The sequence below is a fragment of the Kolteria novifilia genome, from assembly GCA_007748055.1.
Taxonomy (GTDB): Bacteria; Planctomycetota; Planctomycetia; order Kolteriales; family Kolteriaceae; genus Kolteria; species Kolteria novifilia.
The window spans coordinates 3,344,947-3,460,289 of the sequence record CP036279.1 but is presented as its reverse complement, the minus strand read 5'-3'; the positions used below and the strand labels follow the sequence as shown (position 1 = coordinate 3,460,289).

The 115,343-nt window shown below is 61.7% G+C and carries 75 protein-coding genes and 3 tRNA genes (2 of these 78 only partly in view); 46 read left to right on the top strand and 32 right to left on the bottom strand.

Annotated elements, in window-relative coordinates; translation table 11 throughout:
- A protein-coding gene (locus Pan216_RS12610; protein WP_145258333.1) for a class I adenylate-forming enzyme family protein crosses the window boundary here: on the top strand, nucleotides 1-1,302 show its 3' portion. The gene continues 267 nt to the left of window position 1, outside the view; only the last 1,302 of its 1,569 coding nucleotides appear in the window; the start codon falls outside the window, past its left edge; its stop codon occupies nucleotides 1,300-1,302.
- 107 nt (nucleotides 1,303-1,409) lie between these two features.
- Here Pan216_RS12610 and Pan216_RS12605 read toward each other — a convergent pair whose 3' ends face one another.
- Together Pan216_RS12605 and Pan216_RS12600 are read right to left on the bottom strand one after the other, a co-directional pair.
- Nucleotides 1,410-2,633 (bottom strand): N-acetylglucosamine-6-phosphate deacetylase, encoded by a 1,224-nt coding sequence (locus Pan216_RS12605; RefSeq protein WP_145258332.1) that lies wholly within the window; start codon nucleotides 2,631-2,633, stop codon nucleotides 1,410-1,412.
- A gap of 93 nt (nucleotides 2,634-2,726) precedes the next feature.
- The gene (locus Pan216_RS12600; RefSeq protein WP_145263913.1) at nucleotides 2,727-3,722 is read right to left on the bottom strand and encodes a ThuA domain-containing protein; all 996 of its coding nucleotides are present in this window, start codon (nucleotides 3,720-3,722) and stop codon (nucleotides 2,727-2,729) included.
- Nucleotides 3,723-3,956: 234 nt separating this feature from the next.
- Between Pan216_RS12600 and Pan216_RS12595 the strand changes: the two genes are divergently transcribed.
- The 4 genes from Pan216_RS12595 to Pan216_RS12580 all read left to right on the top strand — a co-directional run bounded on the left by Pan216_RS12595 (nucleotide 3,957) and on the right by Pan216_RS12580 (nucleotide 7,175).
- Complete coding sequence (locus Pan216_RS12595; protein ID WP_145258331.1) at nucleotides 3,957-4,475, top strand: ATP-dependent zinc protease family protein; 519 nt, start codon at nucleotides 3,957-3,959, stop codon at nucleotides 4,473-4,475.
- 7 nt (nucleotides 4,476-4,482) lie between these two features.
- Nucleotides 4,483-5,388, top strand: a complete 906-nt coding sequence (rimK, locus tag Pan216_RS12590; RefSeq protein ID WP_145258330.1) for a 30S ribosomal protein S6--L-glutamate ligase — start codon at nucleotides 4,483-4,485, stop codon at nucleotides 5,386-5,388.
- A gap of 42 nt (nucleotides 5,389-5,430) precedes the next feature.
- Complete coding sequence (locus Pan216_RS12585) at nucleotides 5,431-6,420, top strand: succinylglutamate desuccinylase/aspartoacylase family protein (RefSeq protein ID WP_419193590.1); 990 nt, start codon at nucleotides 5,431-5,433, stop codon at nucleotides 6,418-6,420.
- Between the two features lie 113 nt (nucleotides 6,421-6,533).
- Complete coding sequence (locus tag Pan216_RS12580; protein WP_145258329.1) at nucleotides 6,534-7,175, top strand: bifunctional 4-hydroxy-2-oxoglutarate aldolase/2-dehydro-3-deoxy-phosphogluconate aldolase; 642 nt, start codon at nucleotides 6,534-6,536, stop codon at nucleotides 7,173-7,175.
- Between the two features lie 39 nt (nucleotides 7,176-7,214).
- On the opposite strand, the gene Pan216_RS12575 is transcribed toward Pan216_RS12580, so the two are convergent.
- Nucleotides 7,215-8,450: a hypothetical protein gene (locus Pan216_RS12575; protein ID WP_145258328.1), complete on the bottom strand. Its 1,236-nt coding sequence runs from the start codon at nucleotides 8,448-8,450 to the stop codon at nucleotides 7,215-7,217.
- A gap of 246 nt (nucleotides 8,451-8,696) precedes the next feature.
- Here Pan216_RS12575 and Pan216_RS12570 point away from each other — a divergent pair, with 246 nt between their 5' ends.
- From Pan216_RS12570 to Pan216_RS12560, 3 genes are all read left to right on the top strand, one after another.
- On the top strand, nucleotides 8,697-9,503 hold the full coding sequence (locus tag Pan216_RS12570; RefSeq protein ID WP_145258327.1) for an ion transporter: 807 nt from the start codon (nucleotides 8,697-8,699) through the stop codon (nucleotides 9,501-9,503).
- 77 nt (nucleotides 9,504-9,580) lie between these two features.
- Nucleotides 9,581-10,531 (top strand): phytanoyl-CoA dioxygenase family protein, encoded by a 951-nt coding sequence (locus tag Pan216_RS12565; protein WP_419193671.1) that lies wholly within the window; start codon nucleotides 9,581-9,583, stop codon nucleotides 10,529-10,531.
- A 102-nt stretch (nucleotides 10,532-10,633) separates the two neighbouring features.
- Nucleotides 10,634-11,734 carry a GTP-binding protein gene (locus Pan216_RS12560; protein ID WP_145258326.1) on the top strand — a complete coding sequence of 367 codons (1,101 nt, stop codon included), beginning with the start codon at nucleotides 10,634-10,636 and terminating at the stop codon, nucleotides 11,732-11,734.
- 122 nt (nucleotides 11,735-11,856) lie between these two features.
- Here Pan216_RS12560 and Pan216_RS12555 read toward each other — a convergent pair whose 3' ends face one another.
- The 6 genes from Pan216_RS12555 to Pan216_RS12530 all read right to left on the bottom strand — a co-directional run bounded on the left by Pan216_RS12555 (nucleotide 11,857) and on the right by Pan216_RS12530 (nucleotide 17,273).
- Nucleotides 11,857-13,035: a methyltransferase domain-containing protein gene (locus tag Pan216_RS12555; RefSeq protein WP_145258325.1), complete on the bottom strand. Its 1,179-nt coding sequence runs from the start codon at nucleotides 13,033-13,035 to the stop codon at nucleotides 11,857-11,859.
- 411 nt (nucleotides 13,036-13,446) lie between these two features.
- Entirely contained in the window at nucleotides 13,447-13,911 is a 465-nt protein-coding gene (locus Pan216_RS12550) for a hypothetical protein (RefSeq protein ID WP_145258324.1), read from the bottom strand.
- Between the two features lie 13 nt (nucleotides 13,912-13,924).
- A complete protein-coding gene (locus Pan216_RS12545) occupies nucleotides 13,925-14,845 on the bottom strand; it encodes a DUF1559 domain-containing protein (protein ID WP_419193589.1) in 921 nt (306 codons plus the stop codon).
- 235 nt (nucleotides 14,846-15,080) lie between these two features.
- Nucleotides 15,081-15,410, bottom strand: coding sequence for a TfoX/Sxy family protein (locus tag Pan216_RS12540; protein ID WP_145258322.1), 330 nt, complete (start codon nucleotides 15,408-15,410; stop codon nucleotides 15,081-15,083).
- A 44-nt stretch (nucleotides 15,411-15,454) separates the two neighbouring features.
- The gene (dapA, locus tag Pan216_RS12535; protein WP_145258321.1) at nucleotides 15,455-16,342 is read right to left on the bottom strand and encodes a 4-hydroxy-tetrahydrodipicolinate synthase; all 888 of its coding nucleotides are present in this window, start codon (nucleotides 16,340-16,342) and stop codon (nucleotides 15,455-15,457) included.
- Between the two features lie 211 nt (nucleotides 16,343-16,553).
- Nucleotides 16,554-17,273 (bottom strand): pyridoxine 5'-phosphate synthase, encoded by a 720-nt coding sequence (locus tag Pan216_RS12530; RefSeq protein ID WP_145258320.1) that lies wholly within the window; start codon nucleotides 17,271-17,273, stop codon nucleotides 16,554-16,556.
- A gap of 250 nt (nucleotides 17,274-17,523) precedes the next feature.
- Here Pan216_RS12530 and Pan216_RS12525 point away from each other — a divergent pair, with 250 nt between their 5' ends.
- Together Pan216_RS12525 and ruvA are read left to right on the top strand one after the other, a co-directional pair.
- Nucleotides 17,524-18,738 carry a hypothetical protein gene (locus Pan216_RS12525; protein WP_145258319.1) on the top strand — a complete coding sequence of 405 codons (1,215 nt, stop codon included), beginning with the start codon at nucleotides 17,524-17,526 and terminating at the stop codon, nucleotides 18,736-18,738.
- Between the two features lie 58 nt (nucleotides 18,739-18,796).
- Nucleotides 18,797-19,417, top strand: coding sequence for a Holliday junction branch migration protein RuvA (gene ruvA / locus Pan216_RS12520; RefSeq protein WP_145258318.1), 621 nt, complete (start codon nucleotides 18,797-18,799; stop codon nucleotides 19,415-19,417).
- 36 nt (nucleotides 19,418-19,453) lie between these two features.
- Here the strand turns inward: ruvA and Pan216_RS12515 are convergent, their stop codons facing one another.
- From Pan216_RS12515 to ileS, 4 genes are all read right to left on the bottom strand, one after another.
- Nucleotides 19,454-21,271 (bottom strand): sensor histidine kinase, encoded by a 1,818-nt coding sequence (locus tag Pan216_RS12515; RefSeq protein ID WP_419193588.1) that lies wholly within the window; start codon nucleotides 21,269-21,271, stop codon nucleotides 19,454-19,456.
- 762 nt (nucleotides 21,272-22,033) lie between these two features.
- Nucleotides 22,034-22,627 carry a response regulator gene (locus Pan216_RS12510; protein WP_145258316.1) on the bottom strand — a complete coding sequence of 198 codons (594 nt, stop codon included), beginning with the start codon at nucleotides 22,625-22,627 and terminating at the stop codon, nucleotides 22,034-22,036.
- A 437-nt stretch (nucleotides 22,628-23,064) separates the two neighbouring features.
- Nucleotides 23,065-24,897 carry a tRNA uridine-5-carboxymethylaminomethyl(34) synthesis enzyme MnmG gene (gene mnmG, locus Pan216_RS12505; protein ID WP_145258315.1) on the bottom strand — a complete coding sequence of 611 codons (1,833 nt, stop codon included), beginning with the start codon at nucleotides 24,895-24,897 and terminating at the stop codon, nucleotides 23,065-23,067.
- Nucleotides 24,898-25,021: 124 nt separating this feature from the next.
- Nucleotides 25,022-28,303, bottom strand: a complete 3,282-nt coding sequence (ileS, locus tag Pan216_RS12500; RefSeq protein WP_145258314.1) for an isoleucine--tRNA ligase — start codon at nucleotides 28,301-28,303, stop codon at nucleotides 25,022-25,024.
- Nucleotides 28,304-29,023: 720 nt separating this feature from the next.
- On the opposite strand from ileS, the gene Pan216_RS12495 reads away from it, so the two are divergent.
- From Pan216_RS12495 to Pan216_RS12455, 9 genes are all read left to right on the top strand, one after another.
- Nucleotides 29,024-29,617 carry an OmpH/Skp family outer membrane protein gene (locus tag Pan216_RS12495; protein WP_419193587.1) on the top strand — a complete coding sequence of 198 codons (594 nt, stop codon included), beginning with the start codon at nucleotides 29,024-29,026 and terminating at the stop codon, nucleotides 29,615-29,617.
- A gap of 83 nt (nucleotides 29,618-29,700) precedes the next feature.
- Nucleotides 29,701-31,089 carry a UDP-3-O-acyl-N-acetylglucosamine deacetylase gene (gene lpxC, locus Pan216_RS12490; RefSeq protein WP_419193586.1) on the top strand — a complete coding sequence of 463 codons (1,389 nt, stop codon included), beginning with the start codon at nucleotides 29,701-29,703 and terminating at the stop codon, nucleotides 31,087-31,089.
- 28 nt (nucleotides 31,090-31,117) lie between these two features.
- Nucleotides 31,118-31,924 (top strand): acyl-ACP--UDP-N-acetylglucosamine O-acyltransferase, encoded by an 807-nt coding sequence (gene lpxA / locus Pan216_RS12485; RefSeq protein ID WP_145258312.1) that lies wholly within the window; start codon nucleotides 31,118-31,120, stop codon nucleotides 31,922-31,924.
- A complete protein-coding gene (locus tag Pan216_RS12480) occupies nucleotides 31,921-32,934 on the top strand; it encodes a Gfo/Idh/MocA family protein (RefSeq protein WP_145258311.1) in 1,014 nt (337 codons plus the stop codon). The genes lpxA and Pan216_RS12480 overlap by 4 nt, the downstream gene beginning before the upstream one ends.
- A 78-nt stretch (nucleotides 32,935-33,012) precedes the next feature.
- Nucleotides 33,013-33,086 (top strand) — tRNA-Glu (locus Pan216_RS12475).
- An 85-nt stretch (nucleotides 33,087-33,171) separates the two neighbouring features.
- The gene (locus Pan216_RS12470; protein WP_145258310.1) at nucleotides 33,172-33,561 is read left to right on the top strand and encodes a helix-turn-helix domain-containing protein; all 390 of its coding nucleotides are present in this window, start codon (nucleotides 33,172-33,174) and stop codon (nucleotides 33,559-33,561) included.
- Nucleotides 33,558-34,247: an IS630 family transposase gene (locus tag Pan216_RS12465; protein ID WP_145258309.1), complete on the top strand. Its 690-nt coding sequence runs from the start codon at nucleotides 33,558-33,560 to the stop codon at nucleotides 34,245-34,247. The genes Pan216_RS12470 and Pan216_RS12465 overlap by 4 nt, the downstream gene beginning before the upstream one ends.
- 551 nt (nucleotides 34,248-34,798) lie before the next feature.
- Nucleotides 34,799-36,175, top strand: coding sequence for an HDOD domain-containing protein (locus tag Pan216_RS12460; protein WP_419193585.1), 1,377 nt, complete (start codon nucleotides 34,799-34,801; stop codon nucleotides 36,173-36,175).
- A 254-nt stretch (nucleotides 36,176-36,429) separates the two neighbouring features.
- Entirely contained in the window at nucleotides 36,430-37,314 is an 885-nt protein-coding gene (locus Pan216_RS12455; RefSeq protein WP_419193584.1) for a multicopper oxidase domain-containing protein, read from the top strand.
- Between the two features lie 710 nt (nucleotides 37,315-38,024).
- Here Pan216_RS12455 and Pan216_RS12450 read toward each other — a convergent pair.
- Together Pan216_RS12450 and Pan216_RS12445 are read right to left on the bottom strand one after the other, a co-directional pair.
- Nucleotides 38,025-38,747, bottom strand: a complete 723-nt coding sequence (locus tag Pan216_RS12450; RefSeq protein WP_145258306.1) for a PaeR7I family type II restriction endonuclease — start codon at nucleotides 38,745-38,747, stop codon at nucleotides 38,025-38,027.
- Nucleotides 38,747-40,468 carry an Eco57I restriction-modification methylase domain-containing protein gene (locus tag Pan216_RS12445; RefSeq protein ID WP_145258305.1) on the bottom strand — a complete coding sequence of 574 codons (1,722 nt, stop codon included), beginning with the start codon at nucleotides 40,466-40,468 and terminating at the stop codon, nucleotides 38,747-38,749. The genes Pan216_RS12450 and Pan216_RS12445 overlap by 1 nt, the downstream gene beginning before the upstream one ends.
- Nucleotides 40,469-41,425: 957 nt before the next feature.
- On the opposite strand from Pan216_RS12445, the gene Pan216_RS12440 reads away from it, so the two are divergent.
- From Pan216_RS12440 to Pan216_RS12425, 4 genes are all read left to right on the top strand, one after another.
- Nucleotides 41,426-43,942, top strand: coding sequence for a multicopper oxidase domain-containing protein (locus tag Pan216_RS12440; protein ID WP_145258304.1), 2,517 nt, complete (start codon nucleotides 41,426-41,428; stop codon nucleotides 43,940-43,942).
- Nucleotides 43,943-44,458: 516 nt separating this feature from the next.
- On the top strand, nucleotides 44,459-45,820 hold the full coding sequence (locus tag Pan216_RS12435) for an efflux RND transporter periplasmic adaptor subunit (protein ID WP_419193583.1): 1,362 nt from the start codon (nucleotides 44,459-44,461) through the stop codon (nucleotides 45,818-45,820).
- A gap of 32 nt (nucleotides 45,821-45,852) precedes the next feature.
- The gene (locus tag Pan216_RS12430) at nucleotides 45,853-49,359 is read left to right on the top strand and encodes an efflux RND transporter permease subunit (RefSeq protein WP_145258302.1); all 3,507 of its coding nucleotides are present in this window, start codon (nucleotides 45,853-45,855) and stop codon (nucleotides 49,357-49,359) included.
- 1,043 nt (nucleotides 49,360-50,402) lie between these two features.
- Nucleotides 50,403-50,708, top strand: coding sequence for a hypothetical protein (locus Pan216_RS12425; RefSeq protein ID WP_145258301.1), 306 nt, complete (start codon nucleotides 50,403-50,405; stop codon nucleotides 50,706-50,708).
- A 115-nt stretch (nucleotides 50,709-50,823) separates the two neighbouring features.
- Here the strand turns inward: Pan216_RS12425 and Pan216_RS12420 are convergent, their stop codons facing one another.
- Nucleotides 50,824-53,073, bottom strand: a complete 2,250-nt coding sequence (locus tag Pan216_RS12420; protein ID WP_419193582.1) for a serine/threonine-protein kinase — start codon at nucleotides 53,071-53,073, stop codon at nucleotides 50,824-50,826.
- 299 nt (nucleotides 53,074-53,372) lie between these two features.
- Nucleotides 53,373-55,634, bottom strand: a complete 2,262-nt coding sequence (locus tag Pan216_RS12415; protein WP_145258299.1) for a serine/threonine protein kinase — start codon at nucleotides 55,632-55,634, stop codon at nucleotides 53,373-53,375.
- 941 nt (nucleotides 55,635-56,575) lie between these two features.
- Here Pan216_RS12415 and Pan216_RS12410 point away from each other — a divergent pair.
- Both Pan216_RS12410 and Pan216_RS12405 read left to right on the top strand, forming a co-directional pair.
- Nucleotides 56,576-56,648, top strand: a tRNA-Ile gene (locus Pan216_RS12410).
- Nucleotides 56,649-57,096: 448 nt separating this feature from the next.
- Entirely contained in the window at nucleotides 57,097-58,203 is a 1,107-nt protein-coding gene (locus Pan216_RS12405) for a slipin family protein (RefSeq protein ID WP_145258298.1), read from the top strand.
- A gap of 206 nt (nucleotides 58,204-58,409) precedes the next feature.
- Here Pan216_RS12405 and Pan216_RS12400 read toward each other — a convergent pair whose 3' ends face one another.
- From Pan216_RS12400 to Pan216_RS12390, 3 genes are all read right to left on the bottom strand, one after another.
- Nucleotides 58,410-58,733 (bottom strand): BolA family protein, encoded by a 324-nt coding sequence (locus Pan216_RS12400; protein WP_145258297.1) that lies wholly within the window; start codon nucleotides 58,731-58,733, stop codon nucleotides 58,410-58,412.
- A gap of 1 nt (nucleotide 58,734) precedes the next feature.
- Entirely contained in the window at nucleotides 58,735-59,151 is a 417-nt protein-coding gene (locus Pan216_RS12395) for a HEPN domain-containing protein (RefSeq protein WP_419193581.1), read from the bottom strand.
- Between the two features lie 392 nt (nucleotides 59,152-59,543).
- The gene (locus Pan216_RS12390) at nucleotides 59,544-60,251 is read right to left on the bottom strand and encodes a hypothetical protein (protein ID WP_145258295.1); all 708 of its coding nucleotides are present in this window, start codon (nucleotides 60,249-60,251) and stop codon (nucleotides 59,544-59,546) included.
- 348 nt (nucleotides 60,252-60,599) lie between these two features.
- Here Pan216_RS12390 and Pan216_RS12385 point away from each other — a divergent pair, with 348 nt between their 5' ends.
- The 5 genes from Pan216_RS12385 (at nucleotide 60,600) to Pan216_RS12365 (ending at nucleotide 67,588) form a co-directional block, all read left to right on the top strand.
- The gene (locus Pan216_RS12385; protein ID WP_145258294.1) at nucleotides 60,600-62,750 is read left to right on the top strand and encodes a PSD1 and planctomycete cytochrome C domain-containing protein; all 2,151 of its coding nucleotides are present in this window, start codon (nucleotides 60,600-60,602) and stop codon (nucleotides 62,748-62,750) included.
- An 11-nt stretch (nucleotides 62,751-62,761) separates the two neighbouring features.
- A complete protein-coding gene (locus Pan216_RS12380; RefSeq protein ID WP_145258293.1) occupies nucleotides 62,762-64,183 on the top strand; it encodes a DUF1501 domain-containing protein in 1,422 nt (473 codons plus the stop codon).
- Between the two features lie 181 nt (nucleotides 64,184-64,364).
- Nucleotides 64,365-65,699 carry an arylsulfatase gene (locus Pan216_RS12375; RefSeq protein WP_419193580.1) on the top strand — a complete coding sequence of 445 codons (1,335 nt, stop codon included), beginning with the start codon at nucleotides 64,365-64,367 and terminating at the stop codon, nucleotides 65,697-65,699.
- A gap of 229 nt (nucleotides 65,700-65,928) precedes the next feature.
- Nucleotides 65,929-66,900 (top strand): sugar phosphate isomerase/epimerase family protein, encoded by a 972-nt coding sequence (locus tag Pan216_RS12370; RefSeq protein WP_145258291.1) that lies wholly within the window; start codon nucleotides 65,929-65,931, stop codon nucleotides 66,898-66,900.
- 253 nt (nucleotides 66,901-67,153) lie between these two features.
- The gene (locus tag Pan216_RS12365; protein WP_145258290.1) at nucleotides 67,154-67,588 is read left to right on the top strand and encodes a TIGR03067 domain-containing protein; all 435 of its coding nucleotides are present in this window, start codon (nucleotides 67,154-67,156) and stop codon (nucleotides 67,586-67,588) included.
- Nucleotides 67,589-68,143: 555 nt separating this feature from the next.
- On the opposite strand, the gene Pan216_RS12360 is transcribed toward Pan216_RS12365, so the two are convergent.
- Both Pan216_RS12360 and Pan216_RS12355 read right to left on the bottom strand, forming a co-directional pair.
- Nucleotides 68,144-69,676: a FecR domain-containing protein gene (locus tag Pan216_RS12360; RefSeq protein WP_419193579.1), complete on the bottom strand. Its 1,533-nt coding sequence runs from the start codon at nucleotides 69,674-69,676 to the stop codon at nucleotides 68,144-68,146.
- The gene (locus Pan216_RS12355; protein WP_145258288.1) at nucleotides 69,673-70,263 is read right to left on the bottom strand and encodes a sigma-70 family RNA polymerase sigma factor; all 591 of its coding nucleotides are present in this window, start codon (nucleotides 70,261-70,263) and stop codon (nucleotides 69,673-69,675) included. The genes Pan216_RS12360 and Pan216_RS12355 overlap by 4 nt, the downstream gene beginning before the upstream one ends.
- A gap of 225 nt (nucleotides 70,264-70,488) precedes the next feature.
- Between Pan216_RS12355 and Pan216_RS12350 the strand changes: the two genes are divergently transcribed.
- The 5 genes from Pan216_RS12350 (at nucleotide 70,489) to Pan216_RS12330 (ending at nucleotide 80,832) form a co-directional block, all read left to right on the top strand.
- On the top strand, nucleotides 70,489-73,026 hold the full coding sequence (locus tag Pan216_RS12350; RefSeq protein ID WP_145258287.1) for a PSD1 and planctomycete cytochrome C domain-containing protein: 2,538 nt from the start codon (nucleotides 70,489-70,491) through the stop codon (nucleotides 73,024-73,026).
- A 72-nt stretch (nucleotides 73,027-73,098) separates the two neighbouring features.
- Nucleotides 73,099-74,511 carry a DUF1501 domain-containing protein gene (locus Pan216_RS12345; RefSeq protein WP_145258286.1) on the top strand — a complete coding sequence of 471 codons (1,413 nt, stop codon included), beginning with the start codon at nucleotides 73,099-73,101 and terminating at the stop codon, nucleotides 74,509-74,511.
- Between the two features lie 1,337 nt (nucleotides 74,512-75,848).
- Nucleotides 75,849-76,931 (top strand): hypothetical protein, encoded by a 1,083-nt coding sequence (locus tag Pan216_RS12340; protein ID WP_145258285.1) that lies wholly within the window; start codon nucleotides 75,849-75,851, stop codon nucleotides 76,929-76,931.
- Nucleotides 76,932-77,251: 320 nt separating this feature from the next.
- Nucleotides 77,252-79,093 (top strand): UbiD family decarboxylase, encoded by a 1,842-nt coding sequence (locus tag Pan216_RS12335; RefSeq protein WP_145258284.1) that lies wholly within the window; start codon nucleotides 77,252-77,254, stop codon nucleotides 79,091-79,093.
- A gap of 527 nt (nucleotides 79,094-79,620) precedes the next feature.
- Nucleotides 79,621-80,832, top strand: coding sequence for a DUF1559 family PulG-like putative transporter (locus tag Pan216_RS12330; protein WP_145258283.1), 1,212 nt, complete (start codon nucleotides 79,621-79,623; stop codon nucleotides 80,830-80,832).
- Nucleotides 80,833-80,872: 40 nt separating this feature from the next.
- Here Pan216_RS12330 and Pan216_RS12325 read toward each other — a convergent pair whose 3' ends face one another.
- From Pan216_RS12325 to Pan216_RS12315, 3 genes are all read right to left on the bottom strand, one after another.
- The gene (locus Pan216_RS12325; RefSeq protein ID WP_419193578.1) at nucleotides 80,873-82,339 is read right to left on the bottom strand and encodes a c-type cytochrome domain-containing protein; all 1,467 of its coding nucleotides are present in this window, start codon (nucleotides 82,337-82,339) and stop codon (nucleotides 80,873-80,875) included.
- A gap of 77 nt (nucleotides 82,340-82,416) precedes the next feature.
- Nucleotides 82,417-83,802 carry a sigma-54-dependent transcriptional regulator gene (locus Pan216_RS12320; protein WP_145258281.1) on the bottom strand — a complete coding sequence of 462 codons (1,386 nt, stop codon included), beginning with the start codon at nucleotides 83,800-83,802 and terminating at the stop codon, nucleotides 82,417-82,419.
- Nucleotides 83,803-83,949: 147 nt separating this feature from the next.
- Nucleotides 83,950-85,326: a DUF1501 domain-containing protein gene (locus tag Pan216_RS12315; RefSeq protein WP_145258280.1), complete on the bottom strand. Its 1,377-nt coding sequence runs from the start codon at nucleotides 85,324-85,326 to the stop codon at nucleotides 83,950-83,952.
- 445 nt (nucleotides 85,327-85,771) lie between these two features.
- On the opposite strand from Pan216_RS12315, the gene Pan216_RS12310 reads away from it, so the two are divergent.
- From Pan216_RS12310 to Pan216_RS12280, 8 genes are all read left to right on the top strand, one after another.
- A tRNA-Ser gene (locus Pan216_RS12310) sits at nucleotides 85,772-85,858 on the top strand.
- Between the two features lie 451 nt (nucleotides 85,859-86,309).
- Nucleotides 86,310-86,852, top strand: a complete 543-nt coding sequence (locus Pan216_RS12305; protein ID WP_145258279.1) for a sigma-70 family RNA polymerase sigma factor — start codon at nucleotides 86,310-86,312, stop codon at nucleotides 86,850-86,852.
- Complete coding sequence (locus Pan216_RS12300; RefSeq protein ID WP_145258278.1) at nucleotides 86,849-88,540, top strand: hypothetical protein; 1,692 nt, start codon at nucleotides 86,849-86,851, stop codon at nucleotides 88,538-88,540. Before Pan216_RS12305 ends, Pan216_RS12300 begins: the two co-directional genes overlap by 4 nt.
- A 176-nt stretch (nucleotides 88,541-88,716) precedes the next feature.
- Nucleotides 88,717-91,875, top strand: a complete 3,159-nt coding sequence (locus tag Pan216_RS12295) for a PSD1 and planctomycete cytochrome C domain-containing protein (protein WP_419193577.1) — start codon at nucleotides 88,717-88,719, stop codon at nucleotides 91,873-91,875.
- Nucleotides 91,876-91,886: 11 nt separating this feature from the next.
- Complete coding sequence (locus tag Pan216_RS12290; RefSeq protein ID WP_419193576.1) at nucleotides 91,887-93,320, top strand: DUF1501 domain-containing protein; 1,434 nt, start codon at nucleotides 91,887-91,889, stop codon at nucleotides 93,318-93,320.
- A 144-nt stretch (nucleotides 93,321-93,464) separates the two neighbouring features.
- The gene (locus Pan216_RS28320; RefSeq protein ID WP_419193575.1) at nucleotides 93,465-93,620 is read left to right on the top strand and encodes a hypothetical protein; all 156 of its coding nucleotides are present in this window, start codon (nucleotides 93,465-93,467) and stop codon (nucleotides 93,618-93,620) included.
- 108 nt (nucleotides 93,621-93,728) lie between these two features.
- Entirely contained in the window at nucleotides 93,729-94,577 is an 849-nt protein-coding gene (locus tag Pan216_RS12285) for a DUF1559 domain-containing protein (protein WP_145258275.1), read from the top strand.
- A gap of 53 nt (nucleotides 94,578-94,630) precedes the next feature.
- Entirely contained in the window at nucleotides 94,631-95,635 is a 1,005-nt protein-coding gene (locus Pan216_RS12280; RefSeq protein WP_419193574.1) for a DUF1559 family PulG-like putative transporter, read from the top strand.
- Nucleotides 95,636-95,665: 30 nt separating this feature from the next.
- Here the strand turns inward: Pan216_RS12280 and Pan216_RS12275 are convergent, their stop codons facing one another.
- Nucleotides 95,666-97,135, bottom strand: coding sequence for a cyclic nucleotide-binding domain-containing protein (locus Pan216_RS12275; RefSeq protein WP_145258273.1), 1,470 nt, complete (start codon nucleotides 97,133-97,135; stop codon nucleotides 95,666-95,668).
- Nucleotides 97,136-97,198: 63 nt separating this feature from the next.
- On the bottom strand, nucleotides 97,199-97,693 hold the full coding sequence (locus Pan216_RS12270; protein ID WP_419193573.1) for a Crp/Fnr family transcriptional regulator: 495 nt from the start codon (nucleotides 97,691-97,693) through the stop codon (nucleotides 97,199-97,201).
- 178 nt (nucleotides 97,694-97,871) lie between these two features.
- Between Pan216_RS12270 and Pan216_RS12265 the strand changes: the two genes are divergently transcribed.
- Entirely contained in the window at nucleotides 97,872-98,864 is a 993-nt protein-coding gene (locus Pan216_RS12265; RefSeq protein WP_419193572.1) for an acetylxylan esterase, read from the top strand.
- A 37-nt stretch (nucleotides 98,865-98,901) separates the two neighbouring features.
- On the opposite strand, the gene Pan216_RS12260 is transcribed toward Pan216_RS12265, so the two are convergent.
- The 3 genes from Pan216_RS12260 to Pan216_RS12250 form a co-directional block, all read right to left on the bottom strand.
- A complete protein-coding gene (locus Pan216_RS12260) occupies nucleotides 98,902-99,687 on the bottom strand; it encodes a class I SAM-dependent methyltransferase (RefSeq protein ID WP_145258270.1) in 786 nt (261 codons plus the stop codon).
- Nucleotides 99,659-102,034, bottom strand: coding sequence for a tetratricopeptide repeat protein (locus Pan216_RS12255; RefSeq protein WP_145258269.1), 2,376 nt, complete (start codon nucleotides 102,032-102,034; stop codon nucleotides 99,659-99,661). The genes Pan216_RS12260 and Pan216_RS12255 overlap by 29 nt, the downstream gene beginning before the upstream one ends.
- A 187-nt stretch (nucleotides 102,035-102,221) precedes the next feature.
- Nucleotides 102,222-103,967, bottom strand: coding sequence for an arylsulfatase (locus Pan216_RS12250; RefSeq protein ID WP_145258268.1), 1,746 nt, complete (start codon nucleotides 103,965-103,967; stop codon nucleotides 102,222-102,224).
- Between the two features lie 47 nt (nucleotides 103,968-104,014).
- Here Pan216_RS12250 and Pan216_RS28315 point away from each other — a divergent pair, with 47 nt between their 5' ends.
- Nucleotides 104,015-104,158, top strand: a complete 144-nt coding sequence (locus tag Pan216_RS28315; protein ID WP_419193571.1) for a hypothetical protein — start codon at nucleotides 104,015-104,017, stop codon at nucleotides 104,156-104,158.
- 25 nt (nucleotides 104,159-104,183) lie between these two features.
- On the top strand, nucleotides 104,184-105,278 hold the full coding sequence (locus Pan216_RS12245) for a threonine aldolase family protein (protein WP_145258267.1): 1,095 nt from the start codon (nucleotides 104,184-104,186) through the stop codon (nucleotides 105,276-105,278).
- 82 nt (nucleotides 105,279-105,360) lie between these two features.
- Here the strand turns inward: Pan216_RS12245 and Pan216_RS12240 are convergent, their stop codons facing one another.
- Entirely contained in the window at nucleotides 105,361-109,533 is a 4,173-nt protein-coding gene (locus tag Pan216_RS12240; RefSeq protein ID WP_419193570.1) for a tetratricopeptide repeat protein, read from the bottom strand.
- 234 nt (nucleotides 109,534-109,767) lie between these two features.
- Nucleotides 109,768-115,343 carry the final stretch of an FG-GAP-like repeat-containing protein gene (locus tag Pan216_RS12235; RefSeq protein WP_145258265.1) on the bottom strand. 11,590 nt of this gene lie beyond the right edge of the window, so only the last 5,576 of its 17,166 coding nucleotides appear in the window; its start codon lies beyond the right edge, outside the window; its stop codon occupies nucleotides 109,768-109,770.

Sequence of the window (115,343 nt, the reverse complement as noted above, 5' to 3'; positions counted from 1 at the left end):
GAGGTCACCTTCGCTCTCCGGCACAGCGGTGCGTCGGTCTTGATCGGTCACACCAAGTTTCAGCGCGCGCTTCCCCCGCTGGACCGTGAGGGCCCAGCGCTCTCCGACGTTTACATGGTTGGCGACCCGCGCGTCGCGCCGACGTGGACGCGTCCCTTCACCGAGCTGCTGTCTACCGGGCGTGCCGAACCGGCGGACGTGGTCGACAATCTCGATCAGCCCGCTCTGATCCTCTTCACATCGGGGTCGACCGGCAATCCCAAGGCCGCGGTCCACACGCACCGAAGTCTCTCCGCGATGGCGAGCCTAATCGCGGATGAAGAGTTCGTTCGCGGCGACCAGCGAATGCTGGTGTCGCTGCCGATCTGCTACGTCGGAGGCCTCGTTTGGCAGTTGCTCCCCACGTTGATGTCGGGGGCCTCCGCGACGTTGGCGATGAAGCCCTCCCCCGAACAGATGGTCGATTTGATCGCGTCGCGGAAAATCAGCATCACCAATTTCCTGGCCAGCGATGCCGTCGATTTCGTCGACCACCTCGAGAAGAACCCGCGTCCCCTCCCCTCGCTTGAGTACGTGGGCATCGGAGGCGACAAGGTTCCCGACCACTTACACCGTCGCTTCCGCGCGGCCGCGGGAATTCGACTGACCGAACAAGCGGGGATGACCGAATGCGGACTCTACTCCAACAATCCGGCCGTGGGGCGAGTCCGCGAAGGCTCGATGGGACGTCCCTCCGCGGGCGTCCAGATGCGGATTATCGACGATGAAGGTCGCGACCGAAGCACGGGCCAGGTCGGAGAGATCGTGATCCGAAGCTCCGGACTGATCACCGGGTACTGGAACAACGCGACCGCGACCAACGAGGCGTTCCGTGACGGCTGGTTCCACACGGGCGACCTGGCTCGTCGGGACGAGGACGGCTATCTTTGGTTCGTCGGCCGGAGCAAGCACATCATCATTCGGCGGGGCTCAAACCTCGCTCCCAAGGAAGTGGAAGATGCGATCGATCGCCATCCGGGCGTCAGGGCAAGCGTCGTCGTCGGCGCGCCGCACGAAAAGGACGGCGAGGTCCCGGTGGCATTCGTCGCGGTGAGATCACCCGGTGCCACGATCCAGGGACTGGCGTTAGAGCCATTTCTCTCCAAGACGCTCGCGACCTACAAGATTCCGGTGCACTTCGAACTCGTCGACGACCTGCCCCGCACCGTCACCGGAAAGTTCGATCGAACGGGAATGAAGCGGATCGCCGCCGACATCATGACGGGAGACGTCGCCGACTTCAGCTTGTCGGGCATCCACTAAGCCACCGTCGAACGTCGAAATTCGCGCTGGTGGTAACGCATCTCGATCTGACTGGCTGAAGAGCGGCCAGTGGCATCCGAAAGTTGGTTCTTGGACGTAGACTGGAGCTAGGGAATTGGAGCTTCGACCCCGGCGACGAAGACTCGCTGGACGCGTAGCTCGCGGGATAGGATAAGAACGTCGGCGAATTTGTTCTGCGCGAGGCTGCCGACGTCGTTCGCGATCCCGGCACGTTCCGCGGGCGTCAGGCTCGCCATCCGGATCACGCTCTCAACCGACGCCCCCGTCGCCGCTTGCATGTTGCGAACCATTCGGTCCATGCCGGCAATGGAGCTCGCCAATCGCCGTCGCCCCTCGTCGGGAACAAAGCCGACTTCACCATCGCTGCGAAAGATGGGTCCATCTTCCTGTGACCCAAAGCGGTAGTCGCCCGGCGGCATGTCCATCGCTCGACTGGAATCGGTGACGAGACAGAGCCGGCGTGGCCCCTTCATCCGGTAGGCGAATGCCAACAGCGTGGGCGAAAGATGACACCCGTCGGCGATCACCTCCGTGCTCATCTCCCAATTCGCCAAGACGAACTGCTCCATCCCCGCGCGCATCGGCGTGCCGAACCGGGCCTTGAGGCTGTCGACGGTACTCATGACGCACCAGAAGTGATCGACGTGGCGCAGCCCCAGTTCAAAGCCACGCTGCATCTCCTCCCATGTCGAGTTCGAATGTCCGCAGGTCACGAAATAGCCGCGGCGACTCGCCTCGCGATAGAAGTCTTCCGCCCCCGGCAACTCGGCGGCGCATGTCGCGATCTTGATGATGTCGAGTCCGAACGCGTGGAGGTATTCACTCGGATCGGGGGCCCGGCATCCCTTGGGCGAGTGGCATCCGACCTTCTCGGGAGCGAAATAGGGCCCGTAGTAGTGGACCCCGGCGATGCGGGCGCCGGATTCGGGAACCCAGGAGTCGCGAACGTCCCGACAGGCACCGAGCATCGCTTCGATCTGCTCGCGCGAACCGGTGGTACTCGTGGGAAAGAGCGTGGTGGTCCCGTGTCGGGCATGCGACGAGATGACCTTCCTCACGGACTCTTCGGTGGCGTCCATGAAGTCGGCTCCATCGCCGCCGTGAACGTGCAAATCGACGAATCCGGGAGAGATGTAGCCATCTTCCACATCAATGATGATCGCCCCGCGTGGGACCGTGATGTCCGAACTGCGTCCGACGGCCTGGATTCGTCCATCGCGGCACAGAACGGCGCCATCCCGAAGAATCTTGTCCGGGAGCACCACCGCACCGGTAAAAAACAACGCGTTCGGGCAAAGCGAAGGGAGCATCAATAAAGCAATCTGTTCGAAGCGGAGTACCTTTATCGTTCAACAATAGAAGCGACTATCTTCTTGATTGCCGCCGTACTGACAAGTTCAATTTCAGCGAGAAAGGCCTACCTTATGGTCTGAAGGACGCACTCCCTTCTTGTGCCCTCCCGACTTGAACGGCAGCGGATCGTACTCGCCGACGATCGTCACTTCGGACGCTTTGGGAATCGCCTCCTCCATCCCGAGGCCCCAGTAGCATGCATTGACGAGCAGCCGCCGAAGACCCTCACTTTGAAAGTCTTGCGAAGCGCCCATCGTCGTGGTGAAGACGCGCCCCTTCGACGCCCCCGGTTTCGCGGAATAGCTCTTCGTCCAAGCGATCGGCATCATCGGGTCGTTCTTCTTCCCGTCGACGGGCTCATCGTTCGGGCTCATTCCGGTCAAGACTTGCCCGAGCACTAGCGGCTGACTGTCTTCCGGCAAGGGCAGCCTTACCCCATAGACGTCGGTCGGGCCCCAGATATCGCCGTCCTTGATCCCCCTCAAGATCGGATGGCTGGCTTGATCGGGAACGACGATACCGCGAGTGCTCTCCTTGCCGTGCTTGCCGTGATGGGAGATCCAGGTTTCGCCGAGAACTTGTCTGCCGAAGCCTCCATCCCATTTCTTGCTTCGCCAGGTGTAGTCGTCGTAGGTCGAACTCTTCCCCTTGTTGAACGCGTGGGTCGCGGTACGTAGCCCGACGATTGGCCGACCCGACTCGACGTAGTCGACGATGTGCTTCATCTGCTCGTCGGGCAACTCGCGAAAGCGCGTGAAGATGATCATGAGGTCAGCATCGTCGAGTTTCTCGAGTCCGGGAATGTTGTCGCGTCGCATCGGGTTGATCGTCCCGTCCTCGTCGACGGCGAAGAGGACGGTCGTGTCGAAGCCGTGATGTTTCGAGAGGATTTTGGCGAGTTGTGGCAAGGTTTCTTCGGAACGATACTCTTCGTCTCCGCTGACCAAGACGATATGCTTGCCTTTACCGGGCCCTTTTTCCCCACGGAACGATACCCAAGAGTTGTCGTCGTCGTCGGGAGCGGCGGACAAGAGCGTGAGGACCATGTATCCAAGCGTGAGTATCTTCGAGAGCGGCACGTCGTGGTTCCTTTTGCTACGCTTGTCATTGCACGTCGAGGACATTATCGTTCGTCGTCATCCAAAGGACCAGTGGGGATGGGAGAAGTCGTCTCGGCGATGGTTCCGCGATCGATTCGTTCGGCGGATGCTGGCCAAAGCTCCAGGGTCCGCCATGGGAATGTCCACGCCATTTCATTAACAGGGAGACACGAATCGCCGATGGTTAAGCGTCCGCGACATCCCAACAACTTGGCCCCCGTCGGATGGCGCGAATGGGTGGCTCTTCCCGACCTGGGCGTCCCATTCATCAAAGCGAAGGTCGACACCGGGGCTCGCTCGTCCACACTGCATGCGTTCGACATCCACTACTTCGATCGTGACGGAGTTCCTTGGGTGCGTTTCTCCGTTCATCCGATTCAGCGCGACGCACACGTGACGATCCAGTCGGAAGCGAAGCTCCTCGATCATCGCGCGGTGCGCAGTTCAAGCGGCCACCAAACGCGACGTCCTTCCATCTTGACGACGGTTGAATTGTTGGGCAAACGCTGGGAAATTGAACTTACGCTCGCCGGTCGAGACGAGATGGGTTTTCGGATGCTGCTGGGGCGACAAGCCCTTCGTCGGCGCTTCGTCGTCGATCCAGGCCGATCCTATATCGGTGGACGTTCGATCGCGGCGTCGATCAACGCGCCTTCAACCAAGGCGGCTTCGAGCAACGCCCTCGAGAAAGGAAGCTGACAAGACGATGAAATTGGCCATCCTCTCCCGCAAGCCTTCGCTCTATTCCACCCGACGACTCCGAGAAGCGGCGGTCGAACGCGGTCATGAAGTGCAGATCGTCGACTACCTTCGCTGCTACATGGACATCACCTCGCACCGGCCGCGCGTGCTCTACCAGGGGGAACCCTTGGAGGGGCACCGCGCCGTCATCCCGAGGATCGCGGCGTCCTACACCTTCTATGGCACCGCCGTCGTCCGCCAGTTCGAAATGATGGGTGTCTTCCCCGCGAACGAGTCCCAGGGAATCAGCCGCTCACGCGACAAACTGCGCTGCATGCAACTCCTCTCCCGGCAAGGAATCGGGTTGCCGGTCACGGGTTTCGCTCACTCGACCAAGGATATCGAGGGGCTTCTCAAGACCGTCAACGGCGCTCCGTGCGTCATCAAGTTGCTCGAGGGGACTCAAGGCATCGGCGTGATTCTCGCCGAAACCCGCAAGGCCGCCGAAGCGGTCATCGAAGCGTTCCGTGGGCTCGACGCCAACATCCTCGTCCAGGAATTCATCAAGGAAGCCGGCGGTTCCGACATTCGCTGCATCGTCGTGGGAGGCAAGGTGATCGCGGCGATGAAACGCCAAGCCAAGCCGGGCGAGTTTCGTTCCAACCTTCATCGGGGAGGTAGCTCCGAGAAGATTCGCCTCACGCCCGAGGAACGCAGCACCGCGGTTCGCGCCGCCAAAGCGATGGGTCTCAACGTCGCCGGCGTCGACTTGATTCGCTCCAATCACGGTCCACTGGTACTGGAAGTAAATTCCTCGCCGGGCCTGGAGGGAATCGAAGTGACGTCGGGCATCGACGTCGCGGGCAAAATTGTCGAATTCATTGAAAAAAATGCCACCCCTGGAAACACCCGCGATCGAATCCGGGCCTGATTAGGAACTCGCCGTCGTGGGCGAAGACCTCGGAGCTGACGCTTGAGCGATGACAACTTGAACTCCGGCTCACCAATTTTCGAGCCGTTTGAGATCGGCAACACGACGTCGTTGCCGGGAAGGCGGACGCGGATCGAGATCCCGTTGGCCAGGCTCCCCTCGGAAACGTGGCTCTCGCTCCCGATCGAGGTCCTCCACGGTACCGAACCGGGCCCCACGGTCTGGCTCTCCGCGGCCATTCACGGCGACGAGCTCAACGGCGTCGAGATCATTCGCCAGACACTCGAACGCATTGATGTGAAACGACTCGCCGGCGTTCTCATTGCCGTCCCGGTCGTCAACGTCTTCGGGTTCATCAACCAGTCCCGCTACCTTCCCGACCGACGTGATCTGAACCGCTCGTTTCCCGGTTCCGCCAAGGGATCCCTCGCGGCCCGCGTCGCCCACATCTTCATGAGCGAGGTCGTCACGCGGTGCGAGTTCGGGATCGACTTGCACACCGGATCGAATCACCGCACGAACTTGCCGCAAATTCGCGGCGATATGCGAGATCCTCGAAACCGCGTCCGCGCCGAAGCGTTCGGGGTGCCCGTTCTGATCCACTCGGAAACTCGGGACGGTTCACTGCGGGAAGCTTGCCGAAAACGCGGGATTCCCGTCCTCGTCTACGAGGCGGGTGAGCCGCTTCGGTTTGACGACGCCGCCATCGAACTCGGCGTCGAGGGCACGCTCCGCGTCCTGGCCACGCTTCGCATGCTTGACACCAGCCCCTGCAACGATCGCCACGCTCCGCGCGAGGTCTCCGACTCCACTTGGGTCCGCGCCCGCCGCGGAGGCATCTTTCGCTTGCGCGTCGGTCTAGGACAGCATGTGGGCAAACGACAACCGCTCGGCGTCATCGCCAACGCCTTCGGCGATCAGCCAATGTCCGCGACCGCACCCTTCGACGGCATCGTGATCGGTCACACCAACAACCCGCTTGTCAATCAAGGCGATGCTCTCATCCACCTGGCGCGCATCGCGTCGGAGTGAAGGTCCCCGAGCACGATCGGTGGCGTGAATTCGGTCGACCGCGTGGGAACGACGTTTCGCTTGACGTCATCTCGGCGAGGGAAAAGGATGAGGCAAAGAGAGGGACCACTGCCATGCACGAATTGATGAAAGACGTCGCAACGCATCGCGTCATCGCGATCCTACGTACGAAGGACGCCTCGGCCTTGGTCGAGATCGCCGAAGCCCTCTGGCAAGGGGGCATCAAGCTCGTCGAAGTAACCATGACAGTCCCCGACGCGCTCGAGGTCATCCGCGCATGCGTCAAAGCTCATGGGGAGAAGATCGTGGTCGGCGCCGGCACGGTCCTCGATCCCGAGACCGCGAGAGCCGCCGTCGACGCGGGAGCTCGCTTTATCGTCTCTCCGGTGACCGATGTCGAAGTGATCGACGCCTCCCATCAGTGCGGCGCCATGGTCCTCCCCGGCGCGATGACGCCCAACGAGATCTATCAGGCGTGGAAGCTCGGGGCCGACGCGGTGAAAGTCTTTTCGGCGCGAGCGGGCGGGCCGGGGTTCTTGAAGGACATCAAGGGCCCGCTGCCTGACATTCCTCTCGTCCCGACCGCCGGGGTCGACCTCGCGAACGCCGCCGATTTCATCCGAGCCGGAGCGCTCGCGGTGGGATTGGGGAGCCAGTTAGTCACCGCCGAGATGATCGAAGAACGGCGCTTCGAGGAGATCACCGCGAAGGCTAGCCAACTCGTGAAGTCGGTCCAGGAAGCAGCCGGCTCTTGACGGGATGTTCATGGACTCGCTCGTCGTCCAACGCCCATCTCAGCGGCGAAAGAACGCGAAACGACCCTTGCTCTCGGCTGGCTTTGATGGAACCGGGGCCGTCGAGGTTCGCGGAGGCAGCGGATCGCCCTTCCAAGCCGACTTGATGACCCCGAAGACGCTTCGTCCGGAGGTTGTCGGCACGGCCGGCGGCGTGGCGGGAACAACGCGTCCCCTTGGCGGAAGAACCTCTTGGTGACCCGTGAACGGAGCGACCGGTTGAGTCGGCATGGGCTGAGTCCGCGTCGGCCGAGGAGATGGCGGTTCCGGCGGCGTCAGCGGAGCACCGCTATTCGTGCCGGCCGCGGCGATCGAACGGGTGAACGGTTCCGCGAGCGACATGAGGCTCCCGGCGGGATTCGGAAAGAGATGCGAGATCACTCCGGGACTCCCCGGACCGCCACGAGCGATGGAAGCGGGCGGCGTCGCCGTCGGTGATTCCGGAGGCTGGGGCCCTTGAGGAGCTTCCGTCGGAATCAGATTGCCGTAGTGGCAGAAGCAGTTATTGATCGCTTGGAGAGACGCGGCGCGAACTCGCGGAGAGGGCTCACTCGGGTTGCCGTCCTTGTTGCTGCCCGTCGCCGACATCTTGAGCGCTTCGACCGTCTTGGCGGTGCAGCAACAACCGTTGCCAAGGACGATGGCGGCATAGAGCCGGACGCACTCGTTCTTGTCCGCTCGGAGGTAGTTGATGATCCCGTTCTCGGCTTCGGGCCAGTAGCGACAGTCGACGGACGCCATGCACCGCAAATAGTCGATGCGCTCGGCCGCTTCGAGCGTGTCCTTGACCAGTTGGGCACAAGCTCCCGCCGCTCCCGGTTTGGCGAGATCCTCCGCGTCGGGTTTGACGGGACAGCACTTGATACAACCGCCGGTGGCAAGCGTGATCGGGGCGAGCGCCCCATCGATGATCTGACCGAGACAGGAAGCACAAACCGCCTTCTTGATCGCCTTGCAGATCTTTGGCAAGTCGGCCAGAAGCTGCCAGAAGTCCTTCATCAGCTCCGAGTTTTGCAAGATCGGCGCCGCACTCGCGACAATCAGCGCGATCTCCGTTCCCGACAACGCCTTAGCGGGGCGCGCGCTGGGGGCCATCAAGATCAGCGCCACCAGCATCAGGGCCACGAGCCGTCGCGACAGCGACCACCAACGACGGCGTGTGATCCCAATGCCCCTAGTCGGCTCGGACTGACGCAACTTCCCTACCGATTGGTCTGGCTTCGATCGTAAGATCACGCTATCCCTCTCGCCACCATCGACTCGACATCCATGCTTTCACGAATCGGGCATCGTCGACGCCACTCAACGTTGCGCGGGTTCGGATTGAGGCGTTCGTTCTCTTGATTCGGCATCCCCGCCCGTCGACTTTGACGATTTTGCCGAAGAGGCTGTCCGTACCGATTGCTCGGACGCCCTGGGAGGTTTGCCCAGCATGCGCAACCCCCCGGGCGAGTGTCGCGAGATATTCCGTAGGGAGGAGAGATGTCACTGACCGTCGTTCACGCCGATATGGGAGCGGCAACGATTCCCTTCGAGCAACCTCCGGCTCCTCCCTGCGAGAACGACTCGCGCGTGCGCGTCGGATCGCGGTTCGAGTACGTCATTCAGGCCCTGATCTTCGTCTCCCTCCTGGGACTCGGACTGGAAACGCTCCCCGACATCGACCCGACAACGGAATTCCTCTGTAGCGTTATCGAGATCGTCACGGTTGGCTTCTTCACGATCGAGTACGCCGTTCGGCTGATGAACGCCAAGAACAAGTTGGGCTTCGTCTTCAGCTTCTATGGATTGATCGATTTGGCGGCCTTCCTCCCCTTCTTCATCACGCTCGGCTCTTTTCACATGGCTCCGATGCGCATGTTCCGCATTCTTCGGATCCTCAGTGGTTTGAAGTTGCTCCGCTACAGCTCCTGCTTACGCTACCTCCTCGATGCATTTCGCCAAGTCCGCGATGAACTGCTCATGTTCCTCGTTGTGACGCTGCTCATCATCTTCGTTTCGTCGGTCGCGATCTATCACCTCGAACACGAGGCGCAGCCCGAAACCTTCAAGTCGATCTTCCATTGCATGTGGTGGGCGGTGGCAACCCTGACGACCGTCGGCTACGGCGACATGTATCCCATCACGGTGGCGGGCAAGATTTTCACCGGCTTCGTCACCATCCTTGGTGTCGGAACTATCGCCGTCCCCTCCGGTCTCATCGCTTCGGCCCTGACCAAGACGAAAAAGGAGCGAGCCGACGGCTCCAGTCCCGAGTCCGGCAACGACGGCGAGCTGATGGCGGCTTGAGTCCCTTCGATTTAAACCGGCGGCGAATAGATCAACCGGCTGCTAGCTCATATACCGCCTGAACGGTTTGACAGGTGATGTCACCGGTCCGGGAGGTTCCGACAAACCACCCGGCGTCGCGTGCTGGCACGGTCCGAAAGAAGACCGACGTCACGACCACCGTCGGCGTTGGCATCGGCTTCGCGTTGGATGGTGCTCGCCATTTTCGCATGCCGGTGAGTCGACCACCCCGAAGTCACTTGCACGAGATCGAACAGCACATGGATGCTCTCACTCCCGGGGAACTCGAGTTCTTCCAAGAGAACGGCTTTCTCGTCCTCCAGCAACTCGCTCCCGTCGCGCTGGTGGAGCGTTTGGGACTGTTGACCGAGGAGTTGGCATCGATCGCCGATCCTCCAGTCGAGTACGAGGCGAGTGTCGGCTACCCCGGAGCTCCGGAGTCGCAGGCAAGCCCTGGTGGGCGCACCGTTCGCCGCCTGCGTCACGCCGTGAGCCGTCATCCGCTTTTTCTCGAGTGGGCCTGTAGCCCGGCGATCGCCCAGCGGCTAAGACCGCTGCTGGGAGATCAACTCGTCCTTCCTCTGGCTCACCACAATTGCATCATGTTGAAGGATCCAACCTTCAGCAGCGACACCGATTGGCACCAGGATTGCCGCTACTGGAACTACGAACGAACCGATCTAGTCAGCGTCCAGCTCGCGCTCAACGACCTGACCGCGACGACGGGGAGCCTTCACTTTCTCCCCGGTTCCCATCGCATCGACTTCGGCCCCGATCGCCTCGACGAGGAGAAATTCCTCCGCCTCGATCACCCGGCGAATCAAGAACTCCTCGCTAGTGTCGTCGAAACGGAACTCGCCGCCGGCGATGTGGTCCTCTTCCACGCGAGAACCTTCCACGCGGCCAGTCGCAACCGATCGGATCAGCCTCGTCGCTCGGTGATTTTCACCTACCACTGCGCGGACAATCGACCGATGCCCGGTTCGCGCTCCGCCGCCTCGCCAGAGATCATCATTCCTTGCGATTGATCATCGATGTCGGCCTCCGGCGCGGATGAACGGTTTCACCGACGCAGGGGAATCGCGTACAATCGTCTGACTGACCGGCAACCACGGCGCGGAAGGAAGTTCATGGCGAGTGTGCGGTTCATCATGGTGGGCGGGTTCCTCGGAGCCGGCAAGACGACGACCATCGCGCGGCTGGCCGCGACCTATCAGTCTCAAGGCCTTTCGGTCGGCATCGTGACCAACGACCAAGCCTCCGACCTCGTCGACACTCACATGCTTCGCTCCTTGGGCCACGAGGTCGGCGAAGTGCCCGGCGCCTGTTTCTGCTGCAATTTCGACGAGTTGATGGAGACGGTCGATCGACTCGGCAAGGAGGAGCGCCCCGACGTGATCCTCGCCGAACCCGTTGGCAGTTGCACCGACTTGGCCGCGACGGTGATTCAACCGTTGGCCAAACTCTATGATGAGCGTTTCTCGATCGCCCCCTACACCGTCATCCTCAAGCCGAGCCACGGACGGCGCATTCTTCGCGGAAGCTCCAAGGGAGGTTTCTCACCGAAGGCCGAGTACATCTTCCTCAAGCAACTCGAAGAAGCCGATGGCATTCTCGTCAACCGCATCGATGAACTCGACCCCGCGGAAGTCGACGAACTAGCGGCGTTGGTCGAGGAGCGACATTGCGGCATCCCGATCCTGAGAATCTCCGCCCTATCGGGACAGGGTTTCGATGGATTGACGGAGTTCCTGAGCCAGAAGGGAGATTTTGGGCGCCGCATCCTCGATCTCGACTACGACGTCTACGCGGAAGGAGAGGCGGAACTCGGCTGGCTCAACAGCAGCGTCACGGTTCGAGCCAAGAACGACTTCGACCTCGACGATCTGCTCATGGACGTCATCGGCAAACTTCGCCTCCGTCTCGCCGAGCAAGGAGCGGAGACGGCCCATCTCAAGACGATCGGCTTGTGGGAAGGTTTCTACGGCGTCGCCAACCTTGTCAGCAGCGACACCGATCCCAAGCTCTCGCTCCCCTCTCGCTGTCAGGCCAAGGAAGCCGACATCATCGTCAACGCGAGGGTCGCGATTGATCCGACCCAGTTGGAAGAACTCGTCCGCCAAGCGGTCCTCTCGTCCTGTTCGCGGATCGAAGCCAGTCCAGACTTTCGCCGAACCCAGAGTTTCCGACCGGGTCGTCCCATACCGACTCACCGTTTCAGCGAAGTCTAGTGCTTTGCCGGGTCCAAGAGTTCGGATGGCACTCTCTGCCGGTCAGCCAGAGAAAAGTGATCGTGGGTTCACCACCCGAAATCTAGCGTTTGACGCAGCTCTAGGCTGCGTAGCCGAGGCCCCTAACAACACGCCGGACCGCAACAGTCACCGGTCTCCTCTCGCGACGTCGAGACCATGCCCGTCCTCGTCTCGCTGGGATCTCGGAGAGCGCCTCGCTTGCAGTCGAACGGCAGGGCTTCGTCGAGAGGAACGACGTCCGCGGGCTCGATCGGCTCGAACAGTTCCTCATAGGGCTCGCGTTGCAGGAGATGAAACGTCTTGTCGCAAACAGCCGTTCGCCTACCGCGATGAAAGACATGCCCATCATCATCCTCGACACGCGAGAAAGGGCCGCGATAGATGAGGCCTTGCTTGCGTTCTAAACAAGGCCCCAGCTTTCCCTTATGAGCCATGACGGTCATGGAGCGGAACTCGATCCCTTCGACCACGCGCCACGGCTCGGCCTGGCGTTCGACAATCTCGAGCCCGTGAAAGCCCGCTTGCTCAAACGCTTCGAGAAACCGATCCTCGCGAAACGCCCCCGAAATACAACCCGACCAGAGTTCCGGATCACGTTGCAGATGGGCGGGAACCTCTTCGTCACAAACAATGTCGCTGATGACGGCGCGTCCATCGCGCCGAAGCACGCGAAAGACCTCGCCGAAGAGTTGTTCGCGGTCACCGTGCCGAACCAGGTTCAGCACGCAATTCGAGAGGACGCAGTCGACACTCGACTCGGCGATCATCGGATGCTCGGCGCGCAGACGATCCTCAACCGCACGCAGTTCCAGCCATCCGGCACGGCTCGCGACGGGATGGTGGGCGAGGTGCTTCTCGAGGAGATCCAAATCGAGACGCAGATCCTGGATCATGCCACTGCGGAAGGAGACGTTGTCGAACCCAAGCCGCTTCGCCACCGTCGGCTGGTGACGGCGCGCCAAGGAGAGCATCTCGGCATTGCAATCGACCCCGATGACCTTTCCATCGCGACCGACTAGCTGGGCGGCGATGTAGCAAAGCTTTCCGCCACCGGACCCGAGATCGAGCACTGTATCTCCCGGCCGGACATAGCGAGACGGGTCGCCACAGCCGTAGTCGCGTTCCAGGATCTCGTCGGGAATGATCTCCAGGAGATGGCGGTCGTAGGCAACCGGACAACAGAGCGACTCCTCGCGCTGTCGGGCTCCCTTCGAATAGCGCTCCCGGACAGAAACTTCCGGAGCAACGACGTTTCGGTGCGTCTCAATCTCGATGCTCATGGCTTCCCTTGCGCAATCCAGCCCAGGGCCGAGCGGTCCATACTGACGAGCTAGCGAACTATAGGCAAGGTTGCCGCGATCAGTCTGTGATGTGCGCTACATTCCCGAACCGGGAGCGACTCCGCGCCAGCGTCCTGATTGGCGAGTTCGCTGGAACGATCCTCTTGGGTGCCATGGGCCACCCCCATGCCCACGCTGGTCGTGGGCATACACGATAGACTCACGCTGGTCGTGGGCATACACGATAGACTCACGCTGGTCGTGGGCATACACGATAGACTCACGCTGGTCGTGGGCATACACGATAGACTCACGCTGGTCGTGGGCATAAGTGGGAAACGCTCTTGATTCGGCAAGCTCCCGCGCGATGGAGGGAACAGGCGCCATGGAACGAACTTGCCGATCAGGTCGCTAGATGCCTTCGTCCTCAAAGACTTCGAGCAGCGGTTCCTTACCGTCCCACGAAAGCTCGATCGTCAAGTCGTCGGCCGGTTCGTCGATCGTGTACTCGAGCCCTGACGTCGTGTAACTGCTGTACTTTTTGGGCACCAACCACTGTCGCTTATTCGGACCAAGTTGCTCGATCGCAAAGATCTCGACACGGTGCTTCCCCGGCATCACCCCATCGGCGCCGCCGAATGTCGTCATCGCGAAGCGACCGTCCTCGAGGACCTTGCCCGTCGCCGGTCGCGACCCGTCGGGCACGAACCGCACCACGCCCTTGGTCAAGGGCTTACCGTCAACGACCACGGTCCCCGACACCGGGAAACGCTGGGGACGCCCGTCGCCGCATCCGGCCGCGAGAACCACCGCGAGCGGAAGCATCAGCAACAGCGCCGAGCAACGACGATGAGGAGTCAGCAAGCGTGCAATCACGGAGGTCTCCGGCTCAGTAGGCATTGCCATCGATCAGTTCACCCTTCTTGATCGTGCTCAAGGCCCGGTAGACGCCCAGGTCCATCTCCTCACTGAGAAACGCCACGCTGCCGTCGCCAAAGACGAAGTGACCGCCCCCGGGGTGGCGGCTCGCGAAGGCGCCGTTGACCAGCGTCCCGTAGGAGTCGAACGTGATCCCCTCCTCAGGTAGAGTGTTGAGCGGATTGTTAGTCGATCGCAGCGAGTCTTGATGACGGGAGCCGAGCGTCCAGGTGTTGGACGATTCGGGGGTGTCGGGCGCGACGACCTCCCCAACCATCATCGTCTTGGTTAAGCCGTCCTTGATGTCGGCGCGTCTTGTCCCACTCACGTAGTAGAACGGCCCATTGTTGAAGAACTTCACCGCACTGTTGATTCCTTGGCTCGGTCCGTTGGTGCCGGTCACGAAGGCATAGCTCCCCACCGCCCGCTGCGCCGAGTTTAACCGATTGAAAGTGTCACTCGGGCAGACATAGATCTGCACCGTCGTCCGCAGCGCCGTTGTGTTCATCGCCTCCCACGTGCTCACGAACGGACTTCCACTGCTGTGGTAGAGACCGACCTTGAGATTGAAGGAGTCGTAGAGGGCCTGACGATCGAGTTCGGGGAGCAAGAAGACCAAGCCGCCAGTCCCCTGGCGTTCGTGGCTCCGAAGCGTGGTGCAAGGTGCCGAGCTGGTCCCGTCGCAACTCAAGCGACCGGGGGGATAGATGTTGTGGGTCGACTCGTAGTTTTCGAGCGCCAACCCGATTTGTTTGAGATGATTCTGGCACTGGCTGCGCCGCGCGGCCTCTCTCGCTTGCTGGACCGCGGGCAAGAGAAGCGCCACGAGAATGCCGATGATGGCGATCACGACCAAGAGTTCCACCAAGGTAAATGCGCGTCGACGCAACATAGCGACCCCTCGCTTTGGGAGATGTGGAGAGCGAGTAGGACTCGCCGATTCTTCGAGATTGCCCCATGGCCGCGGGGAGAACCCGCGCCCGATCTCGAAGACGAGCCCCAACAGACAAACACTGTACCAGAATTCTTTGTTCGCGGAGGAGCAACTATTGTCCGGAAGAGTGCCCTGACTCAGTCGATCGGCGGGGAAGGAGTCGAGTCGCAGGAACTGGAAGGGATCGCACTGGCTACTTCGGCGGCAACGTGACCACGAAGGCGACCGCATCGCGGACCCATTGCTCGAGGGCATTGTCCGTCGCGAGGCCATCGGACTCCACGATCACCCAGCCTTTGATGATTCGCCCGGCGTTGTTGAACTCACGAACGTGAGGTTGAAAAAGCGCCTGCTCCGCCCGTTCGAGACCGAGTCTAAGAAGAAGATACTGGTCCCGAACTCCACAACACATGTTGCCGTGGAGTAGGAAACCGATGCCGCCGAACATCTTCTTCTCGACCAGGCTCTTGCGACGTGCGAGAACTTTGCGTACCCGGTCGACTAGTTGCTCGTCGTAGGCCACGCATCCCACCTTCTCGTGTCGGCGATGACGAGAGTCAGGTCTCTCTAGAGGATTTCACAACCTTCGAGGGTCTTACGAAGTTGCTGATAGCCGTCGTCACCGAGTGGTGTCATCGGCAGACGCAGCACGCCGTTGCTGGTGCCGAGTAACTTCATCGCTCCCTTGATCGGAATCGGATTGGTCGCGAGGGTGAGCATGTCCTTGCACAGCGCGAAGAGACGGTTATGAACCGCCCGGGCCTTCGCGAGATCCCCCTTGGCCATGGCGTCGGTCAGTTCCAGCAATTGCTTGGGAACGATGTTGGCCACGACCGAGACCACGCCGCTGGCTCCCATCGCCATCAAGGGCAGCGTCAGGCTATCGTCGCCGCTGAGAACCGTGAGCTGCGATCCGGTGAGAATCTCGCACGCCTGGTCCATCGAGCCGGTCGCTTCCTTCACCGCGACGATGTTGGGGTGCTCGCCGAGGAGGTTGATCGTCTTGGGAAGCATGTTGGCGCCGGTGCGACCCGGGATGTTGTAGAGAACGATCGGGATCTCGACGGCGTCCGCGACGGTCGCGAAGTGCCGAAGGAACCCTTCCTGGGTTGGCTTGTTGTAGTAGGGAGCGACCATCAGTGCTCCGTCGACGCCGACCTCCTTGGCGAAGCGGGTCAACTCGATCGCTTCGCGCGTCGAGTTCGAACCGGTGCCCGCCATGACCTGGATTCGGCCGGCGGCGTGTGCCGCGACCCGTTCGATCACTCGTCGATGTTCGTCGTGATCGAGGGTCGGCGATTCGCCGGTGGTTCCGACGGGAACGAGCGTCTTGGTCCCCTGCTCGACGTGCCAGTCGACCAGGCGATCGAGTCCTTCGATGTCGAGTTGTTCGTCCGCGGTGAATGGAGTGACCATCGCGACGCTCACTCCGGCGAACTGCTCTCCCTTGCGCATGTTTTCTTCTCCAGATTGGCCACGCTGGCAGCGTGCGGCCAAGGTGGGCTTTCTCTCCAAGGTCGACCGTGCGGTCGAGTTACCAAGAGTCCGGCGATCGCGAAACTCGTCAGGTGGCGCGATCCACGCTCGCGCAAGGCGTCAACCTATCAGATTGACGCCACTTCGGCGAGATGACCCGACCGCATCCCCTGGACGCGATGTCCAGGGCTCAGCCGCGAACGATGATCTCTTTCATCTCGCGCACGGCCTGGGTCATCCCCACGAAGACGGCGCGACTGACGATCGAGTGCCCAATGTTGAGCTCGTCGATCTCGGGAATCGCCAACACTCGCGTGGTGTTGACGTAGTTGAGCCCGTGCCCCAAGTGCAGGGTCAGCTCAAGGGTCCGCGCCACGTTGGCCGCCTGGACCAACGCGCGAAACTCCTTGTCGATCGACTCGGAGTCGATCGCGTTCGCGTAGGCTCCCGTGTGAAGTTCGACCGCGTCGGCGCCGGTCGCGCGGCTTGCATCGACTTGTTCGGTGACGGGGTCGATGAAGTGGCTCACCTCGATCCCCCCCTCACGGAGCTGCTTGGTCGTTTCCTCGATGCGGGTCCGGTTCCCGACGATGTCGAGACCTCCCTCGGTGGTAATTTCCTCACGCCGTTCGGGGACGAGCGTCGCCTTGTCGGGACGGACCTCCAGGGCGATGGCGACCATTTCCTCGGTCGCGGCCATCTCGAGGTTCAGTTTCACCTGAACGGTCTCGCGGAGGATCCGCAAGTCTCGATCTTGGATGTGTCGTCGATCCTCGCGCAGATGTAGCGTGATGACGTCCGCGCCGCCCAGTTCCGCGGCCGCCGCCGCCCAAACCGGATCGGGTTCGCGACCTCGCCGGGCCTGACGAATGGTCGCCACGTGATCGATATTCACCCCAAGTCGTGCCACGTTCGTTCGCCCTGATCGTTCCTAGCTAGACCTTGCCCCATACCGCCGGCTTGCCACCAGTCGAGGCCCCTCATCGAAGGGGCAATTCTACGGGACTGCCGCCGACGGACCAAGCGACAGCGCCGCCCTCCGCTTGTTCGCGGCCGATCTCCCGGCTAAAGTTAGAGAAAGCATCCGACTGAATGCCAACCTTCCTCAACACGGCGAACGTCGATCACTTGCGAAACCGTACGCCTGCTAGGATCCAACCATGAGCCTTACTCCCTTCCCAACTAGACCTCCTCGCCACCCCGTGAAGTTCGCGCTCACGCTCGGATTGTCCGCGCTCCTGGCGATCGGGACGGCGGTCCCCGCCCTGGCTTGCCCCTTCTGCTCGCAGATGGGGCGAAGCTTTTCGGACGACATCCGGCAATCGGACCTGACGGTCTACGGCACCATCGAGAACTCCCGCGTCAGCGCCGAGTCTTCCCCAGGGCAGACCGACGGCGAAACCACGATGAGCATCGAGAGCGTCCTCAAACCGCACCCCATCCTGGGCAAGAAGAAGAAGGTGACGTTCCCCCGCTACATTCCGACGGCGAACAAGTCGCCCGAGGACTACTTGATCTTGGCCGAGGTCGTCGACGGACGCATTGATCCCTACCGCGGCATGCCGGTCGAAGATCGACGTTTCGTCACCTATCTCTCCGAATCGATGAGTCTCGACGCCGCCAAGGCCGACAAGCGACTCGGCTACTTTTTCAACTACCTCGGCGACGACGATGTCAATATCTCCGGCGACGCCTACAAGGAATTCGCCAACGCCCCCTACGAAGATGTTCTCGCCGCCGGAAAGAGCTACGATCCCGACAAGATCGTCGAATGGCTCGCCGACAAGAAGACGCCGACCTATCGCTACGGCTTGTACGGTCTACTTCTGGGGATCGGGGGCGAATCGAAGCATGAGGCCGTGCTGCGCGAGTACATCGAAGATGAAAATAAGCGTCCCGTCACGGGGACCGACGGACTGCTCGCGGGCTATTGCCTCCTCAATCCCCAGGCGGGCATCGCCTTTGTCGCGTCGATCCTCAACAATCCCAAGAACTCCTTCGAGTACCGCTACTCCGCCCTCAAGGCGATTCGCTTCGTTCTCGATCAGATGCCCGACGTCGACAAGAAGGTCCTCTTCGCCGAGCTGAAGAAAGCCCTCAACCAACCCGACATCGCCGATCTCGTCATCAAGGAGCTTCGGGTCCGCGGTCAGTGGGAGGTGTCCGACGAGGTCCTGGCCCTCGCGGAGAAGCCAAAGTACGACCACCAACTGATGCGACGAGCCATCCTTCGCTACGCCCTGCAGTGCCCAGGTGACTCAGCCAAGGCCTATGTCGAGAAAGTTCGCAAGGAAACACCTCAATTCGTCAAGGACACCGAAGCGGTTCTCCGAATCGAACAGGAACAGAGCAAACAGATCGAAAACCGGCAGTAATCCCCCCCCCGATCCCTGGGCGGCGGCCGACGACGAAACCAACGGAGCCAATCGGTTCATGATCACCAGTATTCGCGGAACCCTCGTTCGAGTCCTTGAGGAGGAGGCCCGTATCGCGGCGGATCACTTCGAGTATCAAGTGCTGCTCTCCGACTGGAGTCGGCGCTCGGTCCAGATGAATCTCGGGGAAGATGTCGTCCTGCACACCATCGAGTACCTCGAGGGCGATCCGCGACGGGGACGTTTGACGCCGCGACTGGTCGGCTTTCTTTCCGAACCCGAGAAGGAGTTCTTCGAGCTCCTCTGCACCGTCGACGGGATCGGCGTTCGCAAGGCGCTCAGCGCGATCAATCGGCCGATTCGAGACGTGGCCGGCATGATCCATCACCAGGATCTCGATCTCCTCTCGACCCTTCCAGGGGTCAGCAAGTCGACCGCCGAGCGGATCGTCGCCAAGTTACGCAAGAAGGTGGCGAAATTCGCACTCATGGTGGAGCGCGTCGACGTCCCCAAGGAATCGGGAGCGACCCAGGACGTCATCGAGACGGCGTATCTCGCGTTGGTGAGCGTGGGACATCCCGAAGCGGACGCCCGCAAGGAAATCGATCGCGTGCTCGCCGGGGGAAAGAAGTTTCGGACCGCCGAGGAGATCCTCTCGACGGTCTACGAACGCTCGTGATCTTGGCGAGAAGAGGACTACAGAGCCACTAAGTGACTACGCGACTTTTGAATTGGCGTCGTGTCCCTCCCCGCTCGCGAGTGCGGGAAGAAAAATCGAAACGCACGTCGGGGGGCCGCTATCGATGACCACGCGCCCGCCGTGTTCCTCGGCGATCTGCCGGGCCACCGGCAACCCCATCCCCAGCCCGCGACCGGCGGAGCGTCCCGAATAGAAGGGATCAAAGGCATGGAGTCGGTCTTCGTCGCGGAACCCGGGACCGCTGTCCCGAACGTCGACGCGAAAGACTTCCGAGCCGCCCGCTGATCTCTCCAACGAGGCGGCGACCTCGACGCGACCTTCGGAACCAGCTACCTCCAGAGCATTGACGATCACCTCGGCGATCATCCGCACGACATCCTCGGGACGTCCAACGATGTGCGGCGCAGCTTCAATCGGCGAAAGCGTCAACTGCGTCGACGCGGCTCGCTTCGAGGCCTCGGCCACCGCCCGTTCCAGGATGCCCGATGTCGACATCGTCCCGTGCGACGCTGGCTTCTCCCGTCCGAGGATGTGCAGGTCGCGAATCATTCGGTGGATGCGTTTGACCTGATCGTCGATCTTGTGGAGCGACTCACGTCTGCCGGCATCGACTTCGCCGTGAAGCAACTCCCCCGTCTTTCCGAGAATGGTCCCCAGCGGGTTGTTGATCTCGTGACCGGCGCCCGCGGCGAACTCGGCGATCGCCCGCCACAGCCGTCGATCGCTCTCCGAGGCCGTCTGCTCGGTCAGTTCCGCGAGACGCTGCCGACAGTCGTCCGCGGTCTGCCGCAGGGACTCGCGCTCTTGCCGCGCCCTCAGGGCTGAGGAAAGAGCCGGCAACTGGCGCCGTAGCGTCGGCGTCGCTTCCTCCTCTTCCAAGTAGAGAACCGAGAGCGCCTCGCCGCCCGAGCCGATCAGTGGCGACGAACGCCGAAGATGTCCCGGTAACGTCTCCGCCTCGAAAGCCACCTTGGATTCTTCCGCGAGAGAGAGCCTACCATCCTCGAGTACCAATCCCAGACCGCCAAAATCGGCGAGCCAGAGCGCGATCGAACCACAGATGTTGCGAGCGAGAAAGCTGGCGAGGACCGTCGCGAGTTCCTCTTGCGAACGCGTCAGCGAGATGAGATGCAGGTCCTCTTCATCGTGCCGGGCGCATGCGAGCGCGGCGTTCCTCGCTCCCAAGCGAAGCAGTCGCCAGGCATCGCCGTCGAGCGAGAGTTGCTTCCGCGAGGCGCAGCGGGGCACGTCGGCGAGAACGGACGGCCATGGGATTCCGGGAAAGAGCCGAGAGAGTCTCGCGCCGACTTCCTGGCGAGCGTTCGCCGCTCCGCCAACGTACAGCAATTGTTCGGCAAGTGCGGTGCAGCGACGACTTGGGGACGTCCCCTCCAGATGATTGAGGAGATCGACGCCGGTCAGGGGTTCGGCGATCGGTGACGGCCGCAGTAGCGTCGACCAGAAGACCGCTTCGAGTTTTTCCCAACCGGTCATCGCCGCGATCGATTGCGCCAGCAAGGCATGGGGAAGACGATCGGGTCGTTGGTGCTCCGGGAGCCTCTCTCCCATCTTGCTCGCAACGGTCTCCCAATCGGGATAGCCCAAGAAACGCGAAGGCCAGGATGCCCAGGAGTCGGAACTGCTCTCTTTTTGAGCGCGTTGGGGAATCGTCGCCTCGACCAGGACCAACGCGAGGTCCGGGCATTGACGAGCCAGGGAGAGGTAGTCGAAAGGGTCAGGCTTTTCTGCCAGATCGACAAACCACGAGAGATTGGAGGAAAGATCCCGCTGCGAGCGGAACCCGTCCGGGCATCCTGCCGAATGGAGGATCACCAGCGTCATCCATGATCAAGGGCACTGCCCCGCTTCGGCGATCCATCCCTGAGTCGCCGTCATGTCGTTGGCCCCGCAACGACGATCGCGTCGATCCTCGCCGCCAAGAGACGGACGTCGAGGGACCGAGCGAGCAGGAAACTAATGGCGACCCTATCGGTGGAAACCGGTGATTTGACAAGCCCTAAAAAGCGAGGAATGTCGCTTGCGCACAGCCATGACCTGATGGTTGGGTGCCACTGCCTGCTTGCCAGACAGTGAGAAGGACTTAAACCACTGGCAACCCGAAGCTAGACGTTTCACGGGGCACTCTTTTGTTCGTTACGCAAGAACTATCGGGTGCCATGCCCACGCTCGCCATGGGCATGCTGGAATCACCTGCGATTGGGCAGTCTCCCGCACGACAATAGGGCCGAGAGCTCATGGAACGAACTTGCCAATCAGGACACCAACCCCTCGGCATTGGCTGATAAGCAGCCAGCGGCACCCGAGCGGTTCGATGGTCCGGCGCCGCAGGGAATGGCCACGATTCTCCTCAAGCGACGCACCATGGTGTCGCCCCCGCAAGAGAACGCTGTCCCGAGTCCGGGCTTCGCCAACGAAAGCCCCCACCCCGTCCTCGGAACGAATGGAAATCCACTCGCCGAAACGCCGGAAGACTCGACGACGAACAACACAACACCAAAGAGGGCATAGGTAGTGACAGGGGCGCCCAAGGGCCTGCCCGGCAAGGCGAGCAGGCCGCACGTGCGTCCAATCAAGCTAGCTGATCGCCGGCTTGGAAGCTTCCATCTCGAGTAGCGAGCAGACGCGATCGACGAGCTCTTCGGATTCGAACGGCTTCTGAAGGAAGTCGTCGGCTCCGGCGATCTTCAGCTCTTCGACCTTGTCGGCCTCGACCATACCGCTGATGCAGATGATCTTGACGTCTTCGAGCTGGTTGTCGCTACGAACGCGATGGCAAACTTCGCGGCCGTTGATATCGGGGAGCATCACGTCGAGCACGATCAGGTCAGGATGGTATTCCTTGACCATCATGCCGGCGTCGAAACCGTTGTTCGCCGTCTTGATTTCGAAGCGGCCATCCGCCTCGAAACCAGAACGGAGGATTTCGACCAAATCGACATCGTCGTCGACGATCAGGATCTGCCGCTTCTCGCTGTCGAGCGCATCGGTGGGAATTCCATTTTCCTTCATGAACTTATGAAGGGTTTCCCGAGGAATACGACGAAAGCGCGAGCCCGGAACCCGAAAGCCCTTAAGCTGGCCCGAGTCGAAGCAGCGAATGATGGTTTGCTGGCTGACTTTGCAGATACGAGCGGCTTCGCCCGTTGTGAACACGGTCTTTGATCGCATGTTTAACACCCGACCCTCACGGATCGGCCCGCTGTGCTCGGGACCCCGTTGCGTCTCCCTACGCAGGAAAGCCGAAGTCCTCGCCTAACCTTCCCTGTTTCCGCTTCATCCCCAGCCGACCCAACCATGACAGTCAGGACGAAGGCCGGAGGGAGTTGACTTCACCTCACACGAATAAGCAAGACCAATCCCGCCAACGTTTCCTTCCCAGCGGCACTAACCTGGCCTATTCGGTCACCTCACTTGATGGCCAAAGAATCTTCCGTGAGTCACCGCGCCGATCCTTCCTGCCGGCTTTACCAGCCTTGCCATCGACAGCGATTATAACTAGGTTCCAAACCAAGTCAACGCGAGATGGCTATCCCCACTTGCCACAACAGACTGAAATTAAAGAGTTTAGCCATAGCGTTCTCTTCGCGTGCATTTTTGTCGGGAAGTTATTCTCCACGCCTTCGGCCAGTTCCCGATTCCAAATACATTAGCACCGTCGCCAAATCCGCCGGGGTGATCCCACTCACCCGGCTCGCCTGTCCGAGGTTCGCGGGCCTAACCCGCGCGAGCTTCTCTTTTGCCTCAAACCGAAGCTGCCGCAATCCGCTGTAGTCGAAGTCGGCCGGGATCCGCTTCTCTTCCAAACGCTGGAATCGCTCGATCTGATTCCGCTGCTTCTGTGCGTACCCGGCGTACTTGACCTCCAGTACCACTTGATCCACCGCGCGGCGGTGACTCTCAAACTCCCTCAGCGACGGATGCTGGCTCGCGAGTTGCTCCCACGTCACGTCCGGACGACTCAGCATCCGTTCGAGCGTCACACCCTCGGACCGCTGGTCCTTTAGATGCGCTGCCAGCCGTGCGGCGACTTGTTCCTTCTCGTCGAAGCGGTCCCAGTCGATTTGATTCACCAGGCCCACCTCCCGTCCGAGCGGCGTCAATCGACAGTCCGCGTTGTCCTGCCGCAGGAGCAATCGAAACTCCGCCCGCGACGTGAACAACCGATAGGGCTCGTCGACCCCCTTGGTGACGAGGTCGTCGACGAGAACACCAATGTACGCCTGATCACGTCCCAGCACAAGCGGCCCCTTCCCTTGGAGCTTGAGCGCCGCGTTGATGCCGGCCATGAGTCCCTGGGCGCCGGCCTCTTCATAGCCGGTGGTGCCGTTGATCTGCCCGGCGAAGTAGAGCCCCTCCACCCCTTTCGTTTCGAGCGTCGCATGAAGCTGCGTCGGCGGGGCGTAGTCGTACTCCACCGCGTAGCCATAGCGCATGATCTCCGCCTGTTCGAGGCCGGGGATGCGATGAATGATCGCATCCTGCACGTCAATCGGCAGGCTGGTCGAGATCCCGTTGACGTAGTACTCGAGCGTGTTTCGCCCTTCTGGCTCGAGGAAGATCTGATGCCGATCGCGCTCGGCGAAGCGAACGATCTTGTCCTCGATCGACGGGCAATAGCGCGGGCCACCACTGCGGATCTGACCGGTGTACATCGGGGCGCGATGAAGGTTCTCCCGGATGATCTCGTGAACCTCGGGCGTCGTCCACGAGAGCCAGCACGGGATCTGTTCGACTTCGAGCCGGTCGGTCGCGAACGAGAACGGCGAGGGATGCTCGTCCCCCGGCTGAATCTCCAGTCTCGAGAAGTCGATGGTCCGGCCGTTGAGCCGAGGTGGCGTCCCCGTCTTGAATCGTTCGAGACGAAAGCCGCTGGAAGTGAGCGCTTGCGAGAGCCCTGTCGCGGAGGCTTCGGCCGCCCTGCCCCCTTCGGACTTCGCCTCGCCCATGTGCATGAGGGCCTGGAGGAAGGTCCCGGTCGTCAGGATGACCGCTCTGGCGCGGTAGGTCGAATCGCCGCGGGTCGTCACCGCCTCGACCTTTCCGTCGCGCACGAGGATGCCCTCGACGATCTCTTGGCGCAGCGTCAGGTTCTCCTGCTCCTCAACGCGTCGTTTCACGGAGAACTGGTAGGCCTTTTTGTCCGCTTGGGCTCGCGGACTGTGCATCGCCGGGCCTTTGGAGCGGTTGAGCATCCGAAATTGAATGCCCGTTTCATCGATGACCCGCCCCATCTCGCCGCCGAGGGCATCGATCTCACGAACGACTTGGCCCTTGGCGACGCCACCGATGGCCGGATTGCAGCTCATCTGACCGACGGTGTCGCAGTTCATCGTGAGCAACGCCGTCTTGGCTCCCATCCGGGCGGCGGCGAGAGCGGCCTCGGTGCCGGCGTGTCCCGCGCCGACCACGACGACGTCGACATCATGGACTAAAGGCATGGTGGCTCTCGTATCGAGGAGTCAGGGAAAGGGTTCGCGCAACCGATCATCATGGGCGTCACCGTGGGAGCAACGCGCCTCCAGGGTGCCCACACCAACGCGAGCATGGTACATCAAAATGGCGCTACGCTTTCGTGACGCCAATCCGCACCTGGGTGCCCTCGATGTCGATTGCCTGAGCGAGCGAGGAAGAATCGAGGGCCGTCAGCTTCACGCTGTCCGCCAAGGTCTCGGACTTGATATAGTCTGTGTGAGCTTCTGTCGCCGATGCGACCACTCCCGAGGTTTCGACGCCGACCTCAATCCGATCGGTAAACGCCAAGTCGAGTTCCCGGCGCATTCCCTGGATGGCGTGGACGATCTCCCGAGCGACCCCCTCCTGCTTGAGTTCCGGGGTCACTTCGGTCGTCAAGACGACCACGGCGCGACGACCCTCGGCGGCGGCATAACCCGGGCGTGCGGAGAGGTTGATGAAGACATCCTCCCCCGTCAGCTCGATCGCCTCGCCGTTGACCTCGAGCGAATAGGCCCCTTCGTCGATGAGCTGGCGCCGGACGCTGGCGGCATCGACCGACCCGAGGGCCTTGCTGATCGCCCCCATCTTCTTGCCGAAGCGCGGACCGAGCCGTTTAGGGTTCGCTTTGAGCGAAAACTCGACGTAATCCTCAGCTTTCGTCGTGAATTCGACCCGTTTGACGTTCAATTCGGTCTCGATCAGCTCCTCGTGGCCGGTGAGCGCCTCGGCGTGACGAACGTCGGCAAGGAGGACCTCGACCGCGGCGAGGGGTTGGCGGACCTTCAGTTTCGCCTCGGTACGCGCCGAACGACCGACGCTGACAACCTCGCGGACGAGGTCCATCTCGTGAGCGAGATCCTGGTCGACTAGATCCGAATCGGCTTGGGGCCAATCGCAGAGATGAACGCTTTCGGTGGCAGCGGAATCGACCTTCGCGACGAGACTCCGGTAGATCCGCTCGGCCATGAAGGGCACAAAGGGCGCCGTGAGCTGCGCGAGCGTCACCAGGCACTCGTAGAGCGTCCAATAAGCGGCTCGTTTGTCGTCGTCGAAGCCGGAAGTCCAGAACCGCTCACGACTTCTGCGCAGATACCAGTTCGACAACGCATCGACGAAGGCCGAGATCCGCCCGGCGGCCCCGAAATTGTCGAGGTTGTCCATCCGCTCGCTCACGAATGCGATCGCCTGGTGCAACTCGCCGACAATCCACCGATCGAGCAACGCCCGCTTCTCCACAGCGAGAAATGGGGTCACTTTGGGGTCGAATTGGTCGATATTTGCGTAAATCGTGAAGAAACTGACGATATTTTGCAGCCGAATGAGGAATTCTCGCTGCGATTCTTGGATCCCCGACTCCTGGAAGCGGATGCTGCTCCAAGGGGCCTGCCCGCAGAGGAAGAACCAGCGCAGGGCGTCGGCACCGTACTTGTCAAAGACGGCGGTCGGCTCCGAATAGTTCTTGAGCCGCTTGGACATCTTCTTGCCATCCTCGCCCATCATGTGTCCGAGGACGATGCAGTTCCTGAACGGCAGCGGGTACGACGGCGGGTTCTCCCCCATCTGGTCCTGGAGCATCGTGCCGATCGCGAGCAGGCTGTAGAACCAGCCGCGCGTCTGGTCGATCGCTTCGCTGATGAAGTTCGCGGGATACTGCTCCTGGAACTTCTCCTTGTTCTGATGCGGATACCCCCACTGCGCGAACGGCATACAGCCGGAGTCGAACCAGCAGTCGATCACCTCCGGGACACGTCGCATCCGGGCATCGGGATCGTGGGGACTCTGGTAGGTGATCTCGTCAATGTAGGGCTTGTGAACGCGCAGATCGTCCGATAGCTCCGGATCGGCCTTCTTGGCGGCTTCCCAGACTTCCGTCCCTTGCACATCAGGCTTCGCGAGCAACTCGTCGTAGCTGCCGATGACCTCCTGCTGGCCAGTCTTCTCGCACTGCCAGACCGGTAGCGGCGTCCCCCAGAACCTCTCGCGGGAGATCGCCCAATCGACGTTGTTGCGCAAGAAGTCCCCGAAACGCCCTTCCTTGATGTGTTCGGGCATCCAGTTGATCTGCTGATTGTTCTCGAGGAACCGGTCCTTGAACTCGGTCGTCTTGATGAACCAACTATGGCGAGCGTACTGGATCAGCGGATCCTGCTCGGCCCGGGGACAGAAGGGATAGCTGTGCCGGTAGACGTCCCGTTTGAGGAGCGTCCCGGAGTCCTTGAGGAGTTGGATGATCTCCTTGTCGGCCTCTTTGCAGAACTTCCCCGCGACCTCAGTCGCCTCGGGACGGAACTTGCCGTCGGGCTTCACCATTTGCAGGAAGCCGAAGCCCTTTTCACGACCGAAGCGATAGTCGTCCTCGCCGAACGCGGGCGCGACGTGCACGACGCCGGTCCCCTGCTCGGTCGTCACGAAGTCAGCGGTGTCGACCTCCCACTGGCGTCCCTCGGTCGGCTCCATGTAGCGGAAGATCGGCTCGTAGCTCAATCCGACGAGATCGCTGCCCTTGAAGCAGGCGACTTCGCGAAGATCCTTCTCGAGATCGAGCTTGAGGCCGGCGAAGGTCTTCTCGATGAGCGCTTCGGCCAAGACGAATCGTTCGCGCTCCCCCTCCTTGTCGAACTCCAACACGACGTAGTCGAGGTCATCCTTCACGGCCAGCGCGATGTTGCTGGAAAGCGTCCATGGCGTCGTCGTCCAAGCAAGCATACTCGTGGCCACGCCGTCGTCGAGCCCCTTGAGTTTGCTCGGTTGCTTGAGACGAAAGCGGACGTAGATCGAGGGATCATCCGTATCGCGATAGCCCTCGGCGACCTCGCCACTCGAAAGCGCCGTTCCGCCCTGAGCCCACCACCAGACTACTTTGTGCCCCTGGTAGAGCAGCCCGCGGTCGAAGAGGGTCTTGAGCGCCCACCAGACGCTTTCGACGTAGGACTGGTGATAGGTGACGTAGGCATCGTCGAGATTGACCCAAAAGCCGATCCGTTTGGTCAGTTCTTCCCACTCGCGGGTGTAGCGGAAGACGGACTGGATGCAGCGATGGATAAAGGGCTCGATGCCGTAGTCTTCGATCTCCTGCTTCGAGTGGATACCGAGTTCTTTGCCGACTTCGACTTCGACGGGCAGCCCGTGCGTGTCCCAGCCGGCCTTGCGCTCACAGCGGTAGCCGCGCATCGTGAAATAACGCGGAAAGACATCCTTGATGACGCGCGTAAGGCAATGCCCCGGGTGAGGCATGCCGTTGGCCGTCGGCGGCCCTTCGAAAAACACGAAGGTTTCCGCATCGGCTCGGTTGGCGAGCGTTTTTGCGTAAATGTCGCGTTCTTGCCAGAACTCCAGAGTTTCCCGTTCGGCCTTCGGAAAGTCGATCCGTGGTGAGATTTCTTCAAACATCGGTTCCCGCCCCTTTGGGGAGGCTCCTGGCAATTAGCGACGAGTTTTCCTGTGATCCCATCTCGCGAAAGCACTCTCGGGCGAACGGGGGCGATCGGCACCGACCAACGCGTCTGGGCCTTTTGTCGCTCCTGTCTCCGTCCCCGGGCGCTAGCGACCCGACGACGAAACCACTTTCCGGAGGAGTAAACGGCCCATTCTAGTGACCCTCTCCACGCCCGGCGAGGCGTGCTCGTCGCGGGAGAAAGGGTGTGGCTCTCGATATTGGTCGATATGGAAACTCTGGCTAACCCCCGGTTGATTCAACCGGGGCCGACGCAGTCGGTTAGAAGTCTCGAGCAAGAACCTCATCTGGCGACGATCATCCCTTCCCGGCATGCACCTTTCGCCCGCGACTTCTAGCGTGCTCCGCACACCCCAGTGGCCCAGCAATCGGAGCTACCCAATAGTGGACAGACGCCCAACAAGAATCCGCGGCCACACCCGAGAGAAATGACCGCCTTGGTTAGCCTTGACCCAATTCCCCGATCAGGGATAAGGACGCGTGTCACCAGGGCCGAGTTCGGCCAGGTGTTCCGAATCGCCCCACGAGCGTGGCTGGCCGGGACATCGAACGATCAGATGCTGATCAAGTGGACTCGACCGGCAAGGTGGCCGGCGAGTTTCAAGGAAACATGGGTCGGTGGCCAACGGGCCGAAGTTGACGAGGAGTACTTATCCGTGAAGTGGAATCATCTGTGGGCGGGTGCGGCGATGGTCGCCGGTGCGGTATTCGTCGCGGGCACGATGATGCAGCCGGCTCAAGCTCAGCAGTTCCAGGGCATTCGCATCGCCGTCATCGACGTCAATCAGGTCTTCAAGGATTATGAGCACTACAAGGCTCTGACCGAGGACCTCAAGGGACAGATCCAGAATAAGGATCACGAGCTGCGCACGATCCAGCAAGAGATCCGGGCCATGGAATCGCAACTCGTCCAGCTCAAGGGTGCGGGCGACCGTGAAGGCATCGAACGTCAGCTCCACGAGAAGACCTTCGAATTCAAGAAGCTCGGCCAGAAGTATCAGCAGGAAATGGTCCTTCGCGAAGCGAGCGTCTACAGCACCTGCTACAAGGAAATGACCGACCTTCTGACCCGCTACTGCGATGAGCACGGGATTCACATCGTTCTTCGTCTCCGCGAGGAGTCCGAGAGCGAGAACCCGCAAATGGTCTTGCAGACGATTCAGCGTCAGGTCGTTCACCACCACAAGAACCTCGACCTGACCGGCGTCATCACTCAGGGCCTCAACGCTCAGTACGCTCAGGCCCGCTAAGCGTCCTCCGTAAACCACGCGTGGGAGCGGCGTTGGTGCCGCTCCTCCTCTCTCGAGAGCACCCCGTACCGAAGGATGAAGACGTGGTCGTAAAGCAGGTCAGCTCGTCCCTCGTGGACGCGGTCGCCACTTTCAACCACTCTCGCGGCAAGAAGTTCCCCGAGCAGCGCACGCTCGCCGGGGACGCGGAAGTCACCGGCATCGGCTTTGTCAGCGGTGCCGACGTGACCGTCCGCTTTCGGCCGGCGGAACCCGAATCCGGGATCATCTTCGTCCGGACCGATCTGCCAAATCATCCGCGGATCCCAGCTCATATTTCCCGAGTCGTCGAACGTCAGCGCCGGACCGCTCTGTCGGCCAACGGCGCGACCGTCGAAATGACCGAACATCTGCTTGCCGCCCTCGTGGGACTCGGCATCGACAACGCGATCGTGGAACTTGATGCCCCCGAGGCTCCGGGCGTCGACGGCTCGTCGAAGCCGTTCGTCGACGCGATCCTCGCCGCGGGAATCGTCCCGCAGGGAATTCCGCGTCGCCCCTTCGTCCTCTTCGAGTCGGCATCGGTAAAGGATGGTGACGCGCTGGTCGCCGCTCATCCCGGGCCGGAAGAGCACCTGGCGATCACGTTCAACCTCGACTACCCCGATCCGGCGATCGGCAAGCAAAGCCTCACGGTCACGATCACGCCCGAGTTCTTTCGGGACGAGATCGCCTCCGCCCGAACATTCATTCTGGAGCGAGAGATCGAGTTCCTGCGCTCCCAGGGGCTCGGCACTCGCTCGACCGCTCGCGACTTGCTCGTCTTTGGCGAGGACGGGACCCTCATCGACAACGAACTTCGCTATCCCGACGAGTGCGTCCGCCACAAGATCCTCGACGTGATCGGCGACTTGGCCCTCTTCGGTCGACGGTTGCACGGACACGTCCTGGCCCATCGCTCGGGTCATCGTCTCAACGCCGCGCTGGTGCGGGAAATCACCGAGCAGTCGCAGATCGAATACGAACGGCGACTGCTGACCGACGCGCCGGTCATGGACTCGTCCCAGATCGAACAGACGATCCCGCACCGTTTCCCGTTCATGCTCGTCGACCAAGTGCTTGAGCTATCGCCCAACCAGCACATCGTGGCGATCAAGAACGTGACGTACAACGAGCCCTTTTTCACGGGTCATTGGCCGGGCAAGAAGGTCATGCCGGGCGTCCTGATCATCGAATCGCTCGCCCAGGCGGCGGGAATCATGGTCATGCAGTGGCAGGGACGCGGCTACGGCATGGTCGTTTCCATGGACCACGTCAAACTGCGTCGTCCGGTCGTGCCCGGCGATCGGCTTTGGCTCGAATGCGTCGGCGTCCGCGTCAAGGACAAGACGGCGATCATCAAAACTACGGCTCGCGTGAATCGTCAGATCGCGGCCGAGGCGGAGATGCGATTCGTTCGGAACGATCAGTCCGACGAGCTGCTCTCCGCGTAGTCCTCGGCTAGCAAGAAAAGGAGTTCTCATGGCCGTTACCGTCCATTCCACCGCCATTGTCGATCCCCGCGCCGTCCTCGAGGACGACGTCGAGGTCGGTCCGTACTGCATCATCGACAAGGGGGCGGTCATCGGCGAGGGAACCCGTTTGATGGCCCATGTCGTCCTCTCCGGCGAAGTCGTGATGGGCTGCGGCAACACGGTCTACCCATTCGCCTCGATCGGAGCCGAACCCCAGGACTTGGGGTACAGCGACGAGCCCGCTCGGGTCGAGATCGGCCACAACAACGTCTTTCGCGAGCACGTCCAGATCCACCGCGGCTCGCACAAGGAAGATGGCACCACCCGCATCGGCTCGAACAACTTCGTCATGGCGGCAAGCCACATCGCCCACGACGTCCAGATGGGTTCGAACATCATGATGGCCAACGCCTGCATTCTCGGCGGCCACGTTCACGTGAAGGACTACGCGATTCTCTCGGGGCTGGTCGGCGTTCATCAGTTCGCCACCATCGGCTCCTACTCCTTCATCGGCGGCTGTAGCCGAATCCCGACCGACGTGCCTCCCTACATGATGGTCGAGGGCAACCCGGCCGAGGTGCGCTGCGTCAACCTCGTCGGCCTGCGACGTCGCGGCTTCAGCAATCACGAGATCAAGAGCCTCACCGAGGCGCACCGGCTCCTCTTCCGCGTCCGCATGCAGTCGATAAAAGCGCGGGCGATCCTGGAAGATCACGACAACCTGACCGAGCCGGTCCTCAACCTCTTTGCGTTCGTCGAAGGGTTACGCGAAGGCCGCAACGGCCGCTCCAGGGAAAGGAAACGCGCAGCATGAGTCGCCTACGTACCGCCGTGGTCGGTGTCGGCCACATGGGTCGCCACCACGCCCGCATTCTCGGGGAGATGCCCGAGGCCGATCTGGTCGCCGTCGTCGATCACGACCTCGCTCGGGCCAAGGAGATCGCCGAACGCGCGGGTACCCAAGCCGTCGACGACGCCAGCAAGATCCTCAAGCATGTCGACGCCGTCGTCGTCGCCGTCCCGACCTCCTTCCACCATGCCGCGGCGAGCCCGTTTCTCAACGCCGGGATCGCGACCCTCGTCGAGAAACCGCTGGCCACCTCACTGCACGAATCGGCCGAACTGGTCAAGCTCGCGGAAGCCTCGGGCGCCGTGCTTCAGGTCGGTCACAGCGAACGCTACAACCCCGCTTGGATCGCCGCGGAAGAGGACGGTTTCGAGCCGAATTTCCTCTCGGCGCAGCGCTTCAGTCGCTACCCCTTTCGTTCGATTGACGTCAGTGTCGTTCTCGACGTCATGATTCACGACATCGACCTGACGCTTTCGGTCTTGGGTTCGGAGATCGAGCGGGTGGAGGCGGTCGGCGGCTGCGTCGTCAGTCCGTCCGCCGATTGGGCCGACGTGTCCCTGCTCTTCACCAACGGTCGTCGGGCCCAACTCTCGGCCAGCCGCGTCGACACCGGTTCATCGCGAACGATGCGGATGTCGAACGAGTCGGGTTGGTACGAAGTCGATTTCGTCGCCCGTTCGACCAAGCACGTGCGGTACGACGGCAACGAGTCGCTCACCTCGGACATCTGCGCCTCGATGGGGCCGGAACAGCGCGAGGCGTGGTGGAACGGATCGGTGAAAACGACGTCGCGGCAACACGACACGGCAGCCGAACCGCTCCGGCTCGAACTGCGCGACTTCCTCTCGCGCGTCGAGAACGGCGGCGTGCCAAAGGTCAGTGGCCAAGCCGGTTACGCCGCGTTGGCGTTGGCGTTGCAGATCGACGATCAGATCAGCGAGGCCGGCAAGAGCCGCGTCCGCCGCGCGGCCTAACGGGGTCGATCTTGAGAAAAGTCCATCAAGTTAGGTTGACATTCGGCGTCCGATTCCAAGAATAGCGAATTCGATGTGGCCCCCTTCGTCTAGTGGCCCAGGACATCTGGTTCTCAGCCAGAAGATCACCGGTTCGAATCCGGTAGGGGGTACTTTCCTTGAATCCTTCCGAACGCTTGACTTAGCGTACCCCCTCCTCGTGGAGTGGCGCGGCGGAGAAGCTCCGAAAAACGGTACATGTACCGTTTTTCGCTGGCTCGGAGGCCGCGACTCTTTTGCCACGTACTACCAAAGGCCCACCGTCTTACCGGCTTCACAAAGCCCGTCGTTGCGCCGTTGTCACCATCAACGGAAAGAACCACTATCTCGGGCCCTTCGGGTCTGAGGAAAGCCACGAGAAATACGCTCGGATCATCGCGGAGTGGCGACGAACGAACTCTCCACCCGACTCCGCCGAAGCTCGACGGGCAGGCCGAAGCAAGACTAGTCGCCATGCGTCTGGGAGAGCCGCCCAAGGGATACGGCAAGTGGACGCTGCAACTGCTTGCCGATCAATTGGTTAAACTAGAGGTAGTGGAATCCATTTGTCCCGAGACCGTTCGCAAGACGCTAAAAAAAATCGCATGACCAAGCGTATGATCGACTATTGGGTGATCCCCCCCGAGAACGACGCTGAGTTCGTCGCTTGCATGGAGGAAGTCCTCGAAACCTATGAAAGACCCTACGATGCAGACCATCCGGTCATTTGCATGGACGAGCAACCGGTCCAGCTGATCAAAGAAACAAGGCAGCCGATTGAAGCTGCCAAGGACCATCCCAAGCGAGTCGATTACGAGTATGAACGAAACGGAACGGCGAGCATCTTCATGTTCAGCGAGCCGCTTTCAGGTTTTCGCCAAGCGACGGCCAGGTCGCAACGCACCAAGGTTGATTGGGCGCAAGAGGTCGCGCAACTGCTCGACACTCGCTACGCCGATTGCCAGCAAGTGACGCTGGTTCTCGACAACCTAAACACCCACACCAAGGGAGCGTTCTACGAGTTGTTTGAGCCTGCCGTGGCACGTGCCTATGTCAAGCGAATCACGTTCGTCTACACTCCGAAGCATGGGAGCTGGCTAAACGTCGCCGAATGCGAACTGAGCGCGATGACACGACAGTGTCTGACCGGTCGACGCGTCGGCGAACTCGACGAATTACGAGACGAAATCGGGGCTTGGTCCGACCAGACCAACCAGAAGCAGCGCGGCGTCGACTGCCAACTACAAATCGACGAAGCACGCACCAAACTGGCCCGACTCTACCCCAAAAATTAAGAATGGATGATGCACTAGTTTCCCGGTTGGGAACGTACGATCACTTCTCACTGGCTGACCAACAGCCAGTGCCACCCGAACTTTGGGATCTGACAAAGCACTGGGCTTCGTCTCAAGAGTCGGTTCTTGCCGTTCCCCTTCTCGGTCTCTCCCTGCAAACCACCGGCCTCCTCGACGTTCCATTGGCGTCGCGTCCTCGGCGTTCTGGCGGGCGGCTGCGTCTGCTTCGGAAGTTCACGCGTTCTTCTTGTGAGTCCCTCCTCCCAAGAAACGATCCGTCGGTGATGCCCCATCGCCGAAGTCGCCCCGGTTTCCATGAGGCCGTCGTCCTCCGGCAAACGCTGTAGTCACCCCGAGTAGGTAGCGTCCTCTCCTCTCCGCGGGGCAAGCGTCCAACGCCCCAAAGACGAGGGCCCTCGCGCGCGGTGACTAGGCAAAAAACAGTAGGGTAAGAATTCTGAATGATACTCGTTTGGCGCCACGCACCCCGCGAGCTACTGTTTCCGCAACACCGAGCCTCGGGCGAAGACGCATCCACGGAAGGAACGGAGATGCAGCGACCCCATGTGATCATCCTTTGCGGAAGCCTGGCAGCCACGGAACAATTCGTCGACGGTATTCCCGAAGATGAAATCGCGGTCGAAAGGGTCTTCAGCGCCGAGCAACTTCACCGCTCCATGTCGGAAGTCGCCATGGACGCGGTCGTGGTCGAGGAAAAACTGGAGGGCTTCTTCAGCGGCATCGACATCCTGGAGAAGATTCACCACGAACTGCTGCGGCCCGCGACCATCTTGCTCTCCCCGGACATCTCGCAGGTGAGGGATCGTGCCCAGCAAATCGGCGTTGATCGCGTTCTCCCGAGCAACACTTCCGGTTCGGTGATCGCCGAGACCATCCTGACACTCACTCATCCCAACGCCGACGGCGCCAAATTCATCAGCGACCGCGCCCGTCGCTTGGTCGGTTCGGTCTCCCTGCCCAACTCGCCGCCCAACATCCTTCTCCGCTTCGCCCCCCGTCTGCTCTCCGAGGAAGAGATCTCGATCGCGGAGTTGACCGAGACCATCTCCGTCGATCCCTCGATCGCCGCCCAATTGCTTTCGCTCGTCAACAGTCCGGCGATGGGACTCTCGGTCCGCGTCTCCAGCTTGTTTGACGCGATCAACCTCCTGGGCACGCGCGCGACGCTCGCGTTGATTCTCTCCTGTCGGGCCCACGACTCCTTTCTCCAATTTGGCAGAAAGATCTCCGACAGCATGCGATCCTGGCATCAACGGCGCTCGGTGATGGTCGCCTGCATCGCCTCGGCATTCGTGAAGCGTCTGGGCAACGTGTCACCCGAGACCGCCTACCTGCTCGGATTGCTTCAGGAGTTGGGGATCCTCGTGTTGGTGGAGGCGTGCGGCGCGACTTACGAGTCGATGCTGGGGCGATTCCGTCACACGGGACATCTTCGACTCGAGAGCCTGGAACGAGGCTACTTGCGTGGGCTGACCCATGCCGACGTCGGCGCGGCCTTGCTCGAGAACTGGTGCCTCCCCGTTCCTATCCTCCGGTTGGTCGCGAATCATCACGACGATTCGGGACAAGCCGACCACTGGTCAGACGGAAATCGGCAGTTCCTCGCGGCGATGCGTTCGGCCGAGGCGTTCGTCGACTTGGCCGATGGGCACGTCGAAACTCGCCACAACCGATTCCGGCGGGCCATGGAGGCCTTTGGACGCACCAACCGCGACGACATCCTCTCCGCCCTCAACGAAGGGATCGCCAACACCGTTGTCGCCTCGGAACTCTTTCGAGCCCCCAAACCCTCGCAAACAAAGATGCGGCAGACGCTGGATCAGCTCAACACGATTCTCGCCAGTTCCCCCACCGCCGCGGACAGCGAAAGCGAATCGCCCACGAGCGAGCCAGCGATTCCGGGCTAGGTCGCTATCTGGGCCGAAACCAGGCGTCGATCGACTCGCACGGGAAGCGGCCCGGACAGCGTCGTTCACCCTCTCCGATTCCGAACCCCTCGAACCGTCAACGACGGGTGCACCAACTTCACATTCTCTTCACTTCCTCCTTTCTTTTCACACGCCGGATGTCCAACCTAGCTCCAGGGCGCCCTCCCACATTGCCTAAACATCACAATCCGAACGGTTTGATCGTCTAGCCATCGATGGAGATCGAGACAGCCATGACACCGACGCCAACGACTCGATGTCGAATTCCGAACAATCGCCGCGGCCGCTCGCTCGCGCGAACGCTCACGCTCGAACCCTTGGCCGACCGGATCGTTCCGGCGATGGACCCCTTCCAGGAGCCGCCGATCCTCGCCGCGGTCGACGGAGTCCTCGATGTCACCCTGACCCAAGCAGTGGGCGAAGCGATGATCGGCGACACGCCCGCATCCAATGTTTGGATGTACAACGATCAGTTCGCCCCTCCCATTCTCCAAGTCAATCCTGGCGACACCCTCAACGTCAACATCGTCAACGAGCTCGAGCAACCGACCAACCTGCATCCGCACGGCGTCAACACCTCGCCACTGGGCAATGGCGACAACGTCCTGCTCAACATCGCGCCGGGAGAAACGTTCACCCAAAGTTTCGACATCCCTTCGTTTCATCCCGAAGGAACCTATTGGTACCACCCTCATCGCCACGGCTTCGTCAACGATCAGATCGGCCATGGGCTCTCGGGGATGTTGCTGATCGGACGCGGCGACGGCGGCATTCGTGAACTCGATGGTCTCGTCCAGAACCACCTCATCCTGAAGAACACCTGGGTCGTCGATGGCGAGGTGATGATTCCGCAAGACGGGGAGAACCACGACGACCAGATTTTCACCGTCAACGGCCAAGTCAATCCGGTCCTCACGATGAAGGCAGGCGAGTGGCGGGTCTTCAGGTCGTCGACACGAAGAAGGACCTCAACGCCTACGCGAAAGCCGAGAACCAAGCCGGTTGCTGTGCCCCACCCTCGGCCCTCGGCGAGCCCTCTTCACCGTTGGAGGTGGTCGACGGCGGCGACTGTTGTTCGCCCTCGGCCGCGACGCTGCACGAGGAGTTGGCCGAGCTGATCCGCAAGCACAACATCAACGACTTCGCCGCCAGCGTCCAGGTCAACGCGATCAAACCCTAGCAGTCCGTTGATCTATTCGCTGCCGGCTGCGAACGGTTCTTTTGACCAATCTCGGCGTTGAAAAACCTCGACGAATCTACGGATTCGCCTGCGTTTTTCCTCCTTGATCTTGGCCAATATGGCTCGTTCTCGCCTTGGCCCGCTTAAATCAACGGACTGCTAGCACTAGGACCAGTGCCTTGGGTGCCATGCCCACGCCTGCGTGGGCATGCGGAGAGGATCACGCCTGCGTGGGCATGCGGACAGGATGACGCTTTAGCCAACTAGGCCGGGCCTTGCCCCACCACCCATTCCGACCGCGAAGACCAGCATGCCGAAGGTATGCCAGATCATAGCCCAGTGTCGCGCTAGTGTACTGTGTCATCCAGAAGCGTATGTATTCGGTTGCGCAGAGTCACGGTAAACACAGGGTGAATTCCGAGATCTGCCATTCCCAACAAGCAATGTCGCGGGCGACGTAAATTCGTTCAACTCGCAAACACTACACTAGCGCACGCTGGGTCACGGGCTTCCACAGCTCACCTTGGTGACTATACCACCGCTTGGAGGTACCGACGAACCCTCGAAGGGCCTTGAGTTTCCCAACTGAACAAGATGGTGGGACCAAGACCCACCCTCCTTAACTCGGAAGCGGGCTCTCAGAGCCATTTAGGCAACCTCAGCTGCGACGCGGCCTGCCAGCTGTGTCGCAAACGTTCTCAGACTGGTCATAGTGTCCATTTCGGAGTAGACGCCGGACTTCCCACGTGGGCTCAATAATAATGCGGCCGCATCATAGAGGTTCTCTTGCATCATTTTGCGACATAGAATGTGATAGCGTTTGGCATACGAAGCCATTGCAAACTCCGGAAAGGCTGGAAAGTGCGGAGAACGGTCGCCTACAGGTTTCCTGGAACTTGGAGCGTCTTCGAGCAACATCATCCAGCCTACAAATGGACGAGGTTGGTCACCGAAGGCACCCTCGCGAAAAGCCGTCATCAAGTCGAGTGCTGTTCCGAGCGCCTCTTCAGTTCTATTGTTGAAGTTGTTCCCGAACGATCCGGCTTGGCTCTTGAACTCCAACGCCGCAACCAGGTGATCGTTGTGAATAACGAGCATGTCCCAAAGCTTGGTCGGCCGAAAGTACCCTGGGAGTGAAAGAACTCGTCGTTTAAGATAAATGCACTCCTCCGCGATTCCATTTCGCTGCACAATATCGGCAACGAACCCAACGAATCCGTCCATGTTCTTTCCAGAAGTCACCCCTGACCTCTGGCCTTGGTCGAACCTTCCTATCGCTTCCTGTTTGGCGGCACTTTCTTGTCGAGTATTCCAAAACGCAAGCACAGCATTCCGAACGTTCTCCTCAAAGTCGCCAAGATCAATCGACATCACACTAACTCCGCCGTAACTTCCCTGAACACTTGCTTTTCATTGTCGGTCATACCAAGCAACGTCGCCGTCAGCTCTCGGCAAGCACTCAAGTCGCCCTCCTTGATAGCATTTTTTAGCGATGTTTTTGCAACTCGTGGCACATCCTCCCAACGTGGCAAGCAGATTCTGCGAAGGTTCTGGGCTTGGAAACGAAAGCATCCACCTCGCATCGTTGTTGAGTAGAGCGAAACAAAGAGGAATGCGAGCCCAGCTCGCAAGATGGCTAACAACACCTCAAGATCCCACTCTTCCGAAGTTACGAAATAGAGATTGTGATGGGGATAGAGCCGACCGTCCTCTAATACGATCGACGCGTGGCCTTTGATGTCTGGTATCAATAGTTTTGGCGTAGATGCAAGGTTGGCATGTATCCGGTCAATTGTGCGGTACCAGTTTCTCGGTGATCTTTTTGCGACGTGGCGATTCACGAGATCAGCTTTTCTTTGTTCAAAGAAGCGCCTAAGCTTCGGATATGCACTCAGGTCAACTAGCTTCCCGGACTCTTCAAACGGGTTAACAATTCCGAGACCAGTCCAAGACACGCGGCCAGAATTTATATCCCGTGTCGTTGCCAAGGGAATCTTCCTCTCCTCTTCGACATCTAGCTCGTCGAATGGCCCGATAAACACCTTGTCCGCGCCTGTTGCAACGCCGATTCCTACTCGGCAGTAAGCGTTCTCGATTGTGGGGAAATCCCTTTCGAGACGGCGTACCAATGCTAGTTGTTCACAACTACTCAGCAGCCATGGAGATTCGCCATTCGCAAACCCGCTTGCCGTTCTAATTTGGGGGTTATGGGCCACCGGTGTAGCGTCTTCCAGAAGCTCCCGCGACAGGTCTTGCAAGACGTCCATGCTAAAGTCATCTTTGCTGACCACCTTCGTCACTCCCTCGGACTCGCGGGATATCACGGTAATCGCGGGATACGCCGTGACATCGCTGTGGAACGCGTCTTTCCCCGTCATGTCGATGTAATACTTCATGAAAAATCCCTCGGCCACCATTCGCCGTAGCGGCGCACCGTAGCGGTTCTTCATCCAGCGGTCAGAGCAAACAAAACCCAGTTGGCCATCGTCGGCGAGCAATGACAGTGATCGCTCTATGAACGGCACGTACAAGTCTGCTCGGTCGTAGATGGTGTGGTAGCGTCGCCTGTACTCACGGATGAGGGCGTCAGGTATCTTCTCAGTTCTAACGTATGGAGGGTTCCCGACTGCAAAGTCAAAAGAGCCAGGAATATCGATGAGAAGGAAATCACCTTGCTTTAACCAGCAGTCCGCGAGACGTGCTGCGGTGCTTTGAGGAAATGAAGACTTCAGGTTCTCGATTACTCGCTCGCGAGTGGTTTCATATGAGGCTTGATGTAGTTCAATGCCGAGTATGGCATTCTCTAGGTCATCGGGGTCCCGTTCGCCATTCTCTTGTGACCAAGCGTGCAACAGTCTTTCGATTGCACGAAGCAAGAAATCGCCATGCCCGAAAGACGGCTCGAGTAGCCGTCTCTTGTGCAGCCTCTTCGTAACCGAGTACCCAAGGATGTCCAGAACGAAGTCGACTACCTCGCGTCGAGTGAAAATGGCTCCTCGTTCTTCATTCCCACTGGAAGCCATGTCCTCTAACGCGTGGGAAATCGGGCACAGTCCTGGCAACGAAGCCTGGCGTAGCGATGGATTGTCCATTTGTTTTGGAGCCTTTTCCGGTCGAGAAGAGAAACTGCCTAGCTCTCAACGAAACGCAATGGACCGGCGTACGATCTGTTCTCGGTTCCGCCACAGTGTGCAAGGATTGGGAACGCAACTTGGCTAGTTTGGGCTTGACGGTTCAGTCTTGTGGGCCGCACGAGGATCCCCTGCCATTGACCAGCCGAATGCCCATTGCGGTTTCGATGGAGCTTATAATAGTATTCAAAGCCACCGCTATCACCCTGCAAAAGGTGTCATTCCAATGGAACTTGTGTCCGCTCTTATCCGCGTCGCCTCCGAAGCGATGTCGTTGCGACTTGCCAGTGCTCGCTCCTCCGGACTTCGTCTAGCAAACCGTAGTGATTAAACCGGCGTGGTGGAAATGCGAGGAAAATCATGTGGCTCTATTGTGAAACTGTGGGTCATGAAGAGGGGAGATCGCTCCTCGGCCGGCTGGCTCGTGTGGGATCCGGACGCCACCCAGGTGGCGTATCATTGCAGGGGCCCGGCGTCACCGAGCCAATCCGGCCTGGTTTTTCAGCCGATTCGGGCGTTGGCGTTCCAGGACCAAGCCAATTTTCCAGGCAAACGGCGAGGTGACGAAGTTTCGTCACCGCGCAAGAGAAGCCTCGAACACGAGTCACACCTTGCCGGTCGGACTCGCAGCCGACCTCCGACGCCACCCAGAGACATCAGGTTTCGGGTGGCGTTTCCATCTCCCATGTCCCTGGCGACGAGTTGCTCGACGTTTGCCGTTCCGCGACCTCCCCGAAACCGCTCCCCGTTCCGGTCATGCGGCATCGACCTCTCAACTTCACCCAATCTTCCCCGCCTACCTCTTGCGTACCAAGTGCAGGTTTGTAACCATGCAGCCACCGGCAACGTAACCTATTCCCAAACAACACGTTACAAAATACAGTCACACCAGAACGGTGCACCCGACGGAGAGGAACCATGACGGATCGACGCGGCGACGCGAACCAAGAATTGAGCTCCATAACGCATCCGGCCCTGACATTCGAGTGCCTATCCGAGCGGATTGTTCCCGTCCTCGACCCCTTCCAAGAACCCGAGTTGCTCGCCAGTCAAGACGGTGTGCTCGACGTGACGCTCATGCAAACCGTGGGCCCCGCGATGGTCGGTGATGTCTTGGCCGAGAACGTCTGGACGTATAACGGCGAGCTCTCCGCCCCGCTCCTCCAGGCCAATCCCGGCGACACGATGCGGATCAACGTCGTCAACGATCTGCCGCAACAGACCAACCTCCATACCCACGGCTTGCACGTCTCTCCGTTGGGCAACAGCGACAACGTGTTGATTCAGATCGATCCGGGCGAGTCGTTTCAGTACGAGTTCGACATCCCCGACGACCATCCCGACGGGACCCACTGGTACCATCCCCATCGTCACGGCCTGGTCAACGAGCAAGTCGCGAAGGGACAAGCCGGGATGCTCGTCATCGGCCGGGCCGACGGGGGATTCCCGGAGTTGGACGGACTCGTTCAGAACCACCTCGTTATCCAGCACACTTGGGTTCAGGACGGCGAAGTTCGCGTTCCGCCGGACGGCGAGTTCCACGACGAGCAGATCATTACCGTCAATGGGCAGCTCAATCCGCTGATGACGATACAGCCGGGTGGATGGCGCGTCTTCAACATCGTCAACGCGGGTAGCGATGCCTTCTACCGACTGCAACTCATCGACTCCACCGCTCCCGAAGAGCCCATTCCATGGCTTGCGGTCGCCCGGGACGGTCAACCCTTCTCGACAGTGGGCAACCCACGTCCCGCAGGCAACCCGGCGACCCTCGGCATGCCGACGGGTTCGCGCTGGTCGGTTCTCGTCAAGGCGCCCGACAACCCCGTTCCCGGCCAGGAGTACACGCTCGAAACGATCGGGTTCGGCCCATCTCCCGGGAATCCCGATCCGACCAACGTATGGCCGGCCCGAACCCTAATGACCATTCGCTTCGAGGGAGAACCCTGGGACGCCCCGACGGGGTTCGTCGCGCCCCAAACCGGTTCGACGCTCCAGGCACCGAACAACCTCTTCCGCGATCTGCGCGTGGTCGAGCCGACGGAAATTGCCGCCTATCGGGTTGCCGAGTTCAGCGACGAGAATGGCTTCCAGCTCATCAACGCGCAGGCCTATCCGAACAATCCGGTCTTTCAACCGAGAATCGGCACGATCGAGGAGTGGACGCTCGTCAACTCCTCTTCCCAGGACCACCCCTTCCACTTCCACACCAACCCCCAACAAGTGATCTCCGGACCGGGACCAGTCGGCGCCCAAGGCCTCGGCATCTGGCAGGACATCGTCAACATTCCGGCCGGCACCACGGTCACGATTCGGATCGAGTTCCAGGAATTCCTGGGAGATGTCGTTTACCACTGCCATCGGCTCATTCACGAAGACCACGGCATGATGGCGGGCGTGACCATGATCCCCAACGATCCGATCTTCGCGGTCAGCGTCGACGAGGGGAGCCCTCCCGTCGTCGAGATCATTAGCCCCGTCACCAACGAGGTCGTCTCTCGTTTCTTCGCGTTCGATCCGAGTTTCCTAGGGGGCGTCTCCACGGCGATCGGGGATGTCAACAAGGATGGCTTCTACGACGTCGTCGTCGGCGCCGGCCCTGGTGCCGGACCGCACGTCAAGGTCATCGACGGAACCAAGCTCGATCAGATCGACGAGAATGGCGTCATCAGTGACAGTGCCCTCTTCTACAGTTTCTACGCGTTCGATCAGTCCTTCCGCGGCGGCGTCTCGGTCTCCGGCGGCGATATCAACCTCGACGGTTTCTGCGACCTCGTGGTGGGAGCGGGCGCCGGCGCGGGGCCTCACGTTCGGGCGTTCAATGCCGTCGGACTGGCCGAACTCGCGAGTTTCTACGCCTACGACCCAAGTTTTTCCGGTGGAGTGCGCGTGGCGGCGGGAGACATCGTCGGCGATGGATTCGCCGCCATCATCACCGGAGCCGGCTTCGGTGGCCCCCCGCATCTTCGCGTCATCGATAGCGAGCAACTGAACAACATCCTCCCCACCGGGGAGATCGCCGTCAGTGCCCTGATGGCCAATTTCATGGCCTTCGACCCGGACTTCCTGGGGGGCGTCTTCGTCGGAGCCGGACAGATCACAGGCTTCGGCTACACCGACATGATCGTCGGTTCCGGGACGGGAGCTCGTGGCAACATCAAGATCTACGGCAACGTCGACGACGATCCGCTCAGCCACGTTCATCACCATCCCAACATCGAGCAACTGGACAGTTTCTTCGCGTTCGAGGACTCCTACCTCGGGGGCGTTCGCGTCTCCTCGATGAAGAGCCAAGAGCTGATCGCTCCCTTCAACACCAGTCGCGACAACGTGGTGGCATCCCCCGCGGTCGGCGATGGATTGATCCACGAACTCTTCGGCCGAACGATCGCTCCCCCACCGCTGCCGACGGACGGCCACTCGGGTCACGGATAAAGAGAGGACATCAAGCGGTGCTCGGGATCCTGTTCGGGACAAACCGCCACGACCTACTGGTCACGCCATTCGGGCCAAGGCGCTGAGTCCCCTCACCCCTCGCTGGCGCGTCGGAAACGGCGCCGGGGAGGCGACTTCGACTCGCGTAAGTTCTCCGCTTGCCAATTTCTTTACCGGAGAGTAGACTCGGCACTAGGTGAATGAGTGGTCAAGAATTCGCTCGTCACCCCTACAGAGCAGTGACGCCCACACCCGGAACCCCTGCTTCCTCGATCTCACCTGAATTCACCGCAAGGGGATGTTGCGGTAAAGACACGAGACCACCGCTCGGCTGGATGCTGAGCACGATCAACCAAGCCGGCGATCCGAAGACGCCTGTGGACCGGTCGACGGCGTTGACAGTAACCACGTAGGACGGTTTCTCGACTGACGCGATGGCTCACGAAAGCGCCGGTCCGCCACGAAGACACGCGACGTATGCTCCGAACCATATTTAGTCCTTCCTTTGGAGTGCTCATGAAACTCTCCACCGCATCCAACCGAGAACCCCGTCCATCTTCGATGCTCGTTCTCTCTCCCATTCTCGCCTTGCTCGCCGTCGGTCTGATCGCTTTGCCCGCGTCCGCGCAGAATGAGGCCCCCGTCGTCGCGGTCACTCCCGTGATCAAGCGCGAGATCTCGACTGGGCAGACCTTCGTCGGCACGGCCCATCCCTCACGAACCGCCGTCGTCGGTAGCGCCGTTCACGGTCGCGTGATCGAATTGGCGGCCAATGAGGGCGATCGCGTCGAAAAAGGCCAAAAACTCGCTCAATTGATGACCGAAACGATCGCGTTGGAGCTCGAAAGCGCCAAGGCAGAGTTCCAACTTCGCGAGCAGGAACTCGCCGAACTGGAGAACGGATCGCGTCCGCAAGAGATCGCCCAGGCGAAGGCACGGATGAAGGCGGCCGAAGCTCTCATGGAGTACCACCAGGCCAAGAGGGAACGCGCCGAGCAGATCTATCGGCGCAGCAAGGCCCTCTCCGTCGAAGAACTCGAACTCGCGGTCTCCGGCTCGATCGAAGCGGCCGAGATGCTCGACGAAGCCAAGGCGGTGCTCGATTTGGTGATCGAAGGCCCCCGCAAGGAGGTGCTCGCCCAAGCCCGCGCCCGCGTCGCGATGCAGCGTGCCCTGGTTGAGAAACTGAGCGATCAGATGAAAAAGCACACCATCATCTCGCGTTTCGACGGTTTCGTCACCGTCGAACACACCGAACTGGGCGCGTGGGTCAGCCAAGGCGATCCCGTCGCCGAGGTCGTCGCTCTCGACATCGTCGAGGTCGAATCGCACGTGCTCGAGGATCATGTCCCGCACCTGCGGATTGGCGACGAGGTTCGTGTCGAGATCTCCGCCCTTCCCAGCGAGGTCTTCGTCGGCGAGGTGGCGAGTATCATTCCCAAGGCCGACGGACGAACCCGAACGTTCCCGGTGAAGGTTCGCGTCGAGAATCGCATGGTCGACAATCATCCGCTCATTAAGGCCGGCATGATGTCTCGGGTCACGCTCCCGACGGGACCGACGCGCCCCGCGATCCTCGTCCCCAAGGACGCCCTGGTCATCAAGGGACGAAACGCGGTGGTCTGGACGGTCGATCCCAGCGATGTTCAGTCGGTCGACGGTCCCAACGGCTTGTCCTGGCATGAAGGCCCGGTCCAGCCGATCCCGGTCACTCTGGGAGTCGCCGACGGAAATCGAATCGCCGTCGACGGCGCCCTCAAGGCCGGTCAACTGGTCGTCATCAAGGGCAACGAACGGATTCAGCCACCAAGTCCGGGCAAACCCTCCATCGTCCGTTGGACGAGCACGACCAACTCCAGCGCGGTCAGTTCTCTCTAGCACAGTTTGTTGACGCAGGAAAAGCGCAAACCATGGGGCTTGTCGATTCTCTCATCCGGCATCCGATCAAGGTCTCTGTCGGTGTCCTTATGGTGAGTCTGTTCGGCTTGGTCGCCGTCGACCAAATGCCGCTTCAGCTCACCCCCGAAGTCCAAACTCCCACGATCACCGTCGATACGACGTGGCAGGGCGCCAGCCCCCAAGAGATCGAGCAGGAAATCATCGTCGAGCAGGAGGAACAGCTCAAGGGCGTCGAAGGCGTCAGCGAGATGTCCTCCGAAAGCTCCGACTCGCGCGGGCGGGTGATCCTCGAGTTCGCCGTCGGGACCGACATGCGCAAAGCGGTCGTCGATGTCGTTAGCCGCTTGGAACAGGTTCGCGACTACCCCGAGGACTCCGACAAGCCGGTCCTGAGTACCGCGGACGCCAACGATCGGCCAATCGCGTGGTTCATGCTCAGCGCCCGTCGCCCCTCCAGGGAGGATCTTCTCACCTTCCAAAAGGAGAATCCCGACCTCAAGGAAGAGATCGACTCGGTCCTGCGATCCTCTGAGTCGCTGATCATGATGCGTTTGCGGCGTCTGGCCGCGACCGACGATCGCTTTCAGAAGCTGCTTCCGCCCGAAGATCTCGACGTGATCAAGTTGCGGCGATTCGCCGAGGACGAGATCGAATCGCGCTTCGAACGGGTCTACGGCGTATCCCAAGCCAACGTCCTGGGCGGGTTGGAGAACGAGCTCCAAGTCGTCGTCGACCCCCAGAAGCTCGCCGCTTCGCGGCTCACCGTCGACGATGTCCGACGGGTCCTCTCGACGCAGAACGAGGACACGTCCGCGGGCGACTACTGGGAGGGAAAGCGTCGTTGGGTGACGCGAACCCTCGGCCAATTTCGGACTCCTCAGCAAGTCGAGGAGCAACTGCTCGCGGTTCGCGACGGCGCTCCGGTCTACATTCGCGATGTCGCCGTGGCGCGGCTGGGCTACAAGAAACCTGATGGATTCGTCTACCGCTTCGGAGAGACCTGTATCGCGATCAACGCGCTGCGGGAGACGGGCGCCAACGTCCTCGATGTGATGGCGACGCTTCGCGAGGTGGCCGACGAACTCAACGAGGGCGTGCTTGCCGAGCGCGGCCTGGAAATCGTTCAAGTCTACGATGAAACGGACTACATCTACTCCTCGATCGACCTGGTCCGACAGAACATCTTCATCGGCGGCGCGCTGACGATGGTCGTGCTGATGGCGTTCCTTCACTTCGGAACGCGGGCGATGATCGTGATTCCGCTCATCCTGGCCAGCGCCTTGGGAGCGGCCTACGTCTCACCTTGGTTCTTCGCCGTCTGTCTCGTGCTGATCATCGGCTCTGGTTTCTGGTTCGCTCGCGGAGCTTTGGTGGTCGGGCTGGCGATTCCGATCAGTATTGTGGGAACCTTCCTCATTCTTCACCTGCTCGGGCGGTCGCTCAACGTCGTGAGTCTGGCGGGCATGGCGTTCGCTGTCGGCATGCTGGTCGACAACGCGGTCGTGGTGCTGGAGAACATCTATCGCCGCCACGCGATGGGCGAGCCCCCCTTCACCGCCGCCGCGAAAGGAACCGAAGAGGTTTGGGGAGCGGTCGTCTCCTCGACGCTGACCACCGTCGCGGTCTTTCTACCGATCGTCTTCGTGCAGGAGGAAGCGGGGCAACTCTTCCGCGACATCGCGCTGGCGATTAGTGCCGCGGTAAGTCTCTCGCTCGTCGTCTCGGTCGTCGTGATTCCCGCGGCGGCGGCACGGCTCTTTCACGACCATCAGGATGATGATCCCGGCGGTCACTCCGATGCCGATTCCTTCGATCAAGCCGACGGCACCGAACTGCGTTCGCGCATGATTCGCGGCGTCAATTCCATCGGCGGCGCATTCATCGGTGGAGTGATCGGGCTGAACTCCTGGGTCCAGCGACACGTGGCGAGGCAGTTGCTCGTCATCGGTCTCTTGGTCGGGATGTCGCTGGGACTGAGCTATCTCTTCTGGCCGAAAGTCGAATATCTACCGACGGGCAACCGGAACCTCATCTTCGGGATCCTTCTGCCCCCGCCGGGCTATAACCTCGACGAACTCACGAGCATGGGCAAGGTCGTCGAGACGACACTTCAGCCCTATTGGGACATCGATCCCGCCGAAGTCGACCTGGAGGCGTTGGACTATCCCGCCATCGGTGACTTCTTCTTCGTCTCGCGCGATCGGCGTGTCTTCGTCGGCGTCCGGGCTCTCGATCAGTCGCGAGCGAGCGACCTGGTTCCGCTCGTGCAAAAAGCGGGCAAGGAACTCCCTGGAACGTTCATGGTGGCCAAGCAATCGAGCCTCTTCGAGCGCGGCCTCAGCGCCGGCCGAACCATCGACGTCGAGATCACCGGCCCCGATCTTCCACAGCTCGTCGCGTTGGGCGGGCAAGTCATGGGCATGGTCAAGACGTTGATGCCCGACGCCCAAGCGCGGCCGGTCCCCAGCCTCGACCTGTCGAGTCCGGAAATGCACATTCGTCCGAAGCTGATCCAAGCCGCGCAGATGGGCGTCAACAGTAGCGATCTCGGCTACGCGGCCAACGCCCTCATCGACGGGGCCTACGCCGGCGACTACTTCCTCGAGGGTGACAAGATCGACCTGACGATCCTCGGCCAGGAACAGTTCGCCCAGCGTTCGCAAGATGTCCGCGCCCTGCCGGTCGCCACCCCGATCGGCGCCGTCGTTCCCCTGGAAGCGCTCGCGAGCATTCAGTTGAGCAGCGGCCCCGAGCAGATCAATCATCGCGAACGAATCCGCGCCATCACCGTCGAGGTCTCTCCACCGCCGGCGATGGCCCTCGAGGACGCGATGACCCTCATTCAGCAGGAGGTCGTCGCCAAGATCTCCGAACAGGGCTCGCTCAAGGGTGGCTATCGCATCCATCTCGCCGGAACGGCCGACAAGCTCCGCGACACATGGCAAGCGCTGCGGTTTAACATCTTTCTGGCGCTCCTGATCACCTATCTCTTGATGGCGGCGCTCTTCGAATCTTGGCTCTACCCATTCGTGATCATCTTCAGTGTGCCGCTCGGCGCGGTGGGTGGAGTGCTCGGTCTCTACGCGCTCAACATCTACCTGGCCTCGATGGGACAGCTTCCGCAACAGCTCGACGTCTTGACGATGCTGGGCTTCGTCGTGTTGATCGGCACGGTCGTCAACAACCCGATCCTCATCGTCCATCAGTCGCTCAACCACATGCGTGAAGACGACATGGCTCCGACCGAGGCGATTCTCGCGAGCGTCCAGACACGTATCCGGCCGATCTTCATGACGACGATGACGACCGTCCTCGGTCTCTTGCCGCTGGTGCTCTTTCCCGGCGCGGGAAGCGAGCTCTATCGCGGTCTGGGGAGCGTGGTGCTCGGTGGGCTGATGGTCTCGACCGTCTTCACGCTCTTCCTGGTGCCGACCCTCTTCTCGATCACGATGTACGTCCGGGACCAGTGCCTGCATCTCCTCGGGCGATCCTCCTCACCGGCCCACCATTCGGCCTGAGCGAGCGCGTCGTCCGACCCTTCAACGATCGTTGCCCCTGATCGATTGCCGGCCAGGGGTTTCCGAGGAGTGAGAACGTTTGCTCCACGGCGCATGCCAAGCTCGCCCCCACGATCCCACGATCCCACGATCCCACGATCCCACGATCCCACGATCCCACGATCCCACGATCCCACCGATCCCACGATCCCACGATCCCCACGATCCCACGATCCCACGATCCCACGATCCCACGATCCCACGATCCCACGATCCCACGATCCCACGATCCCACGATCCCACGATCCCACGATCCACGATCCCACGATCCCACGATCCCACGATCCCACGATCCACGATCCCACGATCCCACGATCCCACGATCCCACGATCCCACGATCCCACGATCCCACGATCCCACGATCCCACGATCCCACGATCCCACGATCCCACGATCCCACGATCCCACGATCCCACGATCCCACGATCCACGATCCCACGATCCCACGATCCACGATCCCACGATCCCACGATCCCACGATCCCACGATCCCACGATCCCACGATCCCACGATCCCACGATCCCACGATCCCACGATCCCACGATCCACGATCCCACGATCCCACGATCCCACGATCCCACGATCCCACGATCCCACGATCCCACGATCCACGATCCCACGATCCCACGATCCCACGATCCCACGATCCCACGATCCCACGATCCCACGATCCCACGATCCCACGATCCCACGATCCCACGATCCCACGATCCCACGATCCCACGATCCCACGATCCCACGATCCCACGATCCCACGATCCCACGATCCCACGATCCCACGATCCCACGATCCCACGATCCCACGATCCCACGATCCCACGAGGGTGTTCTCTCAATCTTCCCCCTGTCTCCACGTCCATGCCAGCGAGGTTTTCGCTGTCCTTCTCTCGGCCATTCTCACCATGTACTTGCAGAGGAATGACACAGGGAGTCATTCAAAACGCAAGAGCCTGTTCGCCCGGATCGAGTCCCGAGGCGTCGAGCACCAGAAGGAGTTGTGAGCATGCGTCGTCTCGGCAAGAAGGTCGGATTGAGTTTCGCCACCTTGGCCCTCGTGGTGGCCTCGTGCCTGGTCTGGTCGGCTCCCGCGCAAGCGGGCGTCGGCGTCAACGTCATCGGTTCGAAGTCCGGTTATCGCCACTACCCACGATACAACTACTTCGTGCGACCCTATGTTCCCCGCGGCTACTACGGCTATCCCGTCGTTCGCTACGGCTTTCCGCGGAAGATTCACCATCACCATCAACGGCACCACCAGCCGATCAAGATCCAACCCTTTCCCCTGCCCGGTCATCGCCACGGTCACTGAGCATTCGCTCGACCGACGGGCTTCGGGAGGCCTCACGACGTCAGTCTCCCGAAGCGAGCCCCTTTCGCGAGTTCCTCCCTCCGACACGCCTTCGCCCCGCAAGCTTCCCCGACCGTCAGTCCGGCCGCCCGAGTTGCACGAGGACCATCCGCATCAAGATCGACGCGACGATGATCGGTACGAGGATCGCGATCACCGCGGCGATCATTCTCCACGCGAACGCCTCCTCCCCGAAGGGAGCCATTTCCATGTTGAGGGAAAGGACCACTCCCAGATGTTCGCCGGCATCCTCGAAGACGATGGGAAAACGCTGCGCCACGATGACCCGTCCCGACCCTCGAAAGACCTTGCCGCGCGTGTGGTCACTTCGATCGCGCAGAAAGGAGGTGATGCTGGACGGCAACTCGGGAGGAACTCTCTCTTGACGCCGCCGGATGCTACCGGGTCGCCAGAAGATCGTCTCCCCGTCGGAATTGGTGATCAACGCGTCGGCGTAGAGCATCGTGCCCAACGAGTGAAGTATGAGTTCGCGAAGATCGAGTGTCACCCAGACGTAGCCGCGCAAGGTTTCCCCTTCGACGACCTTGGTGCCGAGGAAGATCTCGGATCCGAACTTCGCGGGGAGGTCCTTGCCTGCCTCTCGCGGAAACATCGCGACCGTCCCTTCCTCCATCCTCACGAGATGCCTTCTCACTTGATCCGCGTGGACAAGTTCCGTCGTCGCCTTGATGAAGACGCCACCACCCTCATTCCCACGGCGAAGCTCCACGATGCTCCCGTCGAACGCCGCGTTGGCGAACGCGATCATTCCCATCTCCGGACGCTCCGCCAGAAAGGTGCCGAGTCCGTTCGACGTCATCGTTCGGATCTTCGTCGCGTCCCTTTCCTCGACCAAATCGAGCGTCTCTCGCAACCGGCCAAGCAGGCGGACGCCATTCTTTGCCCGATTCAGGGCGTACTCGAGACTGCTTGCGATCGAGTCGACCTTGTCTTCGGTGATGGCGATGGCGGCATGTTTCACGATCCGTTTGTTGGTCCACCAAGCGGAACCGACGAGGGCCGCGCAGCAAAATAGGACGACCAGCGCGCCGCCGAGATAGATCGAACGCGAGGGATGAGTGACAATGCGGCGTGCCATTCTCCGCATCCAAGGCTCGCGGTAGCAGGAGACGGGACGCCCCGTCGTCCATCTGTCAAGATCGTCGGCAAGCGCGGAGACGTTGGCATAGCGTTCGGCACGATCGAAAGCCATCGCTTTGCAGGCAATCGCCCCGAGCGTTCTGGAAACCCGGCCGAACTGCTCGCGAACCCGAGCGTCCGGCCACTCGGCGCTCGCCTGCCGGTTGGGTGAGGCGTCCGCATCTCGATGAGGAACGTCGCCGGTGAGGATCGCGAAGAGAACGGCGCCGATCGCGTAGATGTCGCTCCGCTCGTCGACGACGTTCCCGGTCGCTTGCTCCGGCGACATCCAACCGGGGGTGCCCACGCACTTCGTGCCCGAATCGACGCGAGTGCGCGAAAGGAGATTCGACCGGACGCCGAACTCCTCCTTGGCATCGATCAGCCTCACGAGCCCCCAATCGATCAAGTAGGTGCTGCCGAAGTCCTCGCAGATAATATTGGATGGCTTGATATCGCGATGAATCACCCCACGGTCGTGAGCGAAGGCCGCCGCGTCGCAGACCCGAAGGAGACGACGAAGCAGTTGCTGGATCTTCTGGTTCTTCTCTTCGCCCACCGGTGCTTGAGCGTGGAAGTCGCGAATCTCCTCGGCGAGCGTGTGTCCTTGCAGCAGTCGCATGATGTAGAACGGCGTCGAGTCTTCGTCCGGCGCCGGCACGTAGTAGACCGGGACGATGTTGGGATGCTCGAGTTGAGCTGTCACGTGGGCCTCGCGTTCGAAGCGCGAGTGGATCTGGGCTTCGTCGCCGAGTCCGGGCTGAACCCGTTTGAGAAGGACTTCCCGCCCAGTGCCGGGTTCGCGAACGCGCAGCAACTCGCCCAAACCACCCCGCGCGAAGACGCCCTCATTGAGGAAATTCGTCCCGCTGACGGAACCGCGCGTGGTCGAGAACATCGGAAAGTAGCGTCGGATCACGTCCAGAGAATCGAGAGATGCTGATGACAGCAGCGTGTCGCGAACGGCGTTCGCGTTCCAACAGCTCTCCCGAAGGAGTGCCGTCAGCCGTGCCTCGAGTCGCTCGTACTCGATCGACGAGACGACGCCAAGCTCCAGGAGCCGTTGGCGCAGCGTCGCGTCGGTCGCGTCACTGCTTTCCATGCTCGCTAGCCGACGAGCGCCCGCGATCTTGTGGGGGTGCTCGGCCAGAAGGAGCAGGAGGAACAGCTCGTCGTAGTCGATCATGCGCGTTCGCCCCCCCCGAATGTCGGCCGACGCCATCGACGGCTTGCGCTCTCGAGTCCGTTGGCTCTCGAGTCCGTTGGCTCTCGAGTCCGTTGGCTCTCGAGTCCGTTGGCTCTCAAGTCAGATGCCCCAAGAATAGTCCATCCGTGCCCGGTCCCTAACTTGATCCGACGATCGCTGCCGCAGTTCCCTCGAGGCGAGCCTGCCAAGTGCCGGTTTCCGCGCGGGGGCGGACCAGGTGCTCCCACTCCTTGTACGGCGGCGCCGGGCTCGGATTGACGTGCGTTTTCCGTCTCCGGTCAGTCATCCAACGCGACCTGGACGAGAAGGAGCCGCAGAAACGCCCCCACGAGGATGATTGGCACGATGATCGCCACGGTGTAGTAGAGCAACGTCAGAACGAACTCTCGCGGGCCATGCGGGAGGTCCCAGAGGTTGGCCGAGATGACGACCGCCAGTTTGGCGGTGTTCTTCCCGAGCGTCGCGTCGAGGAAGCGGACACCCGTGACGTGCAGCCCATCGTCCTCGATCAACATTCCCGGCGCATGGTCCTTGGCGAACGCCGCCGGGCCGACCAAGGTGTCGACGTCGTGCCAACTCGGTTGGTCGTCGGCTTCACTGGAAGCGGGACTCCACCAAAGTTGCTCACCGACCGAGTTGACAAACCCGATGCTCGCGAACTGGTGCTGGCCGACGGCGTGGTCGAATAGTGGCGGTAGCGAAACGTTGACCAAGAGATAGCCGATCACTCTCTTGTCTTCGGTGACCTTGGTTCCGAGAACGACTTGCGATTGCAGGTGGTGGCCGGCCCCAGGTTCCTCGAGTCGACTCAAGAGAACGACCTCGTTCGCTTCCGAATCCCGAAGTTCCGCGATACGCGTGAGCATCTCCATCGGATCGCCGCGACGCTTCACCTCGAACTTCTCGTGGCCAACGCGTTTCACTTCGAGATAGCTCTTGGAGACACCGGGCGGAAAGAGGATGCGAACCTTCTCGAAGGAAGGCCGCATCTGCAGGAAGGCCTTCAAATACGACAGATCGTCCTCCGAGCCACTCACTCCCTCGGGATCGCTCAACGCGGCGACGGTATCCCCAAGACGGGAGAGAAACAGCACATCGACCCGCACCCGCTGGAACTCACTGTCCAAGATCGCGGCGATCGAGTTCGACTTCTCGTCCATGAGCTTCCGCGTCATCTTCTTGGTCAGCGACGAGCTGACGCTCCAAGCCGCCGCGATCAATAGCGTGCAACACATCGAGATGAGGATCACGCCTCCGAGCACGATTGAGCGCGAGGGACGATTCATCAGCCCTCGGGCAAGTCGCCGACTCAGGCTCTCCTTGTGACATGAAACCGGCTCACCGACCTCCCAACGTTCCAAGTCGCGGACCATCTCCTTGACCGACGGATAACGATCCTCCGGCCTCTTGGCCATTGCCTTGGCGCAGATCGCGTCGAGCGTCGGCGAGACGGAGCTCTTGCGGTCCTGGGGGCGCGGGGTCGGTTCGTCCACGATCCGGCGATAAGTCGCCACCAGAATCGGCGCCGTTTGATGAGGAGGCCCCCCCGTCAGGATGGTGAAGAGGGTCGCTCCCAACCCGTAGACGTCGGTGCGAATGTCGACATCTCCTCCACTGGCTTGCTCGGGCGCCATCCATTCGGGCGTCCCGACCCGTTCGCCCGCGACGGTCGCCCCCTTCACCATGGGCGAGGGCGAGGGCAACGCGGCCGTCTCCTCCCCGCGCTCGACCAGTTTGATCAATCCCCAGTCGATCAAGTAGGTGCTGCCGAACTCGCCGCAGATAATGTTCTCGGGTTTGATATCGCGATGGACGATTCCCTGGGAGTTGGCGAAGGCGACCGCTTCACAGACACTTAGGAAACGGCGCAACAGGTCGCGCAACATCACGCGTCGATCGGAACCGGACATTTCCGAGACGTGAAGTTGGGCGATGCTCGCCTCGAGGGTCCGGCCGTGAAGGTGCTGCATGACGTAGAACGGACCTTCGTCGGTCGCCTCGTCGGGAACGTGATAGACGGGAACGACGCTCGGATGCTCGAGCCTCGCGGTCATGCGTGCTTCCCGAAGAAAGCGTTTCACGAGAATCGGGTCGGAAACTAGTTCCTGACGCATGCGCTTGAGAAGCACCATACGGCCCGTTCCCGACTCGCGAACCCGCCAAACCTCCCCCAGTCCGCCCCGCGCGTACAAACTGTCCATGACGAACTGGGTGCGATGCTCGGGAACCTCTTCCAGCGAACTCGTCTCGGGAAACCAGCGCTGAAGGATACGCCGGTCGCCCGGTTCGAGCCGTTCGCGGAGCGTTCTCAAGGCCGTCTTCGGGTTCCAGTCGATCTCGTCGAGCATGGCGCCGAGCTGTTCCTCGAGCTTCCCGAGCCGCTCCGCGGTGAGAACCCCGAAGTTGACCAATGCCTGCCGCACGGAGCCTTCGCCGGGTGTCGGCGTCGGAAGACGTTGAATCGCTCCCAGGATGTCGCCCCAGACCTCCCTCTCCGTGGCAGCCACGTACGTCAGAAAGAGTTCATCGAATCCAATCATCGAGTCGCGTTCTCGTTTGATCCCTCGTCCCAACCAAGCCCACGGTCTTCCCCAAGCGAAAAGATCGTCAACTCGCCGATGGGCACTCGTCCCTTCTCACTCCGCGCCACGAACGTCCCATTCCTTCGCGTCGCCGCTCGCGTCATTCGCGTCAGGCCCACGAACCCCGCGAAGCCCCTCTACTGACGATACCGATTTCAAGAGGAGATGGCGTCGACTCCCGATGCCACCCCCGCTGATTCTCACCACAAAAACGCTTGGAATTCCGAGAAACCGGCGAACCGCACCCTTTCCAAACGAGTCTCTAGCATCGTCGAGTGAACGTGACGGAGGGGTGACCATGTTGGCTGCCAACGAGCTACAACCGCGAATCTTTCCGACGAGGCGGCGCGACGCATTCCTTCAGCAGGGATTCGCGACGCTCCCGGGCAGGTGGTGACGAGTGGGCGACACTCACGATCCCCCATGCCCGGCGTCACGATGATGTCGGGCTTTTTCGTGCGCTCGTCTCGGGCACCGGTTCGGCGATGAACCGAACCACGTTCTCTCGACGAATGGGCTGGCATGTGCCAAGGGGGCGACCGACTTTCGCAACGTCGGTGTGGTGGGTTCGATTCCCTCCCGGTCCACTCATTGAGCAGACAGGTGAAACAACTGCGCGAAGGGAGAACCGATGGCGGACCAGATCGGTTGATCCAACGGTCTGGAAGCGTTCATGTCCCCCGCTTGCCCCGGGCTTGGCTTCACCGAGCGCCGGTCGGGCCCGGGCAAGCGGCGTGGGACTCCTCCGTTGCTGAAATTTTAGGAATGCATGTTCCGGCGTCGCTGGGAGTGATGGAATGTCGCTCCCATGTCACCAGCGGCGTGCCCGGCCTCAGGCGACTGATTGGCTTGGCCCGTTCCGCGAATGGTTTCGAAGGCGAGTGACGCTCATGCCGCCTTGATGGTTGGCTCAACTGGTAAGCGCGTCAGGCCCATGGCCTGATGGTTGCGGGTTCGAGTCCCGTACCACATGGGCACAGGCTCCTAACCTGTGTGGGTGCGCATGCACCCGTCTCCAAGAGCCCGACGGCAGCGAACAAGCACGTGATCGGCCGCGAGCGGCCCCCAGCAACGCGACGGCTTCGGCCCGAACCGAGCGAAGGGTCCGCGAACCGGCAGCGTGGACGAGCGCCCTGCGGTCCGTCGATACCGCCGCCGGACGCGCGACACTCGATGGTCGAGAAACTCGGTGGTCGCGCCGGGGGCACGCCCCTGACGCCTCGCCGCGGGAACCGGTCGGATGGTGGCGCGCTTCTCGCGGCTCAAGCGGCCCCCGCGACTTTGCCACGTGATCGCGTGACTCGTCTCGCTGCCCGAGGGCGTCTCTTGGCCGCGTTGGGAAACATGGAACGAGAGATCGCCACGGCGAGCAACTGTGGCACCGAGTCCTGATATCCCCCAAGTGAAAGGAGGGTGACCGATGGTACTGTTCAAGCGAGTGTTGATTCGAAAGGACGAGGTCGGCCTCTCCTTCCGCGATGGTGAGTTCCAGGGTCTGTTGACCGCCGGCCGCCACTGGGTGCCCGGTCCCACTTGGAAGATTCGCGTCGAGGTCGTCTCGCGGCGAGCCCCGTGGCTGCGTCACGAGCAACTCGATCTGATCGTCAAGAGCGGAGCGCTCGAGGGCCAGGCCGATGTCGTCGACCTGAAGGACAACGAGCGCGGTCTGGTATGGATCGATGGCCGCTTCAGCCATGTCCTGCCGCCGGGCCTCTACGCCTACTGGAAGGGTTTCAAGGAAGTACGCGTCGAGGTGGTCGATGCCCGCAAGCCGCGCTTCGAGCACGACGATTTCAGGGTCATCGTCCGCAGTCCCTACTCCGGACAGGTCCTTGAGGTCCGCACCGTCAACCGCTACGCGGCGGGCGTGTCGTTCCTCGACGGCAAGTACGTCGAAACCTTGCCACCGGGCACCTACGCCTTCTGGAAGGGAGTCGCCGACTCGAAGGTGATCGAGGTCGACCTGCGCGACCAGACGCTTGACGTCACCGGTCAGGAGATCATGACCGCCGACAAGGTGACGCTACGGATGAACGCCGTGGTCGTCTACCGGGTGATCGATGCTCGTCAAGGGGTGACCGTCAGCGACGGCGCCCGTCAGTCGCTCTACCGCGACGCCCAGCTCGTGCTCCGGGCAATCGTCGCGACACGCGATCTCGACGCGTTCCTGACCGACAAGGACGCGGTCACCGGCGAGTTCGCCGAGTCGGTGGCCAAGCGAGCGAGAGAACTCGGTCTGGAGATCGTCTCGGTCGGTATCCGCGACGTGATCCTTCCGGGCGACATGAAGCACCTGCTCAATCGAGTGACCGAGGCGAAGAAGGCGGCCGAGGCGAACCTGATCGCCCGCCGCGAGGAGACCGCCGCGATGCGTTCGCAGGCCAACACCGCTCGGCTCCTCGTCGACAACCCGACCCTCATGCGGCTGCGCGAGCTGGAAGTGCTCGAGAAGGTCGCCAGCAGCGGCAACCTCAACGTCGTCCTTGGCGACAAGGGACTTGCCGACCGAGTGGTCAATATGCTGTAATCGCGAGACGGAGAGCCGGGAGCAATCCCGGCTTTCCGGACGCGTTACTCCAAAATGGCGAAACTTCCCCTCCGTCGCGAAGCCCTACCGACGACATGACGCCAAGTGCTGCCAGACGCTGTCTAACTCCACCAGTCATCGTTCGCACTTCCGCCAACCCCCTGAGCGATGAAACCCGACGTTCTCGAGCAAGGCGAACTGGGACCTCAAAGGTTTGAAGGAACAGGGTCATCGAACTCGAAATTCGCGAATGACGTTTCTTTCTCTTCGGGAGTGAGAAGCAGCAAGGTACTGATATCGGAAACATCGTCATCAGTGACCGATTTTAAGTACTCCCAAACGATATTGCTGCGTTCGACTTTCGTCATGCCTGCGAATCCCGAGTCGACAATCCTGACCCGGATAGAGAATGGATTCTGACGGTAGATGTCGACGGCGGCGTCCTTGTGCTTCTTTTCGTAATCCTTTAGCGCTTCAACGATTCTCTCGATCACTTCGTCGGATTGTCCCCTTGGAATGTTGATGGACATGTCAAAGCCTCCCTCTTGCCCAATCAATGATCTTTCCTGCCGCCGATAGGAAGCCGTCGGCGTCGTTATCTCTCACGTTGCTAGGAACATATCTCAAGTCGGTCGACCAGTAGTTGATGAGAGTGAATGCTTCCGTAACCTCTCGCGGAAACTTCGCCCCTCCATTCTGACGATATTGAGTTCGCAGCCAATCATAGTCATGCGCTCTTCCTCCCCGAAAAGAGCCAAAAACGTCTTTCTGACTTGCGCGTGGCGTTTCTTTCAGGATCAGCGATTTTAGGATGCATTCTACTCCGTAACCCGCAAGGTAAACAGCCCCGGTCGTATGGGCTGCCTTCAGCAAGATCTGAGCATCCTCATAGCGATGAAAGGCGCAACGATAGAAGAGTCTCGCATCCACGGAGTTTGGTGTTGCCATGAGACAGATCTCACCGCCATATATTGCGGAACCAGTTTCGGCGAAGCACTCCGGCGCGGGAGGACGACCCCGGACTACGACAAGTTCATGCAAACGATCATCATGCCTTCGTTTCATGAATTGTTCGTGGAGTCCGATCCAGTCGTACCCATCGCGACATACTCCATTCAGTGTGCCTCAAGGAATCGAAACGGTGCTAGGGCAAAGCGTCCACACCTCATCCATCGCAATTCCACTCAGTCCCAATCAGTGAATGGTCTTTATACGCATCTCCTCGTCCGCCAATCGGTCATCGACCTTCTTCACATCCCAGATTTGGGTTCCATCGAGAGCTTACCCGTCAGTAGTATCGGATGGAGATTCACGAAGTAGTGACCTACCATCACCCCAACCTATTTGGTGACATACTCGCCACGGATCTTGGTTCCCCGTTGGTTGCGTCCCAGGTAGGTCAACCCATCGTCGGCAACCTTGCAGCGATCCTTCCAAGCTCCCCCTGGAGCCTTGGGGTCCTTCCAAACGAGGAGTAAATTACCACGCTGAAAGGTCCATTGATTGGCGGCGTCTGGTTCGCTGATCTTGCCGTTGGAGTAGAAGAGTTTCCGCCGCCCGCCCCTGCCCGCGTTGTGTCGCCAAACCGCGACGACCTGCGGCTTTATGGTCCCTTCGAGCTCCGCCAGCAAGATGTCCGCCTGATTGGTATCCCCCGACTGCGTGGCTTGCTTGATGGCGGTGTCGTACACCCGCCGGAGTCGATCCTGGGCCTTGGACATCGTCCGACGATACTGATCGAGGTAGGGACGCATCGGCAGCGACCACGGGATGAGGCCCTCGGACTTGAAACGAAGCTTCTCGTCGTCGATCAACTTGCTCAATCGGTACTGCTCGCTTTCCCCTAGCCGTTGAGTTTGTGATGGCAGTTTGCGAAGCACGACATCAAATCCCGTGAGCATCTCCTCACGCGCCGAGCCGACGAGACGACGGTACGCATCAAGTGCCTCTTTCGTCGCCGAGGGAGGATCGTCCGCGACCGCGGCGGCGACCGACCACGCCGACAAGAGAACAATAACCAGGTGATGAACGTTGCTGGAGTGAACCATCGCTAAACATCCCCTTCTCGACCACGGAAGCCGGCGCGATGATCGCGTCACCGCACGTATCGGCCCAAGTCAGTCCGCGCGGTGATACCCCCAACCCGCCGCAGGAAGACCTCTCTCTTTCGTTCAAGCCGAGTGTACCGTCTGGTTCCTGCCCTCACCACGTTGGCTGGTCGTTTCCGGATTATCTCGCGGTCGAAACGCCCCCTGCGGGATACTGGAGAGAGACTCCTCCTCACCGTCCCCTTCGACGGGTTCCTCCCTTGCGTCCCTCTGGCCGTGCGTTATACTTGGGGAGCCTCTGGACCCGCCAACTTCGCGCTGCGTGCGCCCCACCTAACGAGATACCCCATGGCGTTGCCGCCCTCGCATCGTGTCCTACTCGCTGCCTTGTGCGTGCTTTCTCTCGCGCGATTAGTCGCCGCGGCCGCTCCTGAAGGACGAATCGAGTTCTTCGAACGGAAGATCCGCCCGGTCCTGCTCCAATACTGCGCCGAGTGCCACTCCGCCAAGGAGGGTGAAACCAACGGCGGCCTCTCGATCGACACTCGCTCGGGCATGCGCACCGGGGGCGATTCCGGGCCTGCCGTCGTTCCCAAGGACAAAGAGGCGAGCCTGATCCTCGCGGCGATTCGTCACGAAACCTTCGAGATGCCGCCCGATCAGAAACTTCCCGAGAAGGTGATCGCCGACTTTGAACGTTGGATCGAGATGGGCGCCGACGATCCCCGCGACGGCAAGGCCCCTCCGCCCAAACCCAAGACGATCGACTTCGCCAAAGCGCGCGAGTTCTGGTCGTTCCAACCTCCCACGCGTCACGTGCCGTCCGCCACCAAACGAAACGACTGGATCAGGCGACCGCTCGACGGCTTCGTCCTCGCGCGACTGGAGAACGAGGGCCTCACGCCCGCGGCCGAGGCCGACCGGCGCACGCTCATTCGCCGACTCAGCTTCGACTTGACCGGCCTGCCCCCGACCCCGGAAGAGGTCATCGCCTTCGTCGACGACGAGGCTTCCGACGCCTACGAACGGCTCGTCGACCGACTACTCGCGTCGCCGCACTATGGGGAGCGTTGGGCTCGCGTCTGGATGGACGTCGCCCGCTACGCCGAGGATCAAGCTCACATCGTCGGCAACAACAAGTCACTCTTCTACCCCAACGCGTACCTCTATCGCGACTGGCTCATCGCCGCCCTCAACCAGGACATGCCCTACGATCGCTTCCTCCGCCTTCAGTTGGCGTCCGATACCTTCGAGCCGGAGAGCCAGGAGCATGTCGCGGCGCTCGGTTTCCTCGGACTCGGTCCGAAGTACTACGGTCGCGGCAATCCCGCGGTCAGGGCCGAGGAATGGGAGGATCGCGTCGATGTTGTCTCGCGTGGCTTGCTGGGGCTGACGGTCGCGTGTGCTCGCTGTCACGACCACAAGTACGACCCGATCGCGACCGAGGACTACTACGCGTTAGCCGGCGTCTTCGCCAGCACCGCGATGTATAACCGCCCGCTCGACGACAACCACAAGAAGAAGAAAGACGGCAACGCGGAGAACCCGGAGGAGTCGATTCACGTCGTTCGCGACCGAACGCCGGTCGACCTAAACGTCTTCATTCGCGGCGACATCAAGAACAAGGGGCCGGTCGTCGAACGCTCCTTCTTGCAAGTGCTCTCTCCCTCGCCCCGGCCACTCACCAACGGCAGCGGCCGAGCCCAACTCGCCGACGCGATCGTCGAACGCGACAACCCGCTGACCGCGCGGGTCATCGTCAATCGCGTCTGGGCCCGGCACTTCGGCCAACCCCTTGTCGGCACGCCGAGCAACTTCGGCATGCTCGGTTCGCGGCCAACACACCCCGATCTACTCGACGACCTGGCGGTTCGATTCATGGACCACGGCTGGTCGCTCAAGTGGCTCCACCGCGAAATCGCCCTCTCGGCGACCTATCGCCAGAGCAGCCAGGGCGCCCCCGAGACCCTGAAAGCCGACCCCGGCAACAAGCTCCTGGGCCACATGAACCGGCGCCGGCTCGACGTCGAACAGTGGCGTGATTCCCTCTTGAGCGTCACCGGGCTCCTCAACGAAGACCTCGGCGGAACGTCGATCGAACCGGACGACCTCGCGACGCCACGGCGAACGGTTTATAGCCGCATCAGCCGCTTTCAACTCCACCCGCTGCTGGCCAAGTTCGACTTTCCCGATCCCAACGCCCACAGCGCGCTGCGCCCCCACACCACCACGCCGCTGCAGAAGCTCTTCGCGATCAACAGTCCCTTCATGGTGGAACTCGGCGATGCGCTGCTCGCCCGGCTCGATGCCGAAGTCGGTTCCAGTGACTCGGCGCGGATCGAGCGTTGCTACCAGCTCCTCCTCGGCCGCTCACCGTCGTCGGCCGAACGAACGCTTGCCGAGGCCTTCCTCGGGCCGGACGTTTCCGCTCGGCCCCAGCGGTGGCGCAACTTGGCCCAGGCCCTGCTCGCCACCAACGAGATGATCATCCTCGACTAAAGGTCGTCACAATGGATATCCCGCAATCGCCCCGCACTCGCCGTGAGTTCCTCCACCAAGCCGGCGCCGGTTTCGGTATGCTCGGTCTGGCGGGAACGCTCCAGGCCGCGGGTCTGCTGGGGAACCAGACTCCCGCGAACCTCGCGAGCATCCCCCACTTTCCGCCGAAAGCCAAGCGGGTCATCTTCCTCTTCATGAACGGGGCTCCCTCGCACGTCGACACGTTCGACCCCAAGCCGGCGCTGCGGAAGTACGCCGGCCAAAAGCCTTCCAAGGACGACAAGGGCCGCAAGCCGCGTGGTGCCGGCTTCATGCCCTCCCCCTTCAAGTTCAAGGCGCACGGGCAAGGCGGCGTCGTCATGAGCGAGCTTTTCCCAAACCTCGCCAAGTGCGCCGATGATCTCTGCGTCCTCCGCTCGATGCATACCGACGTGCCCAACCACGAGCCGGGCCTCTTGATGATGAATTCGGGCAACCAGCAGCCCATTCGCCCGAGCCTCGGGTCGTGGCTCTCCTACGGTCTCGGCAACGAGAACAAAAACCTGCCGTCGTTCGTCGTCCTCTGTCCCGGCCGGCCGGTGGTGGGCCCGCAACTTTGGTCGAGCGCCTTCCTGCCCGGCGAGCACCAGGGCATGTCGCTCGACACCAACGAGTTGGCGGTCGACCGACTCGTCGCCAACATCCGTCATCCCCGGCTCACGCGTGCCCAGTTGGGCGATCAGGTCGAGCTAATCAACTCGCTCAACCGACTGCACGCCGCCCAGCGCCCCCAGGACGCCGCCCTCGACGCGCAGATCCGGGCGATGGAGCTCGCCTTCGCGATGCAAAGCGAGGCGACCGAGGCCTTCGACGTCCACCGCGAGCCCGAGCCGATTCGCGAGATGTACGGCAAGAGCCCCTTCGGGCAAAGCTGCCTGATGGCTCGTCGCCTGGCCGAGCGTGGGGTCCGCTTCATTCAGGTCTACTACGTCACCAAGAAAGGCAAGCAGCCCTGGGACACGCACAGCAACAACAACAAGTCCCACGAGCGACTCTGCGCCGACAGCGACCAAGCGACCGCGGCGCTGCTGACCGATCTAAAGACGCGCGGCCTACTCGAGGACACGCTTGTCGTCTGGGGCGGCGAGTTCGGTCGAACGCCGTACGCTCAACTCGACAAGAAGAAGGACATGACCAAGGCGGGACGCGATCACCATCACACCGGTTTTTCGATGTTCCTCGCCGGCGGCGGCGTTAAGGGAGGCTATACCCACGGCGCGACCGACGAACTCGGCATGAACGCGATCGACAAACGCGTCCACGTCCACGACTTGCATGCGACGCTCCTCCACCTGCTGGGCATCGACCACGAACGGCTGACCTATCGCTACTCCGGTCGCGACTTCCGCCTCACCGATGTGCACGGCCACGTCGCTCACGACATCATCGCGTAAGCCACCTGCGCAACCCCTTCCCTCGACGTTGCCACTGGCCTTGAGCCCTTTCTTGTGGCCTCGCACGATCGTTTGTGCAACCATCGTGGCGACAACGATCGGACCTCTTCGAAAGGGAATCATGACTTCGCGACGCCGCACTAGCATCTTGCTCGCCTGCCTCGTCATGGGATTGTTCGGAATGCTGCGTTCCGTCTCGGCCGACGAACGCCCGAACATCATCTTCATCATGGATGACGACATGGGGTGGGCCGACGCCGGCTGCTATGGCTCCAAGGAGATCAAGACGCCGAACATCGATGCCCTCGCCGCCCACGGAATGCGCTTCACCGACGCCTACTCCGGATGCACCGTCTGCGCCCCGGCCCGCTCGACCCTGATGACCGGCTACCACATGGGCCATACCTCGGTGCGTGGCAATTCCGGCGGTATTCCCCTACGCGACGACGACATCACCGTCGCGGAAGTCCTCAAACGAGCCGGCTACGTCACCGGCGGCTTCGGCAAGTGGGGACTCGGCGAGATCGACACCGAGGGCGCCGCCGAGAAACAGGGCTTCGACGAGTTCTTCGGCTACTACCACCAGATCCACGCCCACAACTTCTTCCCGAGCTACCTCATCAAGAATGGCAAGCACTTCCCGCTACCCAACAACGCCGACCTCAACGACGTCAAGCCGAAGGGCCCCACGGTGTCGCCCGAGCGTCAGTTCTCCGCCCACCTCATCTTCGACGAGATGAAACAGTTCATCCGCGCGAACAAGGACCAGCACTTCTTCTGCTACGCCCCGTGGACGCCGCCACACGCCGACTACCACATCCCCGAGGATGAGCCGGCGTGGCAACTCTACAAGGACAAGCCGTGGCCCAACCCCGCCAAGGTCCACGCCGCCTTCATCAGCATGGCCGACCGCCAACTCGGCGAGACGGTCACTCTGCTCAAGGAACTCGGCATCGACAAGAAAACGATCGTCTTCTTCTGTTCGGACAACGGAGCCTCCCACCGCTTCGACGGCATCCTCGACTCCAGTGGCGCGCTGACCGGCTTCAAGCGTTCGATGAACGAAGGGGGCATTCGGGTTCCCTTCATCGCAAGCTGGCCCGGCAAGATCGCTCCCGGCTCGGTGAGCCATCTGCCGATCTACTTTCCCGACTTTCTCCCCACGGCCGCTCAACTCGCCGATGCCACCGAGTATCTTCCCAAGGACATCGACGGCATCTCGATCGTTCCCACCCTGCTCGGCAAGCCCCAGGATCAGACCGAGCGGGAATGCCTCTACTGGGAGTGGGATCGCGGCGGCCAAGCGGTGCGCCGCGGCAAGTGGAAGCTCTTGCGGCATAAACCCAACAAGCCCTGGGAGCTCTATAATCTTGACGACGATCTTTCGGAAAAGAACGATCTGTCGAAGAAACACCCCGAGGTACTCAAACGCCTGGTCGCGGTCGCCAACGCCAGCCACGTCGACGCCCGCCCGCAGATCGAACCGAAGAAACCCGAGGGCAAGCGATACCGCTAGTGACCTGATGGGCAAGTCCGTGGCACAACGTCCCGTTCAGCTTTCGTATGGGAGCTTGCCGAATCACATGCTGTTCCCACATGCCCACGGCGCGCGTGGGCATAGCACCCACGAGTCTTGTGGCCAGTGAGTTGACCAATCCGAACGCGAGCGACCAGTTGATCGACTCGCCGCCGGCGACCCCTACTTCTTCACGCAAGCTGTTTCCCATCCAGAAGGATTTCCGTCGATGCCCTCTGATGTCGCCCCCAACCTGTCGCGCCGTGATGCCCTCCTGCTCGGAGGCTCGCTGATCGCGGGGCTCGCCACGAGCCCCCCATCGACCTTCGCGGCCGACGCGTCGAAGCCTGGCGACGCGCGAAAGCCGACCTTCACCTACTGCCTCAACACCAGCACCATCCGCGGCCAAAAGCTAGGCATCGAGAAGGAGATCGACATCGCCGCGCAAGCCGGCTACGACGGGATCGAGCCCTGGCTGCGCACCATCACCGAGTACACGAACAACGGCGGCTCGCTCAAGGAACTTCGCAAGCGGCTCGACGATCATGGCTTGAAGGTCGAGAGCGCGATCGGCTTCGCCAACTGGATCGTCGACAACGAGGCTCAGCGCGAGGCGGGCTTTCGCGAAGCGACCCACGACATGGAAGTGATCGCCGAGCTGGGAGGCACCCGCATCGCCGCACCGCCGGCCGGCGTGCCGCGTGGTCAGTCGGTCGACCTCGACCGAGCGGCGGAGCGGTATCACCAACTTCTCGAGCTAGGCGAGCCGCTCGGCGTCACGCCTCAAGTCGAGATGTGGGGCGGCAACGCCACGATCGGCACCCTCTCGCAAGCGATCTACGTCGCGATCCGCAGCCGACATCCCAAAGCCTGTTTCCTGGGTGACGTCTACCACACGTACAAGGGGGGCTCGGAATTCGCCAGTCTCCGACTGCTCGGCCCCGAGTCGCTCCAAGTCTTCCACATGAACGACTACCCCGCCGTCCCCCCCCGCGCCACGATCAAGGACAAGGACCGCATCTATCCCGGGGACGGCATCGCCCCGATGGACGAGATCCTTCAGGGCTTCCTCGCGGTCGGCGCCACGCCCGTCCTCTCGCTCGAACTCTTCAATCCCGACTACTGGAAACAAGACGCTCTCTACGTCGCCCAAACCGGACTTCAGAAGATGAAAGCATGCGTGGCGTCAGCGACGGGTTGATATCGAAGGCAAGGGATTGCAATGTCCAACGTCGCGAGCACTCACGCTGGATCACGATTGTTGTCGTTGAGGAAATAGAGATGGTGGGTCAAGACCCACCCTACTCATTCGCGACGAGGAACATCCCGCGATACAAAGCCGGATTTCGTCGCCAGCATCGCTTATACTCGACATCTCTTGAGCACACACGTCGGGTTCAGTGATCTGGTCGCTTCTTCCGGCCAAGCGTCGGAGTCCATCTCGGAGGTACATCATGCGGTCTTTATTCGTGGCGCTGGGGTTGATGGTGGCTCTCGGTACGCAAGCGTTCGCGGAAGAGTCGGACGAACAGGCTTTTCAAGGCACCTGGCGTCTGGTTGGGGGCGAAATGGACGGCAAGCCGCTGGACGAAGAGCAGCTCAAAGGTGGCAAGCTCGTCATCAAGGGCAATCATTACACGGCCACACTTGCCGACATGGGAACCGTTACCGGGACGCAGAAACTCGATCCGACCACGAAACCAAAGTCGATCGACATCACTCACTCCAGTGGTCGGGACAAGGGTAAGACGTTTTTGGGGATCTACGAAAGCAACGGCGATCAAACGCGCGTCGCCTTCTCCGCTCTCGGAAAGCCCCGCCCCAAGACGTTCAGCACCAAATCCGGCACCGGCAGTTGGGTCCACGTCTGGGAACGCGTGAAGAAATAGACCGCGGGAAGGGTCGAGCCAGATAGGGTGGATCGATCTCTCGTTGGGAGCCTCTCCTTACCTCTTCTTGGGGAGAGGTCGGCGAGCAAAGCGAGACCGGTGAGGGAGATTCCGCCTCGGAAAGTGATGGGGGCATTCGCAAATGCGAACCCCCTCACCCCTAACCCCTCTCCCACAGGGAGAGGGGAACAAGAGGCTCACTCTCCCACAGGGAGAGGGGGAACAAGAGGCTCACTCTCCCACAGGGAGAGGGGAACAAGAGGCTCACTCTCCCACAGGGAGAGGGGAACAAGAGGCTCACTCTCCCACGGGGAGAGGGGTACCATTGACCTCTCCCGTGGGGAGAGGTCGGCGAGCGAAGCGAGACGGGTGAGGGGATTCATTGCTTGGTGAAACAAGGCAACTTGTGGGGAAAGCCCCCCCTCACCCCTAACCCCTCTCCCACAGGGAGAGGGGAACAAGAGGCTCACTCTCCCACAGGGAGCCAAGTAGGGTCGGTCTTGACCCACCACTCATCGGACTTTGTGCCCCCTTGGACAGGTGAGGACAACGTGCCTACTTCTCCTCCCCCGCGATCGTGACGGTGAGCGTGGGGGGCATCGCGGTGGGGTGGTACTTGTTGGCGAAGCCGTGAACCAGGCACTGGGAAGGGCCAGTCGTGTCGCGGACGAGTAGGAAAGTGCCGATGCCGTTGGTATCGCGGTTGAGGAATTCGACGAGTTCGGGCCCCTCGATGCTGAAGGCGCCATGTTGCACGTTGCGTGGGACGACGAACGTTCCGAGTTTGACGACCTTCTCGGGGTCGACGCCGGCGCCGCCGGGACCGTTGCCGGGAGCGTTGTCCCAGCGCAGCGCGTCCTCGTTCCAACCGTCGAGCGATTCATCGACGAGTCCGTAGACCGAGAAGATCGAATCGGGCATCGTCGCGGCGAATCCGTAGCCACTCGGCTGCGCGGTCAGTGTCAAGCGAGCGTCACGTAGATCGAGCCCCTCGAGCGACGACAGATCCAGCCCGACATACCCCTTGCGAAGGTAGGCGTTCTTGCGCTTGTCGTTCCCATCGTTCTTGATGAGCAGCAGGATATCGGAGGTGTGGTCGGTCCGCTCTCCCGACTGAACGTACGCGTCCTTTCCCTTCCCTTGGGCGCTGGTGATCCTGACCTGATAAGTGCCGTCCTGCTTGCGGACGGTCTTCCCCTTGTGGTCGCGCCCCGTCTCACCGACCTCCTCGCCATCCTTGAGCTCGATCTCGGTCAAGGTCGCGGCGTCGACATGAACACCCTTGCCGGTGACCATGCGTTTCTTCTCGCCGGTGGCGCGATGCTCGACATCGACGATGCCGTCAAAGACGAGGACACCCGCCTCGCCGTCGGCATCGACGCTGACGCCGAACTCGGTGCCGTGATCGATGAGCTTGGCCTTGGGCGTATCGACGACGAATCCCTTGGCCTGCGGAGGCACATTGGCCAGCAGTCGTCCGGAGTGAAGCACGCACGCCATGGAGGAGATGATCTCGAGTTCCGCCGGCGCTTCGAGCGCCACCTCGGCGCCACTGTCGAAACGGACCCGGGCCAGTCCCTCGGCGAGATGCAGTCGCCCCGCCGTCAGCCGAGCCCCTTCAACGGTCGAGACGGTCGCCGAGTCCCACTTGCAGCCGTTGGCGACCACCAACTCCGCCACCGTGCTCGTGCCGGGAACGGTCGTCTTCTGGCCGCTGGGACCACTGAGCGTCATCACCACTCCCAGCAGGAGTCCGAACGCGAGCATCGCGGCATAGGAGGCCCCGCGTTTGAGCATCCGTTGCCGGAACGGGGGCGTTTCGCGCTCCTCGTCCTCGTCGCCGAAGGGCTCGTTGGCCACGGCGCGCAATGTCGCGGTCGCGTCGGGCTTGGCACCATCGAAGACGGGACTGGCGCCCATCCACCAAAGCATGGAGGCATTCTGGTGCATGTACTCGACGTAGAGCCGGCGAACGGCGCGATCCCCGAGAACGCGTTGTTCCAGGGTCTCGGCCTGTTCGGGGGTGAGCCGGTCTTCGATCACCGCGTCGAACAGCTCATACAGGTCGTCTAGTTCTTCGGGCTTCATGAGGTCCTCGCCTCCGCGGAGAGCGTTCGCGAAACGCATTCGTGGAGAGTTCGTCTGATTCTGCTGAGTACGCGATAGAGCGCCCCGACGGTTCGTCCAACTTGATCGGCGATCGCTTCGATGGACGAGCCATCAGAATAGCGGAGTTGCACGATCCGCCGATGCGGAGGCTGGAGTTTGTCGATGCAGCCGGCCAACGCGTGGTGCCGCTCCTCGAGTTCGTCGGCCATCAACTCGGCCTCCTCGGCGACGACCTCCATGAACTCGGTGCTCAGTTGGAGCCGGTCGCGTTGCCTGCGTTTACGATAGGCAAGCACCTGGTGGAACGCGACCTTGCACGCCCACGCCGGAAAGTTGGTGCCAAGCTCGAAGCGGTCAAACTCCCGCCAGATGACCATGTTGGTCTCTTGGATGATATCCTCGGCATCGCCCCAACTGGGGACCAGGCTCATCACGTACATCGCGATGCGGCGCTGGTGCTGGCCGAGCAAACGCACGTATTCCTCGGCACGGTCGGGAGCCGAGTCACGTTCGCTCTCGCGGCGATCGACCGCGGGATCGGTCTCCTGCTTGTCGTTGGGCTCCATACCACCTCCTACCAGGAGTAGTTCTTGCGTACTCGCTTTTGGACGCCGAATCGCTCCCACCGGCTGGGCGGACGAAAGTTCGGAAATCTCAACCCTATAAATTGATTGTACTTCGGTCGAATCCCCTGGATAGTGTGTCCAAAGCGACGCAGCCGTGGACTCTAGAGGGTATTAGCGGCAACAGCCGTCCCACCCTGCTCTTTCCAAACAGACCGGGAGAATCGCATGAGGCCTGGCCTGCCCATCGTCGCGAGCTTGTTTTTGCTCTTCGGAGCCCTGCCCTCGCTCGCCGCCGACATGAATCCCGCCGATGTCGAGTTCTTCGAGAAGAAGATCCGACCGGTTCTCGCCGAGCACTGCTACTCGTGCCACGCGGCCGACTCCAAGACCGTGATGGGCGGGTTGCTCCTCGACGCGGCCGAACCGATGCTCACTGGCGGCGACTCAGGGCCCGCGGTGGTTCCCGGAAAGCCAAAAGAGAGCCTACTGCTCGACGCGCTTCGTCACGAATCGTTCGAAATGCCCCCGACCGAGAAACTTCCCGAACAAGTCATCGCCGACTTCGAGAAGTGGATCGCCAAGGGTGCCCTCGACCCGCGCAAGGGAAAATTCGCCCACAAACGTCCCCGTTCGGGCATCGATGTCGAGCAAGGCCGCAAGTTCTGGGCCTTTCAACATCCCCAGCGAACCGCCCCGCCCAGCACGAAGAACAAGGCCTGGCCGCGCGGCACCATCGACCGCCATATCCTGGCGAAGCTCGAAGCCGAGGGCGTCGCCCCTTCCCAAGAGACCGATCGTCGCGGCCTGCTGCGTCGGGCCAGCTACGCACTGACCGGCCTTCCCCCGACGCCGACGGAGACCCGAGCGTTTCTCGAGGACGACAAGCCCGACGCGTTCGCTCGGGCGATTGACCGCTTGATGGCCTCGCCCCGCTTCGGAGAACGCTGGGGCCGCCACTGGTTGGACATCGCCCGCTACGCCGATTCGACGGGCCTCGACCAGAACCTAACTTATTTCAACGCCTGGCGTTACCGCGACTATGTGGTCGACGCCTTCAACGACGACAAGCCCTACGATCAGTTCATCCTCGAGCAGATTGCCGGCGACTTGCTCGACGCCCAGACGCCCGAGGAGCGCGACGAAAAGGTGATCGCGACCGGCTACCTGGTCCTCGGACCGAAGGTCGCCGCCGAACGCGACAAAGAAAAGCTTCGGATGGACGCGGTCGACGAACAGATCGAGACCATCAGCAAGTCGATCCTCGGGCTGACGGTCTCTTGTGCCCGCTGCCACGATCACAAGTTCGACCCGATCGCGATGAACGACTACTACGCACTGGCGGGGATCCTTCGCAGCACCCGGACGATCGACGGCATCAAGCAGAACAATCAATACGTCTCGGGTTGGATGCTCCGGCCCCTCGGCCCCGAGGGCGACCAACAGTACGAACTCGCCAAGGCCGACGTCAAGAAGATCAAGGATCTGAGCAAGAAGGTCAGCAAGGTCAAGAAATCGCTCAAAAAGCTCCAAGATCAGGCGAAAAAGGCCGCTTCCGAGACGAAAACGGACCAAAAAGCGTCCGGAAAGGACCAAGAGTCGACCGAAAACGCCCCAACGACGACCGCCGCGAAGAAGAAAAAGTCCCCCACACTCGATGAGAAGATCGCCGAGGCGACCGCTCAACTGAAGAAGCTCGAATCCTCTCTCGCTGAAGTCAACAAGACCAAGACGCCCATGCCGCCGCTCGCGATGGCGGTTCGCGACGAGGACAACATCGAGGACATCGCCCTCTGCATTCGCGGCAATCACAAACGCCGAGGCGAGGTCGTTCCGCGAGGCTTCGTCGAAGTCGCGTGCAACGCGACGCCGGTGCTCCCCAGTCATCAGAGCGGTCGCCGGGAACTCGCCGAATGGCTCGCCAGCGAGGAGAATCCGCTGACCGCCCGCGTGATGGCCAATCGGATCTGGCATCACCTCTTCGGCTCGGGACTGGTTCGCACCGTCGACAATTTCGGCGAACTCGGCGAACGGCCCAGCCACCCGGAACTACTCGACTACCTCGCGACCCGTTTCGTGGAAGAGGGCTGGTCGGTCAAGAGCCTCATCCGAGAGATCATGCTCAGCCGTACCTACGCCCTGAGCACCGAAGCCCCGGGAGACTGCATCGAACTCGATCCCGACAATCGGTTCTTCGGCCGGGCCAACCGCCGCCGGCTCGATGCCGAAGCGGTGCGTGACACCTTGTTGGCACTAGGCGGCGAGCTCGACCTGACGATGAACGGCTCGACCATCGACGGCTTCAAGGAAGTCGCCCTTGACAACAACGCGAAGCTCCCCAGTTTTACGAAGCACCGCCGCCGGAGCGTCTACCTCCCGATCATCCGCAACGGCTTGCCGGAGGCCCTCGAGACCTTCGATGTCGCCAACCCGAACGTCTCCACCGGCAAGCGGGGATCGACCACCGTCGTGACCCAGGCTCTCTTCATGGTCAACAGTCCGTGGGTCGCGTCGCTCTCGGAGTCGCTCGCCGAGTCGCTGCTCGCGAATGGGGCGATCGACGAGCGGTCGCGAGTCCGCGAAGCATATGAACGGGTCCTCAACCGACTGCCGACCGAGGACGAGGAAGGCCGCTGCCTAGCTTATCTTGCGGAGTGGGCCGATCCGGAGCATCCCAAGAAGACCGACGACGCGGTCCGCCGTGAAGGGTGGACCACCTTCTGCCAGGCCCTCTTCTCCTCGAGCGAGTTTCGCTTCGTGGAGTAAGGGACAGGTGGCTCATCGCGTGATCAGTGTACCCAACGAGTTTGAAAAGAAGCACCGAGGGAGAGACGACGCATGAATCCGCTCCAGGAAACTCCCCTGTCCCGCCGCAATCTCCTCAAACGGGCGGGCTGCGGTTTCGGTTACTTGGCGCTGGCCGATCTCCTCTCCCAACGGAGCTTCGGCGCCGCGGCCACATCGCCCTTGGCGGAGAAGGCCCCGCACCATCCTCCGCGAGCCAAGCGAATCATCTTCCTCTTCATGCACGGCGGGCCGAGTCAGGTCGACAGCTTCGACTACAAACCGCTTCTCGAAAAAGAACATGGCAAGAACGCCTCCTTCAAGCAGGTCGAACTCGCCAGCGTCGGCGCCACCAGCAAGGTCATGAAGTCACCCTGGACCTTCAAGCGACACGGTGAAAGCGGCATTTGGGCCTCGGATCTCTTTCCGCACACCGTCAAGCACATCGATGACTTGTGCCTGATCAACAGCATGCACACCGAGGGGCAGTCCCACGGCCAAGCGGTCCTGAACCTCCACACCGGCTCGGATATCTTCACGCGTCCCTCGGTCGGCTCGTGGATCACCTACGGGCTCGGCACCGAGAACCAGGACCTTCCCGGTTTCATCACCATCAGCCCTCCCACCAGCCACGGCGGCGTGCAGAACTACGGCACCGCCTTTCTCCCGGCCGCGTACCAGGGCACCGCGATTGGGAGCGCCGGCACGCCGGTCGCTCAAGCGGGGATCCGCAACGTCGTCAACAAAGCTCTTTCCCGCGCTCAGCAGCGCAAGCAGCTCGATTTGATCCAGTCGCTCAACCGCAGCCACGCCGAGCGGGCCAAGGAGGATAGCCGGCTCGATGCGGTCATCGAGTCCTACGAGCTCGCCTTCCGCATGCAGACGACCGCTCCCGACGTCCTCGACATGAGTGGCGAGTCGAAGGAGACGCTCGCTCTCTACGGCATCGACCAAAAGGAGACCGCCGAATACGGTCGCCAGTGCCTCCTCGCCCGCCGTTTCGCGGAGTCGGGTGTCCGCTACATCCAGGTCTCGACGAAGATGGTTTGGGACCAGCACGGCAACCTCGAGTCGGGTCACCGCAAGAACGCCCTGAGCGTCGACAAGCCGATCGGCGGATTGCTCGAGGATCTCAAACGGCGCGGCCTGCTCGACGACACCCTGGTCCTTTGGGGTGGTGAGTTCGGCCGAACCCCCTTGGCCCAAGGCTCCAATGGTCGCGATCACTGCCCGCAGGGTTTCACGATGTGGCTCGCCGGCGCCGGCGTGAAGAAAGGCCACGTCCACGGCAAGACCGACGAGTACGGCTACTACGCCATTGAGGACAAGGTCCACATGCACGACCTTCACGCCACCCTGCTCTGGCTCCTCGGGCTCGATCACGAACGGCTCACCTACCGCCACGCCGGCCGCGACTTCCGCCTCACCGACGTCCACGGCCGCATCGTGAACGAGATCTTCGCTTAGCCCATTCCGGGCATGCCAAAGGTATGCCGGAATTCCGACCGCGGAGAGCGTGAACCGATCAAGCATGCCAAAGGTATGCCGGAACTCCGACCGCGGAGAGCGTGAACCGAAGAAGCATGCCGAAGGTATGCCGGAATTCCGACCGCGGAGGGCGTGAACCGATCAAGCATGCCGTAGGTATGCCGGAACTCGACCGCGGAGAGCGTGAACCGAAGAAGCATGCCGAAGGTATGCGACAACACAGCCCAGCGTCGCGCCAGCGCACGCTGGGTCACCGACCATCCAATTCTCCCAAACCCCGAAGCGGGTTTGACAAGCGGCCGATAACGCATCACCCCCAACGGGTCGAACTCTTTCAGAGTTCGGAACTCGTCGCCCCGGTGACCCAAGGTGCGCTGCGCGACCTTGGGCTGTGTTGTCTAACGGCGTTGCCGTAGGAACCAATCAAGCATGCCGAAGGTATGCCGGAACTCGACCGCAGAGAGCGTGAACCGAAGAAGCATGCCAAAGGTATGCCGGAATTCCGACCGCGGAGGGCGTGAACCGATCAAGCATGCCGTAGGTATGCCGGAACTCGACCGCGGAGAGCGTGAACCGATCAAGCATGCCGTAGGTATGCGACAACACAGCCCAGCGTCGCGCCAGCGCACGCTGGGTCACCGACCATCCAATTCTCCCAAACCCCGAAGCGGGTTTGACATGCGGCCGACAACGCATCACCCCCAACGGGTCGAACTCTTTCAGAGTTCGGGACTCGTCGCCCCGGTGACCCAAGGTGCGCTGCGCGACCTTGGGCTGTGTTGTCTAACGGCGTTGCCGTAGGAACCGATCAAGCATGCCGTAGGTATGCCGGAACTCCGACCGCGGAGAGCGTGAACCGAGCAAGCATGCCAAAGGTATGCCGGAATTCCGACCGCGGAGAGCGTGAACCGAAGAAGCATGCCGAAGGTATGCGACAACACAGGTGACCCAAGGTGCGCTGCGCGACCTTGGGCTATGTTGTCTAACGGCGTTGCCGTAGGAACCGAAGAAGCATGCCGAAGGTATGCCGGGCCACACAGTGACCCAAGGTGCGCTGCGCGACCTTGGGCTGTGTTGTCTAACGGCGTTGCCGTAGGAACACTCAGGAACCGCCCCGATCCCGACTTCTCCCCGCCAACGCATAGCGCACAAACCGCAAATCGCGGGCCAAACGGACACGTCGAATCGTTGCCATGTGCCGAACAGATCGTTGCGATCACGCGGAGTCGTTATTGACACGCCTTCGGGTGCGCGGCTAGGGTGTCGAGGTGACGATTCCAACCCTGACTCCCCCCTGCCGGATCGATGCACCCACGATGACTCGACGCCTTCTCCTTCTCGCGGTCTTCCTCACGACCGGTGCCCCGCTCTTCGCCGCCGAGTGGCACGTCAACAATGAAACGGGAAACAACAGCGGCGTCGGCGATAAGGAGCATCCCTTCTTGTCGCTGCAAAAGGCGATCGCTTCGGCGGCCGACGGCGACGTTATTCACCTCCACCCGGCAGGTGCCGTCTATCGCCAAGCGGGCTCGTTTCGCGGCAAGTTCGGCATCACGATCGAGGGCAACGGCGTCACGCTCGACGGGGCAATCACCCTGCCCAACGATGGCTGGGAAGAACTCGGCGACGGCCTCTACCGGCGAAAGCTGCCTCGAACGCGCTACGACCGGCACCTGCTCATAATCGATGGACACGCCGAGCGAATGGGACGCACCGCGAGCAACAGCAAGACGAAAGCCTTTCCCGAACCCTCCCAGCTCCAGCCCGGCCAGTTCCGCTTCCAGACCATCGACGAGAAGAGCGGCTGGCTCTACGTTCGCGGGACGCCCGACAAGCTCGAGTGGGCGACGCGGGTCAACGGGATCGCGACGAGCGGAACCTGTCGCCGGCTCGTGGTGCGGAACCTCAACACCCGCCACTTCCTCAACGACGGCTTCAACATTCACGGCGATGCCCGCGAACTCCATTTCGAGAACATTGAGGGCTACGACTGCTTCGACGAGGGCTTCTCCGCCCACGATACCTGCGAGTGTACCATCAACGGCGGTCGTTTCTTCGGCAGCGAGCACGGCATCGCCGACGTCAATCAAGCGGAGACGATTTATCGGAACTGCGTCTTCACCGACAACGTCAACGTCGATGCCCTGCTCATCGGCAAGGCCCATTCGCTTATCGATTGCCAGATCGTCAACACGACGTCGGCCGCCGCCCTGATCGCGGGGCCTCGGACCAAGGGAATGCCCTTCACGCTACGGCTCGAGCGGGTGGCGATCGCGACCGACAAACCGTCCGGCCAAGCGGCGATTCGCATCGACGGGGGATCGTTGACCTTCGGAGCGTGTACGTTCGACAACGTGGTGATGGATCTCAAAAACACGACGCCCACGCCAGGGATGTAGCTCATGACCCAGCGTGCGCTGTCGCGACGCTGGGCTGTGTTGTCGCATGCCTTCGGCATGCTTTCTTCGGTTCCCTACGGCAACGCCGTGAAACGGTGACCGTGGGGATAGGGTGACCCAGTGGGCACTGGCGCGACGCGTTTGTACCCTTCTTTGGTTCCCTACGGCAACGCCGTTAAAGTACACAGCCCAAGGTCGCGCAGCGCACCTTGGGTAGGCGTGGCGATGAATTCCGAACTCTGAAAGAGTTCGACCCGTAACGCGACACGCGAGCCTGATCGCGATGGCGGACGTCGTTCTCCCTCCTACAATCAAGCAGCATGGGCTATCGCAACACCGCAGCATGCGTTCGGGATCTCGAGCAGCACGGGCACTTGGTCCGCGTCGATGCCGAGGTCGATCCGTTTCTCGAGGTCGCCGAGATCCAGCGCCGCGTCTACGAAGCGCAAGGCCCAGCTCTGCTCTTCACTAGGCCGAAAGGATGTCGCTTTCCCCTTGTCAGCAACCTCTTCGGTACCCTTGAGCGGGCGGAGTTTATCTTTCGCGATACCCTCGAGCGCGTCCGGCGGCTGGTCGAACTCAAGGTCGATCCGACCAACTTCGGCCGACGTCCCTGGCGCTACCTCGGGCTGCCGCTGACCGGCTGGAACACGCTGCCGAAGCGGATGAGCAAGGGACCGGTCCTCGCCAACAAGATCCACCTCTCGGACCTTCCCGCGATCACGTCGTGGCCCCGCGATGGCGGACCCTTCGTGACCCTGCCGCAGGTCTACACCGAGGATCCGCGTCGCCCCGGCACCGGCAAGTCGAACCTGGGGATGTACCGCGTCCAGATTTCCGGTAGCGACTACGCGCCCGACAAGCAGATCGGGTTGCACTACCAGATTCACCGGGGCATCGGCGTCCACCACGCCGCGGCGATCAAGAAAGGCCAACCGCTGCGGGTGAACATCTTCGTCGGCGGCCCACCAGCGATGTCGGTCGCGGCGGTGATGCCCCTTCCCGAGGGACTTCCCGAACTCTCCTTCGCGGGAGCACTCGGTGGACGGCGACTTCGCATCGTGCGGCGCAGCGCCGAGCCGGCCATCGCGGCCGATGCCGACTTCTGCATCACCGGTTGGATCGACCCCGACAAATTGCTTCCCGAAGGCCCCTTCGGCGACCACCTCGGCTACTACAGCTTGGCCCACGACTTCCCGGTGCTCAACGTCGACGGCGTCTACCACCGCGACGACGCGATCTGGCCTTTCACCGTCGTTGGTCGGCCACCGCAGGAAGACACGACCTTTGGCAAGTTCATCCACGAGCTGACCGGCCCGGTCATCCCGACGGTCGTTCATGGCGTTCATGCCGTGCATGCCGTCGACGAGGCGGGCGTTCATCCGCTGCTGCTAGCGATTGGCAGCGAGCGTTACGTCCCCTATGCCGAGCGGAAGCGTCCGCAGGAGTTGCTGACGTGCGCCAACGCGATCCTGGGCCAGGGTCAGCTCTCGCTTGCGAAATTCCTGCTGATCGTCGCGAACGAGGACGACCCGGAACTCGACATCAGCGACATCCCCGCCTTCTTCCGGCATCTTCTCGAACGGATCGACTGGGCGTTCGATCTCCATTTTCAGACCTCGACGACGATCGACACGCTCGACTATTCGGGCTCGGGCTTCAACGAGGGGTCGAAGCTGGTGATGGCGGCGGTCGGTCCGGCTCGGCGAGTCCTTCCCAAGGAGATCCCGAGCGATTGTTCGCTGCCGGAGGACTTCGAGGAACCTCGGCTTTGTTTGCCCGGCATTCTCGCGATCAAGTCGCCGCCCTACGCCGACGATGCCGGGGAGTACGAGGAATCGCTGATCCGGTTCACCGAATCGCTCGATGCTCGGCATCCGATCAACGCGTTCCCGCTCGTCGTGCTGGTCGACGACAGTGAGTTCACCGCCAGGACGGTGCGAAACTTCCTGTGGGTGACCTTCACGCGGGCCAATCCAGCGGCGGACATCCATGGGATCGAATCGTTCTGCGTGCAGAAACACTGGGGCTGCCACGGCTCGCTGGTGATCGATGCCCGGCTCAAGCCGCACCATGCCCCGCCGTTGATCGAGGATCCGGAGGTCACCAAACGTGTGGATGCCCTCGCCGCTGCCGGCGGCCCCCTCCACGGGATCTTTTGACCAGGCTTCCAACCGGCAGGAAATTTTCCAGCCGCATGAGGACCAACGGGAGAATTTCCAGTCGAGAAGCCTCCCATCGAGCTCGAACCAGAGTCATCCGCCCATCTCGGTGCCGATTGACGCACGTTCGACTCCGGCAAGATCGCCCTATCCTGCTTGCTACAAATAGGTTGCAGTCGCTCGCCCGTTTCGGGAGAATGGTGGTTTGGGTGGCGGCAGCTTTTTGGAATGGCTGTTGCTACTCTAGGTAGATCCGACAGGCAGGAACGTGGCAGACCATTCGGACCAGTCTCGGATTGGCAAGCTCGTCGCCAACCATTGCCAGAGGGTACTTCGCCATTTGCAAGGTAGGTCTTCACCGCATGCCCACGCAAACGTGAGCATGGTACCCAGGGAAGATCGACAAAGGCGACACCGCCGCGGTGGTTGAACGAACGGACGATTCGAGACGCGGGATTCATCGAAGGTCGAGCCGGCATGGTGCCAACTGCCAGGGAAGAAAACGCATCTCATGGGAAGGGGAAACGATGAAGCAGCATCGTCAGTTGCATCGTGCACGCCGCCGGGGGTTCACCCTCGTCGAGCTACTCGTGGTCATCAGCATCATCGGGATCTTGGCCTCGCTGATTCTGCCAGGCATCATGGGCGCCCGCCGCGCCGCCCGCCGTGCTCAGTGTCTCAACAACATGCGTAACGTCGGCACCGCGATGCTCGCGTTCGTTTCGCAGAACAACAAGTTCCCCCCGAGTGGATATTGGAATCCGAGTGGTGTGGGCAACTGGACCGCCAATGGTGCCGCCTCGGACCTTTCGGCCGCGACCATCGGTGGATCAGCACAGGATCTGTCCTCCCAAACGACAGGCATGAAGTATTCGTGGGTAGTACCACTTCTGCCGTTCATTGATCGTTCTGACATTTTCGATCAATGGGACTTTTCAGCGGCCGCGGGGCTCGGTGCTTACAATAACAACGTGGTAACCTCCGCCCAAACGGTCCACCACGCCGAGCTTGCTTCCAATGCGATGAAGGTTCTGGTCTGTCCGGAAGACATTAGCGCATTGGCTGGAGAAGGAAACCTTAGCTACGTCGTCAACGGCGGCTACAACTACCCAACTCCCTACCACACGGCAGCAGGTGCTGGCACACTCGACACCTCAATGGCAGGTGGCATCGAAGCCATGCGAGACTTGCAGCGATCAGGGCTGATGTTTCTTTCCACAACGAGTGAAGATACGTCGACACCTCAGGCAAACTTCCGTCACACGCTGTCCACCGTTAGGGATGGTACGTCGACAACGGTGATGCTGTCCGAGAACGTCAACACAGGACCCGATGGCCTGACAAATTTTGTCAAGAATTGGGCCTGTCCTCATCCCAACGTCACATCATTCTTCGTGAACCCTATTGCGATCAACGTCACGTCTAGTGGTACCGCCAACTCAACGCTGGACATCACTGCCGCCAACAGCAAGGGATCTCTAGCGCCTCCCGTAGATAGCGGCACGACTGGAATCGAAGGTGGCATTAACGGCAGCACCAGTGGAGTCAATGAAGGCGAACATCCCTATCCCAATAGCCTGCATCCGGGCGGAGTTCACTTCGTTTTCTGCGATGGATCCACGCGGTTCATCAACGACTCCATTGCTGGAACGGTGTTCGCACAAATCATGAGTCCCGATGGTGGGCGAATGAGTACAAGCAACCGGCAAGCCCCCATCAACGAAGACGACATCGACTAAGATTGCCAGCTTCTTCCTCGAACAACCACCAAGCCCTCCCCTACTCGGGAGGGCTTTTCTCTTGCGCGGAGGGGTCGTAGTCGGCGCCGAGGTGCTCGGGAACGCCCAGAAGCTTCGGATCCTTCGTCTGCTCGTGGGGAATCTCGGGGAGGGGACGCCAGTCGAACCACTCCTCGATCGACATCTTCCCAGGGACCGGAATCATCACGTTCCCGGTGACGTACGTCGGTCCCATCCAGAGTTCCGACGCCGCGTCGAGCTTCCCCTGGGTGACGACCAGTTCGTACTCAACCCCGTAATGATGCGTCCCCGAGATCTGCGTGTCGGCGTTGCCTTTGTAAACGTGAATCAGCCCCTTTAGCGGGTCGGCGTCGCCCGACGCGGGAAGGTCGATCGGATAGTCGGCCAACCAACGCTCACCCTCGACCGCCGTGCGAAACGGAACCGGAGCGATCGTCGCGTCGGCGATCTCCGTCCCCTCGGGCAAGTCGGTCAAATAGGCCTGCTCCATCACCTCCTTGGAAAAGAGCGCCGGAGTCGCGAAGGGCGAACGCTCGATCTCCACGCGAACGAAGAGCCGCTGCCCCGGTTCGATTCGGTCTCCGAGGCCGAGCTTGCGCTTGTCTTGATCGAGAAGCGAAAGGTGAAAGGTCGCGGTTCGGTAGAAGCCGTTGTTGAAGAGTTTCTCGTTGCGCTCGTCGTTGCCCCGATAGTACGTCCCGCCGAGACGTTTCGGGTGATGAGGACGAATCGGCTTCCCCTCGTCGCCCACGACATCTTCGGCCGTCGGGCTTGTCGCGAGGCGGCGCTGCTTGAGCCTCTTCTCCTGGGTCGCAAGTCGCTCGTGCAATTCGGCCAGATAAGTCGTCGTTGTCAGGAGCGTCATCAACAGCACCACGATCCAGAGATGCGACGGACCGAAGTGCGCGATGGTTCTGGAAAGCGACGAGGGAGCTTCGTTTGTCGTGGCCTTTTGTCGACGACGGGTCCGGACGGCGATCCAGTAGAGGATGAGAAAGGGGAGCACGATCGCCAGCGGCAGCCGAAGATGGTGCTCAAAAAAGGGCACGAACGCGTCAAAAGTCTTCCAGAACCCCTTGTCCTTGTCGGCGTGAATCGACTGCGGCGCGTCGCTTGTCGACGTCGGCCAAGGCGCCCCTTCCGCGATCCAGGCCTCCAGCGTCGCGATCTGCACTTGGGAGAGCTTCGGCCCCTCGGGCGGCATGATGATGTTCCGGTCAGCCGCGGAGACTCGGCGAATCAGCTCGTTCTCGTCAAGCGGCATCTTCAGCAACGACTTGCCGGAGTCTCCCCCGCGCGCCGCGTAGGCCCGTCGATCGAGCCGGAGTCCGCCCTTGGCTTCGCTCGGGCCATGACAGGAGACGCAATGCGCTTGGAGAATCGGTTCAACCCGCGTCCGAAAGTCGACCGGAAGCTTCGCGGGCTCGGCGGTTTGGCCAAGCGCTTTCGTCCCCAGCGCAAGCAGCGCGCACCATGCGACGAGCACTGGTCCCGCCGCGAGTCCTCGCAGGCGCCGGCCACCGTGTCTCTGCTCGCTTCGGAGCCGAACCCGTGCCCTCGGTCTCATCCTCGGTTCCAAGAGATCCCCAAGCGTTTCATCTTGTTGTAGATGCTCTTCTCGTCGATTCCGAGCGTTCGAGCGGCCTGCTTTTTGTTCCCCTCGGCCCACTCGAGCGTTTCGACAATCGCTTGTCGCTCGATCTCTTCCAGTGTTCGCCCCGCGAGACGGCCTCCCTCCCCTGGCGGGGCTGACACGACGTCGGCCGCGAAGCCCAAGTCGTCGACGTCGATCTCCCGGTCGGTCGCGAACGCCGTCGCTCGCTCCAGGACGTTTTCAAGTTCGCGCACGTTCCCGGGCCAACGATGCTGGACCAGCTTTTCCCTCGCTCCCTCGCGAAGAACGAACGGATCCTGTCCCCGCTTCCCGGCGATGCGACGCAGGATATGATCGCATAAGAGAGGCACGTCTTCAGGTCTTTCTCGGAGCGGCGGAACAGTGATCGGCAACACATTGAGCCTGAAATAGAGATCCTGCCGAAACGCACCCGCGGCGACTTTCGATTCGAGATCTTGATGGGTCGCGGCGATCACCCGAACATCGACCTTGCGCCGTTTGCCTCCTCCAATCGGCTCGACGATCCGATCCTGGAGAAAAGCCAGCAGTTTCGGCTGCAATTCGAGCGGCAGATCGCCAATCTCGTCGAGAAAGAGCGTGCCGCCATCGGCCATGTCGGCCCGTCCGGGTCGATCGGCGACCGCTCCGGTGAAGGCCCCGCGGACGTGGCCGAAGAGTTCCGCCTCGATCAGTTCCCGTGGCAACGCTCCACAGTTGACCACCACGAAGGGCTGTGATCCTCGCGGGCCATGCTGATGGATGAAACGGGCGATGGTCGTCTTTCCGGTCCCACTCTCGCCCGTGATCAGGACCGTCGCGTCGATGGGGACGATTTTCTCGATCTGTTCGAAGAGCGTTCGGGACGCGGCCGAGTCGCCGCCGATGATCTCCGCCGGCATCGACCCACCGACGACTTCCTTGAGTTGGCGGTTCTCCTGCGTGAGCCTCGCCGAACGGCGCGCTTGAGCGACATGCACCAGGAGTTCCTCGGGATCGACCGGCTTGGTGACGTAGTCGAAGGCTCCTTCCTTCATCGCCGCCACCGCGTCGCGAACCTCGCTGAACTGGGAAATGACGAGGACGGGGAGATCGGGACAGTGGCGTTGCGCGTGGCGGAGACAGTCGAGCCCCGAAACCCTGGGCATCTGAAGATCGATGAGGGCGACCGCGAGATCGGTGGTCAAATGGGCGGTCGCCTCGGCGCCGTCGGCGGCCTCGATGACCTGGTAGCCTGCCGCCTCAAGGTGTCGACAGAGCAAGCGCCTTGTCACGGCGTCGTCATCGGCAACAAGAACGACAGCCTCTCCGTTACCGACTCGGCCCGCTTGGCTCATCGACGTTCAATTCTCCGACATGACATGCGATCGCCGTCCCATCCCCGGAGCGATCTCGCGCCGGTCGATCGAGAACGGGGCCTAAAGAGACATGCGGCCCGTTTGTTCCCCACCGACCCTTGCGGGTGGGAGCGATTCCACGGGTACTCAAAAGAGTTCGTTGATGGCGTGGACGCCGTAGTCAACGACGGGAAATGGCCTGGCTTGGGGACCGGGGAGCAGGGTCTCGAGATCAACGCCCAGGCTCTTGAAGACGGTCGCGACGACTTCCGCCGGCTCGACGGGTCGTTCCACGGGGTAGCCGCCGATTTCGTCGGACTTGCCAACAACGCGTCCCCCTTGGATGCCGCCGCCCGCGAACGAGACGGTCCAACACTGAGGCCAATGGTCACGTCCCCCGGCGGGATTGATCTTCGGAGTTCGGCCGAACTCCGCCAGGGACGCCACCATCGTCTTTTCGAGCAAACCCCGTTCCGAGAGGTCCTCGATGAGCGCCGAATAACCCTGATCGTACATCGGGGCGACTTGCTCCTTCATCCCCTCGATCGAGGTGAAGGGAGCCGATCCGTGGATGTCCCACGTGATCTCGTTGAAGACGGTCAGGAAGGTGTTGACGGTGACAAAGCGAACGCCCGCCTCGACGAGCCGGCGCGAGAGGAGGCAACACTGCCCGAATCGATTGCGGCCGTAGCGATCCCGAACCGACTCAGGCTCCTGCGCGAGGTCGAACGCGGCGCGGGCCCGCTCGGACGTCATCAAGCGGTAGGCCGACGCAAAGTTGCTATCCATCAGCTTCGCTTCTTCGCTGGTCTCGAAATTGCGGACCGTTTCGTCAACGACTTGACGCAGCTTGCGACGCCGCTTGAGCCGAACGTCCCCGATCTCCTTGGGTGGCAAAAGGTCGGGAACCTGGAAGTTCGGCTTCGACGGATCGGACATCAACGCGAACGGATCGTGCCTTTTGCCCAGGAAACCCGCATCTTGCCCATGCGGCAGATTGCCGCCCGTGCGCCCCATCGGCTCGGGGAGCACGATGTGCGTCGGGAGATCAGTCCTCGGCCCGTAGAGAAAATCGAGCACGCAGCCGACGTGCGGCGAATTGATCCCTCCGGAGAAGAGCCGCCCGGTTTGCATCATCTGGTGCCCGGTGTCGTGCACCGCGGGAGCCGTGTGGTAGCAGGAGCGAACCAGGGAAACTTTGTCGGCGATCTTCGCCATTCGCGGGAGAATCTCGCTGACTTGGTAGGCCGAGGCCGACGTGTCGATCGGCTTGAAGGGCCCGCGAACCTCTTCGGGGGCTTCAGGCTTCATGTCCCACGTGTCGAGGTGGCTGGGAGCGCCGAGGTTGAAGATCATGATCGCCGAACGCTCATCGTCCGGCTTGGCGACAGCGCCCTGGGCCTCCATCGCGAGAAACTGAGGCAGCGTCAGCCCGATCGAACCCAGCATGCCGACCTGGAGAAAGTCGCGTCTCGTGACGCCGGAACAGGTAACGGCCTCACCACGTCCCATGAAGCGATACATGTGCTTACCTCAGTGTCGAAGATTCAATGCGCTGTGAAATCGTTGAGGAATGCCGCAGGCAGGTCGGGTCACTTCGAGTTGGCGGACGCTCCCGCGCAACGGCGCACCGCTCCCGACTCGCCACCCTGAAATTCCCGAGCTTTCCCTGATGCTAACAGTCCACAGGCGGCAATTCAACATCTGCTCCACTCGGCCGTCGAATCGAGACTCGGCGCGGGGGACGATCGAGTCTTTTCTCGGGTCTACGCCTGGAATTCTCTTCCCATCGCGCCTCGAGGCACTCCCGTCGTGCCGACTTCTCCACGTCGTTGAAGTCGTGCCAGACCGTCCAATGAGACCTTTTCGATCCGAGAGAACCAATCTCGTGCGGTTCCCATTCTTGACCCTATAGGTCCCCTTCCCCAGAATAGGTTGCTGCGAACGTCTCCTTCTCAGCGAGACGTCCGGAGAGGTGACAGAGTGGCCGATTGTGCAGCACTGGAAATGCTGTGTCCTCGCAAGGGGACCGTGGGTTCAAATCCCACCCTCTCCGCTTGCCGAGTCTGGCATTCCCCAGAATGCTTTGAGGCAGCGAATCAAAGGCGAACGAAAGTCTTGCGTATCGCCCCGCCCGGCGTGAGCTGACACTCCTTTCTCGCCCGCCGGCTTCCTTTCCATTTCAGTCACAAACGGTTCACGCCTGATCGGACCGTCGCCGAGCATACGATCGGGGCGCCAGCGCCGACATCGCGGACGCCTAATCGACGCCACGATCCTCTTGCGACGCTCGCGGCCCGAACACTGTCCATTCGCGGCGCGATCTCAGCGAAAATCGCCGCCTTTTGCCCCCAAGACCCTCACTCTTCCCCCGATTCTCAACGATTTCTCGCATTTTCGCGTTAGATTCAACCAGTTCGGCAAACCTCTTGTAGAGTCGGTCGAATACCTCCAGCGCCCCGCATCGCTTTCGATCGACCATCACGACTCGCACCACGAGCCAACGCATGCACGAAACGAACCATTCCGAGCGCGGTGACGAACGCTACCTCGCGCAGTTGGTCAGCGCCCAACCGGCGCTGCGAGGCATCGTCCACGCGATCGTGCGCCGGCCGAGCGATGTCGACGACATCGTCCAAGAGACCAACATGGTGCTCTGGCGCAAACGGGAGGAATACGATCCCGAGCGACCGTTCAAGGCCTGGGCTTGCCGCATCGCCCATCTGCAGGCGCTGGCCTTCCTCAAGAAGGAACGAGGCAAAGCGAAAGTCCCATTCGAGGACGATCTGGTCGGGGCGATCGCCGACGAAGCGGTCGCACAAGCCGAACAGGCCGAACGACGCACGAAGGCCCTACGCGACTGCATCGAGAAGCTCTCCGGCCACCACCGCGACCTGCTCAACCATCGCTACAGCCGAGGCATCTCCGTCAGCGGCATCGCGGAGCTCATGGGACGATCGGCCGACGCGATCTCGATGTCGCTCTACCGAATCCGCAAGAGCCTGCTCGAGTGCATCGAACACCGACTCGCGACGGGAGAAAACACATGAGCGACTCCGACGCGAGACGAGATTGGGAGACCCTGCTTCGCCACGCCGTGGAGGGGTCACTTCGTGGCGAGGACGAGGAACGACTCGCCGCACACCTGAGACGCGATCCCGAGTTGATTCGCGAGTACGTCTACCACGTCAACTTGGAGGCGATGCTCTCCAGCGAACTCTACGTCGAGGAGTCGCCCGAGATGTCGGCACTTGCCGATACCCTCTCCCCCGCGAGTGCCACGGAACCGGCAACGCGGCATTCGAAGCGACGCCTCGCGACGATGACTACGTTCGTCGCCGCCGCCATCCTGCTTCTCACCATCGTCCTATGGTCGCCGTGGCGTGGAGCGAACCGGCAACCGGCGGGCCCCGAGCCGTCAAGGCTCATCGCGTCGCTGGTTGACACCGAGGACGCGACATGGCCGGACGGAAACGTCCCCTCCTACGGCGATCGCTTCCGCCAGGGCGAGACCGTCGCGCTCGAAAGTGGCACGGCTCGGCTCGCGTTCGACAACGGCGTGGCGATGACGCTGCAAGGGCCCTGTCGGCTCGAGTTGTCCTCGCCCCGTAAGATCGCGCTGCACGCGGGCAACATTCACGCCCGGATCCCCGAATCCGCCGATCCGATAGAAGTCGTCACCCCGAGCACCAACATCGTCGGGAACTTGAGGCAGGTCGGCCTGGTGGTCGATGCCGCCGGCGAGACCGATGTTCACGTCTTTGATGGCGTCGCCGACGTCCGGTCCACGCGGGAGCCTGGCCAGACGCGACTGACCGCCCAGCAAGCGGGTCGGTTTCCGCGCGACTTTGCGGTTGATGCCCGGTTTGCCGCCGCGAGTAACGTTTTTGGCGATCTGCCGACCTTGGAACAAATCGCGGCCGTCCGGAAAGGGACGCTTGTCACCCGCCCGGGAAAACTCGACGAATCGACCGATGCCCTCGCGGAGACGGATGCGCGGGTGGCGGCTCCACCGAAGCTCATTGCCGATGACTTCGACTACCAAGTGGGAGACTTCGACGGCAGCCACGGGGGCGAAGGGTTTGGCGACCACGCTTGGCGCGCCGACGTTCCCTTCGCCGAAGTCGTCGCCCCAGGGCTGACGCTGCCGGGAGAAACGGCCGGACAAACCGCGGTGGCGCTGCACGGCCGGGATCCGGCCTATCCGTCGATCGCGAACCGCATCGTTCGCAAACTGCCGACGGTTGGCGACGACGACCTCTACATCAGTTTTCTTGCTCGCTACGACGGGCTCGACCGGGACGACTTCTTCTCGTTCTGGCTCGACGATGCCGCCACGATGGATTCGAGTCACAGTCGCGCCCCCAACGTCGGCATTCGCTTCGGCTGGATCTTCGCTCGACTACACCACGGACACGAAGTGGTTCAAGAGCGAGCCCAGGATGGGGCGACCTATTGGTTTGTCGCGGCCCTGCGGCGATCGCGCGACGGTGAGCCCGACCGACTCGAGCTTTGGATGAACCCTCGTCCGGGAGATCGCCAACCCGCCGATGTCGAAGTCATTCGCCGAGAAGATGCCAAGGGAGTCCCGAAGTCGACCTTCCTCGGCTTTCGCATGGGGCAGCATACCGAGCCGCACGATCGGCTGTTGATCGATCGACTTCGCATTGGGCCGACCTTCGAGTCGGTGACTTCGTCGACCGATTCATCGGAGCAAGGACAACCCGGCAAGCCGTGATGAGAAAGAGATGCCGGGTGCATGCGGGACTCGCTCGCGTGGGCGTGAGGGATGCGACGCTCCCTCAGACGCCGAGAAGAAAAGGAGACTCGGGTCGCGACGATTGTGAGAGGCGACGACGGCTCGACCAAACGGCCAACCCAAGACCAATGACCACCAACAACGCTGGACGATTCATGACTCGGACAACTCGCCACAGCCTTTGCTTCACCCTCGCACTCGCGGCCCTAGCGGGCGGAGTCTCCCTCGGCGCGGAAGCCGGCGCGACGAATCCCTCTTCCGGCACGATCGCGTTCGATCGCTTCGGGTATCCGGAAGGGAACCTACGAAGCCGAGACACGGGGGATGGCTGGAAGACCCCGTGGAAGACCTCCCGACACGCCGGGGCGATGGTCGTCGGGGAGGCTGGCGACCCCTCGGGTGATCGCGGCGGGATCGTCCAAATCCGTGGGACGGCCAAACGCAACAACCCACTCCGGCGCCGCCTCGAACATCCCGTCACCGCGGACGAACTCTTCCTCCGCTTTCGGCTCCGCTATGACGCCGCGTCGATCGACTCCGGCACCGACGGCGAGTTCTTCGTGATGTGGCTCGATGATATCGATGGCAGCGACGGCGCGCACCACAACGCGGCGGTTCCGAATATCGGCGTTCACACCGCCGGAGCCCCCAAGCACAAGCAGACCATGTTCATGGTTCGGATCTCCAGTCAGCACACCGCGTGGACGCCGGTCGAACTGGAGGGAGATCGCTGGTACACGATTGTCGGTCGGCTCTGGAAGAGCCGCGGCGGCCCCCGAGGGAGCTACGATCGCTTCTCCATGTGGGTCGACCCCAAACCGGATCAGGCGTCCTCTCCCGACGCCACCGCGAAGAGCCCGCGTGGGCCCAACCTGATCGATTGGGTCGGCTTCGCCACCGGCTTGAAGACCGAACCGACCGACCGCATCGAGATCGCCGATCTCGCCCTGGGAACGAGTTGGAGCGATGTCGTCCTCGGCGCTCGTCCGGTCATGGCGGCCCAACCGCGCGATCTCGGTCCCGAGGTCAGCTTCAAGGACGATGTCTACCCACTGCTCAAAACGCACTGCTTCGATTGTCACGCGGGGGCCGATTCGGATTCGGGCATTCGGCTCGACATCGGCGGAGAGGTCCTGGGTCAGTCGAGCGGTTACCCACTGGTGCTGCCGGGGAAGAGTCACGAGAGCCCGCTGTTCCACCGGATGACGACGGAGGACGACGACGAACGGATGCCTCCCGATGAGGCCCTGGCGAAAGAAGAGATCGCACTGCTCGCCCGCTGGATCGACCAAGGCGCGAAGTGGGACGAGACGGTCCTTCCCGCCGAGGAGCGGCTCACCTCCGACCACTGGGCATTCCAGAGAGTCGAGCGTCCCGACGTTCCGAAAGTCAATCGCGACGACTGGGTCCGCACGCCCGTCGACGCATTCATCCTCGCCGAGCAGGAGAGACAAGGCATCGTTCCCGCCCCGACCGCGTCGCCGACGACGCTGGCTCGTCGCCTGGCGCTCGACCTGACCGGGTTGCCGCCGACGCCCGAGGAAGCGACCTCGCTGGCCGATACGCCGAACGGAGAGGACTACGATCGCCTTGTCGAGCACTACCTCTCCTCGCCCCGCCATGGCGAGCGCTGGGGACGGTTCTGGCTCGACCTGGCCCGTTGGGCGGAGACGAACGGGCATCAACACAATCGGCCCCGATCCCAAGCCTGGCGCTACCGCGACTACGTCATCGACAGCTTCAACGCCGACAAGCCTTACGACCAGTTTCTGCGCGAGCAACTCGCCGGCGACGAGCTACAGCCGCTTCGTGACGAGCATCTCGTGGCGACCGGCTTCCTCGCCTCCGCCCGGGTGAGCGGAAACGAGCTCGACAAGGTCATCCAGCGAAACGACATGCTGGTCGACGTGACCAACGCGACCGCCAGTTCGCTGCTCGGACTGACGATGGAATGTGCTCAGTGCCACACCCACAAGTTCGACCCGATCACCGCGCGCGACTACTACCGCTTTCAGGGTTTCTTCGTGAAGGGGCAGCCGGTCTACCTCGTGCTGCCTGCCCAAGCGGAAAACGCGAATCTTGCCGGAACCGCCTCGACCGCGGACCTCGTCCGCGCGCGCATTGAGCTCTTCGAGACGGTCCGCGAGCGTCTCGTCAGCGCCGCTCAAAAAAGTCGGCCCGGCGAGGAGATCCTCATCATCCGCAAGAGCGTCGAAGGGCGGATGAAGCCCGAGGAGAAGAAACGCTATCGGCAACTGGGGCAAGCGATCGCGAAACTCAACCAGGCGTGGGGCTATTACTCCCCCGCGACGAGTCCCTCCCAGGTCCCCGTCGCTCCGACCGAGGTTCGTTGGCCCCTTCTCTACGAGCCAACCGAACTGGCTCAAGCCAAGCCCTACCTGCTGACGCGCGGCGAAGCCCACTCGCGCGGCCCCGAAGTCGACGTCGGTTGGCCGGCGGTCTTCGGGGAGGTTCCATCGTCGGCGCCGATCGACGAGCATCCGCGTCGAGCCCTGGCCGACTGGTTGACGTCGCGCGACAACCCGCTCACCGCCCGCGTCTGGGCCAATCGAATCTGGCTCTACCACTTCGGCGAAGGCTTGGTCAAGACGCCTAGCAACTTCGGCGTCCAGACTCCCGAGCCGATGCATCGCGCCTTGCTCGACTGGCTCGCGTGCGAACTAATGGAGAACGGGTGGAGCACCAAGCACCTTCACCGCTTGATCGTGCAGTCGAACACCTATCGGCAATCGTCGGCACACTCGACCGCGAACGCATCGCTCGATCCCGACAACGTGACCTACTGGCGACGGGAACCGCGCCGGATGGAGATGGAGAGCATTCGCGACAGTGTGCTGGCCGTCGCCGGCACGCTCGAGGACCGCGTTGGTGGCCCAAGCCTCAAGGCGTCGTCGAAGAACGCGGATCAGCGCCGGTCGATCTATCTGTTTCAGGATCGCAACTTCCCGTCCCACGAACATCGCCTCTTCGACGGCCCCTCGATGCTCGCGAGCTGTCCCCAACGACGGGTCTCGACGGTGGCGCTCCAGCCGCTCTACCTACTCAACAACGGCTTCGCGCTCCGGGCCGCGCGACAGTTCGCCGAGCGCGTCGCCCGGAGGCACCAGCGCCCCGAGGACCAAGTCAACTTCGCCTTCCGTCTGACGGTCGGCCGTCCTCCGACGGAGCCCGAGTTGGAACGATGCCTGAACTACCTGAAAGCAGCGAGTATTGACGCGAGCGACAAGATGCCGCCGCTGGCACAGCTATGTCACTCACTGCTGAACCTCAACGAATTTCTCTACATCCCCTAAGGAACGATCCCTTGAGTTGGAACACGACATCGCACGGATCTGAACCCTCGGGCCACTCGCGGCGAGACTTTCTCGCGGCGTTGGGACTGGGCGCGGGTAGCATCGGCCTCTCGACAATGCTCGCCGACGAGCAAGCGCTCGCCTCCTCTTCGAAGCCGGGAGGAGTCGCCGCTCCGCACTTTCCCCCGAAGGCCGAGCGGGTGATCTTCCTCTTCATGGCCGGCGGCCCCAGCCAGGTCGACAGCTTCGATCCCAAACCGGCCCTCGCGACCCTCCAGGGGCAAAGCGTCCCCGACAGCATTGCTCGGGAGATCCCCAAGATCAAACGGGCCGGGCTGCACAACATCATGCGTTCGCCCTTCAAGTTCAAGAAGCGCGGCGAGAGCGGGCTCGATGTCTCTGAACTCTTCCCCGAGACCGCCAAGCATGCCGACGATCTCTGCGTCATTCGCTCGATGCATCACCGCAATCCGGTCCACGGGCCGGCCGAGTGCGTGGCCCTGACGGGGACCCAACTCGGCGATCGTCCGAGCTTGGGGGCGTGGATGCTCTACGGCCTGGGTAGCCCGAACCGGAACCTGCCGGGCTACATGGTGATGAACATCAACTCCGTGGGAATGCAGTTTCCGCAAGCCGCGGGTTGGGGAACGGGCTTCATGCCCGCGCGTTACCAGGGGACGGTCATCGACCCGCGCCGCGGCATCGACGATATCGCCACCCCGGCGAGCTACACTCCCTCGGCGCGGCGTCGCCAACTCGACCTGGTCCGTTGGCTCAACGGCCGTCATCTCGAGAGCCTGGGCGAGCACTCCGAACTCGAGGCCCGAATTCGCTCCTACGAGATGGCGTTCCGCATGCAGTCGGCGGCGCCGGAGCTCTTCGACCTCTCCTCGGTCCCCTCGCCCGTCAAGGCCGCTTACGGCACCGAAGACAAGCCCACTTCCGCAATGGGGCGTGCCTGCTTGCTCGCCCGCCGCATGGTCGAACGAGGTGTTCGCATCGTGCAAATCCGCGTCGGCGGCTGGGACGCGCACGGCGCGTTGGAACGCAATCATCGTTCGATGGCCGCGAAGACCGATCGCCCCGTGGCGGCTCTACTTGCGGACCTGAAAGCTCGCGGCCTGCTCGACAGCACGTTGGTCGTCTGGGGAGGCGAATTCGGCCGTACCCCCACGATGGAGGGACGCGGCAAGGGTCGCGATCACAACCCCAGCGGCTACACGGTCTGGCTCGCGGGAGGAGGTGTCAAAGGAGGCCACGTGATCGGCACCACCGATCCGCTGGGCTACGTCGCCGTGGAACGCCCAGTCCGCCCAAGCGACCTGCACGCGACGATCCTTCATGCCCTGGGCATTGATCAGCACAAACTGATTTACCAACACAATGGCCGCGACGAACTAGCAACCGTTCTCGGAGGTGACGTCGTCCACGAAGTGTTCGCCTAACACCTATCGACACTCAGCGACAACCGGGACGAGTTAGAGATTTCTCTATCTGGTGCGGTTCCAATAGTAGAGGTGCGCACTAAGACTCACCCCACCCGCACCGACTAAGAATCCGCCAACATCTCTTGATCTCCAAGACCGTCGTTGTCACGTCCACCCTTCAATAATAGCGGCGACTATCGCGGGATCGCCCCCCTTCTTCCACCCGACGTCCAGTGCCACTCTCAAGACGATTACACCTACCCTATCAGCTTTCTCAACGACGACTTCTGCGTTCGCCAAACCGGCATTGATCGGTGAGAGATTACATTCACTTCTTTGAAGTTTCCGCTTAACACGAGCGTCATTTGCCTCTAAGCTTGGCGATACCTCGCACTTCTTCTCTACATTCGTTTGGGGACCGAACTCATGAACAACCGGCATGGCGCACGACGCGCCTTCACCCTTGTGGAGTTACTCGTCGTCATCGCGATCATCGGGGTCTTGGTGGCGTTACTCTTACCCGCGGTACAGCAAGCGCGCGAAGCGGCGCGACGTTCGCAATGTCTCGGCAACCTCAAGCAGTTCGGGGCGGCCCTTCACAACTACCTCGACGCACACGGCGTCTTCCCGCCCGGTTATATCTACCGCGGCAACAACAACCCCGGCTGGGGGTGGGGTGTCATGCTCCTACCACACCTCGACCAGAGCAGTCTCTACGACAGACTCAACGTCAGTTCGGAGATCCTGCCGGCGTCGCCGACGCCCGACACGACGCTCACCCTCGCGATCTTCAACTGTCCGTCCGACACCGGTGGACCGCTCAACACCCGTCGTGGCGGCTACGCCAAGGCCAACTACGTCGCTTGCATTGGCGTTCGCAACTCCATCGGCGACGCCCTTCCCTCGGGAATCGACGAGCTCGGCATGTTCTACGCGAGCAGCAGCACGCGACTCGCGAACGTTTCCGATGGAACGAGCAAGACCTACGCCGTCGGCGAGCGCTGGTGGAGCGGCGACGCCAGCACCGGCAAGGCGGGCGGTATCTGGCCGGGAGCCTATACGGCCAACCGTTCGGCGGGAACGCTGGGATCCTGCTACGACAACCAGGACCGGCGACTCAACGGCACCAACGACTTCAGCTACGGCAGCCTCCACAACGGCGGTGGCTTTTTCCTCCTGGCCGATGGCTCGGTCAACTTCGTCAGCGACGCCATCGATGGGGAAACCTACGAAGCGTTCGCCACGATGGGAAGCGGTGAGATCATTCAGCAGTAGCGGTCATCGGGTCGTTTGGGTGAACGTTGGGGAACTTGATGGGGAGCCAGCTCGTGATACATCATCGACGAACATCGGCGGGATTCACCTTGGTGGAACTACTGGTCGTCATCGCGATCATCGGAGTCTTGGTGGCGTTGCTCCTGCCCGCGGTGCAGCAAGCACGCGAGGCGGCTCGGCGCGCCATGTGCGTCAGTCAGCTCCGGCAGATCGGAGTCGCTCTGCACAATTACCACGAACAGCATGGCGTCTTCCCGCCGGGGGGACTCAGCAGCAACACCTCCTCGGCCGAGCAATGGGGCTGGGGGACTTACATCCTCCCGCACATCGACAAGCAGCAACTCTACGACTCGCTCAACGTCAACACCTGGCAACTTCGAAACCTTCTTAGCAACAGCGGTGGCGGCGCCGCGGGTCGCCAACTCGCTCAAACACGAATCTCCCTGTTTCGCTGCCCTTCCGACGGCTCGTCCAGCGATACGCTCCAGGGAACGCCCGTCGATCGCACGTTCGATGGATTGGGGGCGCCGGCCGACTTCTACCCCGGCACATCCAACTACGTTGGCGTTTGCGGAAACTACCACGTCGATCGTTCCAATGACGGCATGATGGTCATGAGTCGAGGTGGCACTCGGCGGCTGGCGGACTTGCAGGATGGCTCGAGCAAGACCTTCGCGGTGGGAGAGCGGTCGTGGCGCTGCAACGCCGCCGCGTGGGTCGGCAATCGCCACACCAATCCCAGCGCGCGCGGCCCGCGAGGCTCGGACTATACCACCGGTAGGCTCAGTCGCCCGTTGAACGACCCAACTTTCTCCGGCACGGGCAGCAACTTCGAAACCTGCTCCACCGGCTTCTCGAGCGAGCACCCCGGCGGGGCCCAGTTCCTCATGGCCGACGGAGCGGTCTCGTTCATCGCGGACGAGATCGACTATCGCTTGCCCGCGAGTTTCGACGCCAATACCCTCGGCAGCGTTCCTTCGTCCCAGTACTCAAGCTACGGCGTCTACCAACGGCTCGGACACATCGCCGACGGCGTCCCACTCGGCAACGCCTACTGAAGCTCGGCGGAGCTGGCGTCATCGCCGTGCCTATCGGACGGCCGCCAACGATCGCGCCTCCTGGACATAGCCGCGAAAGCGCTCCCGGTAGCCGTTGACAAAGGCGTAGAGCGAGGCATTGTCGTTGGGATTGGCCAGGATCTCGGAGAGCCGAAAGGGTCTCTTGACGACGGCCGCCAGTCGCGTCCTGGTCAGTTTCGCGTCGAAGTTGGCGACCGCGACGGGCACGATCAACGGCTCGGGTCGAACCATCGCCGCCAGTCGGAACGCGCCGGCGCGAAACGGCTTGGGAGAGTCCTCGGTGCTCGCGTTGCCGCCCTCGGGACAAATGACGAGATTCTGGCCTTCGAGCAAACAACTCCTGGCGGCATCGAAGAAGTGACGGCGGCGCTGCTCGGCCATCACTTCCGGATGCTCGGTATCCTCATCGACGTGTCCCGCGAGGACATAGAGATAGCCAAGCCGATCGTAGTACTGCTGATGGCCGAATTCGTCCGGTCGAGATTTTCTCACGACGCGTATCGGTGCCTCACCGTACTTGGCAAAGACGATCATCGCGGAAACAAAGTGGGTGTCGAGCGTCAGGCGAAAGTCGTTGGGGAGAGAGTTTTCGGGATGGCTGTCGAGATGGTTCATGATGAAGATGTGTCCAGGGTCGTCGGGAAGATGCTCCCTCCCCTCGATCACGTAATCCGTCTCCGCGAAGAGGCGCTGAAATTCCTCGCAACATCGGCGACGAATGTGCGCCGGCGAGGCGGTCTCGGGCGCCTGGGCCACAATCTCGTAGATGAGCTGAAGCTGCTGATAGATGATCAATTCCGTCCGGACCCGTCCCAAGACGTCGAGGCATAGCCCCGATAGGTTGCGTTCGAGATGGTCGCCACGCTCACCCAGGATCTCCAGCGTGTGGAAGGCGTCCGAAAGCGTCAGCCGATTCTCGAGATAATACGGAATCTTGTGTAATGGCGACGTGACGCTGAGTTGATCGGCGGCGTCGCCAAGGAGGGCCCGGATCGCGATGACTTCTTCCTCGTAGCGCTTCGCGACCAAGCGAATTCTCGTCTCGCGAAGGCGATTGCCGAGGACCCACAGGATTCGCTTCATGACCTCCAGGCCGAACTCGGGCACCCGATCGGACTCCTGCTCGAGCCATTCGCGATCCCAGGCGTAGAGTTCAGAATGCTCGATCGTTCTCGCCGTCGCTCGGTAGTGGAACGGTTCCACCAATGCCGACCAACCAATCACGCGCCCCGGCTCGCTGATCGTGCGAACCATCACCTCGCGATGCTCGTTCTTTCCGGATGTCGCCTGATCGAAACACAGCCGCACCGACCCGGAGACGAGCATGTAAAAGGACTCCGCGTCGTCGCCGGCGCGAAGTAATTCTTTCCCGGGGCCGACTCGAACGAGTCGGGCATGGAGGGCGAGACGCTCCAACCAGGGCTGCTCCATCGCCTCGAAGAACGGAGAGATTTCGAGATGTTCGATCGCCTCTTGCACGTCTCGTTCCTCAATCGACTCTTGAACTCTCCCAACCGGCGAACACCGACTTGTCTGGTAGTTTTAGCCGAGCGTCCTGACAGGCCGATGGTCATCGCTCAGCGTCGATCCTCCTTGATCGAAGAGGAAATCGCGCGTCATCTCCAACCGATCCGCGATGGACATCGCGACACGGCGGGTCAACGTCAGACCCAGTCGTGGATCGCGATGGATGACCTCGCGGAGCGCATCGGCCGGGAGTCGCAGGACACGGCAAGGCTGTTCGCATCGAACCGAGGCGGTATGACGATACGGCAAGCGAAAGACGGACCAACCGACGAGAGACCCTCGTCTCGAATCCACCCCGACGAGCAAATCGTTGACCCCTTCAAACCGCAGGAGAAATTGGATCGTCCCTTCGAGGAGGAAGAAGACCGCGAGCGCTTCGTCGTGTTGGTGGACGAGGTACGCGTCCCCATCGTACGTCTTGATCGAGGCGCTTTCGGCCAATCGACGAATCGCCCATGCCGGCAACCCCTGGAAAAACCAAACGCTCGCGAGTTCCTCTGCCGTCACCACGACCACGTACTCCTCAACAATGGCGGCGTTCTCACGTCTTCAAGACTCATTGTACCAACTCATTTCTCGAGCGAAGTTCTCCCGACGACCGCATAAAACAAGGATGAGGACTCGGCTCGGACGGACGAAGTCTCCGAGGGCACGGAGCGGTTGGTTCGAGAACGTGGAGACGAAAGCCATGGAGGAGTCGTCGAGCAAGATTCGATCGACTTGGAATGTGGACATCGGCGTCAAACCGAAGCTCAACCGACCACCTGACTTCACGACCTTTTGGGTCCGCACGACTCAAGCACTCGACGGGGTCGATCCGGCTCTCGAGCGACGGGGTCGCCCAAGTCCGTCGAGGACTCCCATCCGTCACGAGTCGCTCACGTTCTCCTCGCTCGGATCGGTGCGGATCGGGGGCTACTTGCTTGAATGGGAGGATGACAAGCGGCGGCCTCTCGTCGTTCACAGTCACGGCTACGGCAGCCAGTGCGCGGCACGCTGGGATTGGGCGCGTCGCGGCGTCAACGTCCTCGGGGTCGACATACGTGGTTTCGGCGTGTCTGAATCGGCCGTTCCCAAACGCTCGCGTTGGGGCTATGTCTTAACCGGCATCGAGTCGCCGGAGCGCTCGGTCGTGCGCGGCGCGGTCTGCGACTATCTCCGGGCGGTTGAGGTGGCCGACGAATTGGTGGGCGATCGAACGAGTCGACGCTTGCTCCACGGGGTGAGCTTCGCCGGTGGGCTCGCGGTGATGGCTCAAGGCCTGCTCCGCTACGCCGATCTGCTCGCGCTGGGCGTGCCGACGTTCGGATGGGCCGAGGGTCGGCAGTTCTTCGTCCGCACCGGCTCGGGCGCCGAAATCAACCGCTTCCTTCAGGAGCGACCCGAAGCGACGGAGGACACCATGGTGGTCCTACGCTACTTCGACCCGATGAACTTCGCTCCGCTCGTCAAGTGTCCAACGCTCTTGGGGGTCGGCTTGGAGGACGATGTCGTTCCCGCCGATACCGTCTACCCCATCGCTCACCATCTCGACGGGCCACTGGAGTTGATGCAATTCCCCGTCAGCCACTCCGACCGTCCCGAGGAGAAGTTGTGGAAACAGTTCGAGGACCGTTGGCTAGGCATGGCGCTCTCCGGAGTCCCCGAGGGGTTTGGAAAGGGATCTCCGGCCGCCGAGTGACTCGACGCCGGCTCCGCCTGGGTCAAGCTGAGGCGTGTCAGGCACGCCGAGAGGGATCGGCGGACTTCCAGTAATCGTTGCGGCGAATCAGGAGAGAAATGGAAGGATAGGGCCAAGACGCCTCTTTCCGCCGCGCGTCCCATAGGAACTGCTCGACGAAACGCTCGAACGTGTAGTCGTCCACCGGGCGCCCGTAGTCTTCCCGACCGCGATGGTTGAGCGTGTAGCGGGCCACGGCGCAGACGTCCTGAAAGGATTCGCTCTCGATCGTCTCGTAGGTGGCGACCTGTTCGACGCGAAACTCGGGGAAGAGCCGCAAGGCGCTGATGAGTTGGAAGGCGTCGATCCGCGGCGCTCCCAGGGCCTCCATGACGCCGAAGATCGGTTGCTCCGGGTGAAGCAGTGTCACCAGCAACACACCAAATTCCGAAAGATGGGAGGCGACGGCGGCGACGGTGCCCGGCCACCGGTGATCGGGCACGAAGTAGAGGGAGTGGCGCATGATGCCGATGTCGAACTCCCCTTCCATGTCGAAACTGGTGATCGTCGCGTCGATGGTGTTGGCGGTGGGACAGTCGCGAATGAGGATCTCGCGGAGTTCGGCATTGGTTTCGACCGCGTGCACGGTCTCGTAGCGTTCGACGAGTTCCTTGGTCAAGGTACCGCTGCCGGCCCCGAAGTCGACCACGATCGACTTCTTGGGATAACGGTCGAGCACGCGTTCGTAGAGCTGTTCGGTCGTGGGCCGCTTCACGCAACGCAAGAGCGCTTGGTAGTCGCGAGCGAAATCCTCGCTATCGCGAGAATAGTGTAAAAACCCCATCACGTTCCTCGATCAGCTCTTCTCGAAAGGGCAACCCCAGCTCGTAGAGCAGGTAACGTCGCCGCAGGTCCGGCCTGTTGGGATCTCGAGCGATATCTCTCGCTTTCCTCTGCCACTGGGCCGCTTTGGCGAAATCACCCAACTCGGCGTAGGCGGCGGCTAGCGACTCCAACTGATCGGCGTTCGACCACTCGGACAATTCACAGGCTTTGGTGGCGAATTCGACGGCTTTGGCCCCATCGCGAAACTCTTCTCGCGGGCAAGTCGCCATCAACCACGCGATCCCACCGTAAGTGTATTCATTGGTGGGATCGAGTCGAAGCGAGGTGTAGTAGTCCCAAAGCGATCGATCGTAGTCCCCAAGTTTTCTTCGCGAGTAGGCCCTGTGATGAAAGTCGTTGGCGACACTGGGACCGCAACGGATCGCCTCGGTATAGTCGATCGTCGACTGGACATAGTTCCTGACGCATTGGTGGACGTATCCACGTTGCCGATAGGCGAATGCCATCGACCGATCAAGCTGGATCGCTCGATCGAGATCGCCAATCGCCTTCTGATGTTCGCCAATTTTCCTCCGGGCGTACCCGCGCCGACTATAGCTGAAAGCGTCGTTGGGGTCGAGACGCACGGCTTCGCTGAAAGGGCGAATCGCGGCGGAGAATCTCTTGAGCTTCAAGTTTGCGTATCCAAGTTGCCGGTGACCAAAGGGATCCAACGGGTCTAATTCGATCGCATGGGTGAGATCCTCAATGGCACGCTGATACTCTCCAAGTTCGCCCCACGAACACCCACGACGGCTGTAGCTGTAGGCGTCGTCCGGGTCGAGCCGGATCGCTTCACTAAAGTTCCGAACAGCTTCGTTGTATTCATCGAGCTTTAGGTTCGTGTACCCGAGCTGCTGGTGACTGAAGAGATCCGATGGATTCCGCTTGATCGCTCGAAAGAGATCTACCTTGGCTCGCTGATACTCGCCTAGTTCGGTCCAGGAACAACCGCGTCGGCTGAAACTGTACGCGTCGTTAGGATTGAGACGGATCGCTTCATTGAAATCGTGAATGGCTTCGGAACACTTCCCGAGTTTCAAGCGAGCGTGACCGCGACGCCGATAGTGCTCGCTCGAGTCCGGGTCCAGTCGAATCGCTTGCGACGAATCCTCGATGGACTTGTCAAATTCTCCCTTGCACGTCCAATGGTAGGCTCGATGGCCGTAGAGCTTGCCGTTGTCGGGAGCCGACGCGATCGCCTTGGTGAGCTCGCGGATTTCCCGATCGTGATCCTGTGCGTCCGAGAGGCTCTCTCCTCGATCCTTGACTCGGGACGTGCTCTTGGAGGCGACACGCCTTGCCGTACCGTCGCCAACGATCGTACCGCTACGTCGTCGCCTGAGTTTTCGCAGTTCCGCGACACGGCGTGAGTAAGAGTCATCCTCGGGGTCGAGTTCAGAAGCTCGGGAGTAGTCAGCGATCGCCCGGTCAATTTCTCCTTTGATCTCCCAGTTCTTTCCGCGCAGGTAATGGTAGAAGGCGTTGTCGCCGTCGATTTCGATCGCGATATCGTAGTCGGCGATCGCCTTGTCATACTCGTTCAAGTCCGACCAGAGGTCTCCGCGAATGCGATGGATTGTGGCATTGTTCGGCTCGAGGCGAAGAGCCTTGTCGATGTCAGGTAGAGCTTCACGTGAACGGCCGAGTCCACGCAGGATGCTTGCCCGATTCCAGAGACTGTAGGCTCGATCGGGGTCGAGTTCGATGGCGTGCTCGAAGTCCTTGAGTGCCCCATCGAGTTTGTCCATTCGCCGCCGCGCATGCCCCCTGCTCTGGTACGCATAGACGTTCGCTGGATTCAGCTCGATCGCTTTCGAGAAGTCCTCCACCGCCCGGGCGTAAGCCCCACGACGCGTCCAAGCATCCCCCCGCTTCTCGTAGGCGTGAGCGTACCTCGGCTCGAGACGAAGTACCTCCGTGAGATCGTCAATCTCCTTGGCCGTCTCCCGACGATCGTGCCAAAGTTTAGCTCGGTGAAGATAGGAAAACAGCGACGGATCGCGTTGAATTCTGGCGGTGAAAAACTCGATCGCTTGCTCTGCCGGAATCACGTCCGACGGTCGCAAGGCCCCGCGACGACCTTCGATCCAGATCCCCTTCCGGTCGACCTTGCGAACGGAGTGAGTTTCACCAACCTCCATTGTCCCGACAACGTCTTCATCGAGTATCAATCGAGCATTGGCAGTGATGACCGTCACGCGGTCTCCCGCGCGAATGCTCGAAGCGAGGAGTGGCGTCGCGATGGTGAGTAGAGCGATCGTGACCGCCCCAAACGAGACTTGAACACTTGTTGGGCTAGGCATCAGTTCCTCAGCGAGAGTTGACGGCGCTCAGCGGTGGCTTCACGAGTTTGATCAACCTGAGTGGACTGATTTCCGCGAGTCCAAGTCGATCGCTCCTGAACGCCGCAATACCACAAGGCACACATCGGTGCTGATCGACCGTCAGCAAGTCACCGGAACTGTAGCATCGATCAACCACCTCCGTTGATCAGTGCTCACCCTGATAACGAACCTCGACGTAGTACGCGCCCCACTCTTGCCCGCGGCCATTGGTCAACCAGGTCTGGAGATGGCGTTCGCCGGGGTCAAGCTCGAGAGTGAAGCTGACGCTCTTGGCTTCCATCGGAACGTTCTTTGTTTCGGTCCGGTGGCCGATCGCCAGCCGGGCGCGGGTCGCCTCGAGCGGCGCCCCCACGTGGGGTGGCCGACGGTAGAGAGTGAAGGTGTACGTGCCGGGCTTGGACACCTCCACAACCCAATAGCCGTTCGACTTCATGTCCTGACGAATATGGGTCTGGTTCCAAGGCACCTGCTTCGCGTGCCAATCGTGACAGTTGAGCAGCGTGCTCGGCTCCTTGTCCGCTCCGAGGACGATGGGACAGTACTCGTCGAACCGCTGGGAAACATCGGCCCACCAGGAATCGTAGTGCCGGCGCAGCGAGGCCACGACCTCGGGGTTGTCGGCCGCGACATCATTGGTCTGCCCCGGATCCTCCTTGATGTTGTAGAGTTCTTTCCCGTTAATGAGTCGCCAGAGGTCGGTCATGACGGCGCTCTTGCGCCACTTCTCCGGGTGGTCGATGCGTTGTGAATCGACGACCAACTTGCGGTCGGGCCATTGCTCGGCCTGTCCGGTCAGTAGTGGAACGAGGCTCACCCCGTCGAAGGTGATCCGCTTCGGTTCCTTGAGATGACAAAGGTCGATCAGAGTGGGGAACACGTCGGTGACGTTGGTCAACGGCTCCACGTCTCGGCCCGCCTCGAGTTCGGGCGGGTAGCGGACGAAGAACGGCACGCGGTGTCCACCGTCGTATTCCGAACCCTTGGTCCCACGCATTCCCGCGTTGTAGCCTCGCCAGGTAGCGCCCTTGGACTTGCCCCGCGCGAGCCCCGCGGCGGTGCCGTTGTCGGTGGTGAAGATGAGGATCGTCTTGTCGTCGAGATTCCACTGCTTGAGCCTGTTCATCAGCAAGCCCATGTTCTCGTCGATGTTGGTGATCATCCCATAGAAGTTGGCCATCGTCTCGGGAACACCCTTCGCGCGATAGGGCTCGGAGTACTTCTTGTCGACGTAATAGGGACCATGGGGAGCGTTGGTGGCGATATAGACGAAGAAGGGACGCTCACGATTGCGTTCGATGAACCCGATCGCCTCCCGAAAGAAGACGTCCGTGCAGTAGCCTTGCTGAGTGGTCTGCTTGCCGCTGACCGAATAGGTATCGTCGAAGTAATCATTCCCCCAATAGTCCGGCGTCTGCCCCACGCCTCCCCCACCGTGGACCACGGTCTCTTGATAGCCACGATCCCGAGGCCGGAAAGGATAGTTGTCACCGAGGTGCCATTTGCCGAACATCGCGGTGCGGTAGCCATTCTCCGCGAACAGGTCCGCCATCGTCGTCTCGTCGCGTCGCAAGAGCGACCGGCCCATGATTGTGTGCCACACGCCGACCCGGTTGCAGTAGCGTCCGGTCATCAGCGAGGAACGCGTCGGGGCGCAAGTGGGACAGACGTGGTAGTCGAGCAGCCGAACCGACTGGTCGCGGAGGCGATCGAGGTTCGGCGTCTTGATCATCGCGTTACCATGAGACGCGACATCGCCGTACCCCTGGTCGTCGGTCATGACCAGAATGACGTTGGGATGGTCGGGACCGGCCGCCTTGGCACCTTCGGCGGTCGCGAGGCTGAGCACGCTTCCCAGGGCGATGAGCCCCCACCGCGATCGAGCTGTGTGCATCGAGACAGTTCCTTCCTCACTCGGCGACTGGTCATTGGAAACGATCGATGAAGGTCCATTATGCGCGGGGGGCGAGCGTCGGGAAAGCCGCCGCTTCCCTCACGGGACACCGCTCGGCCGCCGATCGCCGCGAACCTTTTCCCTCCAGCGGCTATCATGGAGGCATCGAGTTGATTCGGCGATCGAGATAGCGCCGAGCTCTCCAGGGAGAAACAGATGAGCGACCCGGACGCCGATCCCACGGCCACGACGACCTCCAAGCGACAGTTCGCCAGCGACAACTATGCCGGAATTTGCCCCCCCGCGTGGAAGGCGATGGAAGAGGCCAACCGCGGGCACGCCTCGGCCTACGGCGAGGATCGTTGGACTGAACGAAGCGCCGAGCTGCTGCGTGACCTCTTCGAGACCGATTGCGAGGTCTTTTTTACCTTCAATGGGACCGCCGCCAACGCCCTGGCGATCGCCTCGCTCTGCCAGCCCTACCATAGCGTGATCTGCTGCGAAACGGCTCATGTCGAGACCGACGAGTGCGGCGCCCCGGAGTTCTTCACTCATGGGACCAAGATCCTGCTCACCCCGCACGAGCACGGAAAACTCAACCTCGACGAGGTCGATCGACTCGTCACGCGCCGCAACGACATCCACTATCCGAAGCCGAAAGCCCTCAGCATCACGCAGGCAACCGAGCTTGGAACGGTCTACAGCGTCGACGAGCTCGGCGCCGTTTCCGAATTAGCCCGTCGCCGCGACCTTCGGCTCCATATGGACGGCGCCCGCTTCGCCAACGCCCTTGAGACACTCGATGTCGCGCCGAAGGAAGTCACCTGGAAGCTTGGCATCGACGTCCTCTGTTTTGGGGGGACCAAGAACGGACTCGCGGTCGGTGACGCCGTGGTCTTTTTCGATCACGATCTCGCCGCCGAGTTCGACTATCGGTGCAAGCAAGCCGGCCAGCTCGCGTCAAAGATGCGGTTCCTGTCGGCTCCCTGGGTGGGGCTCCTCGAGAACGACGTCTGGCGGGCCAACGCGCGTGCCGCCAATCGCGCCGCCGCCAGACTCGAAGCCGCCCTTCGAGACATTCCCGGAATCGAAATTATGTTCCCGCGCCAAGCCAATGCCGTCTTCGTGCAGCTCCCCGAGTCCCTCCGCGAAGGTCTTTGGGAACGAGGTTGGCGTTTCTACACCTTCATCGGGGCCGGCGGCGCTCGACTGATGTGCTCGTGGGACACGACCGACGAAGACGTCGATGCCTTGACACGTGACGTCCGCGAACTCGCTCAAGCGGTTCTGGCTACCTCAACTCCCGAGTGACGAGTTCGCCCAGCGACGTCTCCAGCGTTGGCTCGGTTCGCGTACGAGCGTGCAGGCCCCCGCGGCCCCAAACGCTGACGTGCTACTTGTTGGCCGGCTTCGTTGGCAATGGCTTGGCCGACGGTTCCTTGGGCGTCGGGTTGAGGTAACCCTCCATCAAGCTCTTGAAGGCAGGATCAGCCTTGAGCGGCGCCATCGAGGGATCGGGTAGGATCGCTCCCTTGATGAATCCCGCGCGTCTGTTGGCGGGAATCCGTTCGAGAGCCCCTCGTAACAACTCGAGGGCTTTGGCTCGATAGGCGTTGGCCAACTCGGTTCGATGCTTCTCGTCGGTGCTTGTCCGAGCCTTGTCGTACGCGACCGAGTAGACGCAGGCACTGTCGTAAAGAACCGTCGGGACTCCTCGTGAGAGCGCGACCGCCTTCTCCGCATCGCGCACGGCCCCAAGATAGTCGCCGGAGAGAGCCAAGGTGTACCCTCGCCCGGAATAGTTCCCCGGATCGCGCGGCGCCAACTTGATGGCCTCGTTGAAGTCGGCAAGGGCCAACTCCTTCCAGTTCATCACGTACTTCCACCCTCGCTTGGCGTGCATCGCCGGAGTTCGCTCATCCGCCGCCAGCGCGAGCGTGAAGTCCTCGACGGCTCCCTGCACGTCCCCAAGGGCCTCGCGCAGACTTCCGCGGTCGACGTAGGCCTTTGTGACCTCGTCGTCGCTCGTTTCCATGAAACGATCGAACGCCTCTCGAGCCTCTTGGAATCGACGCAGTTCGAAGAGAGCCTGGCCGCGAGCGTAGTGAACGAGAGCGACCTCATCATTCTGCTTGAGGGCTTCGTCGTATTGGGCGAGGGCCGCCTCGAACTGCCGTCGATCGTGGAAGATCTTTCCTCGATAGATCCGATAGTTGGCCAACTGACTCGAACCCGGCACCGCGAAGCGAATCGCGTTCTCGAAGTCGGCCGCCGCGGCCTGCTGATCCTTGAGATCCTCAAGGTGAAGTAATCCACGGTTCCCGTACACCTCGGCCACCTCCGGGGCTCGCTGGATCGCGTCGTCGAAACGATCGAGTGCGTCCTCGAAACGCCCCATCTTGCGGTAGGTCATCGCGAGATTGAAGTAGGCGCGGTAGCTATCGGGATTGATCGCGATGGCCCGTTTGAAGTCCTTGATCGCGTCGTCGTAGCGCCCCTGGTTGAAGTAGGCGGAGCCGCGATTGACGTAGATCCCGTACTCGTCCTTGTCGATCCGCATCGCCTCGGCGAAGTCGGCTTCGGCGGCCTTCGCGTCTCCCGCGTTCGAGTTCGCCACGCCGCGGAGCAGATAGGTCCAGAGGAAGTCGTCGCGCTGCGCCAAGCAAGCCGTGAAGGCGATACTCGCGGCTCGGTACTGTTCGGTCTTGTAGAGCGAGAGCCCGAGAAAGTACTGCGCCCAGAAGTTGTCGGTGTCCCGATTGAGGGCTTCCTTGAAGAAGCCGATCGCGGTATTGAATTTGTCGAGATCGTAGGCCCTAAAGCCAAGAAGGAAGTAGTCGAAGGCGTTCGCGGGCTCGATCCCCTCCGCCTTGGCGAGCGCTTCGGCGGACTCCGCTCGTTGCCCCAGATTGGCGTGCAAGTCGGCGCGGCGCAGGTACAGCGACCGGAACGGCGTCCCCAACTTCTCCGCCATCACGAGCAACGTGAGCGCCTCGGCGGCGTTCTCCCGGCGTTCCTGCGGCTGCTGCCCCGGCAACGGAAAAGCGATCGCGTCCGCGAGCAGCATCACCATCTCCCGCTGCGCTTCACGGACCTCCTGCCGCTCTTGATCGGTAAGATGGTCGATGTGCTGATCGGGCTCGAACCCGGTCTCGGCTCCCTTCGAAAAGATCTGAAGCGCCTCGGTCGCCGCGTCGCGCGTCTGAAGGACCGAGGTGGTATCGTCGAGTCCTCCCACCCTCGTGCCGTGAAAGAGGGCCTCGTCGCGAAGTTCTTCGAACCGAGCCAAACGTTCCTGCGCCTCTTCTCTCGCATCCTCCTCGGCGAGCAGAGCCGTCGCCTTCCCGAGCAGCTCGTCGATCGGTCCGTGGAGTTCCTCGAGCATCGGCTCGTCGGAGACCAGCGCGAGCGATTGCCCAAGCTGAAGCTGCGCGGCGTTGAGGTCGCCGCTGTAGAAGGCCGCCTGCCCTTCGTTGAAGCGTCTGGTCGCTTCGTCCCTGATCGCCGCGATCCGTTGGGCCTCTTGAATGTTCCAAGCGACCAGTCCAATGACCACGACGCTCGCCGCGGCTACCGTGGACAGAACCAGGGTTCGATGCTTTCGCAACCAGCGATTGGCCTGTTGCCACCAAGGCTCCGGATAAGCGCTGACCGGCTCGCGCGCCTTCCACCGAAGGACATCCTCGGCTATCTCCTTGGCGTTGGCGTAGCGATCGTCGGCCTCGAGCGCCATCGCCTTGAGACAGATCGCGTTCAAGGGAGCCGGAACGTCTCGAATGATCCGCTTGGGAGGCTCGAACTCGCCTCGGATCACCTTGGTGAGAATCTCCTGCAGCGACGCTCCGTTGAGCGCCGGCGAGCCGACGAGAATGTCGTAGAGAATCGCGCCCAACGAGTAGATGTCGGAGCGTTCGTCGAGTTCCTCGATCCTTCCCTCGGCCTGCTCGGGCGACATGTATTTGGGCGTGCCCATGATCGTCCCGGCCATCGTCTGGCTGCCACTGCCGCGCAGCGTGATGCTGACGCGACTGCCGTCGGTGTCCTCTTCGCTCGCGACCATCGGCTGAAGCGGATCGCGTTGCGAGTGCATGATCGTCGCCAACCCCCAGTCGACGACGATCGCCTCGCCGAAGTCGCCCACCATCACGTTCGCCGGCTTCAGATCGCGATGGATGATGCCCTTGTTGTGGGCGAACGCCATGGCATTGCAGATGCCGACGAAAACATCGAGAAGCTCGTTGAGCTTGATCACGCGGTTGGGATCGTCGCGTGGCAGTTCGTGATACTCGCGAATGGCCGACTCGAAGGTTCTGCCGCGAAGGAGCTTCATCGTGTAGAAGGGCTTGCCATCGGGCTTCATCCCAAGTTCGTAGACGGGAACGATGCCGGGATGCTCAAGTTGCCCCGTGATCTGAGCTTCCTGGTAGAATCGGTCGAGGGTGACTCCGGATTGACGACCGGGCAGCACTTCCTTGATCGCGACGTTGCGGGCGATGTGCTGATCCTGGGCCAGCCAGACGCGTCCTAGTCCACCGCGAGCGAGTTCCTTCTTGAGTTCATAGCGTGGCTTGCCGTTGAGTTGATCGAGACTACTTAGCGTCCCCGCTTCGTCGGAGGCGCGAGAACGTTGCTCGCGATTCGTGCTCTCTCGTCTCGAGCCCCCATCCGCCTCGGTCGACACTCCCGAATGCTGATCCTCGTCCGGAGCGACCGTCTCGTCATAACCGGTCGCCCCCATCGCGTGGGTACCCGAGTTGGAAGTTCCACCCCGGCTCAAGTCGGAGCTCGTCTCGGGAGCGACCGTTTCCGAAAAACTGTCCGTTGTCGCATCGCCCACCTCCGTGGGAGAAGGAGCGTCGCCCGGCGCCATCGTGTCGGCAAGTCGTGACTGCTTCTCGTCGGACTCGTCGGACTCGTCGACTTGCGTCCGCTCAAGCGAGGGCGGAATCGAGTCCATCGTCTGCGCGAATCCGTCGAAGGCGGGCTCTTCTTCGTCCTCGTTCGTCGGATCGAGGATGGTCTTTCCGCTCTCTAAACCACGCGCGAGCGAAGCCCCCCGCGACCGCTTGCCTTTCGCATCCGCAATGGGAGCGACTGTTTCGTCCAACGGAGTCTGGTCGGAATCAACCTCGTCAACGGAGTCGGCCATGGTTTGACCGGCATCGGACGCCTCCGCCGGGGCGATTGTTTCCATCAGTGTCGCGTCGTTGGCATCCCCAGCGCGCGGTGTCTCCGGACGATCGATCGAAGCCGCGAGCGTCACGTCCTCGGAGCCGATTTGATCGTCAACGAGCGACTCCGATGGTCCCATGGCCTCGTCCGTCATCGCTCCCAGATCGTCGGGAGAACTCGGACTCTTGCTCGATTCGACGGAGAAGCCACCAATGACGGTTTCATTCTCGGCCTCAAGCAGGGAACGATCCTCTCCCGAGATGAATCCGCGTTCGACCATGAACTCGGCGACGCTGTCGGTCCCACCGCGGCTGGATTCCTCTTCGACCAAACGCGCTTGATCCTTGGTGATCAGCTTGCGATGTAGCGCTCGTTCGATCAGTGGATGTGTCATGTCAGGTTCCCGCGGTCTCACTCGCGGCGCGTGGGACGTCCCTGTTGCGCATCCCCGATCCGGGAACACACGTCGCGCCGCCATTCCCTTGCCGATGGCGAACTCGCCGGTCGCGCCCACCGCAAAGGGGGAGCGCCCGGACATCATGATACCGGTTTAGTGGCTCTTCGATAGAGATGAGTTTCGCTCGGCGAGAGGGACGGTCACGTTCGACGCCCCCCTTCTCGCCAACGACTAGGAGGAGGGTGACGTCGTCTGTTTTTCCTCGTTCGAACGCTTCGGATCGCGAATGGTCCGATCACCAGCCAGCGCCCCCGCCGCGAGTCCGACCACGATCGCGCCCCCAATGGACGCATTGGACGGTTTCTCATCGGTTTCCGGCTTGCTCGTCGCCGCGATCTCCTGGGCATCGACCGTTGACTCGAGGCTTTCGTCGATCGTCGCGACCTCGGAGAAGAGCTCGTCGAGATGATCCCAGTGCTCAACCGGCGTCGAGGGATGACCGAACTCGAAATTGACGTCGATGGGAGCCTCGAACAACGTCGCTTCCGGTCCGGCATCTTCGGACGACGACTCTCCATCGTCCGAACCACCCTCCTTGGTTTCGGCGGCGGCATCGTCCGAATCGGACTCCGCCTCTCCGGTTTCCTCCGTTTCGGGAACTCCTCCCGGGGCGACGCCATCAACGGGAACGAGGACGTTTTCGCCACCTCGTTCGTTGCGCGCCTCGTCCTCGACTGGAGGTTGACCTTCCTCGTCGAGGTTCTCCTCACCGGAGTCATCACCCGCCAAGCGAGCCCTTAAGAGCTGCTGAAGCAGTTCGCTGACGCCATGCCAGCTCGGCATCGCGGATCGGCCAAGAGCCGACGCGAGGTTCGAGAGGGCGCTCTTGGTCGATTCGCTCTCGATACCGACCCGATCGAGCGCCGACTCGACAAGGTCCTCGACCGACAGCGAGTCCGCCGCCCGCGAGAAGACTTGATCGATGATGCCCGAGAGAGCCTCGAGATCGCCGGTCGGAAAATCGCCGCGATCGCGTCCAAACCCATTCTCAATCCCCGCGCCGCCGTTGAGCCCGTTTTGCGGGATGAGGTTCGCGGCGGTGAAGATCAGGGAGCCCAACAGGTTTCCGGCATTCGTTCCCGAATCACCGGGAGAGACTCCCGCGATCAACGATGTCGACGTTCCGCCTCCATTGCTCGGAGTTCCACCGGGATCGCTCGGTGCCGACGGATTCGAAGGCGTGTTCGGCCCAGTCGGCGGTGACGGAGCGGGATCCCCTCCCCCAGGAGCGGGCGGACTGGGCCCACCGCCCGGCGGGTTCGAGGGCCCTGGATCGGGCGTCGAAGGTGGCGACGGTCCCGGTGAGGGATCGCCTCCTCCCCCGTTGGTCGGTGGGGGTGAGACGGGAGGCGAGGTCGGACCAGGCCCCGGCTCGGGGGTCGTCGGTCCAGGATCGACCGAAGGTGGGGGCGACGTCGGCGACCCACCGGCATCCGCGCCGACGTCGGAGAAGTCGAGCACCAGCGCCAGTTCCTGTCCGGCGGAGGCGTTCCCTTGGAAGGTCGACGACGCGACCACTTCCCCGTCCTGGACGACGTTGAATCCGCCCCGGAACTCGCCACCGGCACCGACCAACGTCAGGCTGTAGTTATTGGCGGCCGAATCGGGAATGATAAGTACTTCCGTCGTCGCGTCGTTGGAGTAATAGGCGTTGTCGATCTCGTTGAGGTTGCCGGAGCCGACGCCATCGTTGCCAACGCGGTTATTGTTGGAGTCCTCGAGGACGAAGCCGACCGGGTCGAACCAAGCGTAGATGCCGTCGGGCAGTTCCGCGCCAAAGATATCCTCGATCTCGAGAACGAAGGTCTCGTTGATCAGTCCGAGGTTCGGGTCGTCGCGTTCAATCACCCCGGAGACATCGAACGTCGCCTCCACGATCGAGCGATCGACATCGAGGAGCATCTCGGAGGCCGTCGGCAGCTGAAGACCTTCGTCCGCGTTGGGGTCGTAGCTTCCAAAGGCGACGATCCCAAGTTGGTTGACCGCATCGAGACCTTCTCGTTCCCAGAGAAACTCGAGCGACGGCGCCACCGAGGAACCATCCTCCCCGGTGGAGATCAAGTCCCCGCCCGAGACCGGAGCGCTCGAGAGGACTGGAATAACGGCCAACGTCAATCCTTCGAGGTCGCCCACGAGCGTCGCCCCATCGATCTGCTCGATGGCGTCGAGGCCGATCCCGAAACCGACTTGGGCATCGGGAGCGTCCGGATCGGCGATGAGGAAACGAGCCCCTCGCGCCCAAGCGACGATGAACTCTCCGCCCGCGACGCCCGCCTCGGAATAGATCGACTCGATGAGCTCCGCGTAAAGTTCCGTCAGTCGTTCGTTGACCGCCGTGGCGATCTCCTCGGAAGAACTCCCCTTCTCCTCGAGGCTTTCGGCAAGTTCCTCGAGTTCCACGCGGATCCGCTCCGCGTCATCCCGCTTGGTGACGTCCTTGGTCGCGTGTTCGGACGCCTCGGCATCGGCGAGAGTGATCGTCTCGAGGGAGGTCTGAACCGGCGCGACCGCCTCGCTGCTGATCTCGTCACCTTCGCCATCCGGCTCGGTCACGACGATGAGGAACTCGGTCGGATCCTCGAGCGTCAGCCCCGAGCGGTTCTCGATCGAGTCGGCCAGCGTCAGGCGATAGGTGCCGGCCGTCAATCGGCGCAGGCCCCCTTCGATCACGACCAAGCCGTCGTCAGTCCCGAAGTCTCCCGCCGGGACGCCGTCTTGATTGAGCGAGATAAGGACACGATTGCTGTCCTTGTTGAACGAAACCGACGCGAGCGTGACGGAACCAATGACGTTGCCGTCATCATCGAGCTTCTCGAGGAGATAGGCGTCGAGCGTATTGACCGTCTCCACTCGAAGGGCCTCGGCGCTGGTGCCATCGATGTCGAGTCGGTAGTCACCCTCTTCGAGCAATTCCGCGATCGTGATCGTCACGGTGCTCGCTTCGGCGTCGTACTCGATGAGGTCGGTCGTCTTGGTCAGGCGGCGGAACGACTGCCCGTCCAAGTCGTGAAGAACGTAGTTCGATCCGAGCACCGCTTGATCGGGGAGAAGCGACGCGTCGAAGGAAAGCGTGATCGTGGTCGAGCTCTCGCCGGTCGCGAACTCGATGCCCGTGATGCGCGGACCGCCGGTGGTCCCCTCCTCCTCGCTGGACGACTCGCCCTCGGTGATGACTCCCTCGCTATCGACCGAGAATCCATACTCTTGATCGCCGCCGGCGAGGAGCACCCCGTCGCTGCCTCGCAGCCCAAATCGGTCGTTGAACTGGACCTCGATCTTGTTCGGCAAGTTGCTCGCCAAGGGAGACCAGGCGGTAACCGTCTCCACCCGCGGACCGACCGTCTGGTAGAAGACCTCAATCGACCGGCTTCCCGAGAGCAGATTTCCGGCCAAGTCGGAAATGGTACCGGCATGAACCGTGAGTTGGTAGTCGTCGGTGATCCCGGCGAGCTCTTCGGGGAGCTCGACGTTCAGCACGTAGCGTGTCGCGCTGATCTTCTCGATCTCGAAGCCTGACTCGACAAGGGTCTCGTTTCCGTCTCCGAAGCCGCCATCTCCACCCGCCGCCAGCAGGGAGTAGCTGCTCGGGTCGAGGGCCCCGGCCTCGTCGACCTCCTCGGAAAAGTCGACGAAGAACTGGACGCCGACGGGCCCACCTCCCTCACCACCATCGATGACGTCCCACGTCAGGCTTTGGGCTCTCGGCCCCGTTCGGTCGACGGTGATCTGGAAGTCGAAGTTCTCGCCACGCAGCTCGTTGCCCGACGCATCGATCAGCTTGAGCGACACGAGGTAGTCACCGCCTGGCAGCGGCGTGTCGATCGTGACGAAGAACTCCTCGGAGACGCCACTCTCGCCAAGTCCCAAGACGGCCGAACCGTCGTCGAAGAGCCCTTGCGGCGTCTGCCCGACCGGGGTCAATTCGACCAGCGCGGTCAGTTCTCCGGCCGCTCCGACCGGGAAGAGATCGCCGCCAACGATGCGGAACGTCGGTCGGGACTTGTTGGTGAGGTTGTCGTTCGCGTCAACGCCGGTGTCGCTCTCCTGGGCCAGTTCGAACGTATCCAGCGTGGGGCCCGTGCGATCGGCGACGATGGTCGTGAGGAAGTTGCCACCCGGCGACGCGTCGCCATCTCCATCGAGAGCGATCCCGCCACGATTGATGCCGTTGGGCCCCGAGAGCACCGAGACCGAGTAGCTCCCCTCGGCGAGTCCGTCCTCGAACGAGAGGGTCGCGGTGTTGGTTGCCGGATCGAAGAGAACCGAGCCGATCACCTTGCCGGAGACTTCGTAGACCGACGGATCGCCGACGTTGGTCAAGTTGGTGCCGTCGAAGGTGACGACAATCGTTTCACCGACAGCCTCCACCTTGGTCACTTTCGGAGCAATCGTGTTGAGTGTCGCCGTGACGGGCGCCGAGGTGTTGCCCCGGGCGTCGACAAAGCGAGCGAAGACATCGACCACCGGGTTCGCCGTGTCCGACGCGATCCCGGTGGTGGAGGTGATTTGGAAGGTCGTCGCACCAGCCTCGAGGACGACGGTGGCGAGGCCATCGTCGAACACGCCATCACCATCGACGTCGAGTTCGATGGTGATCTCTTCCCCGGCCGTCGCGGGATGGGGGTCGCTCACCGCCCCGGCGAAGCGATAGAGCACTCCCGACTCATCGCTGCCCGCGACGCCGATGACCCGAAGGTCACCCGCGGAAACGGGCGCCGTCGTGTCGACGCTGAAGAAGTCGACAAAATCGCCACCGGCGCCGCCGATTCCATCCCCGTCGAGAGGCACTCCGTCGGCACTGAGGATCTCGTCATTGGCCGTCAGCCGGTACCTTCCATCCTCGAGCACGCCCGACAGCGTCAAGATGAGGAGGTTGTTCTCGGCGTCGTAGGCGTTCTCGCCGCTGATCAGTTCGGAGCGATCACCGCCGACGATCAGATTTCCCTCGGCATCGACCTGTTCCAGTTGGAAGAGGGAACTGCTGAGCGTCGCGGGATCGAGTTCGACCGAGTCGAAATAGAGGCGGATCTGCTGCGGACTCTCGCCGACAGTCTCGTCGGGAATCATCCGGACGATGCGTGGTCCCGCCAACTGCGTTTGAATCTGAAGGCGATAATTGCCTGTCGAGCGTTCGAACCCACGCACCTTGACGGTGTAGGACTCCCCGGCCGCGCTTGCCGCGAGGGAGACCTTCAGGAACGAGTCCTTTCCGCCAAGGTCGTCGCTCGACGCGATGACGTTGCCCGCGGGATCGTAGAGCGTCATCACCGTATCGAGGGTTCCGCCAAGCTGATCGGCGATCGTTCGCAGGGTGACTTGCGAGTCGGCCGAGAGACGGAAGCGGTAGAAGTCGGCGTCGCCGGCGACGTCGACGTTGGCGAAAACGGCAACGTCCGCGGGGTTGGTCGCGGGATCGAGGAACGATGCGGGATCGCCCGCGCCACCGGGACCGACGGGTGTCGCGAACTCGGCGGTGTCGTTGGCTTCCCACGGATCGGAAATCGGCGTCGCCCCCGCCTCGCCGGTGAACTGGAAGGTCGTCTCGATGAACGCTCCCGACGCGTCGGTGGCACGCACAAGAAGCGTCGTGCGTCCGAACGCCGCGGAGGCGTAGTCGACGACGAGCTGGTTGCCGACAATCGCCGCGGAGTCGAACAAGGTTCCGTTGGCCACCGATCGAAGCGTGTAGGTCAGTCCCGCCCCCGACTGTTCCACGTCGCTGTAGAGCGACGGCAGATTGATCGTCG

Bases quoted from the DNA above. Each gene is read 5' to 3' on its own strand.
- Pan216_RS12605 (WP_145258332.1), bottom strand. From the start codon at position 2,633: ATGCTCCCTTCGCTTTGCCCGAACGCGTTGTTTTTTACCGGTGCGGTG.
- Pan216_RS12600 (WP_145263913.1), bottom strand. From the start codon at position 3,722: ATGGTCCTCACGCTCTTGTCCGCCGCTCCCGACGACGACGACAACTCT.
- Pan216_RS12595 (WP_145258331.1), top strand. From the start codon at position 3,957: ATGGTTAAGCGTCCGCGACATCCCAACAACTTGGCCCCCGTCGGATGG.
- rimK (WP_145258330.1), top strand. From the start codon at position 4,483: ATGAAATTGGCCATCCTCTCCCGCAAGCCTTCGCTCTATTCCACCCGA.
- Pan216_RS12580 (WP_145258329.1), top strand. From the start codon at position 6,534: ATGCACGAATTGATGAAAGACGTCGCAACGCATCGCGTCATCGCGATC.
- Pan216_RS12570 (WP_145258327.1), top strand. From the start codon at position 8,697: ATGTCACTGACCGTCGTTCACGCCGATATGGGAGCGGCAACGATTCCC.
- Pan216_RS12565 (WP_419193671.1), top strand. From the start codon at position 9,581: ATGTCACCGGTCCGGGAGGTTCCGACAAACCACCCGGCGTCGCGTGCT.
- Pan216_RS12560 (WP_145258326.1), top strand. From the start codon at position 10,634: ATGGCGAGTGTGCGGTTCATCATGGTGGGCGGGTTCCTCGGAGCCGGC.
- Pan216_RS12555 (WP_145258325.1), bottom strand. From the start codon at position 13,035: ATGAGCATCGAGATTGAGACGCACCGAAACGTCGTTGCTCCGGAAGTT.
- Pan216_RS12545 (WP_419193589.1), bottom strand. From the start codon at position 14,845: ATGTTGCGTCGACGCGCATTTACCTTGGTGGAACTCTTGGTCGTGATC.
- dapA (WP_145258321.1), bottom strand. From the start codon at position 16,342: ATGCGCAAGGGAGAGCAGTTCGCCGGAGTGAGCGTCGCGATGGTCACT.
- Pan216_RS12525 (WP_145258319.1), top strand. From the start codon at position 17,524: ATGAGCCTTACTCCCTTCCCAACTAGACCTCCTCGCCACCCCGTGAAG.
- ruvA (WP_145258318.1), top strand. From the start codon at position 18,797: ATGATCACCAGTATTCGCGGAACCCTCGTTCGAGTCCTTGAGGAGGAG.
- Pan216_RS12510 (WP_145258316.1), bottom strand. From the start codon at position 22,627: ATGCGATCAAAGACCGTGTTCACAACGGGCGAAGCCGCTCGTATCTGC.
- mnmG (WP_145258315.1), bottom strand. From the start codon at position 24,897: ATGCCTTTAGTCCATGATGTCGACGTCGTCGTGGTCGGCGCGGGACAC.
- ileS (WP_145258314.1), bottom strand. From the start codon at position 28,303: ATGTTTGAAGAAATCTCACCACGGATCGACTTTCCGAAGGCCGAACGG.
- lpxA (WP_145258312.1), top strand. From the start codon at position 31,118: ATGGCCGTTACCGTCCATTCCACCGCCATTGTCGATCCCCGCGCCGTC.
- Pan216_RS12480 (WP_145258311.1), top strand. From the start codon at position 31,921: ATGAGTCGCCTACGTACCGCCGTGGTCGGTGTCGGCCACATGGGTCGC.
- Pan216_RS12470 (WP_145258310.1), top strand. From the start codon at position 33,172: ATGTACCGTTTTTCGCTGGCTCGGAGGCCGCGACTCTTTTGCCACGTA.
- Pan216_RS12465 (WP_145258309.1), top strand. From the start codon at position 33,558: ATGACCAAGCGTATGATCGACTATTGGGTGATCCCCCCCGAGAACGAC.
- Pan216_RS12460 (WP_419193585.1), top strand. From the start codon at position 34,799: ATGCAGCGACCCCATGTGATCATCCTTTGCGGAAGCCTGGCAGCCACG.
- Pan216_RS12455 (WP_419193584.1), top strand. From the start codon at position 36,430: ATGACACCGACGCCAACGACTCGATGTCGAATTCCGAACAATCGCCGC.
- Pan216_RS12450 (WP_145258306.1), bottom strand. From the start codon at position 38,747: ATGTCGATTGATCTTGGCGACTTTGAGGAGAACGTTCGGAATGCTGTG.
- Pan216_RS12445 (WP_145258305.1), bottom strand. From the start codon at position 40,468: ATGGACAATCCATCGCTACGCCAGGCTTCGTTGCCAGGACTGTGCCCG.
- Pan216_RS12440 (WP_145258304.1), top strand. From the start codon at position 41,426: ATGACGGATCGACGCGGCGACGCGAACCAAGAATTGAGCTCCATAACG.
- Pan216_RS12435 (WP_419193583.1), top strand. From the start codon at position 44,459: ATGAAACTCTCCACCGCATCCAACCGAGAACCCCGTCCATCTTCGATG.
- Pan216_RS12430 (WP_145258302.1), top strand. From the start codon at position 45,853: ATGGGGCTTGTCGATTCTCTCATCCGGCATCCGATCAAGGTCTCTGTC.
- Pan216_RS12425 (WP_145258301.1), top strand. From the start codon at position 50,403: ATGCGTCGTCTCGGCAAGAAGGTCGGATTGAGTTTCGCCACCTTGGCC.
- Pan216_RS12420 (WP_419193582.1), bottom strand. From the start codon at position 53,073: ATGATCGACTACGACGAGCTGTTCCTCCTGCTCCTTCTGGCCGAGCAC.
- Pan216_RS12415 (WP_145258299.1), bottom strand. From the start codon at position 55,634: ATGATTGGATTCGATGAACTCTTTCTGACGTACGTGGCTGCCACGGAG.
- Pan216_RS12405 (WP_145258298.1), top strand. From the start codon at position 57,097: ATGGTACTGTTCAAGCGAGTGTTGATTCGAAAGGACGAGGTCGGCCTC.
- Pan216_RS12400 (WP_145258297.1), bottom strand. From the start codon at position 58,733: ATGTCCATCAACATTCCAAGGGGACAATCCGACGAAGTGATCGAGAGA.
- Pan216_RS12395 (WP_419193581.1), bottom strand. From the start codon at position 59,151: ATGGCAACACCAAACTCCGTGGATGCGAGACTCTTCTATCGTTGCGCC.
- Pan216_RS12390 (WP_145258295.1), bottom strand. From the start codon at position 60,251: ATGGTTCACTCCAGCAACGTTCATCACCTGGTTATTGTTCTCTTGTCG.
- Pan216_RS12385 (WP_145258294.1), top strand. From the start codon at position 60,600: ATGGCGTTGCCGCCCTCGCATCGTGTCCTACTCGCTGCCTTGTGCGTG.
- Pan216_RS12380 (WP_145258293.1), top strand. From the start codon at position 62,762: ATGGATATCCCGCAATCGCCCCGCACTCGCCGTGAGTTCCTCCACCAA.
- Pan216_RS12375 (WP_419193580.1), top strand. From the start codon at position 64,365: ATGCTGCGTTCCGTCTCGGCCGACGAACGCCCGAACATCATCTTCATC.
- Pan216_RS12370 (WP_145258291.1), top strand. From the start codon at position 65,929: ATGCCCTCTGATGTCGCCCCCAACCTGTCGCGCCGTGATGCCCTCCTG.
- Pan216_RS12365 (WP_145258290.1), top strand. From the start codon at position 67,154: ATGCGGTCTTTATTCGTGGCGCTGGGGTTGATGGTGGCTCTCGGTACG.
- Pan216_RS12360 (WP_419193579.1), bottom strand. From the start codon at position 69,676: ATGAAGCCCGAAGAACTAGACGACCTGTATGAGCTGTTCGACGCGGTG.
- Pan216_RS12355 (WP_145258288.1), bottom strand. From the start codon at position 70,263: ATGGAGCCCAACGACAAGCAGGAGACCGATCCCGCGGTCGATCGCCGC.
- Pan216_RS12350 (WP_145258287.1), top strand. From the start codon at position 70,489: ATGAGGCCTGGCCTGCCCATCGTCGCGAGCTTGTTTTTGCTCTTCGGA.
- Pan216_RS12345 (WP_145258286.1), top strand. From the start codon at position 73,099: ATGAATCCGCTCCAGGAAACTCCCCTGTCCCGCCGCAATCTCCTCAAA.
- Pan216_RS12340 (WP_145258285.1), top strand. From the start codon at position 75,849: ATGACTCGACGCCTTCTCCTTCTCGCGGTCTTCCTCACGACCGGTGCC.
- Pan216_RS12335 (WP_145258284.1), top strand. From the start codon at position 77,252: ATGGGCTATCGCAACACCGCAGCATGCGTTCGGGATCTCGAGCAGCAC.
- Pan216_RS12330 (WP_145258283.1), top strand. From the start codon at position 79,621: ATGAAGCAGCATCGTCAGTTGCATCGTGCACGCCGCCGGGGGTTCACC.
- Pan216_RS12320 (WP_145258281.1), bottom strand. From the start codon at position 83,802: ATGAGCCAAGCGGGCCGAGTCGGTAACGGAGAGGCTGTCGTTCTTGTT.
- Pan216_RS12315 (WP_145258280.1), bottom strand. From the start codon at position 85,326: ATGTATCGCTTCATGGGACGTGGTGAGGCCGTTACCTGTTCCGGCGTC.
- Pan216_RS12305 (WP_145258279.1), top strand. From the start codon at position 86,310: ATGCACGAAACGAACCATTCCGAGCGCGGTGACGAACGCTACCTCGCG.
- Pan216_RS12300 (WP_145258278.1), top strand. From the start codon at position 86,849: ATGAGCGACTCCGACGCGAGACGAGATTGGGAGACCCTGCTTCGCCAC.
- Pan216_RS12295 (WP_419193577.1), top strand. From the start codon at position 88,717: ATGACTCGGACAACTCGCCACAGCCTTTGCTTCACCCTCGCACTCGCG.
- Pan216_RS12285 (WP_145258275.1), top strand. From the start codon at position 93,729: ATGAACAACCGGCATGGCGCACGACGCGCCTTCACCCTTGTGGAGTTA.
- Pan216_RS12265 (WP_419193572.1), top strand. From the start codon at position 97,872: ATGGAGGAGTCGTCGAGCAAGATTCGATCGACTTGGAATGTGGACATC.
- Pan216_RS12260 (WP_145258270.1), bottom strand. From the start codon at position 99,687: ATGGGGTTTTTACACTATTCTCGCGATAGCGAGGATTTCGCTCGCGAC.
- Pan216_RS12255 (WP_145258269.1), bottom strand. From the start codon at position 102,034: ATGCCTAGCCCAACAAGTGTTCAAGTCTCGTTTGGGGCGGTCACGATC.
- Pan216_RS12250 (WP_145258268.1), bottom strand. From the start codon at position 103,967: ATGCACACAGCTCGATCGCGGTGGGGGCTCATCGCCCTGGGAAGCGTG.
- Pan216_RS28315 (WP_419193571.1), top strand. From the start codon at position 104,015: ATGAAGGTCCATTATGCGCGGGGGGCGAGCGTCGGGAAAGCCGCCGCT.
- Pan216_RS12245 (WP_145258267.1), top strand. From the start codon at position 104,184: ATGAGCGACCCGGACGCCGATCCCACGGCCACGACGACCTCCAAGCGA.
- Pan216_RS12240 (WP_419193570.1), bottom strand. From the start codon at position 109,533: ATGACACATCCACTGATCGAACGAGCGCTACATCGCAAGCTGATCACC.